The following is a 112,973-nucleotide window of genomic DNA, read 5'->3' as shown; positions in this document are numbered from 1 at the left end:
CAGCGGCGCGCAGGACAGCGGCCGGGCGCCCCGTGCGGTCACCTCGCACACCGTCTCCACGATCGCGTCCGGCGCCAGCTGCGGCACGGTCGTCCCGTTGCGCACATTGAGGATCAGCCGGGTCCCGCTGTCGCCCAGGATGGCGTGCATCAACGCCAGCGCCACCCGGTCGTAGCCGCCGCCCTCCAGGTCGTGGCTGTCGCGCTGCCAGCCGCCGCCGGCCTCCCTGCTGTGCGCCATATAGGTCTCCTCGCGCTCCAGCCGGGTGCGCTCCCACAGCGCGTACGCCCGGTCCGGGTCGCCGGCCGCCGCGGCCCGCTCGAAGAAGCCGCCCTGCTGCTGGTCGAGGAATTCGCCGCGGGTCTCCCTGGTGTCCCGTACGGAGCCGAGGGTCTCGCGGCGGAAGTAGTAGTAGTGCAGATACTCGTTGGGGAGCGCGCCCAGGGTCCGCAGCCAGTCGGCGCCGAAGAGCCTGCCCTCCTCGAAGGAGCCCAGCGCGGCGTCGTCGGCGAGCAGCCCCGGCAGCAGCTCGGTGCCGTCCAGCGTCAACGACCGCAGCCAGCCGAGGTGGTTGAGCCCCACGTAGTCGTAGCCGGTCCGGTCCGGGTCCCCGAGCGCGGCCGGGTCCGCGCCGGCCGCCCGCGCCGCCCGGCGCACCAGCCCCACCGGCGAATCGCAGATCCCGATGACACGGTCGCCGAGCACCTGGGACATCGCCTCGGTGACCATGCCCGCGGGGTTGGTGAAGTTGATGACCCAGGCGCCCGGGGCGAGCGCCGCGACCCGCTCGGCGATGTGCAGCGCCACCGGGATCGTCCGCAGCCCGTAGAGGACACCGCCCGCGCCGACCGTCTCCTGGCCGAGCACGCCCTCGGACAGCGGGATCCGTTCGTCGCGTATCCGGCCCGCCGTCCCGCCCACCCGGATCGCCGAGAAGACGAAGCCGGCGCCGGCCAGCGCGTCGTCCAGCCCGTCCGCGACCCGTACGGGCACCGGCGCCGGATGCCCGTGCGCCAGCCGCGTCAGCACGTCGGCGATCACCGCCACCCGGCGTGGATCGGTGTCGTGCAGCACCACCTCGGAGACGGAGTGTGCCGGGTCGTCCAGCAGTGCGCGGTAGACCAGCGGCACCCGGAAGCCGCCCCCGCCGAGAATCGTCAGCCTCATGGGGCGGAACGTACCGCAGCATCAGGCACACTGGCGGCACGTGCCGATACGAGAGGAGCGAGCACGGTGAGCAGCCGACGCGATGACCTTCCGCCCGCGGGCCCGGCCGCAGTGCCACCGGCCCTCGATCCGCTGGCAGGGGTGCGCGCCGCCGGCGATCCGCCCACCGACGTCTATCTCACCGGCACGGTCTTCCTGGACATCGTCTTCACCGGCCTGGACTCCGCCCCGGTCCGCGGCACCGAGTCCTGGGCCCGCGGTATGGGCTCCAGCCCCGGCGGAGTCGCCAACATGGCCACCGCGCTGGCCCGGCTCGGCCTGCGCACCTCGCTGGCCGCCGCTTTCGGCGACGACCACTACGGCGAGTACTGCTGGGAGGCGCTCGAACAGGGCGAGGGCATCGACCTGGCGCTGTCCCGCACCGTCCCCGGCTGGCACTCCCCGGTCACCGTCTCCATGGCGTACGAGGGCGAGCGCACGATGGTCTCGCACGGCCACGAGGCGCCGCCGCCCGATTTCGCCTTCGACGGCAAGCACGCCCCGGGCTGCCCGCCGCCGTCCCGCGCCTGCATCGCCTCGCTGGTACCGGGCCGGCGGGAAGCCTGGCTGGGCTGCGCGGCCGGCCGCGGCAGCCGCATCTTCGCGGACGTGGGCTGGGACGACAGCGGCCGCTGGGACCCGGCCGACCTGGCCGACCTCGAACACTGCGAGGCGTTCCTGCCCAATGCGGAGGAGGCGATGCGCTACACCCGTACGGACTGCCCGCGCGCCGCCGCCCGCAAGCTCGCCGACCGGGTGCCGCTCGCGGTGGTCACGCTGGGTGCGGAGGGCGCCTACGCGGTGGACGGGCGGACCGGCGAGAGCGCCGAGGTGCCCGCCATCGCCGTGGAGGCGCTGGACCCGACCGGCGCCGGAGACGTCTTCGTCGCCGGATTCGTCACCGGCACGCTCGCCGACTGGCCGCTCGCCGAACGGCTCGCCTTCGCGGGGCTGAGCGCCGCGCTGTCCGTGCAGGAATTCGGCGGATCGCTGTCCGCGCCGGGATGGGCCGAGATCGCCGGCTGGTGGCAGCAGGTGCGCGCCTGCGAGGCGGGTGCGCCGGGCGCGCTGCGCCGCCAGTACGCCTTCCTGGACGAGGTGCTTCCCGCCGCCTACCGGCCCGCCCCGCTGGCCCGCGCCGTCCCGACGATCGGCTTCCGCCGCCCGGCCTGAGCGGCCCCGGGACCGGGCAGGGTGCGCCCCGGCCGCCCCGCCCCGGCAGGAAAAGCCCTCGGGCTTGTCGGTGCCCCGTCGTACTCTTGTATCCCAAGGAGTCGAGTGCAGGTCGAGTGCAGGTCGAGTGCAGGCAGGCACCTCATACGAGCAAAGGATGGGGGTTGAGCAGGCCACCGAGCCGCCCCATGACTCAGACACCCACGCAACCGCAGGCGCGCGCCCAGTTCACCGTCCCGGCCAAACACCCGATGGTCACGGTCCTGGGATCCGGAGACTCCCTTCTGCGCGTGATCGAAAAAGCCTTCCCGGCGACCGACATCCATGTCCGGGGCAATGAAGTCAGCGCTGTCGGCGACGCCGGGGAGGTCGCCCTCGTCCAGCGCCTTTTCGACGAGATGATGCTGGTGCTCCGCACCGGACAACCGATGACGGAGGACGCAGTGGAACGCTCCATCGCCATGCTGCGCGCGGCGGAGGACGGCGAGGGAGCGGTCAGTGAGACGCCCGCCGAGGTGCTCACCCAGAACATCCTGTCCAACCGTGGCCGCACGATCCGGCCCAAGACGCTCAACCAGAAGCGCTATGTCGACGCCATCGACGAGCACACGGTCGTCTTCGGCATCGGCCCGGCCGGCACCGGCAAGACCTACCTCGCGATGGCCAAGGCCGTGCAGGCGCTCCAGGCCAAGCAGGTCAACCGCATCATCCTGACCCGCCCCGCGGTCGAGGCCGGCGAGCGGCTGGGCTTCCTGCCCGGCACCCTCTACGAGAAGATCGACCCGTATCTGCGTCCGCTCTACGACGCGCTGCACGACATGCTCGACCCCGACTCCATCCCGCGCCTGATGGCCGCGGGCACGATCGAGGTCGCCCCGCTGGCGTATATGCGCGGCCGGACGCTCAATGACGCGTTCATCATTCTCGACGAGGCGCAGAACACCAATCCCGAGCAGATGAAGATGTTCCTCACCCGCCTCGGGTTCGAATCGAAGATCGTCATCACCGGCGATGTCACCCAGGTGGACCTGCCCGGCGGCACGAAGAGCGGTCTGCGCCAGGTCCGGGAGATCCTGGACGGCGTCGACGATGTGCATTTCTCCCTGCTCACCAGCCAGGACGTGGTCCGCCACAAGCTGGTCGGCCGTATCGTCGACGCCTACGAGAAGTACGACAGCCTCAACGGCAAGTGAGCCCCGGCCGGCCGGGACCACCGGCCGGCCCGCGCCCGGCAAACAGAAGTGAGACGCAACTCCCCCATGTCCATCGACGTCAACAACGAGTCCGGCACGGACATCGACGAGCAGGCCATCCTGGATGTCGCCCGCTACGCCGTCGCCCGGATGCGTATCCACCCGCTCTCCGAGCTGTCCGTGATTGTCGTGGACGCCGAGGCCATGGAGCAGCTGCACATCCAATGGATGGACCTGCCGGGGCCGACCGATGTCATGTCCTTCCCGATGGACGAGCTGCGTCCGCCGGCCAAGGACGACGAGGAGCCCCCGCAGGGGCTCCTCGGTGACATCGTGCTGTGCCCGGAGGTCGCCAAGAAGCAGGGCGAGGACGCCCCGACCGGACACAGCATGGACGAGGAGCTCCAGCTGCTCACCGTCCACGGCGTGCTCCACCTCCTCGGCTACGACCACGAGGAGCCGGACGAGAAGGCCGAGATGTTCGGCCTTCAGGCGGCGATCATCGACGGCTGGCGGACCGAGCAGGGCCTGACCGGCCCCTCGCCGGCTCCCACCGTGACCTGACGGGACCCCCGATGACCACCCAGCTGATCGCGGTCGCGGTCCTGCTCGTCGTGATCGCCTGGCTCGCCGCCTGCGCGGAGGCCGGCCTGGCCCGTACGACCAGTTTCCGGGCCGAGGAAGCCGTCCGCTCCGGCCGCCGCGGCAGTGCCAAGCTCGCCGCCGTCGCCGCCGACCCCACCCGCTATCTCAACGTCGCGCTGCTGGTGCGGGTCGGCTGTGAGATGGCCGCCGGTGTCCTGGTCACCTACGCCTGTCTGCGTTCCTTCGACAAGACGTGGCAGGCGCTGACCGTCGCCACCGCCGTGATGGTGCTGGTCTCCTACGTCGCCGTCGGCGTCTCGCCGCGGACCATCGGCCGCCAGCACCCGCTGAACACCGCCACCGCCGCCGCCTATGTGCTGCTGCCGCTGGCCCGCATCATGGGCCCGGTCCCGCAGCTGCTGATCCTCCTCGGCAACGCCCTCACGCCCGGCAAGGGCTTCCGCAAGGGCCCGTTCGCCTCCGAGGCCGAGCTGCGCTCGCTGGTCGACCTCGCGGAGAAGGAGTCGCTGATCGAGGACGAGGAGCGCCGGATGGTGCACTCCGTCTTCCAGCTCGGCGACACCCTCGTCCGCGAGGTGATGGTGCCGCGGACGGACCTGGTCGCCGTCGAGCGCTTCAAGACCATCCGCCAGGCGCTGACCCTCGCTCTGCGCTCCGGTTTCTCCCGTATCCCGGTGACCGGCGAGAACGAGGACGACGTCGTCGGCGTGGTCTACCTCAAGGACCTCGCCCGCAAGGTCCACATCAGCCGCGACGCCGAGAACGAGCTGGTCTCCACGGCCATGCGCCCCGCCGTCTTCGTCCCCGACACCAAGAATGCCGGTGATCTGCTGCGCGAAATGCAGCAGGACCGCAATCATGTCGCGGTGGTCATCGATGAATACGGCGGCACCGCCGGAATTGTCACCATCGAGGACATCCTGGAAGAGATCGTCGGCGAGATCACCGATGAATACGACCGTGAACTGCCGCCCGTCGAGGAGCTCGGCGACGGCCGCTATCGCGTCACCTCCCGGCTGGACATCGGTGACCTCGGCGAGCTGTACGGGCTGGCCGAGCTGGACGACGAGGACGTCGAAACGGTCGGCGGCCTGCTCGCCAAGCTCCTCGGCCGGGTCCCGATCGCCGGTGCCACCGCCGAGGTCGACCTCTCCGATGACGCCTCCGACCCGGGCCTGAAGGCGCTCCGGCTGACCGCGGAGTCACCGGCAGGACGCCGCAACAAGATCATCACGGTGCTGTGCGAGCCGGTGCGGTCCGAGGGCGCGAGCGCGTCCGAGGAGCCCTGGGCGGGCGGCCGCACCGCCGGCTGAACGTGTGCGGAATTCGCCGCGTAATTACTTGTGGTGGCAGGAATATTTCCCGCCACCACACTCCACAAAGCTACTTATCTCCAGTGCACCAGAAATGTTCTGCAAGCCATTTCCGGTCGCGCTGGATTCCGCGGTGCGCCTCATGGAAAGATCTTCAGGCGGTCGCCGGGAGCGCGACCGTCATGCGTGAGAGAAATCGCGAAAGAAATCGTGCCGCGCAGGCTGCCCCGGCGCGGGGGTCCGGGGCAGCCACCTTCTCCCTCACTCGCCGCGCGTCGCACGGGGCGTCCGCAGGCCGGCCGTGACCAGCACCGCGACCACCGCGACCAGTGCCGCATCCAGCCCCAGCCCCAGTTTGATGCCACCGAGCGTGGCCTCGGCGAAGCCGCTGCCCGCCGTCCGCAGTGCGGCGACATGGGCCGTGGCGACCGCGCTCAGCAGCGGGATGCCGAGGGTGATGCCCACCTGCTGTGAGCTGGTGACCAGGCCGGTCGCCAGACCCTGCTCGGCATCCGGGACGCCGGAGGTGGCGGTCACGCCGTAGGAGATGATCGCCCACAGATGGCCGAGGCTGGCGAAGGTCACCCCGATCAGGGCCAGCCACATCCCCGTGCCGGTGCCCAGCCCCAGCAGCGCGGCCGTGAAACCGGCCTGGAGCAGCAGCCCGGTCAGCAAAGTGCGGCGGGCGCCGAGCCGGCCGATGACCTTCGGGGCGACGAGGCCGGCGACGGCCGAGACCACGCCCTGCACACCGAAGAGCAGACCGGTCCGGAAGGCGGACAGCCGCAGCACTTCCTGGAGGTAGAGCGTCAGCAGGAAGATGACGGTGCTCATCATCGCGAAGGTCGTCAGGCCCGCCAGATTCCCCCAGGCGACGGTCCGGCGGCGCAGCATCGGCAGTGACACCAGCGGCTGGTCGGCCCGCGACTCCACCCGCACGAACGCGGCCAGCAGCGCCAGGCCCGCGATCAGCGTCACCAGGACGTCCGGGTGGCCGAAGCCCCGCTCGGCGGCGGTGGACAGGGCGTAGATCAGCGACAGCAGCCCGCCGGTGACGGTGACCGCGCCGGGCACATCGATCCGCGGCCGCCGCGGATGCCGGGACTCGGTCAGGAGCACCGGCGCCACGGCCAGTACGGCCACCCCGGCCACGGACAGCAGGCCCATGGTCGAGCGCCAGCCCAGCGCATCCGTCATCACCCCGCCCAGCACCATGCCGATGGTGAAGCCCATCGAGAGCACGGTGCCGCTGATGCCCAGGGCGCGCTCGCGCTGCGGCCCCTCGGCGAAGGTGGTGGTGAGCAGGGACATTCCGGTGGGCACGATGACCGCCGCGCCCAGCCCTTGGAGCGCCCGCCCGGCCAGGAACGCCGCCGGGGACCAGGCCAGCGCGGCCAGTACCGAGGCCGCGATGAACAGCGCGAACCCGATGAGGAACAGCTTGCGCCGCCCGTAGAGATCGGCGATACGGCCGGACAGCAGCAGAAAGCCGCCGGAGGGCAGCGCGAACGCGGTGACCGCCCACTGGAGATCCGCCTGGCCCATGCCCAGGTCCCTGCCGAGCACGGGCAGCGCCACATTCAGGATGGAGAAGTCCAGCGCGATGATGAACTGCGCCGCGCACAGGAGCAGCAGGACGAGCTTGGCCCGCAGGGTCATCCGCGCGTCGGCGGAAGCGGAGGCGGTGGCGGAGACGGAAGCGGAGACGGCGGTGGCCGCGGCCGGGGCCGGTGCCGGGGAGGCGTCCACGGGCGCGTCCGTCCGGGCACCCGGACCCGGCGGGGCGGCAGTGGGCAGTGAGGTCTCGGTTACTGGCATGCAAAGAGCCTGCGGTTTCGGAATATGCCGTGGGGAGCGGGAACTTATCGTGGTGTCCGCACCACCAGCCACGCCGACAGGGGGAGAAACGTGGCCTCGAACATTGCCGGCCAGGACACCGCGCGCCGACGACAGGAACTCCGCGACTTCCTGATGAGCCGCCGCGCCCGGGTCACCCCGGCCGAGGCGGGACTGCCCGACGGCGGCCGCCGCCGCACTCCGGGACTGCGCCGCGAGGAGGTCGCCGTCCTCGCCGGGGTCGGTGCCTCCTGGTACCAGTGGCTGGAGCAGGGCCGCGACATCACCGTCTCGCCGCAGGTGCTGGACGCGGTCGCCCGGGTGCTGCGGCTCAACGGCGCCGAGCGGCGGCATCTGTACGTCCTGGCCGGGCTGAACCCTCCGCAGCGGCAGGACGCCGAGGAACTGGGCCTCACCGATGTGTGCGCGGGCCTCCAGCGGCTGATCGACGCCTGGATGCCGTTCCCGGCGCACATCATGGACCCGTACTGGAACACCATCGCCCACAACGACGCGGCGCAGCTGGTGCTGGGCCACGGCCGCCCCGGCGTCTCGCCCAACTGCCTGATCGCGTTCTTCACCGACCCCGTCTACCGCGCGCGGGCCGCCAGCTGGGAGAGGAACGCCCCCATGGTCGTGGCCCAGTTCCGCGCCGCGTGCTCGGCGCGGCCCGGCGACGAGGGCTTCGACGCGGTCGTGCGCGAGGCCTCCGCGCTCAGTGCGGAATTCGCCGGGCTGTGGGGCCGCGGCGATGTCCAGGACGGCGGCACGCTGCACAAGGAGATGGACCACCCGCTCGTCGGTGCCCTGCTCTTCGAGACCACCCAGCTGCGGATCCCGGTCCGCCCCGACCTCAACATCGTGCTGCACAACCCGCGGCCCGGGACGGACACCGCGGCGAAGCTGGAGCGGCTCACTGCGGCGGGGGACCGGCGATGGGGGGCGCCGCGCGGGGGCGGAGCCGAGCGCGGGGGAGGGATGTACTCCGTCGCGGGCTGACCTCCCGCCGGGCGGCGGCCGGTCCTGCCGGCTGCTGCCCCTTTCCGCCGTCCCCGCCGCCCCGCATATGCTCGCCCGTATGAGCGAGACCGCACCGCTGGACCCGGAAGACCGCAAGATCATCACGCTCGCCCGCTCGGCGCGGGCCCGTAACGGCGTGCCCGAGGGCGCCGCCGTACGCGACGAGACCGGCCGCACGTACGTCGCCGGCACCGTCGCCCTGGAGTCGCTGAAGCTCAGCGCGCTGCAGACGGCCGTCGCCATGGCCGTCGCCAGCGGGGCCACGTCACTGGAGGCCGCGGCCCTCGTCACCGACGCCGAGCGCGCCACCGACGCGGACCGCGCGGCCGTACGGGACCTCGGCGGGCCTGCCACGCCCGTCCTGGTCGCGGGCCTCGACGGCACCCTGCGCAGCACCGTCCCGGCGGGCGGCGCACAGGGCTGAGTGCCGGAGCCGTAGGCACCGAGTGCCGGAGCCGTATGGCACCGAGTGCCGGAGTCGTACGACGGTGTACGGGCGGCCCACCGGTAGCGGCGGGCCGCCCCTGCCGTCCGGCCCCTGCCTTCCGTCCCCCTGCCGTCCGGCCCCGGACCGGACCCCGGGCCGGGGCGCTCCGGGGCACGGGTGGTCGGAGCCGGGCCCGGGATCGGGGAGAATGGGCCCCATGAGCGTTCGTACAGAGTCCTCCGCAGCGCACCGCGCCGGCTTCGCCTGCTTCGTGGGGCGCCCCAACGCGGGCAAGTCCACCCTCACGAACGCTCTCGTCGGCACGAAGGTGGCGATCACCTCCAACCGCCCCCAGACCACCCGCCACACGGTCCGCGGCATCGTGCACCGCCCCGAGGCGCAGCTGGTCCTCGTCGACACCCCGGGCCTGCACAAGCCGCGCACCCTGCTCGGCGAGCGGCTGAACGACGTCGTGCGGACCACGTGGTCCGAGGTGGACGTCATCGGCTTCTGTCTGCCCGCCGACCAGAAGCTCGGCCCCGGCGACCGCTACATCGCGACCGAGCTGGCCGGCATCAAGAAGACCCCCAAGGTCGCCATCGTCACCAAGACCGACCTGGTCGACTCCAAGGCGCTGGCCGCCCAGCTGATCGCCATCGACCAGCTCGGCCAGGAGCTGGGCATCGAGTGGGCCGAGATCATCCCGGTCTCGGCGGTCGGCGACACCCAGGTGTCGCTCCTCGCCGACCTCCTCGTGCCGATGCTCCCGGAGAGCCCGCCGCTCTACCCCGAGGGCGATCTCACCGACGAGCCCGAGCAGGTCATGGTCGGCGAGCTGATCCGCGAGGCCGCGCTGGAGGGCGTCCGCGACGAACTGCCGCACTCCATCGCGGTGGTCGTCGAGGAGATGCTCCCGCGCGAGGACCGCCCGGCCGACAAGCCCCTCCTGGACATCCACGCGAATGTCTACATCGAGCGCCCCAGCCAGAAGGGGATCATCATCGGCCCCAAGGGCAAGCGCCTGAAGGAGGTCGGCACCAAGTCCCGCAAGCACATCGAGGCACTGCTCGGCACGCCGGTCTTCCTGGATCTGCACGTCAAGGTCGCCAAGGACTGGCAGCGCGACCCGAAGCAGCTGCGCAAACTGGGCTTCTGAGCCCGGTCCCGGCTCCCGGCCCGGCCGGCCGGTGCGTGTCCCAGGGAGACACCCCTAGGGGAGACACCCCCTACGGCACGCCCCGGATCCTGCGCACCAGCAGCGCCCCCACCAGCCCCACCGCGGCCGCGACGGCATACAGCATCCGGTAGCCGCCGAGGTGGTGCACGAGCGGCGCGGCCAGCGCGGGGGCGGCCACTTGCGGCAGCGAGTTGGCGATGTTGATGACGCCCATGTCCTTGCCGCGGTGGGCGGCGGCCGGCAGCACATCCGTCATCAGCGCGAAGTCGACGGAGGTGAAGACGCCGAACCCCACCCCGAGCAGCGCCGCGGCACACAGGGCCCCCGCCCAGGTCTGCCATCCGGCCAGCAGCCCGGTCGCCACCGTCATGATCACCCCGGACCACAGCACGAACGGCTGCCGCCGCCCGACCCGGTCCGACCAGAAGCCCCCGACGACGACCGTGCCCAGCAGCGTCACGCCATTGACGGCGGTCAGCACCAGCACCCCGCCACCCGGGTCAGGGCGGTGCAGCACATCCCGCAGGTAGTACAGCAAATACAGCAGGGCCAGCGCGTTGCCGAGATTGATCAGGAACCGGGTCAGCCAGGCCCACCCCAGGTCGGGATGGCGGCGCGGGCTGATCCAGAACCCGGCGAGCAGGGCCCGCCCGCTCAGTGCCGGGCGCCGCTCGGCCGGCAGCACCGGATCCCGGTGCAGCAGCACATACGGCAGGGTGCCCAGCACCGCGAAACCGGCGCAGGCGAGATAGCCCGCGGCCACTCCGCCGGCGGCCGTCGCCAGGCCCGTACCGGTCAGCACGCCCAGGATCTGCGCGGCTCCCAGCCAGCCGCCGACCGCCCCGCGCTGCCGGTGCGGCACCCGGTCGGGCACCGCCGCCGTGATCGCCGCGAACGCCGCATTGAGGGTGAGCTGCACCAGACACCACCCCAGCGCCATCACCGGCACCGTGTCCGCCCCGGCCAGCAGCACGAACGCGCCGGCCCCGCCCGCGACCCCTGCGACGATCCACGGCGTACGCCGCCCGAACCGCGAGGTCGTACGGTCCGACAGCGCCCCGAACAGCGGGCTGGACACCATCGAGACGACGGCCCCCATCCCCGTCACCCACGCCAGCACCGACTCCTTCGGTGAGCCCGGCGGCGCGAGCTCCGCGGCCTGGAGGGCGAGCAGTATCTGCAGCGGCCCGTACCACCCGGCCCAGATCGCCCCGTTGGCGACCGACAGCGCGGCGGTCCAGCCCCGCCCGACCTGCTCCGACGGCTCCGCCAGCGCTTCCGGAGCCGCGGGCCCGCTCATCCCCGGGCCTGCTCCCGCAGCACATCCCGCAGCCAGTGGTACGAGGCCTTGGGCGTCCGCGCCAAGGTCGCGTAGTCGACATGCACCAGACCGAACCGCCGGGCGTACCCCTCCGCCCACTCGAAGTTGTCCGTCAACGACCACACGAAGTACCCGCGGACATCGGCCCCGGACGCCATTGCCGCATGCAACGCCCGCAGATGCCCGTCCAGGAACGCGATCCGCTCCGCGTCCTCAACCCCCTCGTACGAGCAGCCGTTCTCGGTGATCACGACGGGCGGCAGCCGGTCCCCGTACCGTTCCCGGAACGTCACCAGCAGCTCGGTCAGCGCCTCCGGCACCACCGGCCAGCCGAAATCGGTCCGCGGATACCCCTCGATCTCCCGCGGCGCGAAGGGGAGTTCGGGCGGCAGCCGGATCCCGCCGAAGTCGGCCGCCCCGGCACCGTCCGCTCCGGGGGCACCCACCAGCGTCGGCTGGTAGTAGTTGATCCCGTATCGGTCCAGCGGCTGCGAGATGACCTTCAGGTCCTCGGCGACCGGCCCCGGCAGCAGCGCCGCCAGCTCCTCGTCCGGATAGCGCCCCAGCAGCACCGGCTCCGCGAACAGCCGGTTGAGCAGCAGGTCGTAGAGACCGGCCGCCTCGGTGTCGGCCTCCGACGGACTCGCCCGCCACGTCGGGCCGTGCGAGTTGGCGATCCCGATGTTCGTCGCCCCACGGGCCCGCAGCGCCTGCACGGCCAGCCCGTGCCCCAGCAGCTGATGGTGCGCCGCCGGCAGCGCCTCGAACAGAAGCTGCCGCCCCGGGGCATGCTGCCCCAGCCCGTAACCCAGCAAGGTCACCTCGGCGGGCTCGTTGAGGGTGATCCAGTGCTCCACCCGGTCCCCGAGCCGCCCCGCCACCACGTCCGCATACGCCGCGAAGCGCTCGGCGGTCTCCCGTACGAGCCAGCCGCCGCGCTCCTCCAGCGCCTGCGGTGTATCCCAGTGGAACAGCGTCGGCACGGGCGCGATCCCCGCCGCCAGCAAGGCGTCCACCAGCCGGTCGTAGAAGTCCAGCCCGGCCTCGTTGACCGGACCGTCCCCGTCCGGCACCACCCGCGGCCAGGCCACCGAGAAGCGGTACGCCCCGGCCCCGAGCTCCTCGAGCAGCCCCACGTCCTCGCGGTAGCGGTGGTAGTGGTCGGTCGCCACCCGGGCGTCCGACCCGTCCTTGATCCGCCCGGCCTCCGCCGCGAAGACATCCCATACGGACCGTCCCCGCCCGTCCTCCGCCACCGCCCCCTCGATCTGGGCGGCGGAGGTGGACACCCCCCACAGGAAGTCGCGGGGGAAGCGGGGCAGGGGCAGGGGGGAGACCGGCACCGTTGTCATGGGCCGGATCTTTGTGACCGCCGGTAACAGTGTCAAGAGGCGGGAACCGGCGGGCAGTTGGGCATGCCGGAGCCCCGGGCCCGGCGTGCGGTGGGGCGCGGGAGGGCGCCCCGGCCGCTACGACCCTTCCTTCATCACCTTGGTGATCAGCGTCCGCTGCTCGTCCGTGAGCCGCGGATCGGAGCAGTACACCGTCCGGCCGTCGACCGTGATCTGGTAGCTGAAGCCGTCCGGCACTCCGACGGGGGGCTCGGTGCGGGCGGTGGCGACGGCGTCCTTGGCCAGGGACTGCCAGTCTTCGGCGTCAGGGCGGCCCGAGGTGTCGACCTCGGCGCGGCGGTCGACGCCCGCAAAGCCACCGGTGCGGTGAATGTGAATGCGCATAACGGACTCCTCCGACGTCTCCGACGGACTTCTACCCCGTACGGCCACGCTAACCGTGCGCGGGGCGGGCGCGCCTGTCGGCAGCGCCCGCACCGCGGACCTCGTGGCGCCGCTACTTCGGGGTCACACCGACCTGTGTCCAGGCCTTGACCATCGCCTCGTGCTCGGCGCCGGCGCCGAAGCGGGCCTCGGCGGCCTTGATGGTGAGGGCGGCGAAGTCGGCGAACTGGGCGTTCGCGGTGAGCTTGCCGCCGGTCAGGACGTCGTACCAGACCTGCCCCGCCCGCTCCCAGGCCTTGCCGCCGAGGGCGGTGGCGGCCAGGTAGAAGGCATGGTTGGGGATACCGGAGTTGATGTGGACGCCGCCGTTGTCGTCGGTCGTGCGGACATAGCCCTTCATCGTGGCGGGCTGCGGGTCCTTGCCGAGGACATCGTCGTCGTAGGCGGTGCCGGGGGCCTTCATCGAGCGCAGCGCCTTGCCGGTGACGTTCGGGCCCAGGAGGTCGGCGCCGATCAGCCAGTCGGCCTGGGCGGCGGTGTGCCCGAGGGCGTACTGCTTGATCAGCACGCCGAAGACATCGGAGACGGACTCGTTGAGGGCGCCGGGCTGGCCCTCGTAGGTGAGGTTGGCGGTGTACTGCGTGACGCCGTGGGTCAGCTCGTGGCCGATGACGTCGACGGGGATGGTGAAGTCCTTGAACAGGTCGTTGTCGCCGTCGCCGAAGACCATCCGCTCGCCGTCCCAGAAGGCGTTGTCGTACTTCCGGCCATAGTGGACGGTCGCGTTGAGCGGCAGGCCGGCGCCGTCGATGGACTTGCGGCCGTAGATCTTGAGGTAGAGCTCGAAGGTGGCGCCGAGTCCGGCGTGGGCGCGGTTGACGGAGGCGTCCTTGACGGGGGCGTCCGACTCCCCGTGCACCTTGTGACCGGGCAGGTTCTCCCGGTGGCGGGCGTCGTAGATGGTGCGGTTGGGCTTGTCGGGGGCGGCGCCGGGCTCGCCGGGGGTGAGGCCGCCGGCGGCGGCGATCTCGCGCCGCTGGACGCGCCGTGCGTGGTCGTGCTCCAGGGTGCGGCGGGCGGGCTCGTGCCGTTCCGGGTCGTCGGACCGGGCGAGGTTGTCGAGGATGTGCGGCGGGATGATCGTGCAGAACACGGGGGTGTGGCGGGTGGCGGGATCTGACGGTGCGTCGTTGAGGTCCATGGACAAACGGTGGCACTGTGTAACTCAACTGTCACTGCCTGCGGCCGAAATTCCCGAAAAAGTGTGGTTGGTCGCATTTGGGTAACAACATGCGTCCGGTCCCGCATACTGATACGCGACCGCCATACAGGGCGTACCTCGGCTAAGGTGCTGTGCATCATGCGTTTCGGGCTGCTTCTCCTTAGCTGCCGCGGCGAGGGCCTGTAGTCGTAGGCCGACCCCCTCCCCGCGGAGTTCGGTGTTGCGATCTTTTCGCCCCGTCGGCCTCTCCCTGACTCCCCGGAGCAGGGAGGACCCCCAGCGGACATACGAGGAGCCCCACGCACCATGACGAATCCGTCGACCCCCGCAGGCCATGCCGTCGGCCGGCCCACCCCGGTCACCAACGCGACGCAGCTCCAGCAGCCCTCCGGGATGCCCGTCCACCGGTACGGCCGCTACGAATCCGTCGACATCCCCGACCGGACGTGGCCGGACAACCGCATCACCGTCGCGCCCCGCTGGCTGTCGACCGACCTGCGGGACGGCAACCAGGCGCTGATCGACCCGATGTCGCCGGCCCGCAAGCGCGAGATGTTCGATCTGCTGGTCCGCATGGGATACAAGGAGATCGAGGTCGGATTCCCGTCCTCCGGTGAGACGGACTTCGCGTTCGTCCGCTCGATCATCGAAGAGGGCGCGATCCCCGAGGACGTGACGATCTCCGTCCTGACGCAGGCCCGCGAGGAACTGATCGAGCGCACCGTCGAGTCGCTGCGCGGCGCCCACCGCGCCACGGTCCACCTGTACAACGCCACCGCGCCCACCTTCCGCCGGGTCGTCTTCCGCGGCTCGAAGGAGCAGGTCAAGCAGATCGCCGTGGACGGCACCCGGCTGGTCATGGAGTACGCCGACAAGATCCTGGGCGACGAGACGATCTTCGGCTACCAGTACAGCCCGGAGATCTTCACCGACACCGAGCTGGACTTCGCGCTGGAGGTCTGTGAGGCGGTGTGTGACGTCTGGCAGCCCGAGGAGGGCCGCGAGATCATCCTGAACCTGCCCGCCACCGTCGAGCGCTCCACGCCCTCCACGCACGCGGACCGCTTCGAGTGGATGTCGCGCCACCTGACCCGGCGCGAGCACGTATGCCTGTCCGTGCACCCGCACAACGACCGGGGCACCGCCGTCGCCGCCGCCGAGCTGGCGATCATGGCGGGCGCCGACCGTATCGAGGGCTGCCTGTTCGGGCAGGGCGAGCGCACCGGCAACGTCGACCTGGTGACGCTGGGCATGAACCTGTTCTCCCAGGGCGTCGACCCGCAGATCGACTTCTCGCAGATCGACGAGATCCGTCGCACGAGCGAGTACTGCAACCAGATGGAGATCCACCCGCGCCACCCCTACGCGGGCGATCTGGTCTACACCGCCTTCTCCGGCTCCCACCAGGACGCCATCAAGAAGGGCTTCGACGCCATGGAGGCCGAGGCCACCGCCGCCGGCAGGACCGTGGACGACATCGAGTGGGCGGTCCCGTACCTGCCCATCGACCCCAAGGACGTGGGCCGCTCCTACGAGGCCGTCATCCGCGTCAACTCGCAGTCCGGCAAGGGCGGTATCGCCTACGTCCTGAAGAACGACCACAAGCTGGACCTGCCGCGCCGGATGCAGATCGAGTTCTCCCGGATCATCCAGGAGAAGACCGACACCGAGGGCGGCGAGATCACGCCCACCGCCATCTGGTCGGCCTTCCAGGACGAGTACCTGCCCAACCCCCAGAACCCGTGGGGCCGCATCCAGGTCAAGAACGGCCAGACCACCACCGACAAGGACGGCATCGACACCCTCACCGTCGAGGCCGAGGTGGACGGTGCGGAGACGGTCCTGGTCGGCACCGGCAACGGCCCGATCTCCGCGTTCTTCCACGCGCTCCAGGGCATCGGCGTCGACGCGCGGCTGCTGGACTACCAGGAGCACACCATGAGCGAGGGCGCCTCCGCGCTGGCCGCCTCGTACATCGAGTGCGCGATCGGCGACAAGGTGCTGTGGGGCATCGGCATCGACGCCAACACCACGCGCGCCTCGCTGAAGGCCGTCGTCTCCGCCGTCAACCGCGCGGGTCGCTGACCCGGCAGACGCCTCCCGTCGCGCCCCCGCAGCTCGCACGAGCCGCGGGGGTGCGCCGTTGTGCGGCGCCGCCACCTGAACGTGGGGTTTGAAGTCGACAGATGTCACTGTGTGTAATCGTCTTGGTACTTTTGGTGATGAGCGCCGCTCGGACAGGCCCCGGCGCGCACACCAAGGACGTGCAGATGACCAGACTTCGCATGCCCGCACTCTCCCGGCTGGCTCTGGCCGGAGCGGCCGCGCTTGCCGTGGTGGCGTCGGCCCTCGCGCCGGCGACGACCGCGGCACCGGCCCGGGCGGCCGACCGCCCGGAGTATGTCGCGCTCGGCGACTCGTACAGCGCCGGAGTGTTCGTCCGCCCCTGGGACGCCGAGGACGGCTGCGGCCGCTCGTACCGCAACTACCCCCACCAGGTTGCGGAGCGGTTCGGTTACCACCTCAGGGATGTGACCTGCGGAGCGGCCGAGGTCGTCGACGGGATCCTGGAGCCCCAACCGTCCGACAAGATCCTCGGGCCGCCGACGATCCCGCCCGAGGGAGGCTGGCCCGAGCTGCCCCCGCAGCTGGAAGCCCTGTCCGCGGACACCGACTTCGTCACCGTCGGCATCGGCGGCAACTCCCTCGGCTTCGGGTCCGTCCTGGCCAAGTGCCTCGAACTCGGGCTCACCCAGCCCCTGAAGACCAAGCCCTGTACCGACCACTACACCGGCGGCGGGGCGGGGGCGGACTGGCTACAGGACCGCTTCGACCGGCTCGACGCCGACTTCGGCCGCATGATGACGGCGATCCACGCGGCCGCGCCGCACGCCGAGGTCGCCGTCGTCGGCTATCCGGCCATCGTCCCGGACAACTCCGGCTGCACCTTCCTGCACTGGAACCAGCTCGGCAGCGTCAAGAAGGGCGATATGCCCTGGCTCGACGGGGTCGAACGGCGCCTGAACGACCTGCTGCACCGGCACGCAGGACACCAGAACGCGACCTATGTCGACACCTACGGGCCCAGCGTGGGCCACGGCGTCTGCCGGAGCGGCGAGACGAAGTGGATGTACGGGATCAGGGACAACCTCACCGGTGACGGCGACCAGACCGACCCGCCGACGGAACTGTGCAACGACATCCCCGGCACCGGCGAGGCCTGCACCCTGGTCCACCCCAACGCCCGCGGACTGGACAACCAGGCACGGGAAGTGGCCAAGGTCCTCCAGCACGGCCGGAGTACGCCCCCCGGGCTGTTGACGCCCCCGCAAGACTGACGCCCTCGGACCGTTGCTGACCCCGCACGGCCGGTGACCTCGGCCGACGGGCGGCGGCCGGGCCCCCTCAGCGCGCCGGCCGGGCCTGCCCGCGCCCTTCGGGGCGGGCAGGGTCCTTCGGCATCCGGCCAGTTGTCCGGTACGAGGTGCTGACGTCGCATCACGGATGTGGCTAACATCACGTCCCATACGGCGATGGGGCCATGGGGTTACCTCCCCTGCCCTGAGGGCTATGGAGGGCTGACGTGATGCACAAGATGTGTGTGATGGGCGTGCGCACGTCCTGGCGTACCGTCGCCGACGGCGAGTTCTTCTGCCCGGACTGCGGCGGGGACCGCAACTACCTCCGCAGGACCGGCCGTCGCCGCCTCACCCTCCTCGGCGTCCCGCTTCTCTCCCGCGGCGCCGCCGGCCCGGTCCTGGAGTGTTCCGCCTGCCGCGGCCACTTCGGCCCGGACGCCCTCGACCACCCGACCACCGTCCGTTTCTCCGCGATGCTCAGGGACGCCGTCCACACCGTCACCCTCGCGCTGCTGGCCGCCGGCGGCACCTCCTCCCGCGCGGTCCGTGAGACCGCCGTCGACACGGTCCGCGCGGCGGGCTTCGCGGACTGCTCCGAGGACGAACTGCTGACCCTGCTCGCCGCCCTCGCCGCCGACACCGGCCGGCTGACCGGCACCTACGACGCGGTGACCGGCGGCCACTGCGGCCACCAGGGCCTGGACCCGTGCGGCACCGCGCTGGCCATAGAGCTCCACGAGGCGCTGGAGCCGCTCGCCCCGCATCTCGCCCCCGCCGGCCGCGAACTGCTCCTCCTCCAGGGCGCGCGCATCGCTCTCGCCGACGGTTCCTACACGCCCGCGGAGCGCGAGGTGCTGAGCACGGTCGGCGGCGCGCTCATGCTCCGCCCCGCCGACACGAACCGGTTGCTGGCGGCGGCACGCACCCCGTCCTGAGGCCGTGGTCCGGCCGGCTGGACGCGTCGGCACCTACGTGACCGGCCCCGGGAGGCGCAAGCTGCGCAGGCGTCGGAAAGACCCGGCGCGGGCGTCGGAAAGACCCCGCCACCACAGCAGGGTGACGGGGTCGTGTTCCGCGCGCGGACGGGCCGGTTCAGCCCGACGTCAGACGCACCGGCAGGCTGCGCAAGCCGCCCGATATGAAGCCTCCCGTGGGCTCCAACTCACCCGACGGCACGGCCAGTTGAAGATCCGGGAAGCGGGCGAAGAGGGCCGGGAGGGCGATCCGGGCCTCCATACGGGCCAGCGGGGCGCCCAGGCAGTGGTGGACGCCGTGGCCGAAGGCGAGGTGCTCCTGGCGGGTGCGCCGGATGTCGAATTCCGCTGCCGCCTCGCCGTGGAACTCGGGGTCACGGCCGGCCGCGGCGTACGCCGGGAGGATCGCCTCGCCCTTGCGGATGGTGGGGCCGCCCGGGAGGTCGATGTCCGCCACCGCGAACCGGAGGGGGAGGGCGGCGATGCTGGGAGCCCAGCGCAGCGTCTCCTCGATGACGTCGTTCCAGGGCACCTCGCCCGACCGCACCATCTTCAGCTGCTCGGGGTGGGTGAGCAGGGCGTGCACGGCGTTTCCGAGGAGGTCGACGGTGGTCTCGTGGCCGGCCCCGATGACGAGGAGGAGGGTGTCGAGCAGCTCCTGCTCGGTCATCCGCTCGCCCTCGTCGTCCCGCGCGGAGACCAGGAGGCTCGTCAGGTCGTCGGCCGGGTTCTCGCGCTTGGCGGCGACCAGGCCGGACAGCAGCGCATGGACGGCCGCGGCGGTGGCACCGGCCTGCTCCGGGGTGGCCGTGGTGTCCATGATGGCCGCGACGAGGCGGGCGAGTTCGGCGCGCTGCTCGCCCTCCGGGAAGCCGAACAGCTCGCAGATGACCTGCATGGGCAGCGGATGGCTGAAACGGGCCCGCAGGTCCACGGGCTCGCCCGCGGGGTGCGCGGCCAGGCCGTCCAGGAGGGCCGTGGTGATGGCCTCCACGCGCGGGAGCATGGCGTCGGTGCGGCGGGCCGTGAACGCCGGGGCGATCAGCTTGCGCAGCCGCCGGTGGTCGGCGCCGTACGCGGTGAACATGTTCGTGACGCCGATCCAGGACTGGAGCCAGCTGCTGCGGATCTCCTCGCGCTGCCACAGGGGCCAGTGCTCCCGCGGGTTCTTGGAGACCCGGTCGTCGGTCAGCAGCTGCTTGAGGAGGGTGTGGCTGGTGACCGACCAGGCCTCGATGCCGCCGGGGAGCTCGGTCCGCGTCGCCGGGCCTAGTGCGCGGAGGCGGGCTGCCTCTCCGTGGATGTCGCTTCCGACCGGGTCGATGACGTAGGGCTGCTGTCCCTGTTGTGCCATGGAGTGGCTCCTGCCTGGTCGGGGGTGATCGGGGTGAAACGGGCCGGGAGCGCGGCCAGAGCCCGGTGGAAGGCGCCGTTGCGCCACTGCAACTCGCGGGCGTCCACGGCGAGTTCGATGTCGGAGAGCCAGGCGGTGAGCCGCTCGATCGCGGTGGTGGCGATCAGCAGCGCATGCCGCTTCACGGGGCAGGCGTGCGGGCCGGCCGCCCAGGCGAGGTGCGAACCGCCGCCCGAGCCCGGTGTCCCGGTGTCGAACTGGCTGTTGGCGGCCGCGTACGACACCATCACCAGCTGCCCCTTGCGCACCCAGGTGCCGTGGAAGAAGACGTCACGGACCGGGAAGTGCGCGGAGTAGTTGGTCAGCGGCGGGTCGTTCCACAGCACCTCGTTGATGGCGTCGTGCGCGGTCAGCGCGCCGCCGGAGAGGGTGTTGTAGTAGCGGTCGTCGGAGAGCATCCGCGACAGCGCGTTGCCGATGAGGTTGGCGAGCGGCTCGTTGCCCGCGCCCATCGTGAGGATGATGTTGTGGATCAGCTCCTCGTCGTTGAGCGCATTGGGGTGGTCCATGAACCAGGAGGTGAGGTCCAGCCCCCGCTCGGCCTTCTTCGAGCCGACCAGCTCCATGATGTAGTTGGTGTACGCCTCGTTGGCGGCCGCGGCCTCCTCGGGGGAGGTGCCGTCCAGCATCCCCGCGATGGCCTCGATGAGCCGGTCGCTGTAGGAGTCGGGCATCCCGAAGAGGTTGTTGAACATCAGCAGCGGGATCAGCCGCGCGTAGTCGGCGATCAGGTCGACCTCGCCGTGCGCGCCGAAGCGCTGGATCAGGGTGTCCGCGGCGTGGTGCACGCGGGCGCGCAGCTCGTGCGGCTCGACGAGCCGGAAGCTGTCGACGATGACGTCCCGGTAGCGGACGTGCGCCGGCCCGTCGGTCCAGAAGACGTTGGGGCGCCACATCAGCATCGGCATGACCGGGGTGTCCGGCGGGACGGTCGTCATCCACTCCCGGGAGTCCTTGGACCAGGTGGCGTCGTCGTGCAGCAGGTCGAGGGCCGCCCGGTAGTCGGTGACCAGCATCGCGGTCACCTCCGGCGCGATCTCGACCGGCGCCAGCGCACCGTACTGCCGCAACTCGGCGTAGAAGCGGTGCGGGTCGGCGGCGAAGTCCGGTCCGTAGAGCTTCACCGGCGTCTGTGCGTCGGGCTGGGCCGGTGCCTGCTGGTACGGGGTGGCGGCGTGCGCCGGGCAGCCCGGTGGCGGTGCGGCTCCCGGCTGGTGCGGGGAAGTCACGGGTTCGGGTTCTCCTCGGGGGTGTGGGCCAGGACATGCCCGACGAGCGCGATCAGCGCGTCGACGGACTGCTCCCGGTCGCGGGCGTCACACAGCACCAACGGCGTCTCGGGGTGCAGATCGAGCGCCTCGCGCAGCTTTTCGACGTCGTACTGGGGCGCGTCGGGGAAGGTGTTGACCGCGACCGCGTAGCGCAGCCCGGCCTCCTCGACGATGTCCATCACCTCGAAGGAGTCCGCCAGCCGACGGGTGTCGGCGAGGACGAGGGCGCCCAGTGCGCCGCGGGCGATGTCCTGCCACAGGGGACGGAACCGTTTCTGCCCGGGGGTGCCGAACAGGTACAGCACCAGGTCCCCCGGCAGGGTCAGCCGCCCGAAGTCGATGGCGACGGTGGTGGTGGTCTTCTCCCGGACGCCGGCGAGATCGTCGACGATCGCGCCGGTCTGGGTCATGACCTCTTCGGTGTGCAGCGGCGGGGTTTCGGACAGCGCACGGATGAGCGTGGTCTTGCCGACCCCGAACGGTCCCGCCACCAGGAGCTTGACCAGTGTCTGGTTCTCGCCGGAGAGGTACATGTTGCCGGTGCTCGCGCCGGTGCCGGGGCTAGGACTTGAGAGAGCGGAGTCCATCGAGAACCCTCTCCAGGATCTGTCGGTCGAATTGCTCGGCTTCGGGAATGGGGACACGGGCGTGCAGCCGCCCGGCATCGACAAGGTCGGCCACCAGCACCTTCACCACGCTCACCGGCAGGTGAAGGTGGGCGGCGACCTCCGCCAGAGACAGCGCCCCGGGCTCCAGGAGCTCCAGGATGCGGTGCTCCTCCGGGCGTACCTCACTGGTGATCGGCATCCCCACGCCGTGCAGCAGGGTGAGCCGGTCCAACGTGTTGCGGCTGGGCTGGGCGCGTCCCCCGGTCGCCAGATAGGCCGGAACGAGGCGCCTGCCGCTGCTCTGGCGCGGGGTCATGCCGGGTTACCGAGGTCCCGGGCCCGGCTGTTCATGACCTTGTTGCCCAGGGTCGTCACCTGGACCTGCATGTGGTGGGCGACGACGCCCATGTTCACCTCCGGGCCGGCGAAGACGGCGAGGCAGGTGTTCTCGCCGGCCGGTATCGCGAAGACGAAGCCCTCATCGGACTCGATCACGGTCTGCCGCAGCCTGGTGTCGTCCTTCTCGGCGAACGCCGCGGTCACGGCACGTCCCGCGCCCTGGAGCGCGGACATCATCGCGGCGACACCCTCGGCGGAGTCACGCTTGAGGCCCGGCGAGGCGCCCTCGATGAATCCATCGCCGGAGATGACGGCTGCGTGAATAACATGCGGCAACTCCAGGAGGGGCGCCAACACCCAGGACTTGTCCTCGGCGACGCGGCGGCGGGTGGGGCTGTTCATGACTGAGCGTTCCCTTCGGGACTGCGAGGGGGTTCTGACTGGGCGGCTGCCCGGCCGGATTCGGTACCGCGCTGGAGCGCGGCCCAACGGGATCCGGTCTCCTCCGGGGAGCGCGGGGGAAGCGAGTCGGTGCGCTCGGCACTCTCGTCGAGTTCGGAGACGGGCTTGCGGCGGCGCCGGCGCGGCAGTTCGCCTTCGGCCGGCTGGGCGGGCGCCTCGTAGGAGGCGGCGGACGGCGCGGCGGGCGCGGGGGACGCGGCGGGTGCGGAGGCCGCCGGGGGCGGCGTCGTGGCGCCGGTCGGCAGCGCGGAGCGGGACCGCTCCGGCATCCCGGAACGGTGCGGCAGGGGGGCCATCACGGACATCGGCTGGGTGCTCTCGTCGAGGACGGTGAGAAGGGGGTCACCCGGGATGTACACGACCGCACGGACGCCGCCGTACGGCGACGGCTCGACATGCACCCCGAAGCCGTACTGACGCACCAGCTGGCCGGCCGCCGCGAACCCGGACCGCGGCGGGTCGCCGAGCTGGGTGAGCAGCAGGCTGTCGTCACCCGACAGCAGCTCCATCGCGGCCTTGATCTCGTCGTCGTGCATACCGACGCCGTAGTCGTCGACGATGACCGAGGCGCCGCGGTTGCCCTGCTGGAGGGTGATGGTGACGGGCAGTTCACGGTGCGAGTGGTGCAGCGCGTTGGCCAGCAGCTCGGTCACGGTGATCGCGATCGGCTCCACGGCCCGCGCGACCACGGCGACCGGGTCGCGCAGCTGGTTGCTGACCTGCACCCGCTCGTAGCCGCGCAGCCGGGAGGTGGCGCCGACGACCAGCTCGGCGAGGTAGGAGTCCTCCCGGGTGAGCCCCGGCCAGGCGCCGCAGACGACACCGGTGGCCTGGATACGCCGCAGCGCCTGTTCGTTGAGGAAGTCGGCGTTCAGCAGGTCCTGGGCGACGCTCGGGTCGTCGTAGCGGTGCTGCATCTCCTGAAGCGCCGTCTGGAGCTGGTAGAGCAGCGCCTGGATGGTGGTGGTCGCGCCGCGGAGGGTGGACTGCGCGGCGGCGTCGACGCGCGCCCGCTCCTTGGTGATCGCGTCGCTGACCTGCTCCAGTACGGCGCTCAGCGCGTGGTCGGTCTCCGTCCCGGCGAACCGGGCGTCCTTCAGACCCGGTACCGGCACATGGGGGTGGGCCAGCGCCAGCGTCAGGTCGGGGAGCCTGGTACCGGCCAGGTGCCGGATCTCGGCCTCGGTGGCGCGCAGCCGGGCCGACAGCTCCGTATTGCTGTGGAGCGTGGCGCTGTTCTGTTCCTCAGCGGCGGACAGGCGCGTTCTCAGGCCGGCGCGCTGTCCGCGCGCGCGGATCGAGAGCGCCGCCAGGACCACGGCGGCGGCCGTACCTGCGCTGAGGCACCACAACAGCGCCTCCGGTATGGATGTCATCGAGATCCTCAATTGGGGTACTGACTGGGTCGGCCGGCCATCACGGCGTCGTGCTGCCGATCATCACGGGATGCTACCGGGCAGTTGACGTGCCGTGAGGGCCACTTCCCATGGGGGACTGAGAAGTACGGAAGGTCGTCTTCCGCCCGCGATGACCCGGACCATAACGTGATGTGGCCCCGTCATCCAGTGGGATGGCGGGGCCTTTGTGTGACTGGTGTGAACGCCTGGTGAAAGCGAGTCAGGCGGCCGGAAATTGACCGTCTTTGACGGCGTGGATGAAGGTGGACCAGCCGGTGGCCGGGAAGACCAGGGCGGGGCCGTGGGGAGCTTTGCTGTCGCGGACGGGGACGACGCCGGGGTGGGCGTCGGAGACCTCGACGCAGCTGCCGCCGTTGCCATCGCTGTAGCTGCTCTTGCGCCACTGGGCGGTGCTCAGGTCGAACTCGCGCATCGTCTGTAGTCCTCCGCCGCCGACTCGATCAGGGCCAGGGACGCCTCCGGCGACAGCGCGGCGGCCCTGACCAGATCGTAGCCCTCCCGCACCCGCATCACTACGGCCGGATCGTCCAGCAGATTCCCCGAATACACGCCCTCTGTATAGGCGGTTGGTGGGGCATCCTCGAACTCCATGAGCGTCAGCATGCGACCCATGAGCGGATACGCGCCGGCTGCGAACGGGAGAACCTGCATCAGGATCTTCCGCTCGCGCGCGAGCCGCGCGATGTGCTCCAGTTGCCCGGCCATGACGGCGGGTCCACCGACCGGCACGCGTAGCACCGCCTCGTGCAGCACTGCCCAATACAAGGGCCGCCTAGTGTCCTTGAGGATCACCGCACGGTCGAGTCGGGCACGGACCTTGTCCTCGATGTACTCCTCCGTCGCGAGCGGATTGTTCGCAAGCGTGAGCACCCGCGCGTAGCCCGCCGTCTGCAGCAGCCCCGGCACGATCATCGACTCGAAGTCGCAGATCTTCGTCGCCAGCCGTTCCAGCTCCGCTGCTGCCGCGAAATAATCCGCGTAGCGCTGGTCGTCGATCAGCTTTCGCCAGGTCCGCTCGAAAAAACCGTCGGTTTGTAGAACTCCGTCGATCCGAACCGCCACATCCAACTGCGGCTTCCTGATCGCCTGCTCGAACTGGCCGACGTAGCCGCCTGAGACGAACACCTGTCGTCCCAATGCTTCCTGGGTTAAGCCGGATTCTTCCCGGCGGCGCTTGAGCTCCGCGCCCCAGTATTCCCAGGCCGCTTGTCGCGAGGCATTGGCCATAACCTAACTCCTTTGTGCTGCGCGGCAGTTGTAGCGCCGATCTCCTTGCCCAGCCTAGTTCCGCACCGTCACGCTCTGAATGCGAACAGTGAAACCCTCCACGGAAAGTACGGACGATCATGAAGCAGCCCAAGGAAGTGGAAACCGTGACGACGGAATTGCGGGAAGCCCTCGCCCGCGTAGGAGTGGTGCTGCCGTCGCTGCACCCCGACCCCGTCTCGTACGCGCATCGGTACCTCCCGCCGCTCGTGGAACTGGGGTGCTGCACGATGGACGTCGCCCGGCGGCTGACCGCGGCGCTCGCCGAGTCCTCGCCGGCGCCCGGCGAGCCTTCGCCGCCCCGGCAGGACACCGTCGCGGAGCGCCTGAGGATCGCGACTGCCTACGTCAACGCGCGCAGCCGGGGCGAGCGGGCCTGAGGGACACCCGCCCCCGCCCATGCGCGAGAATGGCGCCATGAGTCTGTTCCGCGACGACGGCATCGTGCTGCGCACCCAGAAGCTGGGTGAGGCGGACCGGATCATCACGCTGCTCACCCGGAGCCACGGCCGGGTCCGTGCGGTGGCCCGCGGCGTGCGGCGGACGAAATCGAAGTTCGGGGCGCGGCTGGAGCCGTTCTCGCACGTCGATGTGCAGTTCCATGCGCGCGGCAGCGAGCTGATCGGGCGCGGGCTGCCGCTGTGTACGCAGAGCGAGACGATCGCCGCGTACGGCGGCGGCATCGTCACCGACTACGCCCGCTACACGGCCGGGACGGCCATGCTGGAGACCGCCGAGCGGTTCACCGACCACGAGGGCGAGCCCGCCGTGCAGCAGTATCTGCTGCTGGTCGGCGGGCTGCGGACGCTGGCCCGCGGTGAGCACGAGCCGCATCTGGTGCTGGACGCCTTTTTGCTGCGCTCGCTCGCCGTCAACGGCTACGCGCCGAGTTTCGACAGCTGTGCACGGTGCGGGCTGCCCGGTCCCAACCGGTTCTTCTCCGTGGGGGCGGGCGGTGTGACCTGCGGTGACTGCCGGGTGCCGGGGAGCGTCGTACCCTCCTCTGAGGCCATCGGGCTCCTGAGTGCGCTGCTGACCGGCGACTGGGAGACCGCGGACGCCTGTGAGGCCCGTCATGTCCGGGAGGGCAGCGGACTCGTCGCGGCGTATCTGCACTGGCATTTGGAGCGGGGCCTGCGTTCCCTCCGGTATGTAGAGAAATAGCGAAAACGACCCTCAAGACAAAACGCCCCTCAAGACACATAGGAGACGTGGGCCGCATGGCACGACGCGGGATTCTGGGCCGCAATCGACGCGAGTACGAGGCGCCCGAGCTGCACCCTTCCGGTGCGCGGCCGCCGAAGATCCCCGGTGAGCTCGTCCCGAACCATGTGGCGGTCGTCATGGACGGCAACGGCCGGTGGGCCAAGGAGCGCGGGCTGCCGCGCACCGAGGGCCACAAGGTCGGCGAGGGCGTCGTCATGGACGTCCTCAAGGGCTGCATCGAAATGGGCGTGAAGAATCTTTCGCTGTACGCCTTCTCGACGGAGAACTGGAAGCGGTCCCCCGACGAGGTCCGCTTCCTGATGAACTTCAACCGCGATGTGATCCGGCGGCGCCGCGACGAAATGGACGCGCTGGGAATTCGTATCCGGTGGGTCGGCCGGATGCCGAAGCTGTGGAAGTCCGTGGTGCAGGAGCTCCAGATCGCCCAGGAGCAGACCAAGGACAATGACGCCATGACGCTGTATTTCTGCGTGAATTACGGCGGGCGGGCCGAGATCGCGGATGCGGCGGCGGCCATCGCGGCGGATGTGCGGGCCGGAAAGCTGGACCCGTCGAAGGTGAACGAGAAGACCGTCGCGAAGTACATGTACTACCCGGACATGCCGGACGTGGATCTCTTTGTGCGGCCGTCGGGTGAGCAGCGGACCTCGAATTACCTGATCTGGCAGAGCGCCTATGCCGAGATGGTCTTCCAGGACATTCTGTGGCCGGACTTCGACCGGCGGAATCTGTGGCAGGCCTGCCTGGAGTACGCGAAGCGCGACCGCCGGTTCGGGGCGGCGCCGGAGGCGGAAGGCCAGTCCGCGAAGTAGGCGGAAGGCCGGTCCGCGACGTAAGGCGGCCCGGGGGAGTGCATGCGGAGGGCCCGGCGGCGTTCGTACTGAACGCCGCCGGGCTCTTCCCGTGCAGGCCCTGCCCCGTCAGGAGTGCCAGATCTCGCGGAGGTGCGAGACGGCGCCGGAGCCGTTCACGGTGACCTCGTAGATGTCTCCCGAGCAGGCGAGCGGCGGCTCGACCTGGTCGTGCCGCAGGCAGGCGGAGAGGTGCCGGGTCAGCTCGGCGACGGTCACCGTGCGGTGGCCGGTCGCGCCGGTGCTCAGCTCGGCCGTGGCCCCCGGGGCCAGCGACCGGCGGGCGGCCTTCCCCGTTCCCGCATACCCGCCGCCGTTGGGGTCACAGGCGAACTTCGCCTCCCGGACGGAGAGCGCGCCGTGCGACGGCGCGGCCATGACCTGCATCATCCGGGGTCCCTTGGCCAACTTGCCGGGCGTGCAGTCGGAGGTCGGCTCCGGGTCGATCGGCAGGTCCTTCACGGGCGAGGCCGAGGCGGAAGCGGGGGCTGAGGGGGCCGGCGAGCCGGACGGTGTGGCCGCCGGGGACGAGGCGGCCGGCGCGGACGAGGCGGTCGCCTCCGGGGAGGCGTCCGTGTCCGCACCCTTGCAGGAGGTGAGCGTGGCCAGTGCCGCGGCACATGCGGCTGCGGTGAGCAGGCGGCGGGTGAACATGCAGGCGTTCTCTCTCGTGTGCGGGGCAGAGCGGGGCAGGGCGGGGTTGAGGGGCCGGCTTTCGGACCGGGGCTGAGGGGCCGGCCCGGACCGGGCTGCGGGCCGGCTCGGACCGGGCTGCGGTGCCAGGCGCCCGCAGCCCCGGGCGGCTCCGTCGGTCGCGTCCTAGAGGCCGTTGCGGCGGTAGGGCACGTACGGCTGGCCGATCGACCTTTCGTGCGCGGCGTCGCCGGAGTAGTACGGGTACGGGATGACGTGCGAGACGGTGCCCTGGGAGCCGTTGTCCTCCAGGGCGATGTACTTGGTGTGCTCCTTGTCGGCCCAGCCGCCGAAGAGGACGGTGTGATCACCGGCGATCAGGGCGTCGCCCGGCTGGAGGTCGTCCTTGGTGATCACGTGGGCGGTGTCGTTGCCCATCAGGCCGTAGGTGTTCAGACCCGGAGGCTGAAGGCCCCAGGCGGCGGAGACGAACCCCGAGCAGTCGTCCCGGTAGCCGTTGGTGGTGGCCGACTGGCTGTAGCCGATCCGGTGCTCCACCCGCTCCAGGGCGCGGTCGATGATGTCCTTGCGCTCGCCCGGCAGACCGGAGGTGTCGGGCGCGGTCTCGACGCCGGCACCGGTGGTCGTGTGGTGCTTGCCCGGCGACCAGGCGTCCCAGTCGCCCTTCGTCTCCCACTTGCCGTCGCCGTGCCCCTCGGTGGGGGCCGGGCCGGTGCCGCCGCTCCCTCCGGCGGAGCCGCCGGTGCCGCCACCGCCGCCGCCACCACCGCCGTTGCCGCCGCCACCGGAGCCGCCGCCGGTGTGTCCGGGGGAGTGGGGGGCCTCGTGCTTCTTCCGGTGCTTGATCTTCTTCAGTTCATCTTCGATCTTCTTCTCATTGGCCTCGTACTCGGCCTTGACCTTCTTGATCTTCTCGGCGTCGCCCGCCAGCTCCTCGAGCAGCTTCTTCTTGTTCTCCTCGAGGCGCTCGCTCACCTCGGCGATGTCCTTCACGTCCGCGAGCACCTGGTAGGCGATGCCGAAACCGGGGAGCTGCGCGAGCGGAGCCGTCGCGAGGTCGATCCCCGCGGCCGTGACCAGCGTCTTCTTGATCTCCCCCAGCTGCTGGTTCAGCTCCAGCATCCGCCGGCTGACCGCGCGCCAGTCCTTCTCGATCTTGGCGAGTTCCGCCATCTCCACGCCGAACGTGTCGCCTGCCATCCGTACAACCCCCGTGATTGTGAGGGACCGCGAAGAGCCGGCATGCCGAGGAGGTATCGCGGTCTGAAAGCCTCGGGCTCCGCGGATGGGGAGCCCGGTGAATGTGGAGCCCGGTGAAGACGGTGCCCGGTGAAGACGAAGCCCGGTGAAGGGTGAACTCCTCGGGCGCAGCGCCCCGGACGGAACTGACGTTGTGTCAGTAGACCTGGGACAGCCGGGTGACCGACGTGCCCAGCGTGGAGAGGTCGTCGGAGATCTTGTTCATCTCCTTGACGCGGCCGTGCGCGACGGTGACGAAGGCGTCGGATGCCGGACCGTGCCAAGTGAGGTGGCCCAGAGTGGAGTTGATCTCCTTGGTCAGGCCGTCCAGCTCGGTGCTCAGCTTCTTCAGCTCGGCCGCGATCTTCTGCAGATCGGCCTCGCCGCCGCCGAACATCTGGGTCAGTACCCAGTGCGCGATCTCGGCCGGCGCCATCATGACGTCCTTGCCGATCTCGACCACGTCGCCGACCAGCTTCGTGCCGTCGTCCCAGAGTTCTCCGAGAACGCCCATTTTCTCCCCCGTGGTATGCGCGTAGAGCCACGCTGATGCCGCGTCAAGGCTAGCACCAGCGTGTACCTGACAGTTGTTCCCGGGAACAGGTCGGGCGAGGATGACCACCGCAGATCCGGCGAAGGTGACGACCGCGGGTCCGGCGAAGGTGACGACCGCGGGTCCGGCGAAGACGACGCCCGCGGGTCCGGGCAGACGGAAGGGCCGCCTCCATGCGAAGGCGGCCCTCCGTGTGCCTGCTGTGACTGCTGCTACTGCTGTTCCGCGGTCTGCTGGGCCGCGCACTCCCCGCACGTTCCGAAGATCTCGATGGTGTGCGCGACGTCCTGGAAGCCGTGCTCCGTGGCGATCTGGTCGGCCCACTTCTCCACCGCGGGGCCCTCGACCTCGACGGCCTTGCCGCAGGCCCGGCACACCAGATGGTGGTGGTGATCGTCGGTGCTGCACCGGCGGTAGACGGCCTCGCCCTCGCTGGTGCGCAGCACATCGACCTCACCGGCGTCGGCGAGGGACTGGAGTGTCCGGTAGACCGTGGTCAGCCCGACCGAGTCGCCCTTGTGCTTGAGCATGTCGTGCAGCTCTTGCGCACTGCGGAACTCGTCGACCTCGTCGAGTGCGGCCGACACCGCGGTCCGCTGTCGCGTCGACCGGCCGCGTACCGGAGATCCCGCGCTCGTCGCCACCGTTGCCTCCCTAGAACGTCAGGACTTCCCCCTGCACGTGCGTCCCGCCATTGTGCCAGGTGATGACCGGCCCACCGGGGGGACGCTTACGCGTACAGCTGTCTGCCGAAAGCTACCCGCCGCCACCTCGCCACCCGCGTTCATCCGGCCACGCTCACGTCGTCCGTGGCGGTGGGGCCGCCGGGTACCTCCAGGGTGCACCCCTTGGCGTCCTCTGCGGCAGTCCTGGCGCGCTTTTTCGCGAGCGGCGCGGCGAGCGCCGTGAAGAGGACGAACAGGGCGATGGCGAACAGCACGATCGTGGCGCCGGACGGCACGTCCACGTAGTACGAGGTGGCGGTGCCCGTAAGAGTGACCGCGACACCGATCGCGACGGCCACCGCGAAGGTGACCGCGAAGCTGCGGCTGATCTGCTGTGCGGCCGCTACCGGGATCACCATCAGGGCGCTGACCAGCAGCAGCCCGACGACGCGCATGGCGACGGTGACGGTGACCGCGGCGGTGACGGCGACCAGCAGATTGAGCAGCCGCACCGGCAGGCCCGTCACCCGGGCGAACTCCTCATCCTGGCAGACGGCGAACAGCTGGCGGCGCAGCCCGATCGTGATCGCCAGTACCAGGGCCGCCAGGACGTAGATCGTGGTCATGTCCTGCGGGGAGACGGTGGTGATCGAGCCGAAGAGGTAGGTGCCGAGGTTGGCGTTGGAGCCGGCGTCGGAGAGGTTCATCAGCATCACACCGCCCGCCATGCCGCCGTAGAACAGCATGGCCAGCGCGAGGTCACCGCGGGTCTTGCCGTACCAGCGGATCAGCTCCATGACGACGGAGCCGGCGATGGCGACGGCGGTGGCGACCCACACCGGGCTGGTGTTGAGCAGAAAGCCGAGGCCGACGCCGGTGAGCGCGACATGGCCGATTCCGTCGCCCATCAGGGCCTGGCGGCGCTGGACGAGGTAGATGCCGATGGCGGGAGCGGTGACGCCGACGATCAGGGCGGCGATCAAGGCCCGCTGCATGAAGGCGTAGTTCAGGATTTCCATGTCGGTCGTCCTCGCAGAAGGGAGCCGGTGCTCGGGCGGTGGCGGGCCGGGGTGCGGGGGGCGTCCCCCGAGGAGCGCGGCATCAGCTCAGCAGCCCCGTCCGGATCGGTTCCGCGGCCGCATCGGCGTGCGGGTGGACATGGTCATGGCCGGGCAGCGCGTGCTGGCCCACGGCCTCGGGCGGCGGGCCGTCGTGGACGACGCAGCCGTCCCGCAGCACCACCGCGCGGTCGATCAGCGGCTCCAGCGGGCCCAGCTCGTGCAGGACGAGCAGGACCGTCGTGCCGCGGCCGACCTGTTCGCGCAGTGCGGAGGCGAGCACCTCCTGGCTGGCCAGGTCGACGCCGGCCATCGGCTCGTCCATGATCAGCAGCTCCGGTTCGCCGGCCAGCGCGCGGGCGATCAGCACCCGCTGGTGCTGTCCGCCGGAGAGCGCGTTGACGGAGTCCTTGGCCCGGTCCGCCATGCCGACCAGCTCCAGGGCGCGGTGCACCGCGGCCCGGTCGGCCTTGCGCAGGATGCCCAGTTTCGTACGGGCGAGCCGGCCGGCCGTGACGACCTCGCGGACGGTGGCGGGGACGCCGCCGGCCGCGGTGGTGCGCTGCGGTACGTACCCGATCCGGGCCCAGTCCCTGAACCGGCGGAACGGCGTACCGAAGAGGGACAGCTCGCCGCCGGTGAGCGGGACCTGGCCGATCACGGAGCGTACGGCGGTGGACTTGCCGGAGCCGTTGGCGCCGAGCAGGGCCACGACCTCGCCGGAGCGCACGGTCAGGTCGACGCCGCGCAGCACGGGGCGGGCTCCCAGGGAGGCGGTGGCCCCGTGCAGGTCGATGACCGGCTGGGCGGGCGACTGGTTCATGGTGACCTCCGTCACGTGCTGTGCGGTGTCCGTCACTTGTTGCCGAGCGCCTTCTGGAGCGCGGCGAGGTTGGCGTGCTGCACCTCGAAATAGTCCCGGCCGCGGGACTTGTCGTTGATGCCTTCCAGCGGGTCGAGGACATCGGTCTTCAGGTGCAGGTCACCGGCCAGGGCCTTGGCGGTGGCCGGGTTGGCGATCGTCTCGAAGAAGACCGTCGAGACGTGGTGCTTCTTCGCGAGGGTGTGCAGGTCCTTGATGCGGTGGGCGCTGGGCTCGGACTCGGGGTCGAGGCCGCTGATGGCCTCCTCGGTCAGGCCGTAGCGCTGGGCGAGATAGCCGAAGGCCGCGTGGGTGGTGAGGAAGGTGTCCGCGGACCGCTTCTCCAGCTTGTCCCGGAACTCCTTGTCCAGCCCGTCCAGCTTCTTCACCAGCGCATCGGTGTTCTTCTGGAAGTCGGCCTTGTGGGCCGGGTCCGCCTTGGCGAGGGTCTTGTTGACGCCCTTGGCGACCTCGGCGTACTTCACGGGGTCGAGCCAGATGTGGGGGTCGTTGCCGCCCTCGGCCTCGGAGTGCGAGTGGTTGTCGCCGGTGGTGTGGTGGTGGCCGTCGACCTCGGTGCCGTGCTTTGAGAGGGAGGTCAGCGAGGCGGCGTCGGCGACGTGCTTGTTGCCGGACTGCGCGACGGCGTCGTCCACGGCGGGCTGGAGGCCCTTGAGGTAGACGACCGCTCCGGACTCGCCCAGCTCGGCGGTCTGCCGCGGGCTGAGCTCCAGGTCATGCGGCTCGACACCCGGCTTGGTGAGGTCGGTCACCTCGACGTGCTCCCCGCCGATCTGCCGGGCGAGGAATTCCATGGGATAGAAGGACGCTGTCACCCGCAGCTTGCCGTCCTCGGTGCGGGCGCCGCCGGCGGGGGAGCAGGCGGACAGAGCCAGCAGGCCGAGCACCGAGACTCCGGCGAGGGCCGCGGTGGATATATGACGGCGTATGTTCATGACACTCATTTTCAACAAAGTTGGAAACGATTGTCAACAACGGGGAGGGTGGGTGTGAGCGGGGCGACAGTGGGCCGGAACCGAGCCACCACCGATCCGGAACCGATTTGATCCGGAGGGTACGGCCGCCGGTACCCTGAACTATTCGCCCACCCGTCTCCCGACCACCACCCCCCCATCGAGGCGCTAGGGCGCTGCCCATCCATCGTTCGTCGTCGTAATGAAGAGAGCACCGTGGCCGCCGACAAGATCGATACCATCGTCAGCCTGAGCAAGCGCCGTGGCTTCGTATACCCGTGCAGTGAGATCTACGGCGGCTCCCGCGCTGCCTGGGACTACGGTCCCCTGGGCGTCGAGCTCAAGGAGAACATCAAGCGTCAGTGGTGGCGCGCCATGGTCACCTCGCGCGAAGACGTCGTCGGTCTCGACTCGTCGGTGATCCTGGCCCCCGAGGTCTGGCAGGCGTCCGGCCACGTCGCCACCTTCACCGACCCGCTCACCGAGTGCACCTCCTGCCACAAGCGCTTCCGCGCCGACCACCTGGAAGAGGCGTACGAGGCCAAGCACGGCCGGCTCCCGGCGAACGGCCTCGCCGACCTGAACTGCCCGCACTGCGGCAACAAGGGCAGCTTCACCGAGCCCAAGCAGTTCTCCGGCCTGCTCTCCACCCACCTCGGCCCCTCGCAGGACACCGCCTCGGTCGCCTACCTGCGCCCCGAGACCGCGCAGGGCATCTTCACCAACTTCGCCCAGGTGCAGCAGACTTCCCGCAAGAAGCCGCCGTTCGGCATCGCGCAGATGGGCAAGTCCTTCCGCAACGAGATCACGCCCGGCAACTTCATCTTCCGGACCCGCGAGTTCGAGCAGATGGAGATGGAGTTCTTCGTCAAGCCGGGCGAGGACGAGCAGTGGCAGGAATACTGGATGGAGCAGCGGTGGAACTGGTACCGCGACCTCGGCATCCGCGAGGAGAACATCCGGTGGTTCGAGCACCCGGCCGAGAAGCTCTCGCACTACTCCAAGCGCACCGCTGACATCGAGTACCGCTTCAACTTCGGCGGCACCGAGTTCTCCGAGCTGGAGGGTGTGGCCAACCGCACCGACTACGACCTGTCCGCGCACGCCAAGGCGTCCGGCCAGGACCTCTCCTACTTCGACCAGGAGGCCGGCGAGCGCTGGACTCCGTACGTCATCGAGCCGGCGGCCGGTGTGAACCGCGCGATGCTCGCCTTCATGCTCGACGCGTACATCGAGGACGAGGCGCCCAACGCCAAGGGCAAGATGGAGAAGCGCACCGTCATGCAGCTCGACCCGCGCCTGGCGCCGGTCAAGGTTGCGGTGCTGCCGCTGTCCCGTAACCCGCAGCTGTCGCCGAAGGCGAAGGGGCTGGCCACGGACCTGCGCAAGAACTGGAACATCGAGTTCGACGACGCGGGCGCGATCGGCCGCCGCTACCGCCGCCAGGACGAGATCGGCACGCCGTTCTGCGTCACGGTCGACTTCGACACCCTCGACGACAACGCGGTGACCGTGCGCGAGCGCGACACCATGAAGCAGGAGCGGGTCAGCCTGGACCAGATCCAGGCGTACCTGGGCGCGCGGCTGCTCGGCTGCTAGTCCCGCGCGGTGCGGCACCGGTCCCTTCCGGGGCGGCGCCCACCTGCGACCTCAAGCGCCGGCCGGCCCCGGATTCTCCGGGGCCGGCCGGCGCTTTTGCTTGCGCGGGCGCGGGCGCGGGCGCGGGCGCGGGTGGGGGTTGGGCTGGGGTTGGGCTGGGGTGGGGTGGGGCTGTGGGAGCGGAGGTGACGGCGGGGGTGTGGGGGGCGGTGACGGAGATGGTGGCGGGGCGGCCGGCGGGACGGCCGGCGGGACGGGCGGCGGGACAGGGTGGCGGGACGGGCGGCGGGACGGGGTGGCGGGAATGCCTTCCGGCGTCCCCACGTTGTGGCCCGCAGGGGGCCCTCGCCTCCCCTACGGGATCTGTTCGCTCACCCCCTAGGCGCCTCACCTCCGCCGCGAGGCGAGCCAGGCGGACAGGCCCGCCAGGGGCAGTTCCGCTCCGACAGCCATGGCGAGGGCGGTGGCCAGCTCCGTGCCGGGGGCGGCGGTGGCAAGGTCGAGGCAGGCATCGGCGAGGAGCAGGACGGCCGCGGCGGCCGCGGGCGCGCGGTGGCGGGAGTCGCCGCGCAGCAGGCGGGTGCCGGCGGTGAGGAGGGCGGCGGCCTCCAGGGCGTCCAGGGCGACCCAGGCGGCGGCCTCGGCGGGCGGGAGGGTGCCCGCCAGGTAGCCGAGCCAGGGGAGGAGGGCGAGCCCGGCGCCGGTCAGGATCCTGCCCTGCCGACGGCGGGCGGCGCTGAGCGGCACCTGCCGACGGCGGGCGGCACTGAGCGACACCGTGCCGGTGCCGCCTCGGCGGGTGTAACTGCCGCAGATGGCTGGCGAGTTGAGGGAGTTGAGGGCCATGGAAAGGATCTCTTCCGGAGTCGTGAACCCGGCCGTCGGGCTCGTGATCAACACTCCGGTTTTCGCAGGCCACCGTCAGTAACGTCGCTGTCCGACTTGGGGTGGCACCAGCTACACCCTCGCTACGGACCCTGCTGTCATGGCCGCCGCGCGAACCGGCCCCATACGGTTGGATCATGACCGTCCCGCCCCGGCTGCGCCGGGCTCTCGTACGTATGCGGCGTGACATCGCCTTCATAGCCGCCGGGATGACGCTGCATCTCCTCCCGCTGCTGCTGCACTTCTGGGTGGTGATGCTGCTGCTCGGCACGGTGCTCGACCCGGACCCCGATACGCCGGTGGTGCTGGCGTTCACGCTTCCCCTGCTGTTCGTCGCGGGCTGGGGGCTGACCGAGCCGCAGCGCTGGCGGTTCCGGGCGCTGTGCGGAGTGGAGCTGCCGCGACTGCGGTTCAGGGAGATCAAGCGGCAGTTCGGCTACAACTTGCTGATCGGTCCGCTGCTCGCGGTGCTGGAAATCCTGCTGCTGGCACTGCTTTTGGCAGCGGTGGCGGCGTCGTTGGTCCTGGTGTGGGTGTGGCTGGTGCCGTCGCAGTGGCGGCGCGACCACGGGGGCTACGCCGTCCCGGCCGGATACCTCACGGCGGTGGGGCTGCCGGCGCTCGCCGCGGTGCCCCCGCTCGCCGGCGGGCTCGTACGGCTGGAGATCCTGGTGGGGCGGGCGGTGCTGGGGGTGAGCCGGTCCGACGAGCTGGCGCGCAGGGTCGAGGACCTCACCGAGAGCCGGGCCGGTGCGGTGGACGCCGCCGACGCCGAGCGACGGCGCATCGAGCGCGATCTGCATGACGGCGCACAGCAGCGGCTGGTGTCACTGGCCCTGAACCTCGGGCTGGCCAAGGCCACGCTGACGGACCTGCCACCGGAGGCGCAGCAGGTCATCGATGCCGCGCACCGTGAGGCGAAGGACGCGATCGAGGAGCTCAACAACCTGGTGCGCGGGCTCCATCCGGCCGTTCTGGACGAACTGGGGCTGGATGCGGCGCTGTCGGGTCTCGCGGCCCGCGCGCCACTGCCCGTACGGCTGCGGGTGGATCTGCCGGCGGATCTGCCGGCGGATCTGCCGCAGCGCACGGCGCCGGCCGTCGAGGCGGTCGCGTACTTCGTCGTCTCCGAGGCGCTGACGAACATCGCCAAGCATGCGCGGGAGGCCAGCCGGGCGGAGGTGACGGTCACCCGGCTCGGCGAGATACTTCGGGTGGTGATCGCCGACGACGGGACGGGCGGCGCCGATCCGTCCAGGGGGAGCGGTCTGAGGGGGCTCGCCCAGCGCGTGCGGTCCGTGGACGGAACATTCCGGATGAGCAGCCCCGTGGGGGGCCCGACCATGATGAGCGTGGAGCTGCCGTGCCCGATGTGAGACGTGCCGTGATCGCCGAGGACTCCGTACTGCTGCGGATCGGGCTGGTCAAGGTGGTGGAGATGGCCGGGTTCGAGGTGGTGGCCGAGGCGGGGGACGCGCAGGAGCTGCTGGCGGCGGTCGGGGAACACCGGCCCGACCTCGCGGTGGTGGACGTCCGGATGCCCCCCGGTTTCACGGACGAGGGCGTACGCGCCGCACTGTCCATCCGCCGGGACCGGCCCGGCACGGCCGTGTTGATGCTCTCCCAGTACGTCGAGGAGCGCTACGCGGCCGATCTGCTCGCGACGAACACCAGCGGCGTCGGCTATCTGCTCAAACAACGGGTCGCGGACGTCGAGGAGTTCATCGAGGCACTGCGCCGGGTGGCGTCCGGCGGCACCGCGCTCGACCCGCAGGTCGTCGCCCAGCTGCTGGTGCGCCGGGCGAGCGATCCGCTGGAGCGGCTGACGGCCCGCGAACGGGACGTCCTCGCCCTGATGGCCGAGGGCCGCTCCAATGCGGGCATCGCCGCCCAGCTCGTGGTGAGCGAGAGTGCGGTCGCCAAACACATCAACAACATCCTCGCCAAACTGGACCTGCCGAAGGCGGACGCGGACCACCGGCGGGTGCTGGCGGTGCTGCAATTCCTCGGGGTGGGGGGCCAGGGTGCGTCGGCCCTTGCTCCCGGACACCACCACCCGGCTCCCTGAAGCACCGCAACAACCCTGCGAACCGAATAAACCCACGGCCCAAGCGGCCGCCATCCGGCCCCAGTTGGCCCACGGCGGCGCCATGCTGCTGCCGTCGGCCGGCTCGGCGGTCAGGCCGGCGCGGGTGGTGACCCACATGTGCGGCGGCTCGTCGGCCTGATGGGCCACCGCGAGTGCGGAGCCTGCGGGAGCCACCGCCGCATCACCGGGGCCGAGCTCGGCGATCTCGCCGTCGACCTGGCCCGACTCGCACGAACGGCCCGATCCGGTCTGCCTGGTGAGCCGGTGGCGTCCCGGTTCTGCTGCCTCGTGTGCCCCTCGGGCGGCTGGTGGCCTTCGGGGTGGCCGCCCGCCCGCGCTCGCCTCGCGCCGGGAAAATGCGTTGCCGGGGGTGGGGCGGCGCGGGAGGCTGCAGGCATGTCCGACCATGAAGCCAGCGGTTCACAGGGGGTGGCCTCCCTCTTCTCCCGGGGGCGGCTGACGGCGATCCCACGGAAGGCGGCCCGCCGCGAGCAACTGCTCGTCCATCTCACGGAGACGTTGTTCGAGCGGGACCGGGCGTACACCGAGCGCGAGGTCAACGAGGCACTGCTGACGGTGCACGAAGACTGCTCGGCGCTGCGCCGCTACCTCGTCGTGGCGGGCCTGCTGACCAGGCCCAAGGACGGCAGCAGTTACCGGAGGGTCGGGTAGCGCGCTGCCGCTCTCGGTAGGGTCGGCCCACCGCACCGGACACGGAGGAGCCATGAGAGTCCTGCAGACCGCCACGCTCCTGGGCGCGACCCTCGGCGTGGGTCTGATGGCCGGCCTGTTCGCCGCCTTTGCCTACGCGGTGATGCCGGGTCTCCGGCGGTCCGCCGACCGCACCTTCGTAGAGGCCGTGCAGAACATCAACAGGGCCATCGTCAACGGCTGGTTCCTGCTCCCCTTTCTGCTGCCGATCCCCTTGCTCGTCCTCGCCACCGTCCTGGCCTGGAACGGGACCGGCCGGATGGCACTGCCGTGGATTCTCGCCGCGCTGGTGCTGTACTCGGCGGGCTTCTTCGTCACCGGCGGCGTCAACGTCCCGCTCAACAACGCCCTCGACAACGCCCTCGACAACGCGCCCGACAACGCCCTCGACAGCGCGCCCGACAACGTCCTCGACAAGGCCCCGAGGGACGACGGCCCGGCTGCCTTGGGCGACGCCGGCGGCTCGCGCGGCTCCCGCGGCTCCCGCGGCTTCGGCGGACCGGCCGGCATGGCCGACCGGCCCGGTGTGCTCAAGGCCGCGCGGGACAACTTCGAGGGCCGGTGGGTCACCTGGAACATCGTGCGCGCGCTCGCCCACACCGCCGCCTTCGGCATGCTCGCCTGGGCTCTCTTCCTGCATGGCGTGGCGGGGGCGGGGGCGGGGTGAGGAGCTGTTCGAGGGCGCTGCTCGAACGACTGGCAGCAGACGAGGACGCCCTCTTGGCGCAGCGTCACACCGTTGCGGTGGTGCTGCGTTCTTCCTGTGCCGCTGCTCAGCGCAGACTCAGGCCGTTGCCGCCGATGATCACGTCGTAGGAGCCCGCCAGGCCGCCTGCGCCGACGTAGCACCGGTATCCGCTGGGCTTGTCGACCGGGACCAGCCGGACCGTGGGAATGTCGTCACAGCGCAGCGAGTCCCTGGTCTTTCCGCCGAGGGTGCCGTACCGCTTCCACGCCGTGGCGCGCACACCTTCGCCGGTGATCACTCCGCCCTTGACCGGCGTGGCGGTGTACTGCGTCATGATGAAGCCGCCCGTGGTCTCCACCCGGAAGGGCACATCGATGCCCAGGTACTTGACGTTGCAGGTGAACTTCTGAGGCTTGTCGCCGACCGCGTCGGTGTCACAGGAACTGCTCGTCGGCTTCGGAACCATGCCGCCCATGCGGAGAACCCTGGTTTCGAGCTCGTACTTGATCTTCTCCAGCACCGGTGCCTTCTCGCCGGGCGCGCGATGCTGGGGCGCGACCGCATCAAGTGCCGGCGCCGTCGGACGTGTCACGGGCGTGCCCTTGGCCGGCTCCGAGCCGCAGGCACCGGCCGTCAAGACCACCAGCGTCGCTATCGCCGCCGTCCGCAGGCATCTCCGCGAACTCACCATGGAACTCATTGCCGTCTCCCCGTTTCGTGCCGTCGTGAGCCGGTTGATCATAGAGAGCCGTCATGAACGCGGTCGAGCGGGGGCGGATCGACCACCTTCGGCCGGAGAATGACTTCGCCCGGGGCGTTCGTTCTCCGTTCGTGTCCGGTGGGCCTTCCGGGGCGCCGCCCCTGGAGCTTGTCCGCCCGGTCAGGTGACTCACTTCCTCCGGGCTCCGCCGCCCCAGGGCTGAGAGGCCATAGGCCGCTGCGAGTAGGTCCCGCGCCCGATGTGCGCTGCGCGCTTGCTGGCTAGTGTCGACGCTCATGCAGACCACGAAGATCGTTCCTCGTCAGGCGCCTGAACGTAGGCGTGACACCCTGCAACGGCTCGCCAGCGAGCGGGATGTATGGGTGTCGACAGCTCATCCTGAACACGGGCCGCACCAGGTGCCACTGTGGTTCATGTGGGACGGGCGGGCGCTGTGGATGTGCACTGGTGCGACCTCCGCGACCGCACGGAACGTCCGCGAAGACCCGCGTGTGCGCCTGGCACTGCCGGACACCTCCGATGTGGTGCTTCTCCAGGGCGCGGTGGAGTGCTTCCCGGACGACGAGGTGCCCGGGGACGCGGCGCAGGCATTCGTCGACAAATTCGGGTGGGACCCACGCGGGGACGATGGCCCCTTTCTGTATATCCGCTTCGTGCCGAAGACTGTCCGTGCCTGGCGCGGCGAGCAGGAACTTCGCGGCAGAGTCATCATGCGTGACGGAGCATGGGTGGCCTGAGCTTGTCCAACTGGCAAGCTAACGCTGATGAGATCTGGCGCAATGAGCACTTGGGTGGGTCCCATCCGCCGCACGCTCGCCTCACGGGCGGGTTGGCCGCAAGCCTGCGCACCATCGGACAGGTTGCCGCGCAGCGCGCCATCCTCATACCGGTGTCAGCCCTCGCCTGTGGTGGAGCCGCCGTGTTCGCCTATATCGCCGGTACCACCTTCGTCTTCCAGGGCATTTACCGTCTCTCCTCAGCTCTTTCCAGCCTCGTCTACGGTCTCAATGCCGTCGGCAACATGGCGGGGAGCCTGGCCTACGGCCGTCTGGCCAAACGTCGGCGCCCTGAGGTCCTCCTCATCATCAGCGGCGCGCTGGCGACAACAGGGGCGGCAGTACTGCTCCTCATCCAGGCGACCATCGGCAGCAACACGCTCATGACCTGGCTATGCCTGTTGATCACCATCAGCGCATGCGGCGTCTTCTTCCCGGCCGTGCTCACCGTCGCTCAGAGCCGCGGACGTGCTGCCCCCGAGCTACCCCTAGCTGCGCAGGCCCCGCAGGACCAGGTCGCGGACGGCCTCGAAGTCGGTGGCGATTTCGGGGCGGGACCACTCGGGGGCGTAACACGGGTCGTGGAAGCGGCCGGTGGCGTCGAAGACGGCGCGGGCGGTGGTGGCGGGGGAGGGGGTGTGGAACTCGCCCTCGCTGACGCCGGCTTCGATGAGGGTGGTGAGCTGGGCTTCCAGGTCGGTGATGTGCCGGTCGACGACGCCGCCGCTCTCCCCGATCAACGTCATATAAGTGGCGAACAGTTCGGGATCGTCGCCGGCCTTGTGCCGCTTGGCCTCGAAGAGGGCGGTCAGCCAGCGGTCCAGGCGTTCCGGAGCTGGTCCTTCCGCCGTGACGATGACCGACAGTTCCTTGCTCGTACGGTCCAGCCAGCGCTCCGTGACCGCCTCCCGGAGTGCCGCCTTCGTACGGAAGTGGCGGTAGACGCTGCCGTGGCTGACGCCCAGGGCGCGCGCCACATCCACGACCGTGGCCTTGGCCGGGCCGTAGCGGCGCAGCACCTCCTCGGTGGCTTCGAGAATGCGCTCTGGGGTCAACGTCTCGGGCGGCATGGGGGCGGGCGGCCTTTCGGAGAGGGCGGGGCGGGGGCGGCTAGTGGTGCCGGGTGGTGCCGGTGGCACACCGGCGGGTGCCGGAACCGGTCGCGGGTGCGTGCGTACACCACGTCGGATCCGGGCGCCGAGTACGTACGGACGGTACCTGGCTCCGCCCCGTACCCGCTTCGGTGGCCACCGGGCCTCGGTCGGTACCGGGCCCGATCATCTCCCGACCTCGATCGGTAGCGGGCCTCGGTCGGCTCCGGGCCTCAGCCGGTACCGGGCCTCCGTCGTCTCTCCACCTCGATCGGTACCGGACCTCGGTCGTCACCGGACCTCGATCGGTACCGGACCTCGGTCGTCACCGGACCCCGGTCGGCGCCGGACCGCGTTGGGCACCGGGCCTCCGTCGGTCACCGGACCTCGGTGGTTGACCTCGTTGGTCACCGGGCCGCGGTGCTCGCGCCCCTGGCGTCAGCGTTCGCTGTCCAGGTGGGCCATCTGGTCGGTGGGGTAGCGGTCGCCGGCGGCGGCGCCGGGCGGGACCGTGCGCTCGATCGCGGAGAGGTCACCGGCGTCAAGGGTGACATCCAGGGCGCCGAGGGCCTCGGTCAGCCGGTCGCGGCGGCGGGCGCCGACCAGCGGGACGATGTCCTCGCCGCGGGAGAGCACCCAGGCGATGGCGGTCTGGGCGACCGAGATGCCCTTCTGCTCGGCGATCTTGCGCAGCGCGTCCACGAGGTCGAGGTTGCGGTCGAGGTTCTCGCCCTGGAAGCGAGGGCTCATACCGCGGAAGTCGTTGGCGGCGAGCTTGCGGTCGCGGCTGAAGTGGCCGCTGATCAGGCCGCGCGACAGGACGCCGTAGGCGGTGACGCCGATGCCGAGCTCGCGGGCGGTCGGCAGGATCGCCTCCTCGATGCCTCGGGAGATGAGGGAGTACTCGATCTGGAGGTCGGAGATCGGGGCGACGGCGGCGGCCCGGCGCAGGGTCTCGGCGCCGACCTCGGAGAGGCCGATGTGCCGGACGTGCCCGGCCTCGACCAGCTCGGCGATGGCGCCGACGGTCTCCTCGATCGGGACGTCCGGGTCGACCCGGGCGATCCGGTAGATGTCGATGTGGTCGGTGCCCAGGCGCTGGAGGGAGTACGCGGCGAAGTTCTTCACCGCGTTCGGCCGGCCGTCATAGCCGGTGAAGCCGCCTTCGACCGTGCGCAGGGCGCCGAACTTGACGCTGATCTGCGCCTTCTCGCGGGCCGCCGCGGGGGCGGTCCGCAGGGCTTCGTTGATCAGCAGTTCGTTGTGGCCCATGCCGTAGAAGTCGCCGGTGTCGAGCAGGGTGACGCCCGCGTCGAGGGCGGCATGGAGGGTGGCGATGGATTCACTGCGGTCGGTGTCGCCGTAGAGGGCGGACATGCCCATGCAGCCGAGGCCGAGGGCGGAGGTCTGCGGGCCGGTGGTGCCCAGGGTGCGGGTCTGCACTGCGTGCTCCTGGAGGACGAGAGGGGTGGGGATGGGGGGTGGGCGCGTGGGGGGGGACGTGGGGCGGATGCCGCGTGTTCCAGATTCACTATGGCATGACGACTGACAGATTTCAATATCTGTCAGCCGTCATGTGTGAGTGCCCACGCAAGCCTCGTCGCTCGCTCCCTCACTCCCTCGCAGGTCAGGGCAGGTCAGCGCAGGCCAGTGCAGAGGGGCAGGGGTAGGGGCAGGGGGCAGCCCAGTGCAGATCAGTGGACGTCATACACATCAGTGCACGCCAGCGGACGTCAGTGCGCGTCAGCGCAGGGTGCGGGGCAGGCGCAGGGCGAGTGTCGTCGTGCCCGCGACGATCGCCAGTTGCGTCAGCAGGGCGGCGAGCATCGCGTCACGGATGCCGACGGACGGGATCAGTGCGAGGAAGAGGGTGCCGAGGGTGGCCACGCCGAGGGCGAGGCCGGACTGCTGGGTGGTGACCATGACGCCGCCGCCCACGCCGGCCTGTGTCACCGGCAGTTCGCTCAGCACGATGCGCATCAGCACCGGCAGCACCATGCCCTGCCCGAGGCCCAGGACGGCCATGCTCGATGCGAGCCCGGCCACCGATATCGCGGGCCAGCCCGAGTGCACGGTCAGCGCCAGGCCGATCAGCCCGATGCCCTGGATCAGCGAACCGGCGACCACCACCCGCCGCCCGAACCGCATCACCAGCCGCGGACCGGCGAGCGAGGCGAAGAAGAACGTGACGCACAGCGGCGCCAAGGACAGCCCGGCCGCGAACGGGCCGTAGTGCAGGCCGTTCTGGAGGGCGACGGCGACCACGAACATGAAGCCGCCGAAGCCCAGCGTGAAGGGGATGATCATGGTGAGTCCGCTGCTCACGGAGGGGATCCGCAGCAGCGAGGGCGGGACGAGCGGGGTACGCCCTGCGCGTTCCGCCCGGCGCTCGACGAGGAGGAACGCGGCGGCGGCAAAGGGGAAGACGGCCAGCAGGATCCAGGACCACAGGGGCCAGCCGGCCGCCCGGCCCTCCGTCAGCGGCAGCAGCAGGGTGATCAGAGTGGCGGCGAGCAGCGCGGTCCCGGGACCGTCCACCCGGCTCGGGTGCGGGGAGCGGGTCTCGGGGACCGTACGGGCGGCCAGCAGCCAGGCCGCGGCGGATATCGGCACGTTCACCAGGAAGACCGCGCGCCAGCCGGTGCCCGCCAGGTCGACGGAGACCAGCAGACCGCCGAGCACCTGGCCGACGGCGCTGGCGACACCGGCCGTTCCGCCGTAGAGGCTGACGGCCTTGGCGCGCCGCTTGCCGGTGGTCGTGGCCTGGATGGTGGCCAGCACCTGCGGCAGCAGCAGCGCGGCCGCGGCCCCCTGGGCGACCCGGGCGGCCACCAGCGTCCCGGCGTCCGGAGCAAGACCGCAGGCCAGTGACGTCAGGCCGAACGCGACCAGGCCCCAGAGGAACAGCCGGCGCCGGCCGATCATGTCGCCGAGCCTGCCGCCGAGCACCAGCAGCATGGCGTAGGCCACGCCGTAACCCGCCACCACCATCTCCAGCATCGCGGGCCCCGCGTGCAGATCGTGGTCGATCGTCGGCAGTGCGACATTGACGATAAAGAAATCGATCATGGGCAGGGCCGCGCCCAGCAGTACGGTCAGCAGGCCGAGCGGGGTCAGGACCGTCGTGGCCTGGTGCCGCTGCGGGGCGGGGCCGGCTGCGGCCGGCGCCTCCGGCGTCGCCGGGGCTCCGGGGTGCGCGGCATCCGGGAGGGTGGCCGGGGCGTCGAGGATCGCGGCCGTGGCGTCCGCGGGGGGCATCTGTGCTCGGGTATCGCTCACGGACTCGACTGTTGTCGAGCGCTCAGGCTGGTACCAGAGTCTTCTTATCCTGGTACCGGTGCTACCTGGCAACCGGCTGCGGCCTGCGGCACGCTGGAGGTATGACCGTGGACATGCCCCTGACGCAGACTGCCACAGGCCCTGGCGCCGCCGCCCCGCGGCACGGCACCGCCCCGCACGATGACGCCGCCCGCCGGGCCGAGCTGGCCGCCTTTCTGCGCAGCCGACGGGAGCGGATCACGCCCGAGCAGGTCGGACTGCCCCGGGGTGCCCGCCGCCGTACCCCCGGTCTGCGCCGTGAGGAGGTCGCGCACCTGGGCGCGGTCGGGGTCACCTGGTACACCTGGCTCGAACAGGCCCGGGACATCCACGTATCGCCGCAGGTCCTGGACGCGGTCGCCCGTGCGCTGCTGCTCGACCGCGCCGAGCGCAGCCATCTGTTCGCGCTGGCAGGGGCGGTCGACCCGATGCCGGGCACGGAGTGCACGGGCGTCACGCGCGAACTGCGCCAGCTGCTGCGCCAGTTGGAGCCGTTCCCCGCGGTCGTCCAGAACAGCCGGTTCGACATCCTCGCCTACAACAGCACCTACGGCCGCCTGATGTGCGACCTCGACGCGTTGCCCGAGGAGGACCGCAACTGCATGTGGCTGGCGTTCACGCATCCCGGGTGGCGGTCGAGCGTGGTCGATCTGGACGCCACGATGCGGGTGATGGCGGCCAAGTTCCGGGCGTCGATGGCCGAGCATGTGGCGGAGCCGCCTTGGAAGGCACTGGTCGCGCGGCTGACGGAGGCATCGCCGGAGTTCCGGGAGATCTGGGCCCAGCATGAGGTCATCCGTCCGATGAGCTCCGTCAAGCTCTTCCGGCATCCGCGGGTGGGTGTGCTGCAGCTGTCCGCCACGAGTCTGTGGACGGGGCCCAACCCCGGTCCCAAGCTGCTGTCCTACGCGCCCGTGGACGAGACGACCCGGGAGCGGCTGGAGCAGTTGGAGCGGCTGGCGGAGGAGGCGGCGCTGGTCACGGTGTGACCGTACGGCCGAGGGGGCGGGCGCGGGCGGTCCGCACGCAATGAAGGGCCGGGGCGGCGGGCGTGAGCGGTCCGCGGTGAACGGCCGGAGGGATGTCAGCGGTCCGCGGTGAACGGTGCCGGGGCGCGGCGGGCGTCAGCGGCCCGCGGTGAAGGGCCGGAGGGATGTCAGCGACCTGCAGCGAACGGCCGGAGGGATGTCAGCGGTCCGGACTGGATGCCCGAGGGGCGGACGCGAGCGGCCCGCGGTGCGCGGACAACGGGTGGCCGTGAGCTGCCTACGACCGCGCGCCCGCCGCCCGTTGCCCCCGCTCCTCCTCGTCGAACAGGGTCGCCGTGCGGTCGGCCGTGGCCTTCGCCCACCGGCCCGTGGTCAGGGCGCCGAGCAGCAGGACGGCCGCGCCGCAGCCCGCGATGATCCACCACGCCGGGCGGCCGGCCGCGACAAAGGCGTCCGCGGTGGCGGCGGCATGGGCCCCGCCCGCCAGTACGGCGCCGATCACCGCGACGCCGAGCGACTGCCCGATCTGCCGGCTGGTGGAGGCGACGGCGGCGGCCACACCGGCCTGGGTGCGTGGCATACCCGACACCGCGGTGTTGGTGATCGGCGCGTTGACCAGGCCGAATCCGATACCGAAGAGGACATAGCCGGTGAACAGCAGCGGATTCGTCGACTGCGCGTCGAACGCGGCGAAGAGCAGCCCGCTCGCCCCCATCGCCGCACCTGCCAGGAGCAGCGACAACCGTGGCCCCCGGCTGCCGACCAGCCGCCCCGACAGCGGTGCGCAGACCAGCGTCATCCCTGCCATGGGGAGCATGTAGAGCCCGGCGCCCAAAGCGGACAGACCGCGGATGTTCTGCAGATACAGCGTGTTGATGAAGAGGAAGCCGGCGAGCGCGGCAAAAGCGCAGACCGCCACGATCGTCGCCCCGCTGAACGGTGCGCTGTGGAAGAACCGCAGGTCGATGAGGGGTTCGCGCCGGCGTCGCTCATAGAAGATCAGACCGGCCAGGGAGGCCAGCGCCACCAGCACGAACGTCAGGATTTCGGGGGAGACCCAGCCGGCGTCCGGGGCTTCGATGATCGCGTACGTCAGCGAGCCGAGCAGCGCGATCACCAGCAGCTGGCCGACCGGGTCGACGCGGCGCGGCCTGGGAGCGCGGGACTCCTGGATGTAGCGCAGGGTCAGGAAGAACGCGAGGGCGCCGATCGGGACGTTGATCCAGAAGATCGAGCGCCAGCCGACGGTCTGCACCAGCAGCCCGCCGATCACCGGCCCGGCCGCCATGCTGATGCCGACGACACCGCCCCACACCCCGATCGCGCGGGCCCGCTCCCGCGGTTCCGTGAAGGTGTTGGTGATGATCGACATCGCGACGGGATTGAGCATCGAGCCGCCGACGGCCTGCACCATCCGGAAGACCACCAGCCACTCCAGGCCGGGCGCCAGGCTGCACAGCAGCGAGCCGACGGCGAAGACCACCAGACCGACCAGGAAGATCCGGCGCCTGCCGAGCCGGTCGGCGGTGGAGCCGGCCAGCATCAGCAGCGCCGCCAGGACCAGGGTGTAGGCGTCGATCGTCCACTGCATGCCGGAGACCGAGGCATGCAGTTCGTGCTGGATGGACGGCAGGGCGACATTGAGGATGGTGTTGTCGAGGCTGACGATCAGCAGGCTCATGCAGCAGATCGCCAGCACCAGGAGACGCCGTCGACGGCTGAGCTCAGGCATGGTTGAACGCTACAACGATCCCGGGCGTGCGGCCCTGGCGGGGCCACTCGCGCGGTGCGGGACAATGGGAGATCGCAGTGGCCGGACCTCCCGTACGGCCGCGGCCCGTCCGCCCCGCCGAAGGAAGCCGAAGAAAGCCGAAGGTATTGCCGTCATGACTCTGCTGAAGATCGGTCCGCATACGGTGCAGCCGCCGGTGGTGCTCGCGCCCATGGCCGGGATCACCAATGCCCCGTTCCGGACGCTGTGCCGGGAGTTCAGCGGCGGCAAGGGCCTGTTCGTCAGCGAGATGATCACGACCCGGGCGCTGGTCGAGCGCAACGAGAAGACCATGCAGCTGATCCACTTCGACGAGACCGAGAAGCCGCGCTCGATCCAGCTGTACGGCGTCGACCCGGACACCGTCGGCAAGGCCGCCCGCATGATCGCGGAAGAGGACCTCGCCGACCACATCGATCTGAACTTCGGCTGCCCGGTCCCGAAGGTGACCCGCAAGGGCGGCGGCTCGGCGCTGCCGTACAAGCGGAATCTGCTGCGCTCGATCCTGCGCGAGGCGGTGGCGAACGCGGGTGCGCTGCCGGTGACGATGAAGATGCGCAAGGGCATCGACGACGACCACATCACCTACCTGGACGCGGGGCGGATCGCGGCCGAGGAAGGCATCACGGCAATCGCCCTGCACGGGCGGACCGCGGCCCAGCACTACGGCGGCACCGCCGACTGGGACGCCATCGCACGCCTCAAGGAGCATGTCCCGGAGATCCCGGTGCTCGGCAACGGCGACATCTGGTCGGCGGACGACGCCGAGCGGATGATGCGGGAGACGGGCTGCGACGGGGTGGTCGTGGGGCGCGGCTGCCTCGGGCGGCCCTGGCTGTTCGGTGATCTGGTCGCCGCCTTCGAGGGCACCGGTACGTACGCACAGCCGACGCTCAAGGAGGTCGCCGCCGTGATGCTGCGGCACGCCACTCTGCTCGGCGAGTGGATCGGCGACGAGGCGCGCGGCGTCATCGACTTCCGTAAGCATGTCGCCTGGTACACCAAGGGCTTCTCGATCGGCTCCGAGATGCGCCGCAGTCTCGCCGTCACCTCCTCCCTCGACGAGCTGGACGCGCTGCTGTCGGAGCTGGACCTCGACCAGCCGTGGCCGGTGGGCGCGGACGGACCGCGCGGCCGTACGTCGGGCCGTAACCGGGTGGTCCTGCCGGACGGCTGGCTGGACGACCCCTACGACTGCGCGGGTGTGGACGCGGACGCGGAGCTGGACACGTCGGGCGGCTGAGCCGGGCCCTTCGGAGCGGCTCGGCCGGGGGCAGCGGCCCGGGCCCGGAACCCTGGGAGCATAGGGAGCATAGGGCGTGTCGGTGCGCGAATGCGGGCATGTCGGGCTGAGTGGCGATACCGTTTGAGCCCGTACGGGGTATCCGTGCGGGGCGAGTGGTGCGGCAGTTCGCACGGCCGTGCACGAGTTCCGGTAGCGGCCGTGCAGGAATCCCGGCACTGGAGCGCGCGGGGACCGGCGAGGCCGAGGGAGATGCTGTGGTGAGCGGGCGCGGTTCCCTCGGGGACACGGAGAAGGCCGTCCAGGCCAAGCTCGGTGACTTCCCCGTCCGCCACGAGCGGATGGCCGCGGTCGCCGGCATCTACCGTGCCGCGGCCGCCGTACGGCAGCACTTCGAGAACTCCGTCCTGCGCGACGCCGAGCTGACCTGGACCTCGTTCGTCGTGCTGTGGGTGGTGTGGATCCGGGGCGAGGGGGAGACCCGCAGGGTCGCCGAGGAGGCCGGTATCTCCAAGGGCACGCTGACCGGCGTCGCCCGCACCCTCCAGGCCCGCGGCCTGATGGAGCGTAAGGGGCATCCGGCCGACGGGCGGCTCGCCCTGCTCGCGCTCACCCCCGGGGGCGAGCAGCTGATGACCCGGGTCTTCCCGGAGTTCAACGCCGAAGAAGCCTTTGTCACCGAGGGGCTGAGCGACGACGAGGCGCTGGACCTGGCGGATCTGCTGGGGCGGATCGTGCTGCAGGTCGAGACCCGTGGCGAGGACCGGCGGCTGGAGCTGCTGGACGGCCAGGACCCCCGGCCGCGGCGGAGCGGACGCCGGGCCAAGGGATAGGGGATCGTCCGAACCACCAGGTGGGAAGCGGTTTGCGGCGCGCCGTCCGGCGTGGTCGGGGGGCGGTCCTCGGCCCCGGAATGGCTGATTCGTTTCTTGATCATGCTCCTGACGAGGCGGATAGCATCGTTCCGGTTCGGGGGAGCGAGCCGCGCGGTCGGGTGCGGGCCAGCACGGCGACCGCTTTCGGCACCCCTGGATGACCGCCCCCTGAGGACCAGCTCAAGGGAGCGAGGAACCGAGAAAATTCAGGGGGAAGCGTGAAGCGTAGGACCAGTCTGCTGATCGCCGGTGCCGCAGCGGTCGGAATGACGGCTTTCACTGCGACATCGTCCACTGCCGCGCCCGTCCAGGGCTTCAACATCAAGAACGTGGCAGCGAAGAAGTGCCTCAAGTTCAACGGCTTCGACAAGCGGGTCACGGCAGTGAAGTGCCGCACCAGCGACCCGAAGCAGAACTGGGCGCCCAACCCCGGCGAACAGATCATTTCGGCGGCCTCCAGCTCCACCTGGGGCCCCTGCCTGACGGCCCATAAGCCGACCGGCGGCTACGTCTATGCCAAGGCGTGCAACGCCGACGGGCGGAAGTGGTCCCTGTCGTGGAGCGTCGGCTCGTTCCATGACGGGGACAAGACCATCTACGGGAACCCCGTCGCCCGCTGCTTCCTCAAGGTGACGGCGAAGGGCAACGTGGTCTGCACCCCGGGCCACCGCACCACCCGCAAGTGGTGGGTGGCTGACTACAACTAGTCCTCCTCCACACGGGAAGTGCTCCTCCACACGGGAAGGGCGCCCGGCCGGGACACCCCCGCCGGGCGCCTTTCCCTTTTCGGCGGTGGGCCCTTGAATGGCCGGGCTTGATCGTCCGCCGGGGCCGCCACTCATTGCCGCGGTGGCAAATCCGCACCACAGCCCGGTCGAGGGCCCGACGGGCCCGCACACAGGAGGGGAGCGCCCAGCATGCGCGCCTTGGTCATCGTCCACGATCATCTGTCCACCGCGGGCCACGTAGGCGAGCGGCTGGCCGAGCGGGGCTATGAGCTCGACGAGCTGCTCGTCGTGCCGGCCGAGCGGTATACGACCCCGGATGTGGAAGTGAGCTTTCCGGCGGCCGGGAATCATGACCTGATCCTGACGCTCGGTGCCCCGTGGTCGGTGGCGCGGCGGAACGCCTGGATCGAGGCGGAACTGGCCCTGCTGCGCTCGGCGCACGAGGCGGGCATACCGGTGCTCGGCATCTGTTTCGGCGGTCAGGCGCTGGCCACGGCGCTCGGCGGGGACGTCGAGGCCGCCCCGCGCTTCGAGCTGGGCTGGAGCCGCCTCACGACCGATGCGCCCCACCTGGTCGGTCCGGGGCCCTGGTTCCAGTTCCACGGGGACCGCTGGCTGCTGCCGTCGGGCGCCCGGGAGCTGGCGCGTAACGACGTCGCCTCCCAGGCCTTCGTCTGCGGCCGCTCATGGGGCGTGCAGTTCCATCCGGAGCTGACGCCGGAGGTGTTGCAGGCCTGGTTCGACGAGGACGGGGAGGCGATCGCGGCCGAGGTCGGAGCCGACCCGGCGCGGCTGGTGGCCGAATTGCGGGCTGATCTGCCGGCCGTACGGGAGCGGGCGCGCACCCTCGTGGACGCGTTCCTTGATCAGGTGGCCGATCGAGGAGCTGGAGAGGGTCCAAATGATGGGACCCGGTCACACATGAGCGCGTGATTCTCGCCACCCCTGATAGGGGGCGCGCTCAGATGAGCACCTCGTGTGGGGCTCCATCTCTCCAATGATGGCACCCGGTGCCATGCTTCATGCGTTCGACTGATTACTCCATTCGTCGCAGTGAGTAGCACAACATGGCCATTTCGGATGCATAGCGGAGTGATGCATTCAGGTAATGAATGGTCTGCCGAATGCGTGATCACTTTCGATCTGCTGGCGGACGACTGGTTACGCAGGTATGTCGACCAAGTGGACGTACCCATACGCCTTCGATCTGGGTATGTTCCTCGCCGTCAGGGCAGCCCGTCGGCGAGGAGTCAGTGCCGTGCCGGAAACACAAGATCCCCACGTAACCCAGCCTTCGTCCGCGAAGTTCGTGTACGACTTCACCGAGGGCAACAAGGACCTCAAGGACCTTTTGGGCGGCAAGGGAGCGAACCTTGCCGAGATGACCAACCTGGGACTTCCCGTCCCTCCCGGCTTCGTCATCACCACCGAAGCCTGCAAGGTCTACCTCGACAGCGGTACCGAGCCCGCGGCACTGCGTGCCGAGGTCTCCGAGCACCTCGACGCCCTTGAGCAGAAGATGGGCAAGAAGCTCGGCCAGGCCGATGACCCGCTGCTCGTATCGGTGCGTTCCGGGGCGAAGTTCTCCATGCCCGGCATGATGGACACCGTCCTCAACATCGGCCTCTCCGATGCATCGGTTTCCGGCCTCGCCGCGCAGGCCGGCGACGAGCGCTTCGCGTGGGACTCCTACCGCCGCCTCATCCAGATGTTCGGCAAGACCGTGCTGGGCGTGGACGGCGAGCTCTTCGAGGAGGCGCTGGAGGAGGCCAAGCAGGCCAAGGGCGTCCGCGTCGACATCGAGCTGGACGCGGCCGACCTCAAGAGCCTGGTCGCGCACTTCAAGGACATCGTGGCCAAGGAGACCGGCCGCGACTTCCCGCAGGAGCCGCGCGAGCAGATGGACCTCGCCGTGCGCGCGGTCTTCGACTCGTGGAACACCGACCGCGCCAAGCTCTACCGCCGCCAGGAGCGCATCCCCGGCGACCTCGGCACCGCGGTCAACGTCTGCTCCATGGTCTTCGGCAACCTCGGCCCCGACTCCGGCACCGGCGTCGCCTTCACCCGCGACCCCGCCAGCGGTCACCAGGGCGTCTACGGCGACTACCTTCAGAACGCGCAGGGCGAGGACGTCGTCGCCGGTATCCGCAACACGGTCCCGCTCGCGGACCTGGAGCAGATCGACAAGGCGTCGTACGACCAGCTGATGCAGATCATGGAGACGCTCGAAACGCACTACAAGGACCTGTGCGACATCGAGTTCACCATCGAGCGCGGCAAGCTGTGGATGCTCCAGACCCGGGTCGGCAAGCGCACCGCGGGTGCCGCCTTCCGGATCGCCACCCAGCTCGTCGACCAGGGTCTGATCGACGAGGCCGAGGCCCTCCAGCGGGTCAACGGCGCGCAGCTGGCGCAACTGATGTTCCCGCGCTTCGACCTGGGCGCGAAGTCCGAGATGATCGGCCGCGGCATCGCCGCCTCCCCGGGCGCCGCGGTCGGCAAGGCCGTCTTCGACTCGTACACCGCCGTCAAGTGGTCGCGCTCCGGCGAGAAGGTCATCCTGATCCGCCGGGAGACCAACCCCGACGACCTCAACGGCATGATCGCCGCCGAGGGCATCCTCACCTCCCGCGGCGGCAAGACCTCGCACGCCGCCGTCGTCGCCCGCGGCATGGGCAAGACCTGTGTCTGCGGCGCCGAGGAGCTGGAGGTCGACACCAAGTCCCGCAGGATGACGACCCAGGACGGGACCGTCATCGAGGAGGGCGACGTCGTCTCCATCGACGGCTCCAGCGGCAAGGTCTACATCGGCGAGGTGCCGGTCGTGCCGTCCCCGGTCGTGGAGTACTTCGAGGGCCGGATGCACGCCGGCGCCGACGACGCCGACGAGCTGGTCAAGGCCGTCCACCGGATCATGGCGTACGCGGACCGGGTACGCCGGCTGCGCGTACGGGCCAACGCCGACAACGCCGAGGACGCCGCCCGCGCCCGCCGGTTCGGCGCCCAGGGCATCGGCCTGTGCCGCACCGAGCACATGTTCCTCGGTGAACGCCGCGAGATGGTCGAGCGCCTGATCCTGGCCGACACCGAGAGCGACCGGGACGCGGCGCTCAGCCAGCTGCTGCCGCTCCAGAAGGCCGACTTCATCGAGCTGTTCGAGTCGATGGACGGGCTGCCGGTGACCGTACGGCTGCTGGACCCGCCGCTGCACGAGTTCCTGCCCGACATCACCGAGCTGTCGGTGCGCGTCGCGCTCGCCGAGGCCCGCAAGGACGCCAACGAGAACGACCTGCGCCTGCTCCAGGCCGTGCACAAGCTGCACGAGCAGAACCCGATGCTGGGTCTGCGCGGTGTCCGTCTGGGCCTGGTCATCCCCGGTCTGTTCGCGATGCAGGTACGTGCGATCGCCGAGGCGGCCGCCGAGCGCAAGAACGCCAAGGGCGACCCGCGTGCGGAGATCATGATTCCGCTGGTGGGCACCGTCCAGGAGCTGGAGATCGTCCGCGAGGAGGCCGAGCAGGTCATCGCCGAGGTCGAGAAGGCCCACGGCGTCAACCTCAAGCTCACCCTCGGCACGATGATCGAGCTGCCCCGCGCCGCCCTCACGGCCGGTCAGATCGCCGAATCCGCCGACTTCTTCTCCTTCGGCACCAACGACCTCACGCAGACGGTCTGGGGCTTCAGCCGCGACGACGTCGAGGCCAGCTTCTTCACCGCGTACCTGGAGAAGGGCATCTTCGGCGTCAGCCCGTTCGAGACCATCGACAAGGACGGCGTGGGCTCCCTGGTCCGCAACGCCGTCGCGGCCGGCCGGGCCACCCGCCCGGACCTCAAGCTCGGTGTCTGCGGCGAGCACGGCGGCGACCCGGAGTCCGTCCACTTCTTCCACGAGGCGGGCCTGGACTACGTCTCCTGCTCCCCGTTCCGCATCCCGGTCGCACGCCTGGAGGCGGGCCGCGCGGCCGCGGAGTCCAAGGGCAGCGACAGTCGCTGATCGCACCGGGGGCAGCGGCAACAGCTGATCCCACCGGTCACCGTGGGCGCCGAGTGCGCCTGCGGTGACCTGAAAGACCACCGGAGCCGGCGGCACGGCACACCCTCAGCCGCCTGGCTGTCGGTTCCGGCACCCGAACGAGGGCGGCACCTGTGCGGAGGTGCCGCCCTCGCCTTTCTCCGGACTCCCCCCTCGGGAGCTGCCGTCACCCCGGTCGGCGCGGGGTGCGGCCTTCAGCGGGGCTGCCGAGCGGCCGGGTGGTTGCCCATCACCCCCCACGGGATCGAGCAATCCGGTCCGTTCGCGCCGCCGCCGAATTGAGTACAAGCATTCCTCGCGCCCGCCCGGTGGCGCGACCACTTTCAAGTCTGGCCAAAAGGGCATGGTGACCGCACGTGTTGGCGTGCATACTCAGGCGTGCCGGGGGCCGACTGAGGAAACCAGGGGTGGGGGTTCGGTGTTACGCGTCCATTTCAGTGGACTCGATCTGGCCCGTGTGCGCATTGCGGCACGCCCGGACGCACTGTGGGAGACCGTCTTAAGCTTTCACCGGCTGCGCGACCGACGGGACGATTCGGCGTTCGGCAAATGGCGATCGGAAACACGTGGAAGGTTGAATGGCGAAGCGCGACTGCTGGCGCCGCTCGTGCCCACCCGCGGGTATTTTCCCGATTTCCTGACGCCCGCCGAAGGGCTCCTCGGCATGACCGACGCGCTCGCCGCGCTGCGCGAGACGCCCGCCGGCCGGCTGCACGAGGAACTGGGCCGGCTCTCCACGGCCGGCCGCCCGTTCCCGTCGTGGATACGGGCGATGGCCGAGGGGGACACCCGTGCCCTCGGCCGGCTCGCCGGGATCCTCCAGCGCTACTACGAGGCGGCCGTCGCCCCGTACTGGCCGCGCGTCCAGAGCCGGATAGAGGCCGACCGGGCCGCCCGCGGACGGGCGCTGCTGGACGGCGGCGCGGACCGGCTGCTCGCCTCGCTCCCGCCGATGATGCGCTGGCGCCCGCCCGTCCTGGAGGCCGACTATCCGGTGGACCGCGATCTCCACCTCGGCGGCCGGGGGCTGTTGCTGCTGCCGTCGTACTTCTGCCGTCGCACCCCCGTCACCTTCTACAACTCGGAACTGACGCCCGTGCTGGTCTACCCCGTGGAACACCAGTCGCCGCGGCTCACACCGCAGGTCCCGCCGGAACGTTCCCTCGGCCGGCTCGTCGGCCAGACCCGCTCCGAGATACTCCAGGGCATCGGCGTCGGCTGCACCACCAGCGAGCTCGCCCGCCGCGCCGATGTCTCGCTGGCCTCCGCCAGCCAGCATGCGACGGTGCTCCGCGATGCGGGCCTGCTGGTCACCCTGCGGCAGGGCAACGCGGTGCTGCACACCCTCACCCCGCTGGGCGCGGCCCTGCTGCGCGGTGCGCGCCCGGCGGAGGCGGCGACGTACGAACGACTGGGGTGAGGGGGAGGGGCGCACACGGCCGGCCTGGGCGCCCCCGCGGCCGGCCGCGTACCGGCCACATCTCCGGGCCCGTCGGGTACGTCCAGCCGGGCGGGTACGCCCCGACCGGCGGCAGGGCGTACCCGAGTCCGCCGGTCAGTAGGGGCGATCGCCCGCGATGGCGACCCGTTCGGCGACCCGGCGGTGCGTCCCGTAGTCGTTCACCGCATAGTGCTGGGTGGCGCGGTTGTCCCAGAACGCGAGATCCCCCGCCTGCCAGTGCCACCGCACCTGAAACTCCGGCACCTGCGCCTGCTGGAACAACAGCCGCAACAGCCGGTCGCTCTCCGCCTCCTCCAGGCCCACGATCCGGGTGGTGAAGGAGGCGTTGACGAACAGCATCCGCCGCCCGGTCTCCGGGTGCCGGCGCACCACCGGATGTTCGACCGGCGGGAACTCCGCCTGGAATGGCGCGAGTTGAGCCGCGGAGTAGAAGCGCGCGAAACCCGGGAGATAGTCGTGCACCGCCCGCGCCCCATCGATCCGTGCCCGGATTTCCGGAGGCAAATTGTCGTATGCCGCCGCCATATCGGCCCACATCGTGTCGCCGCCGCTGGGCGGGACCTCACGCAGTTGCAACACCGCGCCCAGCGCGGGCCGTTCCCGGAAGGTGACATCCGTGTGCCATACGTTCTCGAACGTCGTGACCCCGCCGACGGCCTTGTCGAACCGCACCACATCCTTCGATTCGCCCCGTGCCAGCAACGGATTGGTCTCCAGCTCACCCCAATTGCGGGCGAATTCGCGCTGCGCCCCGGAGCTCAGATGCTGCCCGCGGAAGAACAGCACCTTCCACTCCAGCAACGCCCGGTTCAGCTCCGCGCGCAGGCCGTCGTCCAGGGGGCGGGACAGGTCCAGCCCACGGATTTCAGCCCCGATGGTGGCCGCCTGCGGCACGGCCTCGAAGCGCTCGTACGGCCGGTCGTCCCAGCCGTCGGGCGTCCGGCGCAAGATGCGCTGCCCTTCGTACAGCCCGTCGGCGGGAATGCGGTGGGGGCGCAGGGCGGGGGCGGACGGAGCCGCGGAATCGACGAGAGCGGAATCGACGAGAGTCGTCAACTGGTCCTCCTGAAGGCGGGAAAGAAGGGAGAAGGAAGAAGGGACGAAGGGGGAAAGGAAGAGGGGAGATGGTGAGGCGGGGGAAAGAGAAGCCCTCGCCTGACGGGTGAGGAGCGTCGTGCGGCCGAGGCGGACGCGGTCGTCGGACCATCGTCCGCCGGACGTCAGCGTGCGAAGCCGTCAGGACGTACAGAAACAACAGGCCGGGGGAGAACCCACCCGGCCGCGGCGGCGCAGAAAGCTCAGGCCGCGGGGCGCGCACTCGCCGTGGGGGCCGCGGTCGCGCGGCTCCGCCTCACGGACATACAGGTGCGTGCTCATGCCACGCACCGTACTCCCTCATGCAGGCGTCCTCAATCCGCCAGTCTCCCTCATGCAAGTGTCCTCAATCCGTCAGTCATCGATCCCACTGCGCTCCACCCCCGCGACGATGTACCGCTGGAGCAACAGGAAGACCACCACCAGCGGGGCGATCGACACGGCCGCGGCAACGAACAGCTCATGCAGATTGAGGTTCTGCGCGGTGGTGAACGTCGACAGCGCCACCTGCACCGTCCAGGCCTCCTGGTCCTGCCCGATCACCAGCGGCCACAGGAAGGCGTTCCAGGCCCCGATGAAAACGATGGTGCCGACGGCGGCGAAGACCGGGCGGGCGTTGGGGACCACGATGCGCCAGTACGTCCGCCAGTAGCCGAGCCCGTCGACCCGCGCCGCGTCCTCCAGCTCCTTGGGGAAGCCCAGGAAGTACTGCCGGAAGATGAAGCAGGCGAACGCGCTGAACAGCGTCGGGACGACCAGCCCGCGCAGTGTGGAGATCCATCCGAGCGTCGACACCAGGACGAAGCTCGGCACGAACGTCACGGCCGCCGGCACCATCAGCGTCCCCAGGACCGCGTAGAAGACGACATTGGCGCGCCGGTACGGGATCCGCGCCAGGCCGTAGCCCGCGAGCGAGGCCAGCAGCACCGTCCCGGCAGTCGTCGACACCGCGATCAAGATGGAGTTGAGCAGCGCCCGCCCCAGGGGGAGGTTCGGGTCCCGGAACACCTCGGTGAGGTTCGACCACTGGAGCGTGTGCGGGAAGAACGTCCAGCCGGGTGCCGTGATGTCCCGTTCCGTGGCCAGGCCGTTGCGCACCAGCAGATAGAACGGAATCAGGAACAGCAGCGCGAGGGCGATCAGGACGACCACCCGCAGGGCGCGCCCGGCCCTGGTCAGCGCGTCATGCATCGGTGCTCACTCCTCCTTGCGGCCGAGGCCGAACCAGCGGGCCTGCACCACCGTCGCCACCGCGATGATCAGCGCGAGGATCACCGCACCCGCGCTGCCCAGCCCGAGGTTCTGATCCCGTCCGAGGGCCGTGTAGTAGAGATAGACCAACGGCGGCCGGGCGTACGGCGGATAGCCGCGCGCATCGCTCAGCAGGTTGTAGAACTCGTCGAACCCCTGGAACGCATTGATCACCAATAGCAGCACCACCGCCACCGACGTGGCGCGCAACTGCGGAAAGGTGATGTGGCGGAACGTCTGCCAGCCGGGGCGCGCCCCGTCCACCGCCGCCGCCTCGTACAGCTGCGGAGAGATCCGCTGGAGCCCCGCCAAGAAAAGGATCATGTAGAACCCGGCCTGGAGCCACAGCCGTACGGTCACGATGACCAGCCAGTACCAGGGCGGATCGGTCGTCGACAGCCAGGCGGTCTGGTCCGCGCCGAACCACCCCAGCACGGTATTGGCCAGCCCGAACCGCACCCCGTTGAAGATCGACAGCTTCCAGATCACCGCCGCGACCACGTACGAGCAGGCCGTCGGCAGAAAGAACACCGACCGGAAGAACGCCTGGGCGAAGCGCAGCCGGTTGACCATCAGCGCGAGCGCGAGCGAGAGCGCGTAGGTGGCCGGCACGATGAAGACGGTGAACAGCGCAAACGTGCCGAGACTTCCCAGGAACGCGTCGTCGGTCAGCATCGTCGCGTAGTTGCCCAGCCCGACGAAGTCCGACCCGGCCGGACTCACCGTGTTGTGCGCGTCGAAGAAGCTCAGATAGACGCTCCACGCCAACGGCACGTACGTGAACAGGCCCAGTCCGATCGCGAACGGTCCGACGAAGACCCAGAACCACAGATTCCGCCGCTGCGGGCCGAGCAATCGGGCGCCGAGTGAGCGGGCACCGAGCGGTCGGGGCCCGGCGCCCGGGGCCGCCGCGACCGTGCGGACCGGCACGTCGCCGACCGGCCCTTGGGCTGCCGCTCCGTCCGCTGCTCCGTCCGCCCCTCCGACCGTCTCTTCGGTCCCTTCCGCCGTCACTTCTTCCTGGCCCGCTGAAGCTCGGCGTTGACCTTGCGCACCACCGTCTTGAGCTCACTCTCCGGGTTGGCGCCGTCCTTGATGATCCGGCTCAGCGCGTCCTGATAGGCGGTACGGTCCGCGGTCGTCCACAACAGCGGCTCGGCGTAGCCGTGATCGGTCGCGAACCGGACCGCGTCGGCCGCCGGGCCGGACTGCAACTGCTCGGCCTTCTTCGCCAGCGAGATCCGCGCCGGAATGTGGAACCCGTACGACAGCGCAAAGTCCTGCTGGAAGTCGGTGCGGTCCACCCACAGCCACTTCGCGAAGGCCTTCGCCTCCGACCTGCGCTTGCTCCGCGCGCTGACCGCGGAGCCGTAGGCGCCCACCGGAACGGACGGTTTTCCTCCGCTCCCGTCCTTCGGGAACGGCAGCACCCCGAAGTCGTCCCCCAGCGCCTTCCTGATCTGCGGCAGCGCCCACAGCCCCGACCACTGCATCGCGGTCAGCCCCTGGATGAACGCAGCCGGATCGGACCAGTCCGTGGGCGCCCCCAGCAGCAACGACTTGTCGGCGTACAACTGCCGGATCTTCCCGAGCGCCCGCGCCGCGGCCGGATCGTCGAACCCGGCCTTGCCGTCCGCACCGATCAGGCTCAGCCCCGCGGCGAACAACGGCGTCCCACCGAGCACCCCCACCCCGCCGTCGTTCCCCAGGAACAGCCCCTTGGCCTTCTTGTCGCTGAGCTTCTTCGCCCCGTCCACCAGCTCGTCGAGCGTGCGCGGCGGCTGCACCCCGGCCTTCTTCAGCAGGCTCTTGCGGTAATAGAGCACCTGCATGTCCACGGCCTGCGGGATGCCCCAGATCTTGTCCTGCCAGATCTTCGGCGCCAGCACGGCCTGGTGGAAGTCGTCCTTGACCGGCTCGACCTCGGCCGTCAGATCGACGACCTGCCCGCCCTGGATCTGGTCCAGCAGCGGCCCGTTGACCTCGAAGACGTCCGGCCCCGAGTCGGTGAGCAGCGCGGCCGCCGTCTGCCGGTCGTAATCCCCCGGCCGCCACTGCACCCGCACCCCGGCCTTCTTGTACGCGGCGGCATACCGCTTCACGGCCCGCTCGGTGCCGGTCTCACCGTACTGGTGGTACCACTGGCTGATCTCCGGCCCCGAACCACCGCCACCCCGCCCGGTGTTGGACCCACACCCCGTCGCCAGCCCCGCGGCCAGGGCGACCCCACCGCCGGCCGCCAACAGCCTCCGCCTGTCGATCTCCGTCATGGCACGTCGCCCCCTGCGCTCGTAACCTCCCGGTGATCGTCGATCACCGACGGTGCGACCGTCCACTCTGCCGCACGAGCGTGAAGCGTGCATTGCATCTCTGCGAAACGACCTCTGCCGCGCCCGCCACAGTCCTTCCTACGAGGTCTCCGGCCGGGCCGCCCGCCCGCCTGTCCGGTGTCCGGCTGCCCCCATCAATCACCCCTCGGCGAGCGCGAGTCGGGCAGGCGGCGTGCGCGATAGAGAGCGATCGCGGATTTCGGGGGGAAGTTGGGTACGTAGGTCCGTGCCCCGTCAGCTTTGGAGATGACCAGATGGCTGCCGCCGAATGAACGAGGCTCGGTGGGGGGAAACCTGGCGTAGACGAGGTAGCCGATATCGAACTCTTCGACATGCAGGGGTGCAGGGGTGCCGTCGTGGCAGAGAGGCTGAAAACCGGTGCGGGCCATTTCCAGCACCTGCTCAACGGTTGTCGGCGGTAGCGGCTTCTCAGCTTCGGGCGGCTCGGTCGCCGGCGGCTCGGTCTCCGATGGATCGGTCTCCGGCACGTGGTGTTCTCTCCTCGTAACCTGCAATGGAGTGTGGTCGCGCGCCGGGGGTGAATTCGGCGCGGCCGGTGGACGATGGCGCACGAACACCCGTCATGGACTGTGGAAGGCGTAAGACCAGGCGGGGGCTTCGGCTCCCACCGGGTCGATACGTTTGTGGGCGGTGAGCACGTGGTCGGGCAGGAGGCAGGCCTCGTCGTCACCCTCGACGAGGCCTTTGGTGAGATGGCCGGTGACCCACAGCGCGACCATGGTGAGGAAGTTCTCCAGGCTGTGCGCTGCGGGCAGGCCCGCAAGGTGCTCCTCACCCGGCTCTGACGGGATACGCAACACGTGGCCCGTAGGGCCGTCGATCACGAGCTTGCCGCCCATCCAGAAGCCGATCTGAAGGAAGGGGCCGGCTTCCTCGACCGGGTCGATATCCGAGGGCCAGGTGACTTCGTCAAAGATGCTCATGCGGTGGTCGCCGTGCGGGTAGATGCCCAGGCCGTCTTCGTTGCTCAGTGCGGGGAGGCCGAATTCGATGAGCATGCGGCGGGTCGGTTCGTCCGTCAGCCCGTCGGGCAGCAGCTGCTCCGGGAAAGCGTGGATGCGACGAGCCCCGTACAGCTCGATGAGATCTCTCGGGCCGGGGGGAGGGGAATCGGCGGGGGTCACCGCGCTGGTGGAGGCGTAATTTCCGGAAAGAGGTTCAAGGTGAGGGAAGTGGGGAGCGGAGAACGTTTCTCCGGGGGCGGCCTCGATGGCGAAGAGGCCCCCTGAACCACCGAGGATCACCTGATTCCCGACGGGGAGCGGGGCACTGCCGAGGAACAGATCGTGAACCCCTTCCTCATCGGACAAGGCGTCCTCGAAGTCGCCGACAGCGTCAGGGCCCGGACGGCCCTGGTCCTCCCCCGGAGGCCAGGACAGGTCACCGTGATTCTCCTCCGGAATGTCCTCGTACCAGGGACCGGCAAGATGTTCACCGGTGGCCGCGTCCCAGATGTCCGCGCGGGTGTCCCAGGTATGGATACCCGCAACCGCGGGGCGGCCCTGCCAGCGCACTTCGACCAGCCCGTCGACGGGACCTGGTTCGAGATAGCGCCAGTGACAGCCGCCCGGTGGTCGCCAATGCGTCCACTTCGCCTTCCAGGGCAGGCGCACACCGGAATGGGCGACGGCGGCGGCAAGCGCCCGGTCGCCACGGGCAGTGGCCATCACATGCAGCCAGGCGGCCCATTCCGGCTGGGTGGAGGGGATCACGCCGTAGGACCAGAGGCGGACCGCGGCGCCGGCGGCGGTATTCCCCGGGACATCGCCGATGAACGCACAGCGTGCGGCATCCATCAACGCCGTCTGCGGGATATGGGCCAGCACGCTCCCGTCCCGCAGCAGGTCATTGAGGAGCGCGGCCCGGGGTTCGCTGTCACCGGACGACAGCCATTCAGCAAAGTCGGCCTGTGCGGCGTGCATGGCAAGCCCGGTGGCGGTGTAAAGGCCCTCAGGACCCGATTTCGCCCACCCCTCCGGATGGCGGAACTCGGGGGAAATGCGCCGCAGCCACTCGTTCATGTGCCGGTCGACCCGGGCGATCTCGCCGTCCGCCGTACCTCGGCGCAGTTCTTCCGCCAGGCTCTCATCGGCGAAGGCCACCCCGTCCTCACCGGACACCAGATGGGCGGAGAATTCCTCCAGCACGCCACGGAGCACGGTTTCGGTGACGGGATCCCCGCCGAGCGCCGCGGTGAGTTCGGCCCATACGCGCAGCGGCACGACGCGGGGCCGGGCCAGCGCCAACGCGCGGATCGGTATCGGCCAGTCCGCCTCACCGGTATCCCGGCCGTGGAGGTGGAACACGGCCTCGGCGAGGCGGGGCAGTCTTTCCGGGGTGAGATGGACGATGGCGCCGACCTTGCGGCCACTCAGATCTCTGACGGTCTTGGACAGCAAGCGATCAGGTTCGGACGAACCACGGGTATGGCCCGCCCGATGAGCATGGGCGATGAGAACGAGGCGGCTTTCGTCCAACCTCTTGAGCGTACGACGCCAATTTCGACGGTTCGCGGGGGACACGTCGACACCGAGGCGGTGGAGTACCTCGACGTGCACTTCCTCGGCCGTGCGCCCGGCAGCATCCACCAGGATGCTTCCTTCAGTGCGCTGATGAAGCTGCTTCAGCACGGAAGCGCCCATGGAACCCGAGGAATCGACGAGATGAGCCCGCTGGCTTCGCCCACGCCCCTCACGTTCTTCACGTCCGGCGCGCACCTCACGCCACCACGCGGAAAGCAGAGAAAGCGTGTCGCCTGCCGAGGTGTCGGTGTCCCTTGCCGCTCCGCCGTGCTCCGTCATCCGATTCGATTCCCTCTGCCCGCGGCGCGCCCAAACCCGGCGGCCTGCCCTCTTGTTGTGGCTCGTAGGCCACCTGCCATTGTCCGGTGGCCGGGTGGTGTGGAGGCGGCGGGGCTCCGGCGCCGGTCAGCTGGCATCATGCCGCCATGAACCGCACAGAATTACTGCTTATCGGCGGCAGGGCAGGTGTGGGCAAGTCCACGGTCGGCTGGGAGGTTTCGGATCGACTGCGAGCCGCGTCCGTTCCGCACGCCATCATCGAGGGCGATTTCATGGGCCAGGTGCATCCGGCCCCGGACGGAGACCCGCACCGCTCCCAGATCACCGAACGCAACCTGACCGCGCTATGGGCCAATTACCACCAACTCGGCTATCGCCGCCTCATCTACACCAACACCGTGAGTGTGCTTCCCGAGAGCGCAGGGCTCTTCGAGCGGGCCCTGGGGGCAGACACCTGGACCGTACGGGTCCTCCTCACCGCCTCCGACTCCACCACCCATGAGCGGCTGGTGGCCCGTGAGATCGGATCGGAGCTCGAACGGGAGCTCAAGAGCAGCGCGTACAAGGCCCGGCTCCTGGACGAAAGGGCGTCCGACGACACCTTTCGGGTAGCCACCGACGGCCGGTCCGTCAGGGAGATCGCCGCGCAGGTCCTGAGGGCAACCGGCTGGCTGGACCCCCAATCCCCTCCGCCAACGCCCCCCGTGCCCGGCCACTAGGACATACGGAAGACGGCGCTCGCCTGTGTCACCTTCGTCAACGCCGCCGTAGCCTCATCTGTCACCGACCGGACGAGTGGCCTTAGGCCGTCGACTCACCGAGCAGAAGCCCTTCGTTCATGCCTGGGACGGGCGCTGCTGCCGGTAGAGCGCGATGGCCGTCTCCGTGGGGAAGTTGGGCACGGTGACGGTTTCTCCGGTGTCCTTGGCCACGACGATCTTCGACCCACCGGGCGGGGCCGGCTGGGGCTCGCCCGAAGCATCGGTGGTGTCGGGGTACTCGGTGTACACGAGATAGCCGATGTCGAATTCCTCGACATGCATCGGAGCGGGAGAGCCGTCTGCCAGCGTGGGCTCGGCGTAGCGGCTACGGACGATGGCGAGCGCTTCCTCGGGAGTGGTGGGCGGAGTGAGATTGTCCTGCGGGCTGGTCATTTTGCTCCTGTCCTACACGGTTCCGCCTGAGTACGGGCGACGTGTTATGTGGGAAATTCGCCGACCCATTCGGCGTCGAGCAGTCCTTCGGGCAGGTACTCGGACTCGACCGTGATGGTGAACCCTGCGTCACGTGCGAGGCAGGTGACTGCTGTGAGGCCCAGGGAGATGAAGCCTTCCGGGTTGAATTCGCGGTCGTCACGGGTCCAGTGGTCCTTGTGCCACTCCAGCGCCTTGGCGAGTTCGGCGTTGAACTTCTCCGCGTCACCACGAACCAGCTGCGTCAGCAGGTTCATCGGCGGATACATGAGGCGAAGGACGCCTCCCGCATCGGTGTGCCGGATGACATCGGGATCGGTGCCGTCCACGGCGGCTACCAACTTGTCGCCGAGTTGGGGCTGCTGTAGCCAGTAGGCCTGGAGGGCCTCGACCCAGTCATAGATGTATGCGTCGAATACCGCGCCGGAGTTCCGCAAGAGCGATACCGGGACCTGGCACAGCTCGTTCAGGCGCCCCTTCTCCCGGCATACGCAGGCCAGCCAGAAGGCCGTGAGCCAGTTGCCGGCGTCCACCCAGGGCAGGGCACCGGTCGGGACGGTGCGCCGCTCGTGATCGATGAGGCATTCAACGGTCTCGGTACTTGCCCGCGCCGAGGCGAAGAGCGCGGAGCCCACCTGCATCGCTGTGACGCAGGATTCCCATGTCTCAATCTTTGCGGCTGTCGGGTCGTCGGCGCAGCGCAGATTGAGCACCAGGGCCGCAGAATCCAACGCCGAGGTGATCCATTCCGGATCTTCTGAAATGCCCTCAATTTTCTTCTGTAGCTTCGGGGTCGTTACCTCCAAGATGCGGTGAATATTTCTCGTGGGGAAGTCATGCCGGGGGATTTTGATCATTCTGCTGCTCCTTCTCCTTCTTTGTCCTGATGTCGAACTGGTACATTTCGTACCCCCCGTGCTTCTCGCCGTTCGGCACACCCTTGATGAGCAGATAGGTTATTCGGCTGGGTTTGGCCCGCAGGGCAGCCTCGAGTTCGCTTGCCAGGTCCGCTTCGGCCTCGGCGTGAGCCATTTCGGCGTCAGTGGTTGCCTTCACCATGTTCTCGGCGCTGCGAATTTCCATCTCATGCAAGATCACTTTGAAGTAATCGCGAGTTCCTTGCTTGACTCTGCGTACGGTCGGGCTTGTTGAGCCGTCGGAGTCCTCCTGGTTGTCTTGCTCCGCGTCGTCGTGCCGCTGGGTACCTACCTCGGGCTGATCGTGATCGATGTCCCTTGCGCCCGCCGGTAGCCCTCGACGGTCACCGAGGCCGGCGAGGCGCGATCCCTTTGCCTCTACGACGATGAACTCGCCGTTCGGGAGCTTCCACACCTGGTCGAACCGGTTGTTTCCGCTGCCCCGGTCATCGACTCGTACTGCATCGCTGAAGTGCTCGGGGATGGCATGGTACTCGGCGACATCCTCGCCGTAGTCCTCGCTGGCCCGCGTCATCTTTCCATGCAGAGGGCTGTGGGCCGCGTCCGCCCTGTCGAATTCCGCCTTGTTCTCGGCGGTCTTATTTTTCTCGTATTCTTCCTTTGCCTTTTGCCTCGCCTTGTGCGGCAGGTCGTCGGCGGTGATCGCGTCCTGGCGCTTCTTTGCTGATTTATCGAGCTTTTTAAGGTTGTCCTCGGAGATTCCGGTCTTGCCGTCGCGTTTCACTTCTCCGGAATCTATGTAGCTCTCGGGTTCGGCCTCTGGTGCGTCACTTGCCAGCATCCATGGAGCTTTCGGATCACCCGTGGGGTGCAGCTGCGGCACTCGGTTGCCGTTCTCGTCCTTCCTGTCCTTGCGGATCCGGTGCCCGTTCTTTTGGTAGTACTTCTTGAACCACGCGGGATCCGTGTTGGCCTTCTCGAGCTGCTTGCGCCGAATCTCCCTGTCGTTATCGGAGTCGTCCGGATCGGCGCTCGCAGGGTCTGCGGGCGCAGGGTGCTGGCTCGGATGAGCTGTCGTAGGCGCGGCGGGATGGGGTTCGGTGGTCCGGGGCGGATTGCCGGCTGTGGTTTCCGGAGTGGAGTGCTGCTGGTGCGGCTCCGGCGATGCGGAATGGTTGCTTGTCAGGTCAGGTCCGTGAGGTGCAGGCCTGCCGTACATCAGCGGGTTCTGGTCGTGGCGCAGTGCGTTGGCGAGGTGGAGTGAGGCGTCCGCACTACGGCGAGGGGGTGTGGCAGCGCGGTCGCTCGGGGGAGTGGAGGACTGCTGGTGGTCGTTGGGTGTGTGCTCGGGCTTCGGGGAGGCCTGGTTGAGCGGGTCGGCATGGTCGGCCGGCCGTGTGGTGTCCGGGTCGACCGAGGGAGCGTGGTCGGAGGGACGGTCCGTGGGCTGACTGTCGGGGGTCCCGTCGGATGTGGTGTTGGTGGGGTCCCCAGGGGTGTTGTCCGTGTGGTGGTCGGTGGGGTCCTTAGGGGTGCCGTCAGTGTTGGCGTCGGTGTGGTGGGGGGTGGGGGAGCCCTCAGTGGTGTCGGTTTTCGGGGCGGGGGAAGCGTCGGGCTTGTTCTGCGACTGTTCCGTGGGTGTGGTGTCGGGCTTGGGTTGTGCCTGGTCGGCTGGTGTGGTGTCGGGCTTGGGTTGTGCCTGGTCGGCTGGTGTGGTGTCGGGCTTGGGTTGTGCCTGGTCGGCTGGTGTGGTGTCGGGCTTGGGTTGTGCCTGGTCGGCTGGTGTGGTGTCCGGCTTGGCCTGTGCCTGGTCGGTGGGGGTGGTGTCGGGCTTGGCGACGGCTTTGTCCGCGTGCAATGGCTGGCGGTTGGCATCCAGCGGGATGTGGAAGACGTGCTTTGCCTTGGAGATGTGGATGGGGTCGTGGCTGACCTGTCCGGTCTGGGTGTCGATCCAGATGATCTTGCCGTGGTAGTTCACGGCGTTGAAGGCATGACCGCCGCCCTTGGGCCAGTTGACCTGGATGATCGCTGCCGCTCCGTGGCCGGCCTTCTGGAGGTCATTGGCGATACGGGTGGCGGTGTTCGGGTCCTGGCCCGTTCCTGCGTAGGAGTGCTTGGCGCCGCTCCAGCGGATCTGGTTCTCGTTTGCGGCCCGCTCCGGGGACCAGGTGTCGGGCTTGCCGTCCTTGTCGGTGTCGGGTGTCCGCGGTGCGGAGACCTGCGGGTTGCCGAACCAGGTCTCCAGGAAGGAGCGGGAGCAGTCGGCGCAGTTGTTGCTGCGCCCGGGGACGGTGTTGCCGCCGTCGTTCTGTAGCTGGGCCCACGAGTCGAAGGGGTTGGCGAAGCGCTGTGGTGTGCCGTCCGCGTTGCGCGGGATGGCGTTCTCCAACAGCTGTTGATCGTGGGGGTGCGGAGGAAGCAGGCCCTGGGGGTGGTGGTTGAGATCGTTGCGGATCGCGCCGTGGCCGTTGGGGTCTTCCTGCTTGTTCTGCGGTTGCGCGGTGCCCTCTTCCCCGGTGGACGACTGCTCCGGGGACGGTTGCTGCTGGTGGGGCTGTGCCTGGAGGGTCGGCTGCTGCTGCTGCTGCTGCTGCTGGTGGGGCTGGGTCTGCTGCTGGGGTGCTGGCTGCTGAGAGTGGGGTGCCTGCTGCTGCGCCTGCTGCGCCTGCTGCGCCTGCTGCGTCTGCTGCGTCTGCTGCGTCTGCTGCGGTGGCTGTTGCTGAGTGTGGGGGGCCTGCTGTTGTGGCACCTGCTGCTGCGGCTGTTGCTGCTGGGTGTACGGGCTTGGCTGTTGCTGCTGCGGGACCTGTTGCTGTGGGGCCTGCTGCTGTGGCTGTTGCTGCTGGGCGTACGGGTTGGGCTGGGTCTGCTGCTGGGCGTGGGGGCCCGGCTGCTGGTAGGGCCCCGGCTGCTGCGACTGCGCGTACGGCGTCGGCTGCTGGGTGTTCGGGCTCGGCTGCTGCTGGTGTTGCTGGTACGGGTTGGGCTGCTGCTGGGCGTACGGCTGCTGTTGATGCGCCTGTGCGTAGGGGGCAGCCTGCTGGTGGGGCTGCTGCTGGTACGGGTTGGGGTGCTGGGCGTACGGGCTCTGCTGTGGGTGGGGCTGCTGGTTGTGGGGGCCAGGCTGGTGTTGCTGGAAGGGGCCAGGCTGCTGCTGTGGGTGGGGTTGTTGCTGCGGGCCTGGCTGCTGGGCGTGCGGGGGCTGCGTCTGCTGCTGAGGGTGCGGGCTCGGCTGCTGATAGGGCTGGTTGTACGGGCTCTGCTGAGGCTGCTGCTGGTACGGGTTGGGCTGCTGCTGCTGCTGCTGTTGGGCGTAGGGATTTGGCTGCGGCTGCGGCTGCGGTTGTTGGGCGTACGGGTGGGCCTGTTGTGGCTGTGCTTGCTGTTGAGCCTGGGCTTGCTGGGCTTGGGCATGCGTGTACGGCTGCGCCTGGACCTGCTGTTGGTGCTGCTGTGGCGCCGGAGCCTGCTGCTGTTGCGCGTAGGGGCTCGGCTGTGGCTGCTGGGCGTACGGCTGTGGCTGTGGCTGTGGCTGCTGGGCGTATGGGTGGGGCTGCTGGGCTTGAGCCTGTGCCTGCTGCTGCGCCTGAGCGTGCTGCTGTTGTGCCTGTGCCTGTGCCTGCGCTTGGGCCTGCGCTTGGGCTTGCTGTTGTGCCTGTGCCTGTGCCTGTGCCTGCGCCTGTGCTTGGGCTTGTTGCTGCGCTTGGGCCTGCTGTTGCGCCTGCTGCTGGTTTTGTTGTGCTTGTGCCTGCTGCTGGTTTTGGGGGGCTTGTTGCTGCGGGGTCTGGTTCTGGGCCGTAGCGGGATCGAACGGCTGCCGGTTGGCGTCAAGGACGAGGTGCCAGACGTCCACGGCCTTGGTGTTGATGGGCTGTTCGCTGACCTTGCCGGACTGGCTGTCGACCCAGATGACGCGGCCGTTGTGGTTGACCGCGTTGAAGACGTGTGCGCCGCCGGGCCTGCCGCTGCGCGTCTTGGGCCAGGTGATCAGTACCGCGGCCGATGCGCCGTGTCCCGCCTGGCGGAGCTCGTCGGCTATTCGGGCGTAGCCGTCATGGGAGTTCTGGCCGGAGGTACGGAAGTCGGTGCCCGCGTACTGCTCGATGTTGGCGGCGCCGTCCCGTTCACCGGTCCTGCGGTCGATGCCGCCTCGGCCGTCGGGGTCGTAGGTGCGTGGCGAGGAGACCTGCGGGTGGCCGTACCAGGACTCCATGAAGGAGCGGGTGCAATCGGCGCAGTTGTTGCCGCGTCCGGGGACGTCCCGGCCGCCGTCGTTCTGGAGCTGCGCCCACGGCTGGAACGGGTCGTTGAACGCGCGCGGAGTGCCGTCCGGGTTCCGCGGGAAGCTCGCCTCCAACGCCTGCTGGTCGCGCGGGAACGGCGAATACAGGCCCCGCGGCTGGATGTTGAGACCGATCCGTACGTCGGTGTGGCTACGGAGGTTCGCGGGCTGCGGGACCGGCGCCTGAGGCTGGGGCTGCTGGTCCGGCAGGGGATGGGACTGGTCGGGGTTCTGATTCTGGTGGTGCGGCGCAGACTGCTGGTGGGGAGCCTGCTGGTGCATGGGCGGCTGCGGCTGCTGGTGGTGGGGTTGGTGTTGCTGGGGTTGCTGATGCTGGTGCTGGGGCGTCTGCTGGTGTGGGTGCTGCTGCTGAGGGGGTGTGTGACTCTGCAGCGTGGGCTGTTGTGAGTGCGTCTGCTGCTGAACCGGCTGTTGTGGGTGCGCTTGCTGCTGGACGGACTGCTGTGGGTGCGGCTGCTGTTGCGGGTACGGCTGCTGGTGCTGCGGTTGCTGTTGCGGGTGCGGGAAGTTGGGGTTCGGTGCGCCGGGGTTTTGGGCATCCGGACGCGACGGGGCCTGGCTGGGGTCGTCGGCCTGAGGCCGGTCCCCGTGGGAGGTGTCCGTCTGCTGCGCTGCGTCCGGGTGGGTGGTGCTGCCGCTCGGTTCGGCGGGAACCTGTCGGCTGTTGTCGTCCTGGTGGGGCGTGTCCGGGTCCGGGCGAGGGGAATCGGTGTTCTCGGGCCGGGAGTCGTCGTGGGGCGCGGGGCCGTCGAGGCGTGGGTTGTGCGGGGGGCGCTCGGGGGTCGGCTGCTGGGTGTGGTCGTGGACGATCTGCGAGCCGTCGGGGCGGCGGTTGTTGCCGGGGGGTGTGGTGGGGGCGTCGCGGCGGGGTCCGTCGAGACGGGGGTTGTAGGCGGGGCGCTCCGGTGTGGGCTGCTGGGTGACGTCGCGGATGGCCTGGGAACCGTCGGGCCGCCGGTTGGTGGGGCGTGCGGCAGGGTTGCCGTTTCCGGTGGACGGGGTGCCGCCGCGGGGTGTGGAGGTGCCGGGGCCGCCCTGGGGTGGGATGGCGCCCGCCATCATCGGGCCGTTCGCCTGGGAGCTGTTGGGCTGGGCCTGTTGCGGGGTGGGGGTGGAGGGCGTGCTGCCGGCGTCGGGGGCGTGCTGGGTGGGCGGGGGCATGGTGGCGGTGCCCGCGGACTGGGTGGTGACGGTGGTGTCGTCGGGGTCGTCCACGGTGGGCATGGGGTCGCCGGGTGCCGGGTCGCGCTGCTGGATGGGCTGGCCGGACGACGGGGTGTGCTGTACGGGGGCGCCCTGGGGCGGGGGGCCGGCATGCGGCATCGAGGCGCGGCCGCCGCCGGTGGCCGAGTTGTCCCCATTGGGGGTGCCGTTGCCCGTCCCGTTGCCGTTGTCGTTGCCGGTTGCGTCGGGGGAGCCGTTGGAGCTGTGGGAGTTGTCGCCGTAGGAGGGCGGGTTGCCGGCTACGGGGTCGGGGGCCTGCGAGGGAGCCGGAGACGGCTGGGAGGAGGCGTCGGGGTGTGAAGGCCCGCTCGCCTGGGGCGCGTCCGGGTGCGAAGGTCCGGTCTGCTGGGGGGATTGGTCCGGTGCGGGCTGGGTGCTGACGGGGGCCGGGGCGGGGGCGGGGGCGGGACGGGCCCCTTCCGGGGTGTTGTCGTGGGCCGGCTGGGTGCTGACCGCGTCCGCGTCCGGCCGCGCGGCGTCGGGGGTGTTGTCCCGTGCGGGCTGGGTGGTGACCGAGTCGGGGTCGGGGCGGGCCGAGTCGGGGGTGTTGTCGGGTGCGGGCTGGGTGGTGACCGAGTCGGGGTCGGGGCGCGCTGAGTCGGGGGTGTTGTCCGGCGTGGGCTGGGTGCTCGGTGTGTCCGAGTCCGGGCGGGAGGTGTCCGGGGTGGAGCCCGAGTCGGGGGTGTGCCCGGAATCGGGGGTGGGGCCGCCGTTCGGCGCGTGTCCCGAGTCGGGGGTGGGGCCGCCGTTCGGCGCGTCTCCGGAGTCGGGGGTGTGGGGTGACCCGTACGGGCTGTCGTTGCTGCCCTGGAAGCCCTCGTCGAAGGGGGAGCGCTGCTCCGGGGGCGGCAGGGGCTGGGCTTCGGGGGTGTTGCGGGCAGGATCCGCGCCGTTGGAGGGGCTGTTGGAGGAGGACGGGTTGCTGCCCGCGCCACCGCTGTCCGGTCCACTCGCCGCACCCGCGTTGTCCGAGGCGCGGGGGCTGTGGGTGGTGGAGCCGCCGCCGTCCGAGCCGCCGCGGTTGCCGCTGCTACTGCCGCTGGAGTCGTTCGAGGTGCCGGTGGAGCCGCCGCCGGCGGTGCTGCCGGAGCCGCCGTCCGAGCCGCTCCCGGACGTGCTCCCCGAGCCGCCGTCGGAGCCACTGCCCGAGCCACTGCCCGAGCTGCTTCCGGAGCCGCCGCCGGAGCCCGACCCGCTGCCCGACCCGCTGCCCGATCCGCCTCCGTCAGAGCTGCTGCCGGAGCCGCTGCCCGAACCACTGCCGGAACCGGTCCCCGAACCGCCGCCGTCGCCGCCGCCGTCTCCGGAACCGCTTTCGTCACTTCCGTGTCCCGCCGCGGAGTCCAGGCCGTGGCGGGCGCGGCGTCCGGCGCGTCCGCCCGCACCGTCGCGGAGGCTTTCGCCGAGGCTCTCCCCGGTGTTCTCCACGGCGTCCTTGCCGGCGGCGTAGCCCTCCTTGGCGGTCCGGCCCAGGTCGTAGCCCTTCTGGGCGCCGAAGTTCTGGTTGACGGTCTGGGCGATGAGGTCGGAGACCATCGCCTCGAGCGCGGAGATCACCGGCTCCTTGGCCGCCTCAACGATCGCCTCGAGCAGCTGCTTGGCGACCTCCTTGAGGATCTTGCGGACCATCTCACGGGTGGCCAGCGTGGCGGCCGCGCCACCGATTTCGGACAGTCCGAGGGTGAAGGGGGCCGCCGCCTGGGCTGCGATGATCTCGGCGGCCAGGATCGCCAACTGGACAATGACGGCGATCTTCATGCCGATGACCAGGGCGGCGGCGGCCTCCAGCGTGAAGGCGATGACCTCGGCCGCCTCACGGGCGTCGTTCAGATACCCCGAACCACCCGAGAACTTTTCCCAGGCCTTGCTGAAACCCTCGATGGAGTCGCCGGAGTTCTCGCCGAGCACATTGCTCGCGTAGGAGTTGCCGCGGGCCTGATGACCCTCGACCTCCGCCGCGAAATTGCGCCAGACCTGGGCGCATGCGATCAGCTTGTCTTCGTCTGCGTGCGGCCAGTTGAATCCGAGCATGTCCAGGACCCACTCAAGAGGATCCGGCAGCATGACAGACAAGATGGAACTCCCCCGTGAAAAACGCGCATTCAGACGTGTTACGGACGCGGGGTGCGCGGACAGGCCGCCGCGTCACATATTTCGGAACCGGCAGGTGAACTCAGTGCTGCGCGGGTCTCCACGAGGTGCGGACGACGGCGTCGTCCTCGGCCGTCGGGTCCCGCCACGCCTGCTTGTTCTCGACGTGCTGCTTCATCAGCGAGTCGTTGAAGTCCTCGTTCTCCGCATGGTTCCTGGACATCGAGGTCAGTGCCTTGCCGATTTCCTGAAGCTTCGAGGAGAGATGGCCCATCGACTCGTACATACCGTCCCGCACGCCCTCATAGGCGACACCGAACTTCTCGCCGATCTCGTCATCACCCCAGGGCGGAGCGCCGTCCTTGCTGTCGAACGTCGTCAGGCCGCTCATGAACTGCTCGCCGAACGACTTGTCCGGCGGCGCTTTTTCCTTGCCATTGCTGGGCGGACCCGCCCCCTGCGCATGCAGGCCGTCCATCAGCCGTGCCACCGACGAATAGAAGTCCTCGCCGAGCTTGACGAAGTTGGTGCCCTCCGCCTTGAGACCCTCGACGTTGGTCTGGAACCCACCAGCGCCTGCCACAACGTCCCCCGTGTTCGTGATGGTTACCCAATGAGATATTCAAGCCAAAGCCTAACGGGAGCCACTGACCGTCCGCCAGGACTCCCGTGCCGGGCAACTCGTCGGGCTCAGGCGCTGTCCGGGGCGTACGACTCGCGGTAGAGCTCCACCGCGTCCTCGGGGGGAAAGTTGGGCACGTCCGCCACCTTGCCGTCGATCTTGGAGATGACGATGTGGGTGCCCCCGGGGTCCGAGGGGCGGGCGGTGGGGTCCTCGGGGGCCGGCCAGCCCGCGTGGATCAGGTAGCCGATGTCGAATTCGTGGACGTACAGCTCGGCGGGCCCGCCTGGTGAGCCGACCTCGGGGAAGTGCTGACGGCCGATCGCCAGCGCCTCGGCCTCGTTCGTCGGGAGGGGGTTCGGTCCGAGCTGTGGACGGTACGGGGGCGGCGTAGGAGGCAGACCGGGAGTGCTGGCCGGCCGGTCGGAATCGGTCATGACGCTGTCTCCTTGATGCTGGTCCGGTGGATGGTGGTCAACCTAACTCACGCCGTGATGGCCTGATTGGTTCGCCTCGGGAGCAGGTATGCGGCCCCGAGCCCGGCCCGTCCCGAGCACGGTCCCGTCCCAAGCGCAGCCCGCCCTCAACGCGGCCCGCCCCGAACACATCCCGCCCCGAACACACCCCGCCCCGAACACACCCCGCCCTCCCGGCCCCAGCCCGTCAGCCCCCGTGCCCGTATGCACAGCCGCCGCGCCCCTCCGCCGTTGCTCACCCGAACAGCACCCGTGCCAGCCAGAACTCCAGCAGCTCCGCGTCGCCGGTGATCTCGAAGGTGTCGTTGTCGGCGGGGACGCGGCCGTAGATGAGGAGCAAGAGGTCGGTCAGCGGGGCGCGGACGGAGACCGCGGCCGGTTCCTGGGCGCGGCGCCAGGCGAGGGTGTCGCCGGTGAGGTCGACGATCCAGTCGGCGGCCGCTTCCGGTGGGGTGTCCGTGGCGTGGAAGTGAAGAATGCGGCCGGGGCCGAGCAGTTCGCGTCGGTCGGGGTGGAAGTCGAACATCTCGGGGAGGGAGCCGAGTTCCATCCATTCGTCGAGGGCGTCGAGAGCGACCCGCCGGTCGATGGTGAAGTCCCTGCCGAGGGCCAGGGTCGCGTCGGCCCGGTGCATGACCGTCTCGTGGGCCATGCGGCGGGCGAAGAAACGCGGGGAGCCGGAGGGGAGCGGGGTCCAGATCTCGGCGTCGGGGCCCGACGAGCGCAGTGTGTCCGCCAGGAGGCGGGCGCCTTCGGTGAGCCAGGCGGCGACTTCGGCCGGACCCTGGGCGGTATCGCGGGGGAGGACGCGGAGGGCGGTGTCGGGCGGGGGCTCGGTCGCCCGGGTGCGTACGAGGTCCTCGACCCAGCGATGGGTCTCGCCCAGATGCCGGAGCAGCTGGGCGAGGTTCCAGTCGGGGCAGGAGGGGACGGTGGTCGTCAGGTCGGCGGCGTGCTCCGTGAGGCAGGACGCCAGCAGGTCGGCCTGATGGACGATCTCGGCGCAGTGACCGGCGTAATCCATGGCGGAGTTCGTTTCGCGATCCATGGCGGAGGTCATGTCGGGATCCGTGTCGTGGTCCGTGGCGGAGGTCATGTCGGGATCCGTGCCGGGGTTCGTGTCGTGGTCCGTGGCGGAGGTCATGTCGGGATCCGTGCCGGAGTTCGTGTCGTGATCCATTCCGGAGTTCATGGCCTCACGGTAGAGCGCACCACCGACAAGGAAGCGTCACCACATGCGGGCGTCCGCCTCCAGCCGGAACCGCAGCCGGCAGACGACCGCGTCGGTCTCCCGGCGGACCGCGTGGGCGACGATCCCGCCGCGCTGGTTCTGTAGCAGACGCTGCCGGAGGCGGGCGGGTTTGGCCTCCGGGATCAGGACGGTGATGCGGGTGCCGGGCCGGCGGGTGGTGAGGTCGCTGACATACGCGGCGACGGGGCGGCCGACGGAGCGGGTGGCGGAGGGCAGTTCGAGGAGTTCCACGCCGGGGTTCCACAACTCCCAGTCGCGGCGCAGGGCCTCGGCGGCCGGGCGGCCCTCGGGGGCGTCGTGGGTGACGGTGACGGCCACCACCTCATCGCCCAGCGACACTGCCGCGGTCAGGGCTTCGCAGGTCAGCCGGGAGAGGTACGACACGGGGACGACGACCAGGGAGCGGGCGCGGTGCGGGGGCTCGGGGAAGCGGCCCAGGCCGAGGCGCTCGCCGATACGGGCGTAGGCGCGGTGAACGGCTTCGAAGATGGGGACCAGCAGCGGCAGGGCGACCACGATGAGCCAGGCGACCTCGCAGCAGCACCGCCGGGCAGAGCTCCGCCCGGTCGTCGTAGAGCGCTGGGAACGCCGAGGTCAGGGCCGCTACGCCGGGGGCGCCATGGCGTCGAGCGAGAGGGCGGCCAGGCCCTGGAGGGCGGTGAGACGGTGGCGGGCATCGGATGCGGAGTCGGATGTAGATGCGGCAGTGGATGTAGATGCGGAAGCGGAAGCGGAAGCGGAAGCCGTGGCGCCGGCGGAGCCGTGGGCGGTGGTGTCTCCCGAGCCGTGGGCCGGATCCTGGCCCGAGCCGTGGCCCGGCCGCCCGGCGCCCAAGCCGTGGCCAGGCCGCCCGTCGCCCAAGCCGTGGCCAGGCCGCCCGGCGCCCAAGCCGTGGCCAGGCCGCCCGGCGCCCAAGCCGTGGCCAGGCCGCCCGTCGCCCGACCCGTGGCCCGGCCGCCCGTCGCCCGACCCGTGGCCAGGCCGCCCGTCGCCCGACCCGTGGTGCGGCCCCTGGCCCGTCGCGGTGCCCGACCCGATGCCCGTGCCCGTGCCGTTCGGTTGGGTGGTGACGGCGCCGGCAGCGGTATCCGGCGGTTCCTCGGGCCGGCCGGCGGGCTGGGAAACCATCGACATCTGTCGTCGTACCTCCGTGCCACACCGTGCTGGACCAGCTCAGCGTGCGGGGCACGACGGCCGCCGTCAGCGGGCCTTGGCGGCCCCTTGGCGGGCGGCGGTGTGTTCTTCACGGGTTCTTGACGCAGGGAGCGGCCAACTCCCCTTCCCGATGCAGGTCAGAGCGCCGACGCCGGCCGTGAGAAGTCGTAGCGGACGCCGGTGAGCTCTTCCGAGGCCGCCCACAGGCGCTCGCCGTTGGCGTCCTTCTTGGTCCAGGGGGCGCGGAAGGACTGGACGGGGGCGCCGCGCAGGCCGTTGCGCGGGCCGATGAAGGAGTCCGGCCGCATGTGCGGGGCGGTGGCCGCGCAGAGGATGCCCAGGGCGCCGCCGTCCGGGGACTGGGCGATGAGGCGGGTGCCGAGGTCGATGATCCGCTCGGTGGAGGTGCGGCCCTCCATCCGGACGCCCGCGGTCATCAGATTGGTGGAGGCGTATCCGGGGTGTGCGGCGGCCGCGACGACCTGTGAGCCGGCCGCGGCCAGCCGCCGGGTCAGCTCGTGGACGAAGAGCAGATTGGCGCTCTTGGATCGGCCGTACGCGATCCAGCGGCGGTAGGACCGCACGCTGTTGAGATCGGTGTGATCGAGGTCGGCGAGGGCGTGCATCATGCTGGAGACGGTGACGACCCGGGCGCCGGGCGTGGCGAGGAGCTTGGGCAGCAGCAGCCCGGTCAGCGCGAAGTGGCCGAGGTGGTTGGTGCCGAACTGCATCTCGAAGCCGTCGGCGGTGGTGCGGTACGGCAGCGCCATCACGCCCGCGTTGTTGATGAGCAGGTCGAGGCGGTCGCCGTCGAAATCGTCGAGGGTGGCGGCGAAGTCCCGTACGGAGGACAGATCGGCCAGGTCGAGCCGCCGGAACTCGGCCTCCGCCGTGGGGACTTCGGACCGCAGCCGGTCCAGGGCGGCGCGGCCCCGGGCCTCGTCGCGGCAGGCCAGCAGCACGCGGGCGCCATGGCGGGCCAGTTCGCGTGCGGTGGCGTAGCCGAGGCCGCTGTTGGCGCCTGTGACGACTGCCGAGCGGCCGGTCTGGTCGGGGATGTGGCTGGTGTTCCACCGGGTCACGCCTGTGCTCCTCCGTAGGGGGGCGACCAGAGTACGTGGGTGGGGAGGCCGGGGCCGGAGGGGAAGGGACGGGCGGCGGCCGGGCGGTGGCCGGAACAGCTCGCCCGGTGAACGTCCGTCGGACGCGAGGTCACTCGCCCTCGGCGAGGCGCTTGATCGCCGAGAGACGGGTGTCCCACGCGGCGGCCACCCGGTCCATCCACCGGGCGGTGACCCCGAGCCGCTCCGGAATGACCCGGTAGCGCGCCTCCCGGCCCTCCCGGTGGCCGGCGACCAGACCGGCCCGGTCGAGGACCCCCAGGTGTTTGACGATGGCCTGGCGGCTGACCGGTAGTTCGGCCGCCAGGACCGTGGCGGTCGCCTCGCCGTGCGCGGCGAGGGCGTCGAGTATCCGGCGGCGGGTCGGGTCCGCCAGCGCGGAGAACACCTCCGCCACGGCGTCCGCGCCCACGCCCGCACCGGCATTCGCGCCCGAGCCCGCGCCCGAGCCCGGACCAGCGTTCCCGTCCCCGCCCCCGTCCCGGCCCTCGCGCCGGCCCGTGCCCCCGCCCACGTCCGCTCCTCCAGCCCTCCTCATGCCGCGAGCTGCTCCGTGTACCGCCGGATGTTCTCCACCTGGCCGGACCAGCCTTCGGAGTGGCTCTCGTACCCGGCGGTCTTCCTCCGCTCCTCGGGGATGACGAGACCGGTGAATCCGCTCTCCACGACGCGCAGACGGGTGCCGTCGCCCTCCGGGGTGAGGGTGAATTCGACGAGGGTGGAGTTGCCCTCGACCGCCACGTCACCGGGGTACGCGCTGGCCCAGCGGTACGAGAAGTGGTGCGGCGGGTCCACCTTCACGATTTTGGTCGGGAACTGGCCGTACTCGCCGTGGTCGAGCTCCATGATGCCGCCCGCCCGCAGGTCGACCGGCGTCGGCTCGCCCTGGCCGAACCACGAGCCGACGTGCTCCGGCTCGGTGAGCACGGCCCAGACCCGCTCCACGGGCGCGGCGATGCTGATCTCCCGCTCGATGCGGTCCTTGGTGTCGCCCGCACCCTTGCTGCTGTCGTTGCCCTGATTGCTATTGCCGTCAGTGCTCATGGGGTGATCCTCCTGCCGATCCTGATCCGGCTGATGCTCATGCCCTACGTGCTACCTCATGGTTGCACGTAGGGCACAGGAGGCGCAACCAATGGGTTGCACTTCGCCTTCAGGCGCAGCAGCCAGCAGCCGGCAGCCAGCAGTCGGCAGCACATGCTGGGCAGCAGCCGCCCGGCGCCGGATCAGCAGTCGCCCGGCGGCGGGTCAGCAGTCGCGCCCCCCGCCCGTCGTCCGTACGCCATAGGTCGTCACCGAGATCGACGGATCGTCCAGACAGTCCCCCGACGACAGGTCGAAACGCTGCTTGAGCAGCGGTGATGCCACGAACGTACGGCCGTCGGCCGAGCCGGTGAGGCCCCGGGAGAGGACCTGGGCTCCGGTGAACGGGTCGCGGTTGGCGATGGCGTACGCCTGGCCGGCGCGGTCGACGAACAGGGCGGCCTGGCTGCCGTCCGGGAGGAGGGCGGCGACCCCGCGCCCCGGGGTGAGGTCGTCCAGCGTGCAGACGGCGACCCAGCCCTGCTGCGGGCAGCGGATCTCGACCGTGGCGGCCGTGGCGACGTCCTCGGGGAGGGTGAGCGGTGCGGTGGCAGTGGTCATCGGACAGAGGTCCCTTCCAGTGTGCGAACGGGCAGTGTCGGCCCGGCCAGCAGTGTGAGATCCGGCTTGACCTGGTCGCGCTCGGGTACGAAGCGCACGGACGGGTCCGGCGCGTCGGGCGCGTTGACGAAGGAGACGAAGCGGGCCAGCCGTTCGGGGTCGGCGAGGGTCTCGGCCCACTCGTCGCGGTAGTGGGTGACATGGGCGGCCATCAGGGCCTCCAGCTCGTCGCACAGCCCCAGGGAGTCATGGACGACGACGTCCCGCACGTGGTCGAGGCCGCCCTCGATCCGCTCCAGCCAGGCGGAGGTGCGCTCCAGCCGGTCGGCGGTGCGGATGTAGAACATCAGGAAGCGGTCGATCAGGCGGATCAGCTCGGCGTCGCTCAAGTCCTGGGCGAGCAGGTCGGCGTGGCGCGGATCGGCGCCGCCGTTTCCGCCCACGTACAGGTTCCAGCCGTTGGAGGTGGCGATGATGCCGAAGTCCTTGCCGCGGGCCTCCGCGCACTCCCTCGCGCACCCGGAGACCGCGGACTTCAGCTTGTGCGGGGAGCGCAGGCCCCGGTAGCGCAGCTCCAGTTCGATGGCCATACGGACCGAGTCCTGGACGCCGTAGCGGCACCAGGTCTGGCCGACGCACGACTTCACGGTGCGCAGCGCCTTGCCGTACGCATGGCCCGACTCGAACCCGGCCTCCACCAACCGTCCCCACACCGCGGGGAGTTGGTCGACCCGGGCGCCGAAGAGGTCGATCCGCTGACCGCCGGTGATTTTGGTGTAGAGGCCGAAGTCGCGGGCCACCTCGCCGATCACGATCAGCTTCTCCGGGGTGATCTCCCCGCCGGGGATGCGCGGCACGATCGAGTACGAGCCGTTGCGCTGGAGGTTGGCGAGGAAGTGGTCGTTGGTGTCCTGGAGGGCGGCCTGCTCACCGTCCAGGACGTAGCCGCCGGCGCCGACGCTGGGTGCGAGGGAGGCGATGATCGAGCCGACCGTGGGCTTGCAGACCTCGCAGCCGTCGCCGTTACGGGCCTCCGGGCGGCCGTGCGAGTCCAGCAGCGCGGCGAAGGTCGTCAGCCGCAGCGTACGGACGATCTCGTACAGCTCGGCGCGGGTGTGCGGGAAGCAGCCGCACAGACCGGTGTCGACGACGGCGCCGGACGCCGCCAGCTCGTCGTTCATCACGGCGGTCAGCGATTTGACGCAGCTTCCGCAGCCGGTCCCGGCCTTGGTGCACTTCTTGATCTCGGGGAGGGTGCCGCAGGAGTGCTCGGTGACCGCGGCCCGTACCGTCCCCTTGGTCACGTTGTGGCAGTTGCACAGCACCGCACTGTCCGGAAGCGCGGACGGGCCGAGCGCGCCGCCGCCGTCGGCCGCGACCCCGGCGGGCAGCACCAGCTGCTCGGGCGCCAGCGGCGGAACGGTGCCGGTCAGCGGGCGCAGCATGCCGTACGCTTCGGCGTCGCCGACCAGTACCCCGCCCAGCAGCTCGCCCGAGGCGCCGATCACCAGCTTCTTGTAGACGCCGCTGCGGGAGTCGGAGTAGACGACGTCGAGAGCGCCGTCGGTGGTGCCGTGTGCGTCCCCGAAGGAGGCGACGTCCACGCCGAGCAGCTTCAGCTTGGTCGACAGGTCCGCGCCCGAGAAGCCGGTGAGCGCCCCGGCGTCGCCGCCGAGCTGCCCGTCGATGGTGCCGGCCGCCACCCGGGCCATGTCGTAGCCCGGCGCGACCAGCCCGTAGACCCGGCCGTCCGCGGCCAGTGCGCACTCGCCGATCGCGTATACGGCCGGGTCATCGGTGCGGCACTGCTCGTCGACGACGATGCCGCCCCGCTCGCCGACCGGCAGCCCGCAGTCCCGGGCGAGCTGGTCACGGGGGCGGACACCGGCCGAGAAGACGACCAGGTCGGTGTCGATACGGGAGTCGTCGGACAGGCCCATGGCGGTGACCGCGCCCGCGCCGTCCGCGACGATCTCCTTGCCGCCGACGCCCGTGTGCACCTCCAGGCCCATCCCCGCGACGGTACGGCGCAGCGCCTGGCCGCCGCCCTCGTCGACCTGGAGGGCCATCAGCCGCGGGCTGAACTCCACGATGTGGGTGCGCAGTCCGAGCCCCTTGAGCGCACCGGCCGCCTCCAGGCCGAGCAGTCCGCCGCCGACCACCACACCGGTGCGGGCGTTCTTCGCGTACTCCTCGATGGCGAGCAGGTCCTCGATGGTGCGGTAGACGAAGCAGCCCGCGCTGTCCTTACCGGGCACCGGCGGCACGAACGGGTAGGAGCCGGTGGCCAGCACCAGGGCGTCGTAGCGGACGGTCAGGCCGGAGCGGGCGGTGACCGTGCGGGTGGTGCGGTCGACGGCCGTGGCGGGGTCGCCGAGGTGCAGTTCGATGCCGTGCCGGGCCATGAAGTCCGGATCGACCAGACTGAGGTCGTCCGGGGTGCGTCCGGCGAAGTACGACGTCAGCTGGACGCGGTCGTAGGCAGGGCGGGGCTCCTCGCACAGCACGACCACCCGCGCCCGCCCGGTGACACCGCGGTCGGCCAGCTCCTCCAGGAAGCGCTGGCCGACCATGCCGTGGCCGATGAGGACAAGGGTGGGGGTGCCGGGGGCGGCGTCCGGCGTGGCATCGGGGTGCGGCGGCATCGAGGTCATGTCCGTCAGCCTGCGGTCCGGCTGTTACCCGCCCGCATCTGCTCTGTTTCCCGTGCGGAACGCTGCCCTCAGTGGCGGGTGGGCCGCCGTGTGAGGGCGGCCGGCGTGTGGGGAGAGCCGATGGGTGAGGGCGGCCGCCGTGTGAGGGCGGCCGCCCACCGGCTGATCAGCCGCTCAGCTGCGCCGGGCACAGCCGCCGCGGCTGCTTGTCGCCGGACAGCTTGGCGTCGACACAGCCGCCCGTCAGCCCGGCCTGAGGCTTGCTGCCGAAGTTGGCGGTGACGGTCAGCTTGCCGTTTCCGAAGACCGTGCGCTGCACCGTACGGTCGCCGGTCAGCCACCGGAACGAGGTCATCTTCTCGGTACCCGCGGCACGGTGCAGCGGCGAGAAGTACTTCTGCAGCGCGGCCAGCTCGGGCCCGTTCTTGGCGATCGTCGGCCCGTCGAGAACATAGTTCAGCGGGGTGTTGTAGAGCATCGCGAGCAGCGCCCGGGTGGTCTTCTGCGCCGGCAGCTTCTCGTACGACAGCTCCCAGCGCTCGGCGTTGACCAGCGAGCTGTGCAGGGCGGTCTCGTAGAGGGGGACGCGGTACTTGGGGTCGTACATGGCCGTGGCCAGCTCGGCGGACAGCTTCACCGGCTTGAAGAAGGCCCCAGGGGCCTTCTCCGGCATGTAGCCGCCCCACGTCTTCTTGTCGCGCTCCAGCTTCCACAGGCCGTCGGCCACCGGGGTGCCCGAGCCGTGGTTGTAGGCCACCGCCTTGTTGGCCCACGCCTGCGCGGCCTCCGAGCCGAGGACCAGGTTCTTCGACAGCCGCTGCATCCGGGCGAGCCGCATCGCGCGGTCGCCCGCCTTGGTCATCTGATGTCCCTTGCCGTGGTCGCGGAACAGCTCGCCGGTGGCATCCACATCGAGGAAGTAGCTGTCCGCGCCGTTGGCGACCATCGTGCGGGTGCGGTCGGCGAGGTAGTGCTTGATGGGCTCGGCCCTCTCGAAGGCGCGCGAGCTGAGGTAGCAGCCGCGGTTGCCGAAGCCCGTCTCCGCGGTGCCGTCGGCCTTCCGGACACAGAAGTCGGGATAGACCCGGCCCGGCCAGACGGAGGTGGGGCTGTCGGCGGTCTTCGGGTCCTGCCCGTTGGCGAAGGTGTCGTACGGCCCGACGAGATAGCCCGCCTTCTTGGCGGCCCGCACCGCCTGCGCGTTCATGGGGCCGGGGCCGGAGTCGTATCCGAGCCACATCCGGTCCACGCCCAGCTGCTTCAGCTTGTCGACCCCGGAGACGGTCCGGGCGTCTCCCCACACATAGGCGTGGAACGCGCCGAGCAGTTTGCCGTTGGCCGGGTTCTTCCGGATCTTCTTGCGCAGGCTGCCGAGTTGGCCGTGCTGGGAGAGGTAGGAGCGGTAGTCGGCGGCGGGGGCGACCGGGTTCCCGTCGGTGAGGGAGAACGAGACGTCGTAGTCGCGGGTGCCCTCCCCGGCGTCGAAGGCATGCGCGGCCGTGGCGCGCAGCCGGCCCCCGGTGGAGGCGAAGCGCAGCGAGGTGCCGGTGTCGGTGGGGGTGAGATAGCTGACGCCGGCCCGGCCCATGGAGTAGCCCCACAGGGGGAGGGACAGCTCCCCGCTCACGTCCACACTGCCGCCCGCCAGACCGCCCTTCTCGGCGGAGCGGTTCCAGAACCCGTCCCGTACGGGGATGTCCAGGCCCTCACCGCGCGGCAGCTGGACGGCGGAGGCGGCGCGGTCGGTACCGGTCACCGGCCAGCTGACCGAGCCGTCGCGGTCCGCCCGCATCTTGATCCGCAGCCGCCCGCGCTCCGAACTCGCCGTGACCTTCAGTCCCTTGGCGGGGTAGCTCCAGCGCGCCCCGTCGGCCGTACGGGTCACCGGCCCCGGCGCCCCCAGCCCGCCGTCGGCCGCCGCGGACAGCACCAGCTGCTGCCCGTCGTCGGTGTGTGCGCTCACCGCCAGCGAGGCGGTGTCGACGACGGCCGTGCCACCGGCCACGGGCAGTTCGAGCCGGCTGCCCTCCAGCGTCCCGGCGGCGGCACTGTCACATCCGGCGACGCCGAAGGTGGTCGCGGACAGCACGAGCGAGGCGGCGAGCACACGGGTGGTACGGCGTCGCCCGGTGGCCTTGGGGAGGTTGGGTTTCATGAGGATGTGGATAGTCAGCGGGTTTAAGAAGGTTCTAAGAACCGCCTCACACCCGGCCAACTGCCTTGCTCTGTAAGGCCCTTCACCGATCCCTCCGGCACCCCGTTCAGGCGCGGGCCGAGGGCTCGGGACCGTCGGCCCGCGCGTCGAAGCGGCTGCGGGCGGACTCGATCTCGTCGAGGTACCGGCGCGTCCACGCGCACATGCCGTTGACCGTGGCGCGCAACCCGGTGAAGCGCAGCGTCCGGTCGTCCAGGACGTTGATGATCAGCAGCGCCCATTTGTTGGCCACGCCCGCGAAGATCTCGCGGGCAACCGGAAAGTGCGTTCTGCGAGGCGGACCGGCTGCTCGGGCACGCCGTGTGACTCAGGCCGTGTGGCTCAGGCGGAGAGCTGCCCGTCCTTGACGGCAGAGACGAACGCGGACCAGCCGCCCGCAGGGAAGACGAGCGCCGGGCCGTCCGGGTTCTTGCTGTCACGGACGGGGACGAGGCCGTGGGGTTCGGTGAGGGCGCGGGTGAATTCGAGGCACTGGCCGCCGTCGCCATCGCTGTAGGACGACTTGACCCACTCACTGCTTATGAGATCGAAGTCAGTGCTCATGATCTGTACTCCTTCATCAGGGACTTGATGAGGGCCAGCGATTCGCCCGGGGACAGCGCGTGCGCCCTCAGCCGATCGTAGCTGTCGATGTGCAACGCGATTGTCGGGGCGGAGTCATACAGCTTGCCCCCTTGCGGGCCATCGGCGTAGAGCACAGTAGGAGACTTCTCAAAGGTCAGCATGGTAAAGGGCCTCGTATGGACACCGGGCGCTCCTGCGGAGAACGGCAGGACTTGGAGGTCGATATGAGGTGAGGCAGCCGCCGTCAGCAGGTACTCAAGTTGCCCGGCCATGATCTCGGCGTCGCCGACGACCGTCCGCAGACACGTCTCATGCAGGATGACCCACAGGAGCGGTGGATCGTCCATCTGGAAGAGTTCGTGTCGGCGTAGGCGGGCCGCGACTCTGCCTTCGATCAGATCCGCGTCCTCGCGTGGATGTGACGCTCGGAAGACCGCGCGTGCGTACGCCTCCGTCTGAAGGATTCCCATTACGAGGCTCGCCGAGTAATCCAGTACCCGAGCCGCCTTCCGCTCCAGGTTCAGATACGGCACGAACCAACTCGGGTGATCCCCTTCCTCGATCCTCCGCAGCAACCCGGCGAATAACTCGGCCGTCCCGAAGGTGAGGTCGCAGCCCTTGGCGAACTTCTCGCTGGGCCGGGGGAGCAGCGTCCCGGACTCGACCTTGCTGACGTAGCCCTCGGAGTAACCCGTGGCCTTGCCCAGATGCTTCTGTGTGAGCTTGCGGGCCAGCCGTACCTGTTTGATGTCACGGCCGAACCGCTGGAGCGGATTCAAGTGCTCGGGTGGGGTCGTCTCGTCCAACGCTATGACCTCTCGTCATGTGTGTGCGCGCCGGTATCGCGGCAGGTCGCAGACTTGCGCAGAGCCGCTTCAAGCACCCCGATTCTATTGCCGTCGCGTTGTCCGGGTGACCGAATGACTACACCTGGTATTCGACTCGGAGTGACGGAGTGGACGACATGACCGACCCTGTCGCGCGGCTTCTGCCGTGGGTGGGCCCGGAGGGCAAGCCGTGTTTTCTCGTGAGCGACGGGACCGGCTATGTGTCCCGCGTCGCCGACAGCATCGAGGCGGCACAGCTCGGCGCGGCCGCCGACCTCACCGAGGAAGCGCTGCGCGTCCTCGCCGAGTGCACCTGGACGCCAGGGGAAATCCACTTGCTGGCCGTCGAGTTGACCGCATCGCTCATCGACGTACGCCGGATCGCGGAGAGCCGGGGCGCGCGCCTGTCGGCGCCGGAGCACGACCCCGAGGTGAGTGGCGCGGGTCGGGGGCACCCGCAGGAGATGCCGTAGGGGGCGCCGCCCTCGGGACTCCCGGACAGCGGGCTAGGCCAGCGCCTCCAACTGCGCCAAGTCCCCCTCCGTGAGGGCGATCCGCGCCGCGTCCAGGTTCTCGTCGAGGTGGCCGGGCGAGCCCGTACCAGGCGTGGGCAGCAGTACGGGGGAGCGGTGCAGCAGCCAGGCCAGCGCGATCTGGCCGGTGGTGGCGCCGTGCCGGGCGGCGACCGCGGTGAGCGTGTCGTCCGCGCCGTCGGCCAGTGCGCCATGGCCCAGCGGGAACCAGGGCAGAAACGCCGTGCCCCGCTTCTCGCACAGCTTCAGTACGTTTTCCGCCGCGCGGTCCAGCAGGTTGTAGCGGTTCTGTACGGACGCGATGGGGGTGATCTCCTGCGCCCGCGTCAGCTCGTCGGCATCGATCGAGTCCAGCCCGATGTGCCGGATCTTTCCGGCCTGTTGGAGCTCCCGCAGGGCGCCCAGTTGGTCGGCCATCGGTACCTGCGGGTCCAGCCGGTGCAGCTGGTAGAGGTCGATGGTGTCGGTCCGCAGCCGGCGCAGGCTCGCCTCGCACATGGCGCGCAGCTGTTCCGGGCGCCCCGCGATATGCCAGATGTCCGGGCCGGTACGGACCACCCCGCCCTTCGTCGCGATGACCAGCCCCGCCGGATAGGGGTGCAGAGCGTGCGCCACCAGCTCCTCCGCCACGTCCGGGCCGTAGTTGTCGGCGGTGTCGATCAGTGTGACCCCGCGCTCGACGGCCCGGCGCAGCAGCGCGACGGAGCGCTGCGGATCTTCGTGCCGCGGTCCCCAGTAGCCGGGGCCGACGAGCCCGCCGGTCCCGAATCCCAGCCGCCGGACGGACAGCTCTCCACCGATCGGAAAGACGCTTTCCACAGTCCCAGCCCCCACAACCACAGCCCCCACAGTCTCGGCCCCACAGTCACAGACCCCTCGGTTTCCGCATCCGTTCCGCATCCGTTCCGCTTCAGCATCCATGAAATGCGGAGCCCGGAGCGGGGCGCGGTTCATAAGATCAACCGGTGCCTCCTGACATATCACTGTTCACCCTGACCATGCTCTGCCTGGCCGCCCTCGCGGCGGGCTGGATCGACGCCGTGGTGGGCGGTGGCGGACTGCTGCTGCTTCCCGCCCTGCTCGTCGGCCTGCCGCACACCCCGGCCGCGTACGTCCTCGGGACCAACAAGTCCACCGCCATCGTGGGCACCACCGCGGCCGCGGTCACCTACGTCCGCAAGGCCCCGATCGACGTACGCACCGCGCTGCGCATCGGGCTCGCTGCGATGGCCGGATCGCTGGCCGGGGCGTTCTTCGCGGCCGGTATCAACAGCGAGGTGCTGCGCCCGCTGATCATGGCCGTACTGCTGGGGGTGCTCGCCTTTGTCCTCTTCCGCCCGGCCTTCGGGACCGCGCCCGCGCCCTCGGGGCCGGCCTCCCGCAAGCGGGTCGTGGCGGCCGTCCTCGTGGCGGGCCTGGGCATCGGCTTCTACGACGGGCTGATCGGGCCCGGGACCGGTGCGTTCCTCATCGTCGCGCTGACCGCGATCCTGCACATGGACCTGGTCAGCTCCTCGGCCACCGCCAAGGTCGTCAATGTCTGCACCAACATCGGCGCGCTGACGATGTTCGCGATCCAGGGCACCGTGCTGTGGCAACTCGGCGCCCTGCTCGCGCTGTTCAACCTCGTCGGCGGCCTGGTGGGGGCCAGGATGGCGCTCAAACGCGGCGCCGGCTTCGTTCGTGGCGTCCTGGTGGTCGTGGTCATCGCCCTGCTGTGCAAGCTGGCGTACGACCAGTGGCTGGCGGTCTGAGCCACCCGGCCGGTGCTGCCGGGGCCGCTCCGCTCAGAACCGGCAGTGGTACATCCGCGCCATGTCCCGCACCGCGGGCACCTTCAGTGACGCGCGGGCCGCCAGCCGGTAGGCCGTCGGCAGTTTCTCGATGCCCGGGATCTCCAGGGCGCTGAGGTGCTCGACGATCTCCAGCTCCGGGCTCAACCGCGCGATGCCCGCGGGGTCCGTGCCCCAGTGCAGCCGTGCGCCGGCCTTCACGACGACGCGATTGAGCCGCTGGGCACGGATCGCGAAGCGGCTGAAGGCGTCGAAGGCCAGCTCACCGGCCGGTACGCGGGCCATCAGCCGTCGCAGCAGCGCCGTACCGTCCTCCTCGGTCAGATACATCAGCAGCCCCTCGGCCACGATCATCGTCGGCCGGTCCGAGGGGATCTGCGCCGTCCATGCCGGGGCGGTCACGGAGGACGGGATGGCGGTGTAGCCCGCTCGCTCCGGGTAGAGCTCCCGCCGCAGCGCGATGACCTCCGGGTAGTCGACGTCGTACCACCGCACCCCCGGGCCGGGGTCGAGACGCTGGACGCGGGTGTCGAGGCCGCAGCCCAGATGCACCACCGTCGCCTCTTCGTGCCGGGCGAGGAAGCGCGCCGTCCAGACGTCCAACTGCCGCGCGCGCAGCGCGACTCCGGCCGCGTCGCCGGGGCTCAGCCGCATCCTGGTGAAGTCGTAGTCGAGCCGCCGCACGGTGTCGGCGGCCGTGGTGTCGCCGAGGATCGGATTCTTCGCGCGGCTGTCGATCGCGCGGCCGTAGAGCGTGGCGAGGAGGGTTTCCTTCTCCTCGGTCAGCTGCACCTTCGTACTCGGACTGGTCACACTCAGGAGAGTACATAACATTCAGAAAAATATGAAGACTGGAAAGATGGCTCCGCCTTCGGGGCTTCTAATCCCGCACCGTTCCCGCGTTCGCCGTGGGGCGCGCCCCGGCCGCGATCTCCGTGACGGCCGTCAGCAGCACCGCCGAGTCCTCGACGGCCAGCAGGCCGTGCCGCTCGCGAGGGTCGGCGACCTGACCGGTCGTCAATTCCGGGCCGCCACCGGCTCCCGTCAGCCGGACCCGGCCGTGCAGCACCTGCAGGCTCGCCGCCGGAGGTGCGTTGTGTTCGTCCAGTTCGGCGCCCGCGACCAGCGCGATCACGGTCTGCCGCAGCGGGCCGTCGTGCAGAAAGAGCCGGGCACTGCGCCCGTGAGCGGAGGCCCTGGCCTCGTCGAGCTGTTGGCGGGCGAGCGCGTCGAGATCGTCCATGATGCTGGCCTTTCGCGTGCGGACCGGCGGCTGGGCTCCCTCTCCATCGTTGCCGGTGCACGGGGGGACGCAACCGGGGGCTCCGGCGCCCGCGGCCTGAGCGGGGCGGCGTCCGGGTAAATGCCGTCGCGGGGCGGGCCCGTCACTTACGGGATGATCATCTCGGTCCGTACGATGCGGTGCGGTCCGGTGTCCTCGGTCAGGTGTCCTCGACCGATGCGGCCCACCGTCCCGCCCGTCCCCCCACCGCGAAGGATGCGCCACCGTGGCCGACCCGACTGCCCCGAACCAGCCGCCCGATCCCACCGGGCGGCCGGCCCGATTCCTGACCGTCATGACGACCATCGACAGCGAAGCCAAGGCCGGGCAACTGGCGCGTGGCGCGATCGAGGGCAGGCTCGCCGCCTGTGCGCAGATCAGTGCGCCGGTGACCTCGGTGTACCGCTGGGACAACGCGATCGAGACCGGTCAGGAGTGGCAGGTGCTGTTCAAGACGACCGAGGCGCGCTACGAGGCGCTGGAGACCTATCTCCTGGAGACGCACGACTACGACACCCCCGAGATCATCGCCACCCCGGTCACCGGCGGTGGCGCCGGCTATCTGTCCTGGGTCGCGAAGGAGACGAGCTGACGTGCAGCGAGAGAACACCGGCCGCGACGGCATGACGCGAGCCGAGCAGACCAGGCCCGGCGGCCGGCGGTGGCGGAGGGCCACGACGGCCGTCCTCGGCGTGGCGATGTGCCTGGCCACCGCACCCCTCGTCCACGCGGTCGAGGACGCCCCGCGCGAGGCGCCGAGCGCCAACAAGCCCAGCCCCGATCCGGCTGCCACCTGGACCAGCCGGGACGCGGCCGCCTACTGGACGGCCGACCGGATGGCGGCCGCCGCGCCGGCCGAGGGCGCCGCCCAGGCCGAACCCACCGCCCCGGAGGCCGGGCGCGATACCGCCGCCCCGTCCGCCGCGCCCGCCACCCGGTCCGCCGCCCGATCCGACGCCACCGCACGGCACTTCGGCGGCATCCCGTCCGTCGGCGTGCTGTTCTCCGTCGACGGGGACACCAAGGCCCACCACTGCACCGCCAGCGTGGTGCACAGCCCGCACGGCAATCTGATCCTCACCGCCGGGCACTGCAATCCGGGGACCAGAGCGGCATTTGTCCCGCAGTATCGTTCCGGCGCGACCACCCAGCCGTACGGGGTCTGGGCGATCAACGACACCTTCGCCTACCCCGGTCGTGGCACCACGGGCGCCGCGGCGGACCTGGACTTCGCCTTCGCCACCGTCGCCCCCGACGAGGACGGCCGTCCCCTGGAGGAGATCACCGGCGGCAACACCCTTACCGCGACGCCCGGTTACACCAATGACGTCACCGTCGTCGGCTACCCGAACGTCCGCCACGACCCCGAGGACCGGGCCGTACGCTGTGCCACCCGCACCAGCCGGCTGACCGGCACCCATGAACTCCGCATGGAATGCGGCGGGTTCTACGGCGGCACCTCCGGCAGCCCCTGGCTGACCGACTTCGACGAGGAGAAGGGGACCGGCCGGGTCATCGGGCTGATCGGCGGCCTCAACGGCGGCGGCCCCAAGGGCCCGGACAGCGACCGCATCTCCTACAGCCCGTACTTCGGGGCGAAGCTCCTCGACCTCTACACCCGCGCGTCCCAGGCGTGATCGACGGGTGACGGAGGCGCTTCGCCAGGCGGCCGGCCAGGGCGTCAGGGCGTGTCTTGCGGCTCGGCCCGGGAGTGCTCCGAAGGGCCGGGGCGCTCCGGAGGACCTGCCCTAGCGGAGCGCCTCCGTCACCCCCCTTCTCGTGCGGTCCGAGGAAGTGCGGGTCGGGCCGCAGCAGTGCGTCCGCCGCCGCCTTCCCGGCCGCGAGAATCTCCCGGACGCCGCCGTACGCCCAGGTCACATCGTGCTTCGCGGCGACCCCGACGCCGTATGCGTCGACGCCGGCCGCCGTACACAGCGCCAGTGCGCGCCGGATGTGGAAGCCCTGGCTGACCAGCACCGCCCGGTCCACACCGAAGATCCGGTGCGCCCGGCTACAGGAGTCCCAGGTGTCGAAGCCCGCATAGTCGCTGACGATCTTGTGGGCGGGGACGCCGTGCCGCAGGAGGTAGGCGCGCATCGCGTCCGGCTCGTCGTAGTCGTGCCGGCTGTTGTCGCCGGTGACCAGGACCGCTCGGACCGTGCCCCGGTCGTACAGCGCGGCGGCCGCGTCCAGCCGGTGGGCGAGGTACGGCGACGGCGCGCCGTTCCACAGGCCCGCGCCGAAGACGATGGCGACGGGCGCGGCGGGCACGTCCGCGACACTGCGCACCCGCGGGCCCGCGGTCGCGTTCAGCCAGGTCGCGGGCGCCAGCGCCAGCACCGTCAGCGCCACGACGACCTGGTAGGCGCGGCGGCGGCCACGCCGGGTCCGCGGCAGCCGTAGCCGGCGTGCCCCGCTCCGTATGCGCCGCCCCGGCTCCGGCCCCAGCGCTCGCATCCCGTGCCCCCGTCCCCGATCACCTCTGACCGTGATCGATCTCGCAGGCAGCGACGCCCACCGCGCCGTGATGGTTGCACCGGCGGCTGGCATCGTGGCAGAGGGAACACCCTGTCCCGGAGAGGAAGCACCGCCATGACCAGCGAGCCCGAGCGGCTGCCGTTCTTCGTCTACGGAACGCTGCGCCCCGGCGAGGCCAACCACGCCTGGGCCCTGCGCGGCCGGACCGCGGCCGAGGAGCCGGCCCGCATCGGCGGTGCGCTGCTGTTCGACGGCCCCGGATATCCCTACGCCACCGCCGGACCCGCCGACGCGGTGGTGCACGGCGCCCTCGTCCGGCCCCGCGACACCGACTACGACGAGGTGTGCGCCACGCTGGACCGGCTGGAGGACTACGCCCCCGGCGACCCGGAGAACCTCTACGAGCGGGTGCCCACCGAGGCCGTGTGCGCGGACGGCAGGACCGTACGGGCCTGGGTCTACCTGGCGGCCGCACCCCTCGCCGCCCGGCTGCGCGCCACCGGCACCCCCATCGAGGGCGGCGACTGGCCGGCATCGAGGGCGGCGGCCGGCTGAGCGGCGGTGGGGGAACGGCGGTGGGGGAACGGCCCCGGGGGAAGGGTTGAGGGGCGGTCGCCGCCGGGGGAACGAGACCGGTGCCCGGCCCGCCCGAGCGCCGCCGCGGCAGCGGACCGCACCCCGGTTAACCTGGACGACTCCTCTCTTGAGAGGCCCCTTCCCGTACCGCAGAACAGGTGTGACCCGCGTGGCTTCCTCCCCGTCCTCCCCCTCCGCCGCAACCGCCCCCGCGCCGCTGCCCAAGGCGGAGCTGCATCTGCACATCGAGGGCACTCTGGAGCCCGAGCTGGCCTTCGCGCTCGCCGAGCGCAACGGCGTCACGCTGCCCTACTCCACCGAGGACGAGCTGCGCCGCGCCTACTCCTTCGACGATCTCCAGTCCTTCCTGAACCTCTACTACGCGCTGATGGCCGTGCTGCGCACCGAGGACGACTTCGCCGACCTCACCCGCGCCTACCTCGCCCGCGCCGAGGAGCAGGGCGTCCGGCACGCCGAGATCTTCTTCGACCCGCAGGCGCACACCGCGCGCGGCGTCCCGATCGGCACGGTCATCAACGGCCTGGCCCGCGCGCTGGACAGCGCCCAGGAGACCTACGGCATCAGCACCCGCCTGATCATGTGCTTCCTGCGTGACGAGAGCGCCGAATCCGCCCTCGCGACCTTCGAGGCGGCCCGCCCCTACTTCGACCGGATCACCGCCGTCGGCCTGGACTCGGCCGAGGTCGGGCACCCGCCGTCGAAGTTCAAGGACGTCTTCGCGCTGGCACGGGAGGCCGGTCTCAAGTGCGTGGCGCACGCGGGGGAGGAGGGGCCCCCGGCGTATGTGTGGGAGGCCCTGGACGTCCTCGGCGTGGACCGGATCGACCACGGTGTGCGGTCCCTGGAGGACGAGCGGCTGGTGGCCCGCCTGGTGTCCGACCAGGTGCCGCTCACCGTCTGCCCGCTGTCCAACGTCCGGCTGCGGGTCATCGACGACCTCGCCGACCACCCGCTGCCCGCGATGCTGGACGCCGGGCTGCTGGTGACCGTCAACTCCGATGACCCCGCCTACTTCGGCGGCTACGCGGACGACAACTTCACCGCCGTACGCGACGCCCTCGCCCTCGACGGGGAGACCCTGCGCACCCTCGCCCGCAACTCCTTCCGCGCCTCCTTCCTCGACGAGGCGACCCGCGCGGAGTACCTGAAGGAAGTGGACGCACACCAGGCGTAGGGCGTGTCGTGGCCGGGAGCGGCCGGCAGGGGCGAGAGGCCTCCCTGCCGGCCGTCCTTGCCCGGCCGCGACCGCCGGTGCGAGGCGGAGGGAACACGAAGTTCGCCGCGGGGAAACGGCACCGCAACGCCCGGCTGCCACGCTCACGCCATGACGGCGCCGCTACCGCACCCCACCTCCGCGTCCTCCGCCCCCCTCGGCAAGGAAGACCTCGCCGCCGAGATCAGCGCACAGCTCAGCACCCAGCTCCGCCGGGTCCGGCTGCGCGGCTTCCACCACCCGGCACCTCCGGCCCCCACCCTCGTCGCCGTGGCACACGGCAGCCGCGACCCCCGCGCCCTGCCCACCGTCCGGGCGCTGCTCGACCGGGTCCGTGCGCTGCGCCCCGGCCTGCCCGTGCGGCTCGGGCACATCGAGCTGAACCGGCCGCTGCTCGCCGACACCCTCGCGGAACTACAGGGTGCGGCCGTCCTCGTCCCGCTGCTCTTCGGGCGGGGCCATCACGTCACCCACGACCTGCCCGCCGCGCTGGCGGCCGCACCCCATCTGACCGGCCGCATAGCCGAGCCCCTCGGGCCGCACACCCTCCTCGCGGAGGCGCTGCACGGCCGCCTCCTGGAGGCCGGGTTCCCCGGGGGCCGCTCCCCGCGCACCGCCGTGGTCCTGGCCGCCGCCGGATCCCGGGCCCCGCGCTCGGCCCAGGACACCGAGCGCACCGCCCACCTGCTCTCGGCCCGGCTCGGCGGCACCCCCGTGGTGCCCGCGTACGCGTCCGCCGCCCCCACCGTCGCCGACGCGGTCCGTGCGCTGACCGCCCGCGGCCACGACCGGATCGCCGTGGCCGGCTGCTTCACCGCCCCCGGACGCTTCGCCGCCCAGTGCGCGGCCGCCGCCCCCGGCCCCGCCGCCGCGCCTCTGGGCGACCACCCCGCACTGGCCCGTCTCGTACTGCACCGCTACGACCAGGCGCTCCTGGCGTGCGACCAGGCGCTCCTTGCGGGTACCGGATCCGACCCCGAGAGCGCCAGGGCGGCTACCGTCGCTGTATGACGGGCACATCACCGACCATCCCCGGCTACACCACGGCCGACACCGAACGCTGGGTACCCGAGCCCGACAAACGGCCCGGACGCACCGCCTTCCAGCGCGACCGCGCCCGGGTGCTGCACTCCGCCGCGCTGCGCAGGCTGGCCGGCAAGACCCAGGTCGTCACCCCGGGCGCGCACACCCCCGCCTGGGACGCCAGCCCGCGCACCCGGCTGACCCACTCCCTGGAGTGCGCCCAGGTCGGCCGGGAGCTCGGCGCCGCCCTCGGCTGTGACCCGGACCTGGTCGAGACCGCCTGTCTGGCGCACGATCTCGGCCACCCGCCCTTCGGGCACAACGGCGAGCAGACGCTCAACGAAGTCGCCGCGCCCTGCGGCGGCTTCGAGGGCAACGCCCAGTCGCTGCGGCTGCTGGCCCGTCTGGAGCCCAAGCGGTTCGTGCCCGCGCCGGACGGCTCGACCGTCAGTGTCGGCCTGAACCTCAGCCGCGCCGCCCTCGACGCGGCCACCAAGTACCCCTGGCCGCGCGGCGCCCACCCCGCCGACCCCGGGTCCCCGAAATTCGGTGTCTACGAGGACGACCTGCCGGTCTTCGACTGGTTCCGGCAGGACACGCCCGACGGGGCGCAGAGCTTCGAGGCGCAGGTCATGGACTGGTCCGACGATGTGGCGTACTCGGTGCACGACGTCGAGGACGGGCTGCACGCCGGACACCTCGACCCCAACCTCCTGCTCGCCGACGCAGAGCGCGCCGAGATCTTCGCGGTCGCCGGTGCGCGCTATGCGCCGGGCGCCGAGGAGGGGGAACTCACCGCGGCGCTGGACCGCCTGCTGGAACAGGAGTGGTGGCCGCACGGCTACGACGGCTCCGCGCTCGCCCAGGCCCGCCTGAAGGACGCCACCAGCCAGCTGATCGGCCGCTTCTGTCTCGCCGCCGAGGCCGCGACCCGGGCCCGGTGGGGGAGCGGGCGGCTCACGCGCTACGGGGCGGAGCTGGTGGTTCCGGCCGAAACGCGGCTGGAATGCGCCGTTTTGAAAGCCGTCGCCGACCGGTACGTCATGCAGCGCCCCGACCAGGAAGCGCTCCGTGCCGACCAGCGTGTGGTCATCGCCGAGCTGGGCGAGGCGCTGCTCGCCCGCGCCCCCGACGGCCTTGATCCGCAGTTCCGTTCACTGTTCGACGCGGCCCCCGACGACACCGCCCGGATGCGTGCCGTCATCGACCAGATCGCGGCCCTGACCGACATCTCGGCGCGCTCTCTGCACGCCCGTCTCACCCGAAAGCCTGGTCACATCAAGGCCAACGGAAGGTGACCCTAGGGGGAAGCCCCTCTTCCCCCCTCACGCTCCGTGCGGGACGCTCGAACCCGACCGTTTTCGAACGGAGCACCCTGACATCAGTGAACAGAGAACCCTGACCACCGCGCACGGGACACCCGTTCAGCAGCGCACGGGAACCCCGACGGCACCGAAGACATCCATCGGGGGAAGGCAGACCGGGGGCACACCGGGGGCGTTTACGGACGCGGACGCGGACGTACGGCACCGCAACGAGGAGGAAGCAAGTGGTCGACGCACACCAGACGTTCGTCATCGTCGGGGGTGGCCTGGCCGGCGCAAAGGCCGCGGAGACTCTCCGCGCGGAAGGGTTCACCGGCCGGGTGATCCTCATCTGTGACGAGCGCGACCACCCGTACGAGCGCCCCCCGCTCTCCAAGGGGTTCCTGCTCGGCAAGGAAGAGCGCGACAGCGTTTTCGTCCATGAACCCGCCTGGTACGCCCAGGCACAGATCGAACTGCACCTGGGCCAGCCCGCCGTCCGCCTCGACCCCGAGGCGAAGACCGTCCGCCTCGGCGACGGCACCCTGATCGCCTACGACAAGCTGCTGCTGGCCACCGGCGCCGAGCCGCGCCGCCTGGACATCCCCGGCACCGGCCTGGCCGGCGTGCACCACCTGCGCCGCCTCGCCCACGCCGAACGGCTGCGCGGCGTCCTGGCCTCCCTCGGGCGGGACAACGGGCATCTGGTGATCGCCGGCGCCGGCTGGATCGGTCTGGAGGTCGCCGCCGCGGCCCGCTCCTACGGCGCCGAGGTCACCGTCGTCGAGGCCGCCCCGACACCCCTGCACGGCATCCTGGGACCCGAACTCGGCGGCCTGTTCACCGATCTGCACCGCGAACACGGCGTGCGCTTCCACTTCGGCGCCCGCTTCACCGAGATCGTCGGACAGGACGGCATGGTTCTCGCCGTGCGCACCGACGACGGCGAGGAGCACCCCGCCCACGACGTGCTCGCCGCGATCGGTGCCGCCCCCCGCACCGCACTCGCCGAACAGGCCGGACTCGACCTCGCCGACCCGGAGGCCGGCGGCGGTGTGGCCGTCGACGCGGCGCTGCGCACCTCCGACCCGTACATCTACGCCGCCGGCGACGTGGCCGCCGCCGACCACCCCCTCCTGGACACCCGGCTGCGCGTCGAACACTGGGCCAATGCCCTCAACGGCGGCCCGGCCGCCGCGCGCGCCATGCTCGGCCAGGACATCAGCTACGACCGCGTCCCGTACTTCTTCTCCGACCAGTACGACGTCGGCATGGAGTACTCCGGCTACGCCCCGCCCGGCTCCTACGCACAGGTGGTCTGCCGCGGCGACGTCGCCAAGCGGGAGTTCATCGCGTTCTGGCTCGGCGCGGACGGCCGGCTGCTCGCGGGGATGAACGTCAACGTCTGGGACGTCGCCGAGACCATCCAGCAACTCATCCGCGGCGGGGTGCGGTTGGAGCCCGGCGAGCTGGCCGATCCGGAGGTTCCACTGGCCTCGCTGCTCCCGTAGCGTGCGCGTATGACGCAGAACCCCACCGGGCCCGCTGGGTCCACCGGTCCGACCGGCCCGGCCGACGCCGATGTCCCGGCAGACGCCCCGGCCGTCGTCACGCTCGACGACGTCCGGGACGCCGCCCGGCGGCTGACGGGCGTGGCACACCGCACGCCCGTGCTGCGCTCCCGCACCCTCGACGCACTGGTCGGCGCCGAAGTCCACCTCAAGTGCGAGAACTTCCAGCGGGCCGGCGCCTTCAAGTTCCGCGGCGCCTACAACGCCGTCTCCCGGCTGACCCCGGAACAGCTCGCCCGCGGGGTCGCCGCGTACTCCTCCGGCAACCACGCCCAGGCCGTCGCCCTGGCGGCCCGCGAGCTGGGCAGCCACGCCGTCATCGTGATGCCCGATGACGCCCCGAAGTCCAAGACGGACGCCACCGCCGGATACGGCGCCGAGATCGTCCGCTACGACCGCTACACCGGCGACCGCGCCGCCCTCGCCCGGCAGCTCGCCGAGGAGCGCGGCCTCACCCTGATCCCGCCCTACGAGCATCCGCACATCATCGCCGGACAGGGCACCGCGGCCCTGGAACTGATCGAGGAGACCGGCCCGCTCGACGCGCTGCTGACACCGGTCGGCGGCGGCGGGCTGATGGCCGGCTCGGCCACCGCCGCCACCGCGCTGGTCCCCGGCATCCGCATGATCGGCGTGGAGCCGGCGGCCGGCGACGACACCCTGCGCTCACTGGCCGCCGGCCACCCCGTCACCATCCCCGTCCCGCGCACCATCGCCGACGGCCAGGCGATCGAAACCCCCGGCGAGCTGACCTTCTCCGTCAACCGCCGCCTCCTCGACTCCGTCGTCCTGGTCAGCGACGACGAGATCCGCGTGGCCATGAAGCTGGCCTTCGAACGCCTCAAGATCGTCACCGAGCCCAGCGGCGCCAGCGCCCTCGCCGCCCTGCTCACCGGCCGCATCGACCTTCCCCCGGTGCCCGGACGGCCTGGGCGCGACCCCCACCCGCCCCGCATCGGCGTGATCATCTCGGGCGGCAACGTGGGGCTGGAGCGCTTCCTGGAACTACTGGGGTGAGGGGGAGCGGCACCGGGGGCTTCGTCTGGCCTCGCCGCGCGGCCCCTCCGGCGCTCGGGGCTCCTCCGCCTCGCCGCGCGGCCCCTCCGGCGCTCGGGGTCCTGCACGCCGCCGCGCCGCCCACCCCGCCCACCCCGCCCTCTGGCGCGCCGTCCTCCGCCCTCTGGCGCTCCGTCCTCCGTTACCGCCACTCCGTGGCTCCCCCGCCCCCTCCCCCTCTCCCCCTTCGGGGGAGGGGGCGGGGGTGGGTTCGGGGGTGGGGGGGGGGAGCCATCGGCGTCGCCTCGCCCGCGCCGACGGGCTCGCCACCGCCGCCCGCCCGCTCGCCCGGACAGGAATGCCCTCGCCCGCCCGCTCGCCCGGACAGGAATCCCCTCGCTCGGCCGCCCGGACAGGCATCCCCTCGCTCGCCCGGACAGGAATCCCCTCGCTCGGCCGCCCGGACAGGCATCCCCTCGCCCGCCCGGACGGGAATGCCCCCGCCCGCCCGCCCGCCCGCCCGCTCGTACGGGCCGGGCCCGTCGGCGGCTGCCGGTGGCCAGGGGTGTCCGACCCCGGCCGTAGAATTCACGCGTGGCAGGCAGGATCAACGATGACGATGTGAAGGCGGTGCGGGACGCGGTCCCGATCGACGCCGTCGTGTCCGAGTACCTCCAGCTCCGCAACGCCGGCGGTGGCAACCTCAAGGGCCTGTGCCCTTTCCATGACGAGAAGTCCCCGTCCTTCCACGTCAGCCCGGCCAAGGGCCTGTACCACTGCTTCGGCTGCCAGGAGGGCGGCGACACCGTCGACTTCATCATGAAGCTCGACCACCTCTCCTTCGCCGAGACCATCGAGCGGCTCGCCTCCCAGGCCGGTATCACCCTGCGCTACGAGGAGGGCGGCTACACCCCCGGCCGCCAGCAGGGCGAGCGCACCCGCCTGGTGGAGGCCCACAAGGCCGCGGCGCAGTTCTACGTCGAGCAGCTGGACGGCCCCGAGGCCGAGATCGCCCGCAAGTTCCTCGCCGAGCGCGGCTTCGACCAGGCCGCCGCCCAGCATTTCGGCGTCGGCTACAGCCCGGCCGGCTGGGACCACCTCACCCGCTTTCTGCGCGGCCGCGGCTTCAGCGATCAGGAGCTGGTCCTCTCCGGCCTCTCCCAGGAGGGCCGCCGCGGCCCCATCGACCGCTTCCGCGGCCGCCTGATGTGGCCGATCCGCGATATCGCCGGCGAGGTCGTCGGCTTCGGCGCCCGCAAGCTCCGCGACGACGACAACGGCCCCAAGTACCTCAACACCCCCGAGACCCCGCTCTACCGCAAGTCCCAGGTCCTCTACGGCATCGACCTCGCCAAGAAGGAGATCGCCAAGACCAACCGCGCGGTCGTCGTCGAGGGCTACACGGACGTCATGGCCTGCCATCTCGCCGGGGTCACCACCGCCATCGCCACCTGCGGTACGTCCTTCGGCGAGGGCCACATCAAGATCCTCCGCCGGCTGCTGATGGACAACGCCGGCTCCGAGGTCGTCTTCACCTTCGACGGCGACGCCGCAGGCCAGAAGGCGGCGCTGCGCGCTTTCGAGGACGACCAGAAGTTCGCCGCCGAGACCTCCATCGCCATCACCCCCGGCGGTATGGACCCCTGCGATCTGCGGCTCGCCAAGGGCGATGCGGCCGTCGCCGATCTCGTCGAGGCCCGCACCCCGCTCTTCGAGTTCGCGCTGCGCCATGTCGTCTCCCGGCACAACCTCGACACCACCGTCGGCCGCGCCGCCGCCCTCGACGAAGCCGCCCCCATCGTCGCGAACATCAAGAACAGCTCCATCCAGCATGAATCCGCCGTCCAGCTCGCCGGCATGCTCGGCATCCTGGACACCCAGTTCGTCGTCCGCCGGGTCAGCCAGCTCGCCCGCTGGGCCCGCGAACGCGGCCGCGACGGCGGCCCCGACCAGGGCCGCCAGCAGCACCGCGGCCGGCCCCCGGCCGCCGAGCAGGCCCGCCCCGCGCCCGGCCCGCGCGGCCCGGCGCTCAACCTCCGCAGCCCCGCCCACCGCGTCGAGCGCGAGCTCCTCAAGCTCGCGTTGCAGCGCCCCGACCTGGTCTCCCCGGCCTTCGACGCCTACGGGGCCGACGAGTTCACCGCCCCGCCCTACGCCGTGGTCCGCCAGTGCATCGAGGACGCGGGCGGCACCGCGGCCGGCGCCCACGACAGTGCGTACGTCCCCCGGGTGCGGGAGGCGGCCCCCGACGACACGGTCCGCGCCATGGTCACCGAACTCGCCGTCGAACCCCTGCACACCCGCCGCGACCCCGACGAGGCCTATGCCGGCGTCCAGTTGGTCGCCGTCCGCCTCGCCGCCGTCAACCACCGCGTCACCGAAATCCGCGGCACCCTCCAGCGCCTCGGCCCCCGCGCCGACCCCGAACACCTCGCCGCCGTACAGAACGAACTCTGGGTCCTCCAGCAGTACGGACAGTCCCTGCGCGAACGCGGCTACGCGGCCCTGTAGCGCCTCCGGGCACTCCCCGCGGTAGCCGTCCGGTCACGGACCGGACTCAAAAAGTGCTCGCACGACCCTCGTGGCAGGAGTGTGTCGTACTCCACACTGAGGAGCGGTGCCTGAGTCCTCGGAGCGGGGCGGGCCCGGTCGCACCGTGCCGGAAGCCCCCGCGGACCCGCTCTCGACGTACGGGACGGACAGCGGCTCGGCCGCATCCGTGCCCGACCTTTCTGCCGCCTCAGCAGCGATCACCCTGGAGGTCGCCCCCGTGCAGACCCAGACCCTCGCCGACGCGCCGGCCGCCGCAGAACCGGCCGCGGAACCGCTCCCGGACCCGGACGCAGAGCCGGCCCCCGAGCCGCTCTCCGTGCCGCAGCAGGCCGAGCCACCCGCCGTGGAGATGGTCATCGAGGAGATCGTCCCGGAGCGGGTGCCGCGCCCCGAGACGGGCAGCCCCTCCTCCGACCTCTTCCGCCAGTACCTCCGCGAGATCGGCCGGATTCCGCTGCTCACCGCAGCCGAGGAAGTCGAGCTCGCCCGCCGCGTCGAGGCCGGTCTCTTCGCCGAGGAGAAGCTCACCAACACCCCCGACCTCTCCTCCCAACTCGCCTTCGACCTCGACAAGTTGGTGGTGCTCGGCCGGATGGCCAAGCGCCGCCTGATCGAGGCCAACCTGCGCCTGGTGGTCTCCGTCGCCAAGCGCTATGTCGGCCGCGGGCTGACCATGCTCGACCTCGTCCAGGAGGGGAACCTCGGACTGATCCGCGCGGTCGAGAAGTTCGACTACGCCCGCGGCTACAAGTTCTCCACCTATGCCACCTGGTGGATCCGCCAGGCGATGTCCCGCGCGCTGGCCGACCAGGCCCGGACCATCCGCGTCCCGGTCCATGTCGTCGAGCTGATCAACCGCGTGGTGCGGGTCCAGCGCCGGATGCTCCAGGAACGCGGCTGCGAACCGACCCCCGAGGAGGTCGCCGCCCACCTCGACCTGACCGAGGAACGCGTCAGCGAGGTGCTGCGGCTGGCCCAGGAGCCGGTCTCGCTGCACGCCCCCGTCGGCGAGGAGGAGGACGTCGCCCTCGGCGACCTCATCGAGGACGGCGACGCCGCCTCACCCGTCGAATCCGCCGCGTTCCTGCTGCTCCGCGAGCACCTCGACGCGGTCCTCTCGACCCTCGGCGAACGCGAACGCAAGGTCGTCCAGCTCCGCTACGGCCTCGCCGACGGACGCCCCCGCACCCTGGAGGAGATCGGCCGGATCTTCGGCGTCACCCGCGAGCGGATACGGCAGATCGAGTCCAAGACCCTCAACAAACTCCGCGACCACGCCTTCGCCGACCAGCTCCGCGGCTACCTCGACTGAGGCCGCACGGACCCCGGCCCCGCGCGGTCCGGTACGTCACCCCTCCCGGTCCGGTACGTCACCCCTCCCGGTCCGGTACGTCGCCCCTCCCGGTCCGGTACGTCACCCCTCCCAGTGGAACGCCCCGGGATGGATCTCGTCGCGCACCGTCGTGTACTGCTGGCGCACGGCCTGGCCGACCGGCAGCTCCTCACCCGGCTCGAACACCTGGCTCGCGGCGGCCGGCCACTGCGGCGGATCGACCCAGGCGGCCTGGCCGCCCGGCCGGGGCTCCGCACCGGGGGCCGGGGCGAGCGTGCCGTGCGCCACCCCCCACGCCCAGGCGGCCTGCCGCGCCGCGCCCAGCGCCGCGTACTCGGCCGGCTGCGGCACCACGACCGGCACCCCGAACAGCCCCGGCGCCACCGCCTGCACGGCGCCCAGCTCCGCCGCCGCGCCCAGCAGGAACACCCGGCGCACCGCCACGCCCCGCCCGCGCAGCACGTCCAGTGCGTCCGCCAGCCCGCAGAGCATGCCCTCCACGGCCGCCCGCGCCATGTGCTCCGGCTTCATGCTCTCCCGCCGCATCCCGTGCAACGACCCGGCGGTGTGCGGCAGATGCGGCGTCCGCTCGCCCTCCAGATACGGCAGCAGCACCATGCCGTACGCACCGGGCGAGGACTGCAGCGCCAGCTCGGACAGGCCTTCCAGATCCGTCCCCAGCATCTCCGCCGCACCGCGCAGCACCCGCACCGCATTGCTGGTGTGCACCACCGGCAGATGCCGGCCGGTCGCGTCCGCGAACGAGGTGATCGTGCCGGTCGGGTCCGCCAGCGCCTCATGGTGGATACCGAACACCGACCCCGACGCGCCCAGCGACACCACGGCGTCACCCACCCCGACGCCGAGCCCGAAGGCGGCCGCCATCGTCTCGCCCGTACCGGCGGAGATCAGCAGCCCCTCCGGGGTGAACCCGGCCGTCCCCGAGGGGCTCAGCACCTCCGGCAGCCGCACCTGATGGCCCAGCGCCAGCTCCACCAGATCCGGCCGGTACGACTCGGTCGCCGCCGACCAGAAGCCCGTCGCCGAGGCCCCGCCGCGGTCCGTCGTACGCCGCGCGGGCCGCCCCAGCAGCTGCCACGCCAGCCAGTCGTGCGGCTGCATGATCTCCGCGATACGGGCCGCATGCGCCGGCTCCGTACGCGCCAGCCAGCGCATCTTCGTCACCGCATGCGTCGCCTGCGGCACCGCGCCGACGGCCTGCGCCCACGCGGTACGCCCGCCCAGCGAGTCGATGAGATCCGCGGCCGCGGACTGCGCCCGCCGGTCATTGCCCACCAGCGCCGGCCGTACGAGATTGCCCTCGACGTCCAGCGGGACCAGGCCGTGCGGCTGCGCGGAGACGCCGATCGCCTGCACCCCTTCGAGCAGCCCGCCTCCCGCCGCCTCGCCGAGTGACATCAGCCACGCCTGCGGGTCGACGTCGGGCCCCTTCTCGACGGGGTGCGGCGCGTACCCGTGCCTGATGACGGCGCCCGTGTCCGCATCGCAGACGACGATCCGTGTGCTCTCGGACGAACTGTCCAATCCGGCGACTATCCCCATGGACCCAGATGATGCCCCATACGACGCATAGGGGCAGCGTCAGGGTTTGCCCCCGGGGCTGCTCAGGTGTTGCTCGTGCCCCAGTCGTCCTCTTCGGGGGAACGCTGCTCGCGCAGCGAGCGCACCCGGCTGCTGACGGAGTCGGGCAGCCGGTCGCCGACCTTCGCCGACACCGTCCCGAACGCCTTCGAGGCCGCCTCGCGCCCGGTCAGCGCGGCGGACTCCGCGGTGTTCCGGACCGCCGGGTTCTGGCTGATCCGCTGGGCGGCCTTGCGGAGCTGCTCGTACCGTTCCCGGCCGGCCCGTGTGCCGAGCACATACCCCGTGGCCAGTCCCGCGATGAACGTGAGCCGGTAGCGCATTGCTCCACCTTTCCTCTCGTCGGACCCGTCCGGTGCCGGTACGGACCGGAGTGCCGGGCTGTGCCGCGCGCCTACCCTCCGGGGCCGGAGATCACCCGAGGTGACCTGAGGCGATACCGATTGGCGGAGCACCCCCCTGCTTGCGCTAATGTATGTGTCGCAGCGAGCGCGCGCCGTCCGGAAGACCGGACTGCGGTGCATTCGAGGCACACAGAGCAATCCCCTGTAGCTCAATTGGCAGAGCAGCCGGCTGTTAACCGGCAGGTTACTGGTTCGAGTCCAGTCGGGGGAGCTCGGTCCCCTGTAGCTCAATTGGCAGAGCATTCGGCTGTTAACCGGAGGGTTACTGGTTCGAGTCCAGTCGGGGGAGCAGAGAGAAGAGGACCCCGGAAGGGGTCCTTTTTCTTGTGCCGTGGAACCGAACGCCCGGTGATCGAAGTCCTCTTGGGCGTGCGTGGTCGCACGACGGCAGCCCTCACGGGCAACAGATCGTATGAGCGGCTATGCTGCGGCAGACGGCGCGCACAAATGTGCGCGACGCGCCGTGGGGGGCGGTAGCTCAGCCGGTTAGAGCAGCGGACTCATAATCCGTCGGCCGTGGGTTCGAGTCCCACCCGCCCCACCGCAGCGCCCAGGGCGAAGAACCTTTCTACCTGGGGAAGCGTGAGAACGGGGGTCACCGCGTCAGCGCGGCGGCCCCCGTTCATCCGTTCAGATCAAGTGGCCCACGGCGGCCTCCACGGCCTCCCAAGTGGCCCAGACGCAGGCTCAGTCAGTTGGTGCCCGCGTTACCGGCCTTGGGTGCTTCGCCGTACGGGCGCGGCAGGCGACCTCGACCAGCTGGGCCGAGAGGCGCAGCCGGAGGGCGTCGAGCCTGACTTCGGGCCAGGGCAGGGCGCACATCGCACCGCACCGGGGGCCGGAGAAGATGCCCCACAGGGAGTACCGCCGCCCGCCCTTGACGAAGTCGAGGAATGTGCTGGTCTGTTCGGTCGGCCCCCGCCACGCGCTCCGACCGGCGTCACGCGGGGGTCACGCAGGCTCAACGCCGCGGTCATGGCCGCGCTCCCACTCTGGAGCCATCTATGGACTCGAGAGAGAAGAGGAGGCGCAGTGATGACAATCATCCGGAAGCGTCTTACCCACGTGGTCGGCGCGTCCTTCGCAGCGGCGGCGCTCGTCGGATCGATGGGGGCGATAGGGGCGACAGGCGCTGAACCAGCGGCTGCGAAGGCTCCGACCCACGCGACACAGGCGGCGCCAGGAGCATCAAAGGTCCTTTGCGTCAGCAGGGCCAACGGCAAGATCATCGATGTCGCTCCGGGCTCGGTCAGGGCGCTGTGCAAGGGGAGAGGCGGAGGCGGCGGCGGAGGCGGCGGCGGGGGTGGCGGACGCACCGTAACCGGTGCCACCACCGTGACCGGCGCCGTCACAACCGGCGCCAGCACCACCACCGGTGCCAGCACCACCACCGGCGCTACCACGACGACCGCCGCCCAGACCACCACCGGCGCCACGACGACCGGTGCCCAGACCACCACCGGCGGCACGACGACCGGTGCCCAGACCACCACCGGCGCCACCACCGGCGCCACCACCAGCACCGGCGCCACCACCACCGGCGCCACCACCACCGGTGCCACCACAACCAGCACGGGTGCCACCACCATCGCAGGAGGCACCACCGGTGCGACCGGTGCGACCGGTGCGACCGGTGCGACCGGTGCGACCGGTGCCACCGGCGGCACCACAGGAGCAGGTGGCTGAGCGAATGGCGTCATCACAGGCGGCCGAGCCCACAACGCCCGAGGCAGGGCACGCGCTCGGCACAGCTCTCGGCTCACGCTGAGGGGCAGGCGCCATCCCGCAATCCCTCTGGCGGTTCGTGCCCACCACGGGCCGTTCCGCCAGGGGGCCGCGCGCGCCCGGCATCACCCGCGTGAGGTCGCACGGCGCGTCAGACGGTCATGCTCCGGCTCTCGTTCCGGTCGTCCGGGCCCTTGCTCCGGCGTAGTGGTGCGGTGATGCGGTCCCGGGCGGCCGCAATCCTCGACCCGCCCCAGCGCAGGAAGTTCGTCGGCAGAAAGACCATGTCAGAGACGATCATCGCCAGCGAGAAGAACGGCAAGCCGCAGATCACCGCGATGGTCGCGTGTTCGGTCATCAAGATCGCAAGCATGACGTTCTTCACCCGTCGGTTGAGGAGGGTGAAGGGAAAGGCGACCTGCGCGACCACGGTGCCGTAGGTGATCAGCGTGACCATGGTGGAGCGGCTGTCGAGCACCTGGGACAGCCCGGTCCACGGGCTGAAGTAGTCCAGATGGAGCGGGTAGTGCAGGGCGCTTCCGTCCTGCCAGCGGGGGCCCTGGATCTTGTACCAGCCGGCGGTGGCATAGAGCAGGCATACCTGGGCGCCGATCACCAGCATCGCCGCGTTGTGGACGAGGTTGGCGACGACATCCAACAGCGCCCGCGCGTCCGGGGAACGCCGGCGTCCTGCCCAGAACCACAGGGCCTGACTCAACCACAGTCCCCAGAGGATCAGTACCCAGCCTCTGGGAATTTTGGCGAATCCCGTCATCTGTGCGACGGCGAGGCCCGCGCCGGCGAGGAGCCACAGCGCCACGCTCACCCGATCGCAGCCGTCCGGGTGCGGGGTCCCCCTGCGCTCCCGCCGGCGGGCGTCCAGGGACCACACCTGCCCGCACCGCGTGAGCACCAGATAGCTCGCCATCAGGTGGATGAGGGTGTCGCCGCCGTCGCCCAGGAGGACGCTGCGGTTCATCAGTGACAACACGCCGACCATGAACAGGATCGACATCGTGCGGGTGTGCCACCCCAGGAGCAGCAGCACACTCGCCACGATCACCCCGTGGTAGACCAGCTCGAACCACAGCCTGTCGTTCGACCACATCAGGACCGTGAACGCGTCGTTCGAGGCGATGAGGCGCTGGGCCAGGTCGAATCCCCACGGGTTGGTGGTCCCGTACAGCTCCAGCCGGTGCGGCCACTCGCGCAAGAGGTAGAGCGCGAAGGTCAGGGAGAAGCCGATCCGGATGACCGCGGCCTGGTACGGCGCGAGTGCCGCACTCGTGATCTTGTTCAGGAGCCTGGCGATCGCCGCGTCGAGCCTGGTGCCCATGTCTTTGAAGGGGGAAGGCGTCCGGGCAATGTCCTTCTCGACGCTCACGGGAACTCCTTCTTGGAGACCGGCCACCACGGAAGCATCTGGTAGGTCTTCTCGGTGCTCCCGCCGTCGTCGCTCCACTTCGGCGGGATGATCGGGGTGTTCGTCGCGTAGATCTGCACCTTGACCACCTGACCGCCGTCGATCCGCGGTCCGAGCCGGTGAGCCGCGATACGGCGTACGAAGGCCTCGGCGAGTTCGCCGCGCAGGCCTATCGCCCGCCCCTTGACATCGTGCGTCCTGTTGTAGAAGTCCCAGGCCTGACGCAGCAGGTTCTGGTGCGCGTGACTGGGCACGGGGTTGCGCCTGATCGCGCGGATGTCCTGGGCGGTCATTGCCAGCCAGTTCGTCGTGCGCCGGGAGCCGTCGGGGAACGCGACCTCGGCGCGCGCGTGCACGGCGATGTTGTCCTGGAGCGGGTTCGGCGCGAAAAGCTGCCAGTTCTGGTCGAACTCCGGATAGACGTAACCCTTGACCGGCCGGTCGTACTTCTTGCTGATGGCGTTGGGCGGGGCCACGAACAGGAACAGCAGAAGCAGGTGGAGCGTGACACCGATCGTCAGCACCCCGATGGCCGCCATGATCACGATCCGCGACAGCAGCGGCCAGGACCCGTTCGGCGCCGGCGGCAGCCCGCGGACGGCGGCGGACCGTCCGGGCGTCTTGCCTTCGTCGGCACCGTCCGTGCCGGTCTCGTCTGAGGACCCGCGTGGCTCCACCCTGCTCCCCCGTTCACGGGTCCCGGACATTCAACGAATAAGCCGACGGATCACCTGGTCATTCACGTCACCGCCGCCACATCAGAATAAATAGACTTATTCCGACGCGAACGTGCTATTGGGCCGAATGGCTGAGGGGGCAGTCCGGTGCGAGGCGAGGAGGCTGTGGACCTCGAAGCCCGGCGGTACCTCGAAGCCCGGCGCCGCCGGGGCGCCGTCACCGACCGGGGTGCGGCCGCAGCAGTCCGTCCATCAGGCGACGCAGCCGCGGTGTGGGGCGAAGTCCGAGCTCGTCGCGGAGGCGGTGCTCGTAGCGTTCGAAGTCGTCCAGCGCCTCGGACAGGTTGCCTTCCGCCAAGTGGGCCCGGATCAGTGACGCCTGGCTGCTCTCCCGCAGCGGATTCGCCTGTACGGCCGCGTGGGCGGCTGCCACCGCCCCGGCGAACTGCTTCGTGTCGATGAACTCTCCCGCCAGTGACTCAAGTGCGTGGAGTCGAAGCTGCTGCCACCGTTCGGCCTCCTGGAGTGCCCAGTCGTCGTACCAGCCGGGCAGCACGTCGCCGGAGAGCTGGTCGACGGTCGCCGCACTGAGCTGGAGTTCTCCGGCCGGAACGCCGGGGTCGAGTATGCGCTGGGCCAGCGATCGCGCGTGGTGCAGATCGACGCTGACGTCCCGCGCGAGGCGTACGTCGGTGGGGCTGACCTCCAGGGCTCTCCTGCCGATGCTGCGCAGGCGCGACAACGCCGACCGCAGGTTCGTGTGCGCGCTCTGCTCACATGCTTCGGGCCACAGGCTTCCGGCGACCAGGGACCGAGGGGCAGCGGTACGGCCCTTGAGCGCGATGAACGCCAGGAGCCGCTTCGAGCCGACGGGGACCACCACCGGCACATCCCCGACCACGAGGTCGAAACCGCCGAGAAGGGCGATCTGCAAGGCCGGCCAGCCATTCGCGTGCGGTCTGGAGAAGATGAGCTCATCGGGGCTCATGGCCGTTGATCGCGGAGGGGCCCGTCCGTTCGGCGTACACCCCACCGGGCGCCTTGTCGTCGCCTGAGGTTCGCAACCATCTGTGCACCTCCCACAAATTCATGTTGCTCCGCCCGGGATGTGTTGTCGAATTGTTTGGCTTTGGTGGGAGATGTGGCCTCTGGCGATGTGCCATCGAGTCGGCTGGGGTTTACCCTCCGCGCCACTGTCCCGGGTACGGCCTGGTGGTAGCCGGGTACGGCCCGGTGGCAGGGTGCGCTCCGCACTGAACGGGGGGTTCGACGACGTGCCGTACCTCTCCGGGCATGGTCATCTGGTCCTCCAGGCCCCGTCCGGCCGTCAGGAGCGTCGGACGGGAAGGGCAGGTGATGACGATGGAGCTGTTCCCCCCGATCCCGTTGGCCGAATGGCGGGACACCAAAGAAACGCTCCATCGTTTTGCACAGATCGTCGGGAAGATCCGGCTCGCTGCCAGTGCCCGGCGCAACCACTGGTGGAACGTGCCGTTCCATCTGACCGGACGCGGCATCACCACCCGCCCGATGGGGCAGTTCGACGGCAACCCGCTCTTCACGATGGACTTCGACTTCGTCGGTCACCGGATGGTCATCGCGAGGGGGGACGGCCGGACGCTCTCCTTTCCGCTCGTCGGCCACTCCGTGGCGTCCTTCTACGACGCGGTCATGGCGTCGCTGGCCGCGCTGGGCGTCCGGGTGGAGATCGCCGTCCCGCGGCCGTTCGATCTGCCCGACGCCGCCCGGCCGTTCGCCGAGGACACCGAGCACGCGGCCTACGACGCCGGGCACGCCCACCGCTACTGGCGGGTCCTCAGCCAGGTCGCGTCGGTGCTGGAGGACTTCGCCGAGGGCTATTCGGGGAAGGTCAGCCCGGTGCACCACTTCTGGCACACCTTCGACATCGCCCACACCCGGTTCTCCGACCGGCACGTCGACCAGCCCGGCCAGGTCGACCCGGTGACCCGGGAGGCGTACTCCCGGGAGGTCATCAGCTTCGGCTTCTGGTTCGGCGACGACTCCAACGCCGCGCCCGCGTTCTACTCCTACACCGCTCCCGAGCCCGCACAGCTGGCCGAGGAGCCGCTGGAGCCCGCGGCGGCACAGTGGGCCGCCCGCGGGGACAGTCACTTGGCGGTGCTGCCGTACGACGAGGTCCGCACCGCGGCCGATCCTCGTGCCGCCGTGCTCGGTTTCTACGAAAGCGCGTACCAGGCCGGCGCCCGGCGAGCCGGATGGGACATCGAACGGCTCGCCTGCCCCGGCGGGGTGACGGACCCGTACCTGATGTCCCGTCTGTGACGAGACGCGGTCAGGGCTGCTCTCAGATGACCGGCGGGCGGCCCAGCCTCGTCATCCGCCACACCGTGCGCCAGCGCATCGGACGCCGCCGCCCGCACGGGGTGCGCACTCCTTCGGCGAAGCCGGCGGCCCAGGCGCGCATGCCTGCCGCCGAGCGGCTGCGGACGGCCGTCAGTACGGCCCATACGCCGAGGTAGAGCGGTACCAGGAGCGCGGGGAGGTGCCGCTTGGCCAGCCACACGCGGTTCCTGGCGACCATGCGGTGGAAGACGGCGTGCCGGGTGGGCGAGGTGTACGGGTGCTGGAGCACCAGCTCGGGTGCGTAGCGGATGTGCCAGCCGTCGTCCAAGGCGCGCCAGGCCAGGTCGGTTTCCTCGTGGGCGTAGAAGAACTCGTCGGGCCAGCCGCCGATCCTGTCCAGCATCGGGACGGACAGGGAGTGTCCGCCGCCGAGGAACGTGGTGACCTGACCGCCGCGTGCGGGGTCGCCGACCCGCAGGCGGGGGACGTGCCGGCGCTGGGTGCGGCCCAGCTCGTCGGCGATGCGGAAGCTCACGATCCCCAACTCCGGGTCGGTCGCGTGCAGTTCCGCCAGCCGGCTGAACACGTCCGGGCTGATCAAGAGGCCGTCGTCGTCCAGGTCGACCACCAGATCGAGGTCCCCGAGCTTGCGCAGCTCGTCCAGGGCGACGTTACGGCCGCCGGCGACGCCCAGGTTGTCGCTCAGCTCGACGCCGGTCGCGCCGTGCGGCAGTGGGGGGAGCGGCGAGCCGTTTCCGATGACCACGATGTGGGCCGGCGGGAGGTCCTGCTTGGCGACCGAGTCCAGCAGCGCCTGGAGTTCGGCGGGACGGTTTCCCATGGTCAAGATGGCGACGCCTACGCGCAGATGACGCACAGAAGAAAGCTCCGTTCTTGGCGGTCCTTTCGCGATGCTAGCCGCCGGGGGAGGCGCCTGCCTGCCACGGCACCTCTCCGGCGACATCCCGGCCGGGGCGTCCCCGGGAGTCGTTCACGGTGCGCCCGGGGAGCCGCCCGCGGCTGCGGTGCCGGTCCGCGCCGGGGGCGTGGAAGGGGTCCCTCGACCTGTGGGGATCCAGGGGGCCGGTCGCATCCGGCGGGCCGGTGGAATCCTGCGTGTCCCTGGGCGGGACGCGGTGGCCGGGTGCTCCCGTGCGGCGCACCATGGAAGGACCAGGGGGTATGCACGGATGGCCGAGGGGGGCGGATGGAGGAAGCCTCATGATGGAAGTCAAGACGGTCGACAAGCCGGATGAACGGCGCGACTTTCCCCTGGGCCACCTCGAAGCCCTGCACCTCACCGGGCTGGACTTCGCCGTGGCCACCTTCGATCCCGGCTGGCACTGGACGGAGTCGGTGGGGCCGATCGCCGGGACCACGAGCTGCGAGGTCCACCACAACTGCTTCATGGTCCAGGGCCGGATGCGGCTCAGGATGAACGACGGTGCGGAGTCCGAGGTGGGCCCCGGCGACGTCTTCGTCTGCCCGCCCGGTCACGATGCCTGGGTCGTGGGGGACGAGCAGGTCATCCTGTACGACTTCGCGGGCGGTATGGCGACCGACTACGCCAAGGCGAAGAGCTAGACAGTGGCATTGGTGCGCTCCGGGGAGACCGCATCCGCGAAGCTCCCCGAAGCGCCGGGGGAGGGCGTGTATCCAGGGGGTGCGGGGGTGCCCTCGTCGTGGTGGTGGAGCCCGGCGGGCGGCGTGGGGATTCCCACGTGAATCGCTATGTCTAGGAACGCGATCGGTGGGCAGGGGTGCGGGACGGTCCGGCCTGCGGAATAGGTCACGGGTGATGCCCGTTACCGCAGCCGGAGACCGACTGGCAATCGTCGACAGACCGGAAGCAGGGAAACACGCATGAGCACCATCGAGCTCACCAAGGAAAACTTCGACGAAATCGTCTCCGGCAACGATTTCGTTCTCATCGACTTCTGGGCCGAGTGGTGCGGTCCGTGCAAGCAGTTCGGCCCGGTCTTCGAGCGGTCTTCCGAGACGCACGACGACCTGGTCTT

The 112,973-nt window shown here is 70.6% G+C and carries 101 protein-coding genes, 3 tRNA genes and 4 pseudogenes (2 of these 108 cut by a window edge); 47 read left to right on the top strand and 61 right to left on the bottom strand.

Annotated elements, in window-relative coordinates:
- Positions 1-1,167, bottom strand: partial view of a 6-phospho-beta-glucosidase gene (locus tag K7C20_RS12330; RefSeq protein WP_030085143.1) — the 5' portion only. 174 nt of this gene lie to the left of the window's left edge; the window shows 1,167 of its 1,341 coding nt (coding positions 1-1,167); it begins with the start codon at positions 1,165-1,167; the stop codon falls past the left edge of the window.
- 66 nt (positions 1,168-1,233) lie between these two features.
- Here K7C20_RS12330 and K7C20_RS12325 point away from each other — a divergent pair, with 66 nt between their 5' ends.
- The 4 genes from K7C20_RS12325 to K7C20_RS12310 all read left to right on the top strand — a co-directional run bounded on the left by K7C20_RS12325 (position 1,234) and on the right by K7C20_RS12310 (position 5,491).
- Positions 1,234-2,379 (top strand): carbohydrate kinase family protein, encoded by a 1,146-nt coding sequence (locus tag K7C20_RS12325; protein ID WP_053209986.1) that lies wholly within the window; start codon positions 1,234-1,236, stop codon positions 2,377-2,379.
- Between the two features lie 188 nt (positions 2,380-2,567).
- Positions 2,568-3,572: a PhoH family protein gene (locus tag K7C20_RS12320; protein WP_030085149.1), complete on the top strand. Its 1,005-nt coding sequence runs from the start codon at positions 2,568-2,570 to the stop codon at positions 3,570-3,572.
- A 66-nt stretch (positions 3,573-3,638) separates the two neighbouring features.
- On the top strand, positions 3,639-4,136 hold the full coding sequence (gene ybeY / locus K7C20_RS12315) for an rRNA maturation RNase YbeY (protein WP_030085151.1): 498 nt from the start codon (positions 3,639-3,641) through the stop codon (positions 4,134-4,136).
- 11 nt (positions 4,137-4,147) lie between these two features.
- The gene (locus tag K7C20_RS12310; protein WP_030085153.1) at positions 4,148-5,491 is read left to right on the top strand and encodes a hemolysin family protein; all 1,344 of its coding nucleotides are present in this window, start codon (positions 4,148-4,150) and stop codon (positions 5,489-5,491) included.
- Between the two features lie 261 nt (positions 5,492-5,752).
- Here K7C20_RS12310 and K7C20_RS12305 read toward each other — a convergent pair whose 3' ends face one another.
- Positions 5,753-7,150: an MFS transporter gene (locus K7C20_RS12305; protein WP_053209992.1), complete on the bottom strand. Its 1,398-nt coding sequence runs from the start codon at positions 7,148-7,150 to the stop codon at positions 5,753-5,755.
- 249 nt (positions 7,151-7,399) lie between these two features.
- On the opposite strand from K7C20_RS12305, the gene K7C20_RS12300 reads away from it, so the two are divergent.
- The 3 genes from K7C20_RS12300 to era all read left to right on the top strand — a co-directional run bounded on the left by K7C20_RS12300 (position 7,400) and on the right by era (position 9,930).
- Positions 7,400-8,326, top strand: coding sequence for a helix-turn-helix transcriptional regulator (locus tag K7C20_RS12300; protein WP_030085155.1), 927 nt, complete (start codon positions 7,400-7,402; stop codon positions 8,324-8,326).
- Between the two features lie 79 nt (positions 8,327-8,405).
- Positions 8,406-8,771: a cytidine deaminase gene (locus tag K7C20_RS12295; protein ID WP_030085157.1), complete on the top strand. Its 366-nt coding sequence runs from the start codon at positions 8,406-8,408 to the stop codon at positions 8,769-8,771.
- Positions 8,772-8,982: 211 nt separating this feature from the next.
- Positions 8,983-9,930 (top strand): GTPase Era, encoded by a 948-nt coding sequence (gene era / locus K7C20_RS12290; protein WP_400846956.1) that lies wholly within the window; start codon positions 8,983-8,985, stop codon positions 9,928-9,930.
- 70 nt (positions 9,931-10,000) lie between these two features.
- Here the strand turns inward: era and K7C20_RS12285 are convergent, their stop codons facing one another.
- From K7C20_RS12285 to K7C20_RS12270, 4 genes are all read right to left on the bottom strand, one after another.
- A complete protein-coding gene (locus K7C20_RS12285; protein ID WP_030085161.1) occupies positions 10,001-11,251 on the bottom strand; it encodes an MFS transporter in 1,251 nt (416 codons plus the stop codon).
- Positions 11,248-12,624, bottom strand: a complete 1,377-nt coding sequence (locus K7C20_RS12280) for a GH1 family beta-glucosidase (protein WP_030085163.1) — start codon at positions 12,622-12,624, stop codon at positions 11,248-11,250. The genes K7C20_RS12285 and K7C20_RS12280 overlap by 4 nt, the downstream gene beginning before the upstream one ends.
- Positions 12,625-12,741: 117 nt before the next feature.
- The gene (locus K7C20_RS12275; RefSeq protein ID WP_030085165.1) at positions 12,742-13,008 is read right to left on the bottom strand and encodes a protealysin inhibitor emfourin; all 267 of its coding nucleotides are present in this window, start codon (positions 13,006-13,008) and stop codon (positions 12,742-12,744) included.
- Positions 13,009-13,120: 112 nt separating this feature from the next.
- Positions 13,121-14,209, bottom strand: coding sequence for a M4 family metallopeptidase (locus K7C20_RS12270; protein ID WP_048829886.1), 1,089 nt, complete (start codon positions 14,207-14,209; stop codon positions 13,121-13,123).
- Positions 14,210-14,536: 327 nt separating this feature from the next.
- On the opposite strand from K7C20_RS12270, the gene leuA reads away from it, so the two are divergent.
- The 3 genes from leuA to K7C20_RS12255 all read left to right on the top strand — a co-directional run bounded on the left by leuA (position 14,537) and on the right by K7C20_RS12255 (position 18,524).
- Complete coding sequence (gene leuA / locus K7C20_RS12265; RefSeq protein WP_030085169.1) at positions 14,537-16,315, top strand: 2-isopropylmalate synthase; 1,779 nt, start codon at positions 14,537-14,539, stop codon at positions 16,313-16,315.
- A gap of 185 nt (positions 16,316-16,500) precedes the next feature.
- Positions 16,501-17,568, top strand: a complete 1,068-nt coding sequence (locus K7C20_RS12260; RefSeq protein WP_245171624.1) for an SGNH/GDSL hydrolase family protein — start codon at positions 16,501-16,503, stop codon at positions 17,566-17,568.
- 248 nt (positions 17,569-17,816) lie between these two features.
- On the top strand, positions 17,817-18,524 hold the full coding sequence (locus K7C20_RS12255; protein WP_053209985.1) for a TerB family tellurite resistance protein: 708 nt from the start codon (positions 17,817-17,819) through the stop codon (positions 18,522-18,524).
- Positions 18,525-18,681: 157 nt separating this feature from the next.
- On the opposite strand, the gene K7C20_RS12250 is transcribed toward K7C20_RS12255, so the two are convergent.
- The 8 genes from K7C20_RS12250 to K7C20_RS12215 all read right to left on the bottom strand — a co-directional run bounded on the left by K7C20_RS12250 (position 18,682) and on the right by K7C20_RS12215 (position 25,302).
- On the bottom strand, positions 18,682-19,917 hold the full coding sequence (locus tag K7C20_RS12250; protein ID WP_053209984.1) for a cytochrome P450 family protein: 1,236 nt from the start codon (positions 19,915-19,917) through the stop codon (positions 18,682-18,684).
- Complete coding sequence (locus K7C20_RS12245; protein WP_048829888.1) at positions 19,833-21,206, bottom strand: cytochrome P450 family protein; 1,374 nt, start codon at positions 21,204-21,206, stop codon at positions 19,833-19,835. Before K7C20_RS12245 ends, K7C20_RS12250 begins: the two co-directional genes overlap by 85 nt.
- Positions 21,203-21,781 (bottom strand): GTP-binding protein, encoded by a 579-nt coding sequence (locus tag K7C20_RS12240; RefSeq protein ID WP_078889372.1) that lies wholly within the window; start codon positions 21,779-21,781, stop codon positions 21,203-21,205. The genes K7C20_RS12245 and K7C20_RS12240 overlap by 4 nt, the downstream gene beginning before the upstream one ends.
- A 28-nt stretch (positions 21,782-21,809) precedes the next feature.
- A complete protein-coding gene (locus tag K7C20_RS12235) occupies positions 21,810-22,172 on the bottom strand; it encodes a DUF742 domain-containing protein (RefSeq protein ID WP_030085183.1) in 363 nt (120 codons plus the stop codon).
- Positions 22,169-22,597 (bottom strand): roadblock/LC7 domain-containing protein, encoded by a 429-nt coding sequence (locus K7C20_RS12230; protein ID WP_030085185.1) that lies wholly within the window; start codon positions 22,595-22,597, stop codon positions 22,169-22,171. The genes K7C20_RS12235 and K7C20_RS12230 overlap by 4 nt, the downstream gene beginning before the upstream one ends.
- Entirely contained in the window at positions 22,594-24,033 is a 1,440-nt protein-coding gene (locus K7C20_RS12225; RefSeq protein ID WP_053209983.1) for an ATP-binding protein, read from the bottom strand. Before K7C20_RS12225 ends, K7C20_RS12230 begins: the two co-directional genes overlap by 4 nt.
- A gap of 241 nt (positions 24,034-24,274) precedes the next feature.
- Positions 24,275-24,487 carry a DUF397 domain-containing protein gene (locus tag K7C20_RS12220; RefSeq protein ID WP_030085191.1) on the bottom strand — a complete coding sequence of 71 codons (213 nt, stop codon included), beginning with the start codon at positions 24,485-24,487 and terminating at the stop codon, positions 24,275-24,277.
- Entirely contained in the window at positions 24,469-25,302 is an 834-nt protein-coding gene (locus K7C20_RS12215; RefSeq protein WP_030085193.1) for a helix-turn-helix domain-containing protein, read from the bottom strand. Before K7C20_RS12215 ends, K7C20_RS12220 begins: the two co-directional genes overlap by 19 nt.
- Positions 25,303-25,421: 119 nt before the next feature.
- On the opposite strand from K7C20_RS12215, the gene K7C20_RS39265 reads away from it, so the two are divergent.
- Genes K7C20_RS39265 through K7C20_RS12200 form a run of 3 tightly spaced genes read left to right on the top strand, consistent with a single transcriptional unit; the run spans position 25,422 to position 27,380 of the window.
- Positions 25,422-25,721 (top strand): hypothetical protein, encoded by a 300-nt coding sequence (locus tag K7C20_RS39265; protein ID WP_342452590.1) that lies wholly within the window; start codon positions 25,422-25,424, stop codon positions 25,719-25,721.
- Between the two features lie 37 nt (positions 25,722-25,758).
- Complete coding sequence (recO, locus tag K7C20_RS12205; protein WP_053209991.1) at positions 25,759-26,505, top strand: DNA repair protein RecO; 747 nt, start codon at positions 25,759-25,761, stop codon at positions 26,503-26,505.
- Positions 26,506-26,561: 56 nt separating this feature from the next.
- On the top strand, positions 26,562-27,380 hold the full coding sequence (locus K7C20_RS12200) for an isoprenyl transferase (protein WP_053209982.1): 819 nt from the start codon (positions 26,562-26,564) through the stop codon (positions 27,378-27,380).
- A gap of 108 nt (positions 27,381-27,488) precedes the next feature.
- Here K7C20_RS12200 and K7C20_RS12195 read toward each other — a convergent pair whose 3' ends face one another.
- From K7C20_RS12195 to K7C20_RS12165, 7 genes are all read right to left on the bottom strand, one after another.
- On the bottom strand, positions 27,489-28,073 hold the full coding sequence (locus K7C20_RS12195; RefSeq protein WP_160328760.1) for a hypothetical protein: 585 nt from the start codon (positions 28,071-28,073) through the stop codon (positions 27,489-27,491).
- A gap of 165 nt (positions 28,074-28,238) precedes the next feature.
- Entirely contained in the window at positions 28,239-29,273 is a 1,035-nt protein-coding gene (locus K7C20_RS12190; protein ID WP_053209981.1) for a coiled-coil domain-containing protein, read from the bottom strand.
- A gap of 196 nt (positions 29,274-29,469) precedes the next feature.
- Positions 29,470-29,826, bottom strand: coding sequence for a WXG100 family type VII secretion target (locus K7C20_RS12185; RefSeq protein ID WP_030085211.1), 357 nt, complete (start codon positions 29,824-29,826; stop codon positions 29,470-29,472).
- Positions 29,827-30,077: 251 nt separating this feature from the next.
- Entirely contained in the window at positions 30,078-30,509 is a 432-nt protein-coding gene (locus K7C20_RS12180; RefSeq protein WP_037839153.1) for a Fur family transcriptional regulator, read from the bottom strand.
- A 140-nt stretch (positions 30,510-30,649) separates the two neighbouring features.
- Positions 30,650-31,549, bottom strand: a complete 900-nt coding sequence (locus tag K7C20_RS12175) for a metal ABC transporter permease (RefSeq protein WP_053209980.1) — start codon at positions 31,547-31,549, stop codon at positions 30,650-30,652.
- Positions 31,550-31,631: 82 nt separating this feature from the next.
- Positions 31,632-32,411 carry a metal ABC transporter ATP-binding protein gene (locus K7C20_RS12170; RefSeq protein ID WP_030085219.1) on the bottom strand — a complete coding sequence of 260 codons (780 nt, stop codon included), beginning with the start codon at positions 32,409-32,411 and terminating at the stop codon, positions 31,632-31,634.
- A 32-nt stretch (positions 32,412-32,443) separates the two neighbouring features.
- Complete coding sequence (locus K7C20_RS12165) at positions 32,444-33,406, bottom strand: metal ABC transporter substrate-binding protein (RefSeq protein WP_030085221.1); 963 nt, start codon at positions 33,404-33,406, stop codon at positions 32,444-32,446.
- A 234-nt stretch (positions 33,407-33,640) separates the two neighbouring features.
- Between K7C20_RS12165 and K7C20_RS12160 the strand changes: the two genes are divergently transcribed.
- Positions 33,641-35,023 (top strand): glycine--tRNA ligase, encoded by a 1,383-nt coding sequence (locus K7C20_RS12160; protein ID WP_030085223.1) that lies wholly within the window; start codon positions 33,641-33,643, stop codon positions 35,021-35,023.
- 387 nt (positions 35,024-35,410) lie between these two features.
- On the opposite strand, the gene K7C20_RS12155 is transcribed toward K7C20_RS12160, so the two are convergent.
- Complete coding sequence (locus tag K7C20_RS12155; protein WP_053208862.1) at positions 35,411-35,869, bottom strand: hypothetical protein; 459 nt, start codon at positions 35,867-35,869, stop codon at positions 35,411-35,413.
- Between the two features lie 176 nt (positions 35,870-36,045).
- Between K7C20_RS12155 and K7C20_RS12150 the strand changes: the two genes are divergently transcribed.
- From K7C20_RS12150 to K7C20_RS12135, 4 genes are all read left to right on the top strand, one after another.
- Complete coding sequence (locus K7C20_RS12150; protein ID WP_030085229.1) at positions 36,046-37,284, top strand: sensor histidine kinase; 1,239 nt, start codon at positions 36,046-36,048, stop codon at positions 37,282-37,284.
- 8 nt (positions 37,285-37,292) lie between these two features.
- Entirely contained in the window at positions 37,293-37,976 is a 684-nt protein-coding gene (locus K7C20_RS12145; RefSeq protein WP_048829892.1) for a response regulator, read from the top strand.
- 417 nt (positions 37,977-38,393) lie between these two features.
- Positions 38,394-38,669 carry a DUF2087 domain-containing protein gene (locus K7C20_RS12140; RefSeq protein ID WP_053208861.1) on the top strand — a complete coding sequence of 92 codons (276 nt, stop codon included), beginning with the start codon at positions 38,394-38,396 and terminating at the stop codon, positions 38,667-38,669.
- A 52-nt stretch (positions 38,670-38,721) separates the two neighbouring features.
- Complete coding sequence (locus K7C20_RS12135) at positions 38,722-39,375, top strand: anthrone oxygenase family protein (protein ID WP_053208860.1); 654 nt, start codon at positions 38,722-38,724, stop codon at positions 39,373-39,375.
- A 106-nt stretch (positions 39,376-39,481) separates the two neighbouring features.
- Here K7C20_RS12135 and K7C20_RS12130 read toward each other — a convergent pair whose 3' ends face one another.
- Positions 39,482-40,096 carry a hypothetical protein gene (locus K7C20_RS12130; RefSeq protein ID WP_150127178.1) on the bottom strand — a complete coding sequence of 205 codons (615 nt, stop codon included), beginning with the start codon at positions 40,094-40,096 and terminating at the stop codon, positions 39,482-39,484.
- A 296-nt stretch (positions 40,097-40,392) separates the two neighbouring features.
- On the opposite strand from K7C20_RS12130, the gene K7C20_RS12125 reads away from it, so the two are divergent.
- A complete protein-coding gene (locus tag K7C20_RS12125; RefSeq protein ID WP_030085239.1) occupies positions 40,393-40,854 on the top strand; it encodes a pyridoxamine 5'-phosphate oxidase family protein in 462 nt (153 codons plus the stop codon).
- Positions 40,842-41,345 (top strand): annotated as a pseudogene (locus K7C20_RS39445) (MFS transporter); the annotation flags it as partial. The gene K7C20_RS12125 and the pseudogene K7C20_RS39445, both read left to right, overlap by 13 nt.
- Before the next feature lie 36 nt (positions 41,346-41,381).
- Here the strand turns inward: K7C20_RS39445 and K7C20_RS12115 are convergent.
- The 3 genes from K7C20_RS12115 to K7C20_RS12105 form a co-directional block, all read right to left on the bottom strand.
- Complete coding sequence (locus K7C20_RS12115; RefSeq protein ID WP_030085243.1) at positions 41,382-41,963, bottom strand: TetR family transcriptional regulator; 582 nt, start codon at positions 41,961-41,963, stop codon at positions 41,382-41,384.
- 459 nt (positions 41,964-42,422) lie between these two features.
- Positions 42,423-43,427: an aldo/keto reductase gene (locus K7C20_RS12110; RefSeq protein ID WP_030085245.1), complete on the bottom strand. Its 1,005-nt coding sequence runs from the start codon at positions 43,425-43,427 to the stop codon at positions 42,423-42,425.
- Positions 43,428-43,727: 300 nt separating this feature from the next.
- A complete protein-coding gene (locus K7C20_RS12105) occupies positions 43,728-45,242 on the bottom strand; it encodes an MFS transporter (protein ID WP_053210622.1) in 1,515 nt (504 codons plus the stop codon).
- A gap of 122 nt (positions 45,243-45,364) precedes the next feature.
- Between K7C20_RS12105 and K7C20_RS12100 the strand changes: the two genes are divergently transcribed.
- On the top strand, positions 45,365-46,291 hold the full coding sequence (locus K7C20_RS12100) for a helix-turn-helix transcriptional regulator (RefSeq protein ID WP_030085252.1): 927 nt from the start codon (positions 45,365-45,367) through the stop codon (positions 46,289-46,291).
- Between the two features lie 277 nt (positions 46,292-46,568).
- Here the strand turns inward: K7C20_RS12100 and K7C20_RS12095 are convergent, their stop codons facing one another.
- A complete protein-coding gene (locus tag K7C20_RS12095; protein WP_053210623.1) occupies positions 46,569-48,023 on the bottom strand; it encodes an MFS transporter in 1,455 nt (484 codons plus the stop codon).
- A 154-nt stretch (positions 48,024-48,177) separates the two neighbouring features.
- On the opposite strand from K7C20_RS12095, the gene dusB reads away from it, so the two are divergent.
- The 6 genes from dusB to K7C20_RS12065 all read left to right on the top strand — a co-directional run bounded on the left by dusB (position 48,178) and on the right by K7C20_RS12065 (position 56,361).
- Positions 48,178-49,305 carry a tRNA dihydrouridine synthase DusB gene (dusB, locus tag K7C20_RS12090; protein ID WP_030085258.1) on the top strand — a complete coding sequence of 376 codons (1,128 nt, stop codon included), beginning with the start codon at positions 48,178-48,180 and terminating at the stop codon, positions 49,303-49,305.
- A gap of 257 nt (positions 49,306-49,562) precedes the next feature.
- Positions 49,563-50,138, top strand: coding sequence for a MarR family winged helix-turn-helix transcriptional regulator (locus tag K7C20_RS12085; protein ID WP_078953677.1), 576 nt, complete (start codon positions 49,563-49,565; stop codon positions 50,136-50,138).
- Positions 50,139-50,398: 260 nt separating this feature from the next.
- A complete protein-coding gene (locus K7C20_RS12080; RefSeq protein ID WP_030085262.1) occupies positions 50,399-50,887 on the top strand; it encodes a ricin-type beta-trefoil lectin domain protein in 489 nt (162 codons plus the stop codon).
- 210 nt (positions 50,888-51,097) lie between these two features.
- Positions 51,098-51,841 (top strand): type 1 glutamine amidotransferase, encoded by a 744-nt coding sequence (locus tag K7C20_RS12075; protein ID WP_048829893.1) that lies wholly within the window; start codon positions 51,098-51,100, stop codon positions 51,839-51,841.
- Between the two features lie 280 nt (positions 51,842-52,121).
- Positions 52,122-54,902 (top strand): pyruvate, phosphate dikinase, encoded by a 2,781-nt coding sequence (gene ppdK, locus K7C20_RS12070; RefSeq protein ID WP_400847302.1) that lies wholly within the window; start codon positions 52,122-52,124, stop codon positions 54,900-54,902.
- Positions 54,903-55,515: 613 nt separating this feature from the next.
- Positions 55,516-56,361, top strand: a complete 846-nt coding sequence (locus K7C20_RS12065) for an ArsR/SmtB family transcription factor (RefSeq protein WP_053210625.1) — start codon at positions 55,516-55,518, stop codon at positions 56,359-56,361.
- A 135-nt stretch (positions 56,362-56,496) separates the two neighbouring features.
- Here the strand turns inward: K7C20_RS12065 and K7C20_RS12060 are convergent, their stop codons facing one another.
- From K7C20_RS12060 to K7C20_RS12030, 7 genes are all read right to left on the bottom strand, one after another.
- Positions 56,497-57,459 (bottom strand): TauD/TfdA dioxygenase family protein, encoded by a 963-nt coding sequence (locus K7C20_RS12060; protein WP_030085275.1) that lies wholly within the window; start codon positions 57,457-57,459, stop codon positions 56,497-56,499.
- Positions 57,460-57,639: 180 nt separating this feature from the next.
- Positions 57,640-57,780, bottom strand: coding sequence for a hypothetical protein (locus K7C20_RS12055; RefSeq protein ID WP_160328788.1), 141 nt, complete (start codon positions 57,778-57,780; stop codon positions 57,640-57,642).
- A 72-nt stretch (positions 57,781-57,852) separates the two neighbouring features.
- Complete coding sequence (locus tag K7C20_RS12050) at positions 57,853-58,689, bottom strand: carbohydrate ABC transporter permease (RefSeq protein ID WP_030085277.1); 837 nt, start codon at positions 58,687-58,689, stop codon at positions 57,853-57,855.
- Positions 58,690-58,695: 6 nt separating this feature from the next.
- Positions 58,696-59,604 carry a carbohydrate ABC transporter permease gene (locus tag K7C20_RS12045; protein WP_030085279.1) on the bottom strand — a complete coding sequence of 303 codons (909 nt, stop codon included), beginning with the start codon at positions 59,602-59,604 and terminating at the stop codon, positions 58,696-58,698.
- Between the two features lie 155 nt (positions 59,605-59,759).
- Complete coding sequence (locus tag K7C20_RS12040; protein ID WP_030085281.1) at positions 59,760-61,019, bottom strand: ABC transporter substrate-binding protein; 1,260 nt, start codon at positions 61,017-61,019, stop codon at positions 59,760-59,762.
- A 194-nt stretch (positions 61,020-61,213) separates the two neighbouring features.
- Complete coding sequence (locus K7C20_RS12035) at positions 61,214-61,567, bottom strand: hypothetical protein (RefSeq protein ID WP_245171954.1); 354 nt, start codon at positions 61,565-61,567, stop codon at positions 61,214-61,216.
- A gap of 93 nt (positions 61,568-61,660) precedes the next feature.
- A complete protein-coding gene (locus tag K7C20_RS12030; RefSeq protein WP_150127358.1) occupies positions 61,661-63,901 on the bottom strand; it encodes an SUKH-4 family immunity protein in 2,241 nt (746 codons plus the stop codon).
- Between the two features lie 146 nt (positions 63,902-64,047).
- On the opposite strand from K7C20_RS12030, the gene K7C20_RS12025 reads away from it, so the two are divergent.
- Complete coding sequence (locus tag K7C20_RS12025) at positions 64,048-64,620, top strand: hypothetical protein (protein WP_030085287.1); 573 nt, start codon at positions 64,048-64,050, stop codon at positions 64,618-64,620.
- A 117-nt stretch (positions 64,621-64,737) separates the two neighbouring features.
- Here K7C20_RS12025 and K7C20_RS12020 read toward each other — a convergent pair whose 3' ends face one another.
- From K7C20_RS12020 to K7C20_RS11945, 16 genes and pseudogenes are all read right to left on the bottom strand, one after another.
- The gene (locus K7C20_RS12020) at positions 64,738-65,055 is read right to left on the bottom strand and encodes a hypothetical protein (RefSeq protein WP_030085289.1); all 318 of its coding nucleotides are present in this window, start codon (positions 65,053-65,055) and stop codon (positions 64,738-64,740) included.
- Between the two features lie 44 nt (positions 65,056-65,099).
- Positions 65,100-65,951: an immunity 49 family protein gene (locus K7C20_RS12015; RefSeq protein ID WP_030085291.1), complete on the bottom strand. Its 852-nt coding sequence runs from the start codon at positions 65,949-65,951 to the stop codon at positions 65,100-65,102.
- Positions 65,929-73,566, bottom strand: coding sequence for a toxin glutamine deamidase domain-containing protein (locus K7C20_RS38985; RefSeq protein WP_281429748.1), 7,638 nt, complete (start codon positions 73,564-73,566; stop codon positions 65,929-65,931). Before K7C20_RS38985 ends, K7C20_RS12015 begins: the two co-directional genes overlap by 23 nt.
- Before the next feature lie 109 nt (positions 73,567-73,675).
- Positions 73,676-74,176 (bottom strand): hypothetical protein, encoded by a 501-nt coding sequence (locus tag K7C20_RS12005; protein WP_030085305.1) that lies wholly within the window; start codon positions 74,174-74,176, stop codon positions 73,676-73,678.
- Between the two features lie 107 nt (positions 74,177-74,283).
- Complete coding sequence (locus tag K7C20_RS12000; RefSeq protein ID WP_048829897.1) at positions 74,284-74,652, bottom strand: hypothetical protein; 369 nt, start codon at positions 74,650-74,652, stop codon at positions 74,284-74,286.
- A 274-nt stretch (positions 74,653-74,926) separates the two neighbouring features.
- Positions 74,927-75,883 (bottom strand): maleylpyruvate isomerase family mycothiol-dependent enzyme, encoded by a 957-nt coding sequence (locus tag K7C20_RS11995; RefSeq protein ID WP_245171952.1) that lies wholly within the window; start codon positions 75,881-75,883, stop codon positions 74,927-74,929.
- Positions 75,884-75,919: 36 nt separating this feature from the next.
- Positions 75,920-76,477, bottom strand: a pseudogene (locus tag K7C20_RS11990) (amino acid permease); the annotation flags it as partial.
- Between the two features lie 758 nt (positions 76,478-77,235).
- Complete coding sequence (locus tag K7C20_RS11985; RefSeq protein WP_030088362.1) at positions 77,236-78,180, bottom strand: oxidoreductase; 945 nt, start codon at positions 78,178-78,180, stop codon at positions 77,236-77,238.
- A 130-nt stretch (positions 78,181-78,310) separates the two neighbouring features.
- Complete coding sequence (locus K7C20_RS11980) at positions 78,311-78,616, bottom strand: ArsR/SmtB family transcription factor (protein WP_030984596.1); 306 nt, start codon at positions 78,614-78,616, stop codon at positions 78,311-78,313.
- A 137-nt stretch (positions 78,617-78,753) separates the two neighbouring features.
- Complete coding sequence (locus tag K7C20_RS11975) at positions 78,754-79,263, bottom strand: SRPBCC family protein (protein WP_048830291.1); 510 nt, start codon at positions 79,261-79,263, stop codon at positions 78,754-78,756.
- A 204-nt stretch (positions 79,264-79,467) separates the two neighbouring features.
- Positions 79,468-79,863 carry a nitrite reductase small subunit NirD gene (nirD, locus tag K7C20_RS11970; protein ID WP_030088359.1) on the bottom strand — a complete coding sequence of 132 codons (396 nt, stop codon included), beginning with the start codon at positions 79,861-79,863 and terminating at the stop codon, positions 79,468-79,470.
- The gene (nirB, locus tag K7C20_RS11965) at positions 79,860-82,517 is read right to left on the bottom strand and encodes a nitrite reductase large subunit NirB (RefSeq protein ID WP_030088358.1); all 2,658 of its coding nucleotides are present in this window, start codon (positions 82,515-82,517) and stop codon (positions 79,860-79,862) included. Before nirB ends, nirD begins: the two co-directional genes overlap by 4 nt.
- Positions 82,518-82,683: 166 nt before the next feature.
- A complete protein-coding gene (locus tag K7C20_RS11960) occupies positions 82,684-84,672 on the bottom strand; it encodes a glycoside hydrolase (RefSeq protein ID WP_053210619.1) in 1,989 nt (662 codons plus the stop codon).
- Between the two features lie 106 nt (positions 84,673-84,778).
- A pseudogene (locus K7C20_RS11955) lies at positions 84,779-84,988 on the bottom strand (hypothetical protein); the annotation flags it as partial.
- A gap of 65 nt (positions 84,989-85,053) precedes the next feature.
- Entirely contained in the window at positions 85,054-85,275 is a 222-nt protein-coding gene (locus K7C20_RS11950) for a DUF397 domain-containing protein (RefSeq protein WP_030088353.1), read from the bottom strand.
- The gene (locus tag K7C20_RS11945; RefSeq protein WP_030088351.1) at positions 85,272-86,102 is read right to left on the bottom strand and encodes a helix-turn-helix domain-containing protein; all 831 of its coding nucleotides are present in this window, start codon (positions 86,100-86,102) and stop codon (positions 85,272-85,274) included. The genes K7C20_RS11950 and K7C20_RS11945 overlap by 4 nt, the downstream gene beginning before the upstream one ends.
- Positions 86,103-86,260: 158 nt before the next feature.
- Between K7C20_RS11945 and K7C20_RS11940 the strand changes: the two genes are divergently transcribed.
- Complete coding sequence (locus K7C20_RS11940; protein WP_030088349.1) at positions 86,261-86,596, top strand: hypothetical protein; 336 nt, start codon at positions 86,261-86,263, stop codon at positions 86,594-86,596.
- Positions 86,597-86,629: 33 nt separating this feature from the next.
- On the opposite strand, the gene K7C20_RS11935 is transcribed toward K7C20_RS11940, so the two are convergent.
- Positions 86,630-87,475 carry an aldo/keto reductase gene (locus tag K7C20_RS11935; protein ID WP_245171949.1) on the bottom strand — a complete coding sequence of 282 codons (846 nt, stop codon included), beginning with the start codon at positions 87,473-87,475 and terminating at the stop codon, positions 86,630-86,632.
- A gap of 146 nt (positions 87,476-87,621) precedes the next feature.
- Between K7C20_RS11935 and K7C20_RS11930 the strand changes: the two genes are divergently transcribed.
- A complete protein-coding gene (locus K7C20_RS11930) occupies positions 87,622-88,410 on the top strand; it encodes a sulfite exporter TauE/SafE family protein (protein WP_030088345.1) in 789 nt (262 codons plus the stop codon).
- 33 nt (positions 88,411-88,443) lie between these two features.
- On the opposite strand, the gene K7C20_RS11925 is transcribed toward K7C20_RS11930, so the two are convergent.
- Positions 88,444-89,262 (bottom strand): class I SAM-dependent methyltransferase, encoded by an 819-nt coding sequence (locus tag K7C20_RS11925; RefSeq protein WP_030088342.1) that lies wholly within the window; start codon positions 89,260-89,262, stop codon positions 88,444-88,446.
- A 67-nt stretch (positions 89,263-89,329) separates the two neighbouring features.
- Positions 89,330-89,692 carry a cupin domain-containing protein gene (locus K7C20_RS11920; RefSeq protein ID WP_030088340.1) on the bottom strand — a complete coding sequence of 121 codons (363 nt, stop codon included), beginning with the start codon at positions 89,690-89,692 and terminating at the stop codon, positions 89,330-89,332.
- A 265-nt stretch (positions 89,693-89,957) separates the two neighbouring features.
- On the opposite strand from K7C20_RS11920, the gene cutA reads away from it, so the two are divergent.
- Positions 89,958-90,323, top strand: coding sequence for a divalent-cation tolerance protein CutA (cutA, locus tag K7C20_RS11915; protein WP_030088338.1), 366 nt, complete (start codon positions 89,958-89,960; stop codon positions 90,321-90,323).
- Between the two features lies 1 nt (position 90,324).
- Positions 90,325-91,368 carry a trypsin-like serine peptidase gene (locus K7C20_RS11910; RefSeq protein ID WP_245171946.1) on the top strand — a complete coding sequence of 348 codons (1,044 nt, stop codon included), beginning with the start codon at positions 90,325-90,327 and terminating at the stop codon, positions 91,366-91,368.
- 133 nt (positions 91,369-91,501) lie between these two features.
- Here K7C20_RS11910 and K7C20_RS11905 read toward each other — a convergent pair.
- Positions 91,502-92,188, bottom strand: a pseudogene (locus tag K7C20_RS11905) (SanA/YdcF family protein); the annotation flags it as partial.
- A gap of 135 nt (positions 92,189-92,323) precedes the next feature.
- On the opposite strand from K7C20_RS11905, the gene K7C20_RS11900 reads away from it, so the two are divergent.
- From K7C20_RS11900 to K7C20_RS11865, 8 genes are all read left to right on the top strand, one after another.
- A complete protein-coding gene (locus K7C20_RS11900; RefSeq protein ID WP_053210617.1) occupies positions 92,324-92,764 on the top strand; it encodes a gamma-glutamylcyclotransferase family protein in 441 nt (146 codons plus the stop codon).
- Between the two features lie 190 nt (positions 92,765-92,954).
- Entirely contained in the window at positions 92,955-93,980 is a 1,026-nt protein-coding gene (locus K7C20_RS11895; RefSeq protein ID WP_209444051.1) for an adenosine deaminase, read from the top strand.
- A gap of 150 nt (positions 93,981-94,130) precedes the next feature.
- Positions 94,131-95,030, top strand: coding sequence for a sirohydrochlorin chelatase (locus K7C20_RS11890; protein WP_053210616.1), 900 nt, complete (start codon positions 94,131-94,133; stop codon positions 95,028-95,030).
- Positions 95,027-96,340, top strand: a complete 1,314-nt coding sequence (locus tag K7C20_RS11885) for a deoxyguanosinetriphosphate triphosphohydrolase (protein WP_030088325.1) — start codon at positions 95,027-95,029, stop codon at positions 96,338-96,340. Before K7C20_RS11890 ends, K7C20_RS11885 begins: the two co-directional genes overlap by 4 nt.
- Before the next feature lie 251 nt (positions 96,341-96,591).
- On the top strand, positions 96,592-97,857 hold the full coding sequence (locus K7C20_RS11880; RefSeq protein WP_053210615.1) for an NAD(P)/FAD-dependent oxidoreductase: 1,266 nt from the start codon (positions 96,592-96,594) through the stop codon (positions 97,855-97,857).
- Positions 97,858-97,866: 9 nt separating this feature from the next.
- A complete protein-coding gene (locus K7C20_RS11875; RefSeq protein ID WP_245171944.1) occupies positions 97,867-98,934 on the top strand; it encodes a pyridoxal-phosphate dependent enzyme in 1,068 nt (355 codons plus the stop codon).
- 573 nt (positions 98,935-99,507) lie between these two features.
- Positions 99,508-101,424 carry a DNA primase gene (gene dnaG / locus K7C20_RS11870; protein ID WP_030081303.1) on the top strand — a complete coding sequence of 639 codons (1,917 nt, stop codon included), beginning with the start codon at positions 99,508-99,510 and terminating at the stop codon, positions 101,422-101,424.
- A gap of 106 nt (positions 101,425-101,530) precedes the next feature.
- The gene (locus K7C20_RS11865; protein WP_030081305.1) at positions 101,531-102,778 is read left to right on the top strand and encodes an RNA polymerase sigma factor; all 1,248 of its coding nucleotides are present in this window, start codon (positions 101,531-101,533) and stop codon (positions 102,776-102,778) included.
- Between the two features lie 102 nt (positions 102,779-102,880).
- Here the strand turns inward: K7C20_RS11865 and K7C20_RS11860 are convergent, their stop codons facing one another.
- Both K7C20_RS11860 and K7C20_RS11855 read right to left on the bottom strand, forming a co-directional pair.
- Positions 102,881-104,362 carry an FGGY family carbohydrate kinase gene (locus tag K7C20_RS11860; RefSeq protein ID WP_167352555.1) on the bottom strand — a complete coding sequence of 494 codons (1,482 nt, stop codon included), beginning with the start codon at positions 104,360-104,362 and terminating at the stop codon, positions 102,881-102,883.
- A gap of 62 nt (positions 104,363-104,424) precedes the next feature.
- Positions 104,425-104,724 carry a hypothetical protein gene (locus K7C20_RS11855; protein WP_030081307.1) on the bottom strand — a complete coding sequence of 100 codons (300 nt, stop codon included), beginning with the start codon at positions 104,722-104,724 and terminating at the stop codon, positions 104,425-104,427.
- Positions 104,725-104,943: 219 nt separating this feature from the next.
- Here K7C20_RS11855 and K7C20_RS11850 point away from each other — a divergent pair.
- The 4 genes from K7C20_RS11850 to K7C20_RS11835 all read left to right on the top strand — a co-directional run bounded on the left by K7C20_RS11850 (position 104,944) and on the right by K7C20_RS11835 (position 106,491).
- Positions 104,944-105,016 (top strand) — tRNA-Asn (locus tag K7C20_RS11850).
- A gap of 5 nt (positions 105,017-105,021) precedes the next feature.
- Positions 105,022-105,094 (top strand) — tRNA-Asn (locus K7C20_RS11845).
- Positions 105,095-105,272: 178 nt separating this feature from the next.
- Positions 105,273-105,346: transfer RNA gene (locus K7C20_RS11840), tRNA-Ile, on the top strand.
- A 794-nt stretch (positions 105,347-106,140) separates the two neighbouring features.
- On the top strand, positions 106,141-106,491 hold the full coding sequence (locus K7C20_RS11835) for a hypothetical protein (protein ID WP_052414311.1): 351 nt from the start codon (positions 106,141-106,143) through the stop codon (positions 106,489-106,491).
- A gap of 190 nt (positions 106,492-106,681) precedes the next feature.
- Here the strand turns inward: K7C20_RS11835 and K7C20_RS11830 are convergent, their stop codons facing one another.
- From K7C20_RS11830 to K7C20_RS11820, 3 genes are all read right to left on the bottom strand, one after another.
- Positions 106,682-107,914, bottom strand: a complete 1,233-nt coding sequence (locus K7C20_RS11830) for an HTTM domain-containing protein (RefSeq protein ID WP_063781323.1) — start codon at positions 107,912-107,914, stop codon at positions 106,682-106,684.
- Positions 107,911-108,630: a DUF5819 family protein gene (locus K7C20_RS11825; RefSeq protein WP_245171896.1), complete on the bottom strand. Its 720-nt coding sequence runs from the start codon at positions 108,628-108,630 to the stop codon at positions 107,911-107,913. Before K7C20_RS11825 ends, K7C20_RS11830 begins: the two co-directional genes overlap by 4 nt.
- A gap of 217 nt (positions 108,631-108,847) precedes the next feature.
- Entirely contained in the window at positions 108,848-109,618 is a 771-nt protein-coding gene (locus K7C20_RS11820) for an AfsR/SARP family transcriptional regulator (RefSeq protein WP_048829427.1), read from the bottom strand.
- Between the two features lie 374 nt (positions 109,619-109,992).
- Here K7C20_RS11820 and K7C20_RS11815 point away from each other — a divergent pair, with 374 nt between their 5' ends.
- Positions 109,993-110,934 carry a DUF5996 family protein gene (locus tag K7C20_RS11815; protein WP_030081313.1) on the top strand — a complete coding sequence of 314 codons (942 nt, stop codon included), beginning with the start codon at positions 109,993-109,995 and terminating at the stop codon, positions 110,932-110,934.
- Positions 110,935-110,956: 22 nt separating this feature from the next.
- On the opposite strand, the gene K7C20_RS11810 is transcribed toward K7C20_RS11815, so the two are convergent.
- Positions 110,957-111,832, bottom strand: coding sequence for a glycosyltransferase family 2 protein (locus K7C20_RS11810; protein ID WP_053210500.1), 876 nt, complete (start codon positions 111,830-111,832; stop codon positions 110,957-110,959).
- Positions 111,833-112,176: 344 nt separating this feature from the next.
- On the opposite strand from K7C20_RS11810, the gene K7C20_RS11805 reads away from it, so the two are divergent.
- Complete coding sequence (locus K7C20_RS11805; protein ID WP_030081317.1) at positions 112,177-112,539, top strand: cupin domain-containing protein; 363 nt, start codon at positions 112,177-112,179, stop codon at positions 112,537-112,539.
- On the opposite strand, the gene K7C20_RS11800 is transcribed toward K7C20_RS11805, so the two are convergent.
- A complete protein-coding gene (locus tag K7C20_RS11800; protein ID WP_160328782.1) occupies positions 112,536-112,676 on the bottom strand; it encodes a hypothetical protein in 141 nt (46 codons plus the stop codon). The genes K7C20_RS11805 and K7C20_RS11800 overlap by 4 nt on opposite strands.
- Positions 112,677-112,818: 142 nt before the next feature.
- Between K7C20_RS11800 and trxA the strand changes: the two genes are divergently transcribed.
- Positions 112,819-112,973 carry the 5' end (the start) of a thioredoxin gene (gene trxA / locus K7C20_RS11795; RefSeq protein ID WP_030081319.1) on the top strand. The gene runs 253 nt beyond the window's last position, so the window shows 155 of its 408 coding nt (coding positions 1-155); it begins with the start codon at positions 112,819-112,821; the stop codon falls past the right edge of the window.

This window comes from Streptomyces decoyicus (genome assembly GCF_019880305.1).
GTDB lineage: Bacteria > Actinomycetota > Actinomycetes > Streptomycetales > Streptomycetaceae > Streptomyces > Streptomyces decoyicus.
Note: the sequence above shows the minus strand (reverse complement) of the source record. Positions and strands in the feature narration are given on the sequence as shown.

Bases quoted from the DNA above. Each gene is read 5' to 3' on its own strand.
- K7C20_RS12320 (WP_030085149.1), top strand. From the start codon at position 2,568: ATGACTCAGACACCCACGCAACCGCAGGCGCGCGCCCAGTTCACCGTC.
- ybeY (WP_030085151.1), top strand. From the start codon at position 3,639: ATGTCCATCGACGTCAACAACGAGTCCGGCACGGACATCGACGAGCAG.
- K7C20_RS12310 (WP_030085153.1), top strand. From the start codon at position 4,148: ATGACCACCCAGCTGATCGCGGTCGCGGTCCTGCTCGTCGTGATCGCC.
- K7C20_RS12305 (WP_053209992.1), bottom strand. From the start codon at position 7,150: ATGACCCTGCGGGCCAAGCTCGTCCTGCTGCTCCTGTGCGCGGCGCAG.
- K7C20_RS12295 (WP_030085157.1), top strand. From the start codon at position 8,406: ATGAGCGAGACCGCACCGCTGGACCCGGAAGACCGCAAGATCATCACG.
- era (WP_400846956.1), top strand. From the start codon at position 8,983: ATGGGCCCCATGAGCGTTCGTACAGAGTCCTCCGCAGCGCACCGCGCC.
- K7C20_RS12285 (WP_030085161.1), bottom strand. From the start codon at position 11,251: ATGAGCGGGCCCGCGGCTCCGGAAGCGCTGGCGGAGCCGTCGGAGCAG.
- K7C20_RS12280 (WP_030085163.1), bottom strand. From the start codon at position 12,624: ATGACAACGGTGCCGGTCTCCCCCCTGCCCCTGCCCCGCTTCCCCCGC.
- K7C20_RS12275 (WP_030085165.1), bottom strand. From the start codon at position 13,008: ATGCGCATTCACATTCACCGCACCGGTGGCTTTGCGGGCGTCGACCGC.
- K7C20_RS12270 (WP_048829886.1), bottom strand. From the start codon at position 14,209: ATGGACCTCAACGACGCACCGTCAGATCCCGCCACCCGCCACACCCCC.
- leuA (WP_030085169.1), top strand. From the start codon at position 14,537: ATGACGAATCCGTCGACCCCCGCAGGCCATGCCGTCGGCCGGCCCACC.
- K7C20_RS12260 (WP_245171624.1), top strand. From the start codon at position 16,501: ATGACCAGACTTCGCATGCCCGCACTCTCCCGGCTGGCTCTGGCCGGA.
- K7C20_RS12255 (WP_053209985.1), top strand. From the start codon at position 17,817: ATGCACAAGATGTGTGTGATGGGCGTGCGCACGTCCTGGCGTACCGTC.
- K7C20_RS12250 (WP_053209984.1), bottom strand. From the start codon at position 19,917: ATGGCACAACAGGGACAGCAGCCCTACGTCATCGACCCGGTCGGAAGC.
- K7C20_RS12240 (WP_078889372.1), bottom strand. From the start codon at position 21,781: ATGTACCTCTCCGGCGAGAACCAGACACTGGTCAAGCTCCTGGTGGCG.
- K7C20_RS12235 (WP_030085183.1), bottom strand. From the start codon at position 22,172: ATGACCCCGCGCCAGAGCAGCGGCAGGCGCCTCGTTCCGGCCTATCTG.
- K7C20_RS12230 (WP_030085185.1), bottom strand. From the start codon at position 22,597: ATGAACAGCCCCACCCGCCGCCGCGTCGCCGAGGACAAGTCCTGGGTG.
- K7C20_RS12225 (WP_053209983.1), bottom strand. From the start codon at position 24,033: ATGACATCCATACCGGAGGCGCTGTTGTGGTGCCTCAGCGCAGGTACG.
- K7C20_RS12220 (WP_030085191.1), bottom strand. From the start codon at position 24,487: ATGCGCGAGTTCGACCTGAGCACCGCCCAGTGGCGCAAGAGCAGCTAC.
- K7C20_RS12215 (WP_030085193.1), bottom strand. From the start codon at position 25,302: ATGGCCAATGCCTCGCGACAAGCGGCCTGGGAATACTGGGGCGCGGAG.
- K7C20_RS39265 (WP_342452590.1), top strand. From the start codon at position 25,422: ATGAAGCAGCCCAAGGAAGTGGAAACCGTGACGACGGAATTGCGGGAA.
- recO (WP_053209991.1), top strand. From the start codon at position 25,759: ATGAGTCTGTTCCGCGACGACGGCATCGTGCTGCGCACCCAGAAGCTG.
- K7C20_RS12200 (WP_053209982.1), top strand. From the start codon at position 26,562: ATGGCACGACGCGGGATTCTGGGCCGCAATCGACGCGAGTACGAGGCG.
- K7C20_RS12195 (WP_160328760.1), bottom strand. From the start codon at position 28,073: ATGTTCACCCGCCGCCTGCTCACCGCAGCCGCATGTGCCGCGGCACTG.
- K7C20_RS12190 (WP_053209981.1), bottom strand. From the start codon at position 29,273: ATGGCAGGCGACACGTTCGGCGTGGAGATGGCGGAACTCGCCAAGATC.
- K7C20_RS12185 (WP_030085211.1), bottom strand. From the start codon at position 29,826: ATGGGCGTTCTCGGAGAACTCTGGGACGACGGCACGAAGCTGGTCGGC.
- K7C20_RS12175 (WP_053209980.1), bottom strand. From the start codon at position 31,549: ATGGAAATCCTGAACTACGCCTTCATGCAGCGGGCCTTGATCGCCGCC.
- K7C20_RS12170 (WP_030085219.1), bottom strand. From the start codon at position 32,411: ATGAACCAGTCGCCCGCCCAGCCGGTCATCGACCTGCACGGGGCCACC.
- K7C20_RS12165 (WP_030085221.1), bottom strand. From the start codon at position 33,406: ATGAACATACGCCGTCATATATCCACCGCGGCCCTCGCCGGAGTCTCG.
- K7C20_RS12155 (WP_053208862.1), bottom strand. From the start codon at position 35,869: ATGGCCCTCAACTCCCTCAACTCGCCAGCCATCTGCGGCAGTTACACC.
- K7C20_RS12150 (WP_030085229.1), top strand. From the start codon at position 36,046: ATGACCGTCCCGCCCCGGCTGCGCCGGGCTCTCGTACGTATGCGGCGT.
- K7C20_RS12140 (WP_053208861.1), top strand. From the start codon at position 38,394: ATGTCCGACCATGAAGCCAGCGGTTCACAGGGGGTGGCCTCCCTCTTC.
- K7C20_RS12135 (WP_053208860.1), top strand. From the start codon at position 38,722: ATGAGAGTCCTGCAGACCGCCACGCTCCTGGGCGCGACCCTCGGCGTG.
- K7C20_RS12130 (WP_150127178.1), bottom strand. From the start codon at position 40,096: ATGAGTTCCATGGTGAGTTCGCGGAGATGCCTGCGGACGGCGGCGATA.
- K7C20_RS12125 (WP_030085239.1), top strand. From the start codon at position 40,393: ATGCAGACCACGAAGATCGTTCCTCGTCAGGCGCCTGAACGTAGGCGT.
- K7C20_RS12115 (WP_030085243.1), bottom strand. From the start codon at position 41,963: ATGCCGCCCGAGACGTTGACCCCAGAGCGCATTCTCGAAGCCACCGAG.
- K7C20_RS12105 (WP_053210622.1), bottom strand. From the start codon at position 45,242: ATGCCCCCCGCGGACGCCACGGCCGCGATCCTCGACGCCCCGGCCACC.
- K7C20_RS12100 (WP_030085252.1), top strand. From the start codon at position 45,365: ATGACCGTGGACATGCCCCTGACGCAGACTGCCACAGGCCCTGGCGCC.
- K7C20_RS12095 (WP_053210623.1), bottom strand. From the start codon at position 48,023: ATGCCTGAGCTCAGCCGTCGACGGCGTCTCCTGGTGCTGGCGATCTGC.
- dusB (WP_030085258.1), top strand. From the start codon at position 48,178: ATGACTCTGCTGAAGATCGGTCCGCATACGGTGCAGCCGCCGGTGGTG.
- K7C20_RS12075 (WP_048829893.1), top strand. From the start codon at position 51,098: ATGCGCGCCTTGGTCATCGTCCACGATCATCTGTCCACCGCGGGCCAC.
- ppdK (WP_400847302.1), top strand. From the start codon at position 52,122: ATGTTCCTCGCCGTCAGGGCAGCCCGTCGGCGAGGAGTCAGTGCCGTG.
- K7C20_RS12055 (WP_160328788.1), bottom strand. From the start codon at position 57,780: ATGAGCACGCACCTGTATGTCCGTGAGGCGGAGCCGCGCGACCGCGGC.
- K7C20_RS12050 (WP_030085277.1), bottom strand. From the start codon at position 58,689: ATGCATGACGCGCTGACCAGGGCCGGGCGCGCCCTGCGGGTGGTCGTC.
- K7C20_RS12040 (WP_030085281.1), bottom strand. From the start codon at position 61,019: ATGACGGAGATCGACAGGCGGAGGCTGTTGGCGGCCGGCGGTGGGGTC.
- K7C20_RS12030 (WP_150127358.1), bottom strand. From the start codon at position 63,901: ATGACGGAGCACGGCGGAGCGGCAAGGGACACCGACACCTCGGCAGGC.
- K7C20_RS12025 (WP_030085287.1), top strand. From the start codon at position 64,048: ATGAACCGCACAGAATTACTGCTTATCGGCGGCAGGGCAGGTGTGGGC.
- K7C20_RS12020 (WP_030085289.1), bottom strand. From the start codon at position 65,055: ATGACCAGCCCGCAGGACAATCTCACTCCGCCCACCACTCCCGAGGAA.
- K7C20_RS12015 (WP_030085291.1), bottom strand. From the start codon at position 65,951: ATGATCAAAATCCCCCGGCATGACTTCCCCACGAGAAATATTCACCGC.
- K7C20_RS38985 (WP_281429748.1), bottom strand. From the start codon at position 73,566: ATGCTGCCGGATCCTCTTGAGTGGGTCCTGGACATGCTCGGATTCAAC.
- K7C20_RS12000 (WP_048829897.1), bottom strand. From the start codon at position 74,652: ATGACCGATTCCGACCGGCCGGCCAGCACTCCCGGTCTGCCTCCTACG.
- K7C20_RS11995 (WP_245171952.1), bottom strand. From the start codon at position 75,883: ATGAACTCCGGAATGGATCACGACACGAACTCCGGCACGGATCCCGAC.
- K7C20_RS11975 (WP_048830291.1), bottom strand. From the start codon at position 79,263: ATGAGCACTGACGGCAATAGCAATCAGGGCAACGACAGCAGCAAGGGT.
- nirD (WP_030088359.1), bottom strand. From the start codon at position 79,863: ATGACCACTGCCACCGCACCGCTCACCCTCCCCGAGGACGTCGCCACG.
- nirB (WP_030088358.1), bottom strand. From the start codon at position 82,517: ATGACCTCGATGCCGCCGCACCCCGATGCCACGCCGGACGCCGCCCCC.
- K7C20_RS11960 (WP_053210619.1), bottom strand. From the start codon at position 84,672: ATGAAACCCAACCTCCCCAAGGCCACCGGGCGACGCCGTACCACCCGT.
- K7C20_RS11950 (WP_030088353.1), bottom strand. From the start codon at position 85,275: ATGAGCACTGACTTCGATCTCATAAGCAGTGAGTGGGTCAAGTCGTCC.
- K7C20_RS11940 (WP_030088349.1), top strand. From the start codon at position 86,261: ATGACCGACCCTGTCGCGCGGCTTCTGCCGTGGGTGGGCCCGGAGGGC.
- K7C20_RS11920 (WP_030088340.1), bottom strand. From the start codon at position 89,692: ATGGACGATCTCGACGCGCTCGCCCGCCAACAGCTCGACGAGGCCAGG.
- K7C20_RS11900 (WP_053210617.1), top strand. From the start codon at position 92,324: ATGACCAGCGAGCCCGAGCGGCTGCCGTTCTTCGTCTACGGAACGCTG.
- K7C20_RS11890 (WP_053210616.1), top strand. From the start codon at position 94,131: ATGACGGCGCCGCTACCGCACCCCACCTCCGCGTCCTCCGCCCCCCTC.
- K7C20_RS11885 (WP_030088325.1), top strand. From the start codon at position 95,027: ATGACGGGCACATCACCGACCATCCCCGGCTACACCACGGCCGACACC.
- K7C20_RS11875 (WP_245171944.1), top strand. From the start codon at position 97,867: ATGACGCAGAACCCCACCGGGCCCGCTGGGTCCACCGGTCCGACCGGC.
- K7C20_RS11860 (WP_167352555.1), bottom strand. From the start codon at position 104,362: ATGGGGATAGTCGCCGGATTGGACAGTTCGTCCGAGAGCACACGGATC.
- K7C20_RS11855 (WP_030081307.1), bottom strand. From the start codon at position 104,724: ATGCGCTACCGGCTCACGTTCATCGCGGGACTGGCCACGGGGTATGTG.
- K7C20_RS11820 (WP_048829427.1), bottom strand. From the start codon at position 109,618: ATGAGCCCCGATGAGCTCATCTTCTCCAGACCGCACGCGAATGGCTGG.
- K7C20_RS11815 (WP_030081313.1), top strand. From the start codon at position 109,993: ATGGAGCTGTTCCCCCCGATCCCGTTGGCCGAATGGCGGGACACCAAA.
- K7C20_RS11805 (WP_030081317.1), top strand. From the start codon at position 112,177: ATGATGGAAGTCAAGACGGTCGACAAGCCGGATGAACGGCGCGACTTT.